Origin of the sequence: Desulfosediminicola flagellatus (assembly GCF_005116655.2) — a bacterium.
Lineage (GTDB): Bacteria > Desulfobacterota > Desulfobulbia > Desulfobulbales > Desulfocapsaceae > Desulfopila > Desulfopila flagellata.
Map to the genome: position 1 here is coordinate 2,565,244 of NZ_CP050698.1, position 115,343 is coordinate 2,680,586.

The 115,343-nt window shown below is 43.1% G+C and carries 98 protein-coding genes and 6 pseudogenes (2 of these 104 only partly in view); 67 read left to right on the forward strand and 37 right to left on the reverse strand.

The features are described 5' to 3' along the window. A protein-coding gene (locus FCL46_RS10715; protein ID WP_136806463.1) for a c-type cytochrome crosses the window boundary here: on the reverse strand, positions 1 to 302 show its 5' portion. Its footprint begins 100 nt before the window's first position; only the first 302 of its 402 coding nucleotides appear in the window; it begins with the start codon at positions 300 to 302; its stop codon lies off the left edge, out of view. 348 nt (positions 303 to 650) lie between these two features. Between FCL46_RS10715 and FCL46_RS10720 the strand changes: the two genes are divergently transcribed. After that, positions 651 to 923: an SHOCT domain-containing protein gene (locus FCL46_RS10720; RefSeq protein ID WP_136806464.1), complete on the forward strand. Its 273-nt coding sequence runs from the start codon at positions 651 to 653 to the stop codon at positions 921 to 923. A 120-nt stretch (positions 924 to 1,043) separates the two neighbouring features. On the opposite strand, the gene FCL46_RS10725 is transcribed toward FCL46_RS10720, so the two are convergent. Both FCL46_RS10725 and FCL46_RS10730 read right to left on the reverse strand, forming a co-directional pair. Next, positions 1,044 to 2,606, reverse strand: a complete 1,563-nt coding sequence (locus tag FCL46_RS10725; RefSeq protein ID WP_167505808.1) for a diguanylate cyclase domain-containing protein — start codon at positions 2,604 to 2,606, stop codon at positions 1,044 to 1,046. A gap of 37 nt (positions 2,607 to 2,643) precedes the next feature. Beyond that, the gene (locus FCL46_RS10730; protein WP_136806466.1) at positions 2,644 to 3,189 is read right to left on the reverse strand and encodes a putative pterin-binding protein; all 546 of its coding nucleotides are present in this window, start codon (positions 3,187 to 3,189) and stop codon (positions 2,644 to 2,646) included. A gap of 474 nt (positions 3,190 to 3,663) precedes the next feature. On the opposite strand from FCL46_RS10730, the gene FCL46_RS10735 reads away from it, so the two are divergent. Further along, positions 3,664 to 5,133, forward strand: coding sequence for a sensor domain-containing diguanylate cyclase (locus tag FCL46_RS10735; protein ID WP_136806467.1), 1,470 nt, complete (start codon positions 3,664 to 3,666; stop codon positions 5,131 to 5,133). A 210-nt stretch (positions 5,134 to 5,343) separates the two neighbouring features. Here FCL46_RS10735 and FCL46_RS10740 read toward each other — a convergent pair whose 3' ends face one another. The 4 genes and pseudogenes from FCL46_RS10740 to FCL46_RS10755 all read right to left on the reverse strand — a co-directional run bounded on the left by FCL46_RS10740 (position 5,344) and on the right by FCL46_RS10755 (position 8,090). Next, complete coding sequence (locus FCL46_RS10740; RefSeq protein WP_136806468.1) at positions 5,344 to 6,075, reverse strand: SDR family NAD(P)-dependent oxidoreductase; 732 nt, start codon at positions 6,073 to 6,075, stop codon at positions 5,344 to 5,346. Between the two features lie 107 nt (positions 6,076 to 6,182). Then, entirely contained in the window at positions 6,183 to 7,061 is an 879-nt protein-coding gene (locus FCL46_RS10745; protein ID WP_136806469.1) for a hypothetical protein, read from the reverse strand. Between the two features lie 82 nt (positions 7,062 to 7,143). After that, positions 7,144 to 7,302 (reverse strand): annotated as a pseudogene (locus FCL46_RS28825) (zinc-binding dehydrogenase); the annotation flags it as partial. 125 nt (positions 7,303 to 7,427) lie between these two features. Next, positions 7,428 to 8,090, reverse strand: a complete 663-nt coding sequence (locus tag FCL46_RS10755; protein ID WP_136806470.1) for a GntR family transcriptional regulator — start codon at positions 8,088 to 8,090, stop codon at positions 7,428 to 7,430. A gap of 295 nt (positions 8,091 to 8,385) precedes the next feature. On the opposite strand from FCL46_RS10755, the gene FCL46_RS10760 reads away from it, so the two are divergent. The 3 genes from FCL46_RS10760 to nhaC all read left to right on the forward strand — a co-directional run bounded on the left by FCL46_RS10760 (position 8,386) and on the right by nhaC (position 11,897). Continuing rightward, the gene (locus tag FCL46_RS10760) at positions 8,386 to 9,618 is read left to right on the forward strand and encodes a saccharopine dehydrogenase family protein (protein ID WP_136806471.1); all 1,233 of its coding nucleotides are present in this window, start codon (positions 8,386 to 8,388) and stop codon (positions 9,616 to 9,618) included. A gap of 91 nt (positions 9,619 to 9,709) precedes the next feature. Beyond that, entirely contained in the window at positions 9,710 to 10,420 is a 711-nt protein-coding gene (locus FCL46_RS10765; protein WP_167505809.1) for an aspartate/glutamate racemase family protein, read from the forward strand. A gap of 25 nt (positions 10,421 to 10,445) precedes the next feature. Then, entirely contained in the window at positions 10,446 to 11,897 is a 1,452-nt protein-coding gene (nhaC, locus tag FCL46_RS10770; protein WP_136806473.1) for a Na+/H+ antiporter NhaC, read from the forward strand. 92 nt (positions 11,898 to 11,989) lie between these two features. Here the strand turns inward: nhaC and FCL46_RS10775 are convergent, their stop codons facing one another. The 7 genes from FCL46_RS10775 to FCL46_RS28210 form a co-directional block, all read right to left on the reverse strand. Further along, positions 11,990 to 13,117, reverse strand: a complete 1,128-nt coding sequence (locus FCL46_RS10775; protein WP_217909605.1) for an alcohol dehydrogenase family protein — start codon at positions 13,115 to 13,117, stop codon at positions 11,990 to 11,992. A gap of 59 nt (positions 13,118 to 13,176) precedes the next feature. Further along, positions 13,177 to 14,814: an ABC transporter ATP-binding protein gene (locus FCL46_RS10780; protein WP_136806474.1), complete on the reverse strand. Its 1,638-nt coding sequence runs from the start codon at positions 14,812 to 14,814 to the stop codon at positions 13,177 to 13,179. Between the two features lie 39 nt (positions 14,815 to 14,853). Continuing rightward, positions 14,854 to 15,672 (reverse strand): ABC transporter permease, encoded by an 819-nt coding sequence (locus tag FCL46_RS10785; protein WP_136806475.1) that lies wholly within the window; start codon positions 15,670 to 15,672, stop codon positions 14,854 to 14,856. Positions 15,673 to 15,688: 16 nt separating this feature from the next. Beyond that, positions 15,689 to 16,645: an ABC transporter permease gene (locus FCL46_RS10790; protein WP_136806476.1), complete on the reverse strand. Its 957-nt coding sequence runs from the start codon at positions 16,643 to 16,645 to the stop codon at positions 15,689 to 15,691. A 146-nt stretch (positions 16,646 to 16,791) separates the two neighbouring features. After that, positions 16,792 to 18,381, reverse strand: a complete 1,590-nt coding sequence (locus FCL46_RS10795; RefSeq protein WP_136806477.1) for an ABC transporter substrate-binding protein — start codon at positions 18,379 to 18,381, stop codon at positions 16,792 to 16,794. 155 nt (positions 18,382 to 18,536) lie between these two features. After that, positions 18,537 to 19,091, reverse strand: a complete 555-nt coding sequence (locus FCL46_RS10800) for a MarR family winged helix-turn-helix transcriptional regulator (protein ID WP_136806478.1) — start codon at positions 19,089 to 19,091, stop codon at positions 18,537 to 18,539. A 423-nt stretch (positions 19,092 to 19,514) separates the two neighbouring features. Beyond that, on the reverse strand, positions 19,515 to 22,448 hold the full coding sequence (locus tag FCL46_RS28210) for an HD domain-containing phosphohydrolase (protein ID WP_136806479.1): 2,934 nt from the start codon (positions 22,446 to 22,448) through the stop codon (positions 19,515 to 19,517). 527 nt (positions 22,449 to 22,975) lie between these two features. Between FCL46_RS28210 and FCL46_RS10810 the strand changes: the two genes are divergently transcribed. Further along, positions 22,976 to 23,644: a GntR family transcriptional regulator gene (locus tag FCL46_RS10810; protein ID WP_136806480.1), complete on the forward strand. Its 669-nt coding sequence runs from the start codon at positions 22,976 to 22,978 to the stop codon at positions 23,642 to 23,644. Between the two features lie 215 nt (positions 23,645 to 23,859). Here FCL46_RS10810 and FCL46_RS10815 read toward each other — a convergent pair whose 3' ends face one another. From FCL46_RS10815 to FCL46_RS10835, 5 genes are all read right to left on the reverse strand, one after another. After that, the gene (locus tag FCL46_RS10815; RefSeq protein WP_217909606.1) at positions 23,860 to 25,086 is read right to left on the reverse strand and encodes a TRAP transporter large permease; all 1,227 of its coding nucleotides are present in this window, start codon (positions 25,084 to 25,086) and stop codon (positions 23,860 to 23,862) included. 56 nt (positions 25,087 to 25,142) lie between these two features. After that, a complete protein-coding gene (locus FCL46_RS10820) occupies positions 25,143 to 25,658 on the reverse strand; it encodes a TRAP transporter small permease (protein ID WP_167505810.1) in 516 nt (171 codons plus the stop codon). 125 nt (positions 25,659 to 25,783) lie between these two features. Continuing rightward, positions 25,784 to 26,824, reverse strand: coding sequence for a TRAP transporter substrate-binding protein (locus tag FCL46_RS10825; RefSeq protein ID WP_136806482.1), 1,041 nt, complete (start codon positions 26,822 to 26,824; stop codon positions 25,784 to 25,786). 64 nt (positions 26,825 to 26,888) lie between these two features. Beyond that, complete coding sequence (gene eutB / locus FCL46_RS10830) at positions 26,889 to 29,081, reverse strand: ethanolamine ammonia-lyase subunit EutB (protein WP_136806483.1); 2,193 nt, start codon at positions 29,079 to 29,081, stop codon at positions 26,889 to 26,891. A 43-nt stretch (positions 29,082 to 29,124) separates the two neighbouring features. Continuing rightward, on the reverse strand, positions 29,125 to 30,609 hold the full coding sequence (locus tag FCL46_RS10835) for an ethanolamine ammonia-lyase reactivating factor EutA (RefSeq protein WP_136806484.1): 1,485 nt from the start codon (positions 30,607 to 30,609) through the stop codon (positions 29,125 to 29,127). Between the two features lie 478 nt (positions 30,610 to 31,087). Between FCL46_RS10835 and FCL46_RS10840 the strand changes: the two genes are divergently transcribed. The 7 genes from FCL46_RS10840 to FCL46_RS10870 all read left to right on the forward strand — a co-directional run bounded on the left by FCL46_RS10840 (position 31,088) and on the right by FCL46_RS10870 (position 39,601). Beyond that, the gene (locus FCL46_RS10840) at positions 31,088 to 32,182 is read left to right on the forward strand and encodes an oxidoreductase (protein WP_136806485.1); all 1,095 of its coding nucleotides are present in this window, start codon (positions 31,088 to 31,090) and stop codon (positions 32,180 to 32,182) included. 782 nt (positions 32,183 to 32,964) lie between these two features. Then, positions 32,965 to 34,956, forward strand: coding sequence for a cache domain-containing protein (locus FCL46_RS10845; RefSeq protein ID WP_228723378.1), 1,992 nt, complete (start codon positions 32,965 to 32,967; stop codon positions 34,954 to 34,956). Then, positions 34,953 to 35,321 (forward strand): response regulator, encoded by a 369-nt coding sequence (locus FCL46_RS10850; protein WP_136806486.1) that lies wholly within the window; start codon positions 34,953 to 34,955, stop codon positions 35,319 to 35,321. The genes FCL46_RS10845 and FCL46_RS10850 overlap by 4 nt, the downstream gene beginning before the upstream one ends. 48 nt (positions 35,322 to 35,369) lie before the next feature. Further along, entirely contained in the window at positions 35,370 to 36,635 is a 1,266-nt protein-coding gene (locus FCL46_RS10855) for a formate/nitrite family transporter (RefSeq protein ID WP_136806487.1), read from the forward strand. 335 nt (positions 36,636 to 36,970) lie between these two features. After that, complete coding sequence (locus FCL46_RS10860) at positions 36,971 to 37,996, forward strand: ABC transporter substrate-binding protein (protein WP_217909607.1); 1,026 nt, start codon at positions 36,971 to 36,973, stop codon at positions 37,994 to 37,996. A 47-nt stretch (positions 37,997 to 38,043) separates the two neighbouring features. After that, a complete protein-coding gene (locus tag FCL46_RS10865) occupies positions 38,044 to 38,811 on the forward strand; it encodes an ABC transporter ATP-binding protein (protein ID WP_136806489.1) in 768 nt (255 codons plus the stop codon). Continuing rightward, complete coding sequence (locus tag FCL46_RS10870) at positions 38,804 to 39,601, forward strand: ABC transporter permease (protein ID WP_136806490.1); 798 nt, start codon at positions 38,804 to 38,806, stop codon at positions 39,599 to 39,601. The genes FCL46_RS10865 and FCL46_RS10870 overlap by 8 nt, the downstream gene beginning before the upstream one ends. A 41-nt stretch (positions 39,602 to 39,642) precedes the next feature. Here the strand turns inward: FCL46_RS10870 and FCL46_RS10875 are convergent, their stop codons facing one another. Beyond that, the gene (locus FCL46_RS10875) at positions 39,643 to 40,524 is read right to left on the reverse strand and encodes a DMT family transporter (RefSeq protein ID WP_136806491.1); all 882 of its coding nucleotides are present in this window, start codon (positions 40,522 to 40,524) and stop codon (positions 39,643 to 39,645) included. 839 nt (positions 40,525 to 41,363) lie between these two features. Between FCL46_RS10875 and FCL46_RS10880 the strand changes: the two genes are divergently transcribed. Both FCL46_RS10880 and FCL46_RS10885 read left to right on the forward strand, forming a co-directional pair. Beyond that, positions 41,364 to 42,275 carry a hypothetical protein gene (locus FCL46_RS10880; protein ID WP_136806492.1) on the forward strand — a complete coding sequence of 304 codons (912 nt, stop codon included), beginning with the start codon at positions 41,364 to 41,366 and terminating at the stop codon, positions 42,273 to 42,275. A gap of 426 nt (positions 42,276 to 42,701) precedes the next feature. Beyond that, the gene (locus FCL46_RS10885) at positions 42,702 to 43,490 is read left to right on the forward strand and encodes a transposase (protein WP_136806493.1); all 789 of its coding nucleotides are present in this window, start codon (positions 42,702 to 42,704) and stop codon (positions 43,488 to 43,490) included. Between the two features lie 125 nt (positions 43,491 to 43,615). Here the strand turns inward: FCL46_RS10885 and FCL46_RS10890 are convergent, their stop codons facing one another. The 3 genes from FCL46_RS10890 to istA (FCL46_RS10900) are packed head-to-tail and all read right to left on the reverse strand — an operon-like array spanning position 43,616 to position 46,128. Further along, positions 43,616 to 43,825, reverse strand: a complete 210-nt coding sequence (locus FCL46_RS10890) for a hypothetical protein (RefSeq protein ID WP_136810867.1) — start codon at positions 43,823 to 43,825, stop codon at positions 43,616 to 43,618. 60 nt (positions 43,826 to 43,885) lie between these two features. Then, positions 43,886 to 44,647 (reverse strand): IS21-like element helper ATPase IstB, encoded by a 762-nt coding sequence (istB, locus tag FCL46_RS10895; RefSeq protein WP_136810868.1) that lies wholly within the window; start codon positions 44,645 to 44,647, stop codon positions 43,886 to 43,888. Next, positions 44,644 to 46,128, reverse strand: a complete 1,485-nt coding sequence (istA, locus tag FCL46_RS10900; protein ID WP_136810869.1) for an IS21 family transposase — start codon at positions 46,126 to 46,128, stop codon at positions 44,644 to 44,646. The genes istB (FCL46_RS10895) and istA (FCL46_RS10900) overlap by 4 nt, the downstream gene beginning before the upstream one ends. Positions 46,129 to 47,627: 1,499 nt before the next feature. Here istA (FCL46_RS10900) and FCL46_RS10905 point away from each other — a divergent pair. The 4 genes from FCL46_RS10905 to FCL46_RS10920 all read left to right on the forward strand — a co-directional run bounded on the left by FCL46_RS10905 (position 47,628) and on the right by FCL46_RS10920 (position 51,160). Beyond that, positions 47,628 to 48,332: a hypothetical protein gene (locus FCL46_RS10905; RefSeq protein ID WP_136810739.1), complete on the forward strand. Its 705-nt coding sequence runs from the start codon at positions 47,628 to 47,630 to the stop codon at positions 48,330 to 48,332. 408 nt (positions 48,333 to 48,740) lie between these two features. Further along, the gene (locus tag FCL46_RS10910; RefSeq protein WP_136810740.1) at positions 48,741 to 49,529 is read left to right on the forward strand and encodes a transposase; all 789 of its coding nucleotides are present in this window, start codon (positions 48,741 to 48,743) and stop codon (positions 49,527 to 49,529) included. Positions 49,530 to 49,632: 103 nt separating this feature from the next. Beyond that, the gene (locus FCL46_RS10915; RefSeq protein ID WP_136810741.1) at positions 49,633 to 50,421 is read left to right on the forward strand and encodes a transposase; all 789 of its coding nucleotides are present in this window, start codon (positions 49,633 to 49,635) and stop codon (positions 50,419 to 50,421) included. A gap of 496 nt (positions 50,422 to 50,917) precedes the next feature. After that, positions 50,918 to 51,160, forward strand: a complete 243-nt coding sequence (locus FCL46_RS10920; RefSeq protein ID WP_136810742.1) for a YheU family protein — start codon at positions 50,918 to 50,920, stop codon at positions 51,158 to 51,160. A 243-nt stretch (positions 51,161 to 51,403) separates the two neighbouring features. On the opposite strand, the gene map is transcribed toward FCL46_RS10920, so the two are convergent. After that, the gene (gene map / locus FCL46_RS10925; RefSeq protein ID WP_136810743.1) at positions 51,404 to 52,153 is read right to left on the reverse strand and encodes a type I methionyl aminopeptidase; all 750 of its coding nucleotides are present in this window, start codon (positions 52,151 to 52,153) and stop codon (positions 51,404 to 51,406) included. Positions 52,154 to 52,653: 500 nt separating this feature from the next. Then, complete coding sequence (locus FCL46_RS10930; RefSeq protein ID WP_136810744.1) at positions 52,654 to 53,643, reverse strand: ornithine cyclodeaminase family protein; 990 nt, start codon at positions 53,641 to 53,643, stop codon at positions 52,654 to 52,656. A 440-nt stretch (positions 53,644 to 54,083) separates the two neighbouring features. Here FCL46_RS10930 and FCL46_RS10935 point away from each other — a divergent pair, with 440 nt between their 5' ends. Then, positions 54,084 to 54,842: a GntR family transcriptional regulator gene (locus FCL46_RS10935; protein WP_217909608.1), complete on the forward strand. Its 759-nt coding sequence runs from the start codon at positions 54,084 to 54,086 to the stop codon at positions 54,840 to 54,842. A gap of 17 nt (positions 54,843 to 54,859) precedes the next feature. Next, complete coding sequence (locus tag FCL46_RS10940; RefSeq protein ID WP_136810745.1) at positions 54,860 to 56,425, forward strand: L-serine ammonia-lyase, iron-sulfur-dependent, subunit alpha; 1,566 nt, start codon at positions 54,860 to 54,862, stop codon at positions 56,423 to 56,425. Between the two features lie 85 nt (positions 56,426 to 56,510). On the opposite strand, the gene FCL46_RS10945 is transcribed toward FCL46_RS10940, so the two are convergent. Further along, positions 56,511 to 56,750 carry a homocysteine S-methyltransferase family protein gene (locus tag FCL46_RS10945; RefSeq protein ID WP_136810746.1) on the reverse strand — a complete coding sequence of 80 codons (240 nt, stop codon included), beginning with the start codon at positions 56,748 to 56,750 and terminating at the stop codon, positions 56,511 to 56,513. Between the two features lie 489 nt (positions 56,751 to 57,239). Between FCL46_RS10945 and FCL46_RS10950 the strand changes: the two genes are divergently transcribed. From FCL46_RS10950 to FCL46_RS11010, 13 genes are all read left to right on the forward strand, one after another. Next, entirely contained in the window at positions 57,240 to 57,659 is a 420-nt protein-coding gene (locus FCL46_RS10950; RefSeq protein WP_136810747.1) for a DUF3592 domain-containing protein, read from the forward strand. 154 nt (positions 57,660 to 57,813) lie between these two features. Continuing rightward, on the forward strand, positions 57,814 to 58,299 hold the full coding sequence (locus FCL46_RS10955; protein WP_136810748.1) for a GNAT family N-acetyltransferase: 486 nt from the start codon (positions 57,814 to 57,816) through the stop codon (positions 58,297 to 58,299). Positions 58,300 to 58,383: 84 nt separating this feature from the next. Then, positions 58,384 to 58,932, forward strand: coding sequence for a hypothetical protein (locus FCL46_RS10960; RefSeq protein ID WP_136810749.1), 549 nt, complete (start codon positions 58,384 to 58,386; stop codon positions 58,930 to 58,932). 83 nt (positions 58,933 to 59,015) lie between these two features. Continuing rightward, positions 59,016 to 59,732, forward strand: coding sequence for an SDR family NAD(P)-dependent oxidoreductase (locus tag FCL46_RS10965; protein WP_136810750.1), 717 nt, complete (start codon positions 59,016 to 59,018; stop codon positions 59,730 to 59,732). Positions 59,733 to 60,581: 849 nt separating this feature from the next. Next, on the forward strand, positions 60,582 to 60,926 hold the full coding sequence (locus FCL46_RS10970) for a hypothetical protein (protein ID WP_136810751.1): 345 nt from the start codon (positions 60,582 to 60,584) through the stop codon (positions 60,924 to 60,926). Positions 60,927 to 61,032: 106 nt separating this feature from the next. Then, positions 61,033 to 61,671: a glutathione transferase gene (gene yfcF / locus FCL46_RS10975; protein WP_136810752.1), complete on the forward strand. Its 639-nt coding sequence runs from the start codon at positions 61,033 to 61,035 to the stop codon at positions 61,669 to 61,671. Between the two features lie 216 nt (positions 61,672 to 61,887). Beyond that, positions 61,888 to 63,045, forward strand: a complete 1,158-nt coding sequence (locus tag FCL46_RS10980; protein WP_136810753.1) for a class-III pyridoxal-phosphate-dependent aminotransferase — start codon at positions 61,888 to 61,890, stop codon at positions 63,043 to 63,045. A gap of 207 nt (positions 63,046 to 63,252) precedes the next feature. After that, positions 63,253 to 63,537: a hypothetical protein gene (locus FCL46_RS10985; RefSeq protein ID WP_136810754.1), complete on the forward strand. Its 285-nt coding sequence runs from the start codon at positions 63,253 to 63,255 to the stop codon at positions 63,535 to 63,537. Between the two features lie 271 nt (positions 63,538 to 63,808). Then, a complete protein-coding gene (locus tag FCL46_RS10990; protein WP_136810755.1) occupies positions 63,809 to 64,444 on the forward strand; it encodes a LysE family translocator in 636 nt (211 codons plus the stop codon). A 260-nt stretch (positions 64,445 to 64,704) separates the two neighbouring features. After that, positions 64,705 to 65,283 carry a leucine-rich repeat domain-containing protein gene (locus FCL46_RS10995; protein WP_136810756.1) on the forward strand — a complete coding sequence of 193 codons (579 nt, stop codon included), beginning with the start codon at positions 64,705 to 64,707 and terminating at the stop codon, positions 65,281 to 65,283. Between the two features lie 368 nt (positions 65,284 to 65,651). After that, a complete protein-coding gene (locus tag FCL46_RS11000) occupies positions 65,652 to 65,981 on the forward strand; it encodes a hypothetical protein (RefSeq protein ID WP_136810757.1) in 330 nt (109 codons plus the stop codon). A 290-nt stretch (positions 65,982 to 66,271) separates the two neighbouring features. Beyond that, the gene (locus FCL46_RS11005; RefSeq protein ID WP_167506106.1) at positions 66,272 to 66,904 is read left to right on the forward strand and encodes a metallophosphoesterase family protein; all 633 of its coding nucleotides are present in this window, start codon (positions 66,272 to 66,274) and stop codon (positions 66,902 to 66,904) included. Between the two features lie 354 nt (positions 66,905 to 67,258). Continuing rightward, positions 67,259 to 67,687 (forward strand): hypothetical protein, encoded by a 429-nt coding sequence (locus tag FCL46_RS11010; RefSeq protein ID WP_136810759.1) that lies wholly within the window; start codon positions 67,259 to 67,261, stop codon positions 67,685 to 67,687. Between the two features lie 15 nt (positions 67,688 to 67,702). Here the strand turns inward: FCL46_RS11010 and FCL46_RS11015 are convergent, their stop codons facing one another. Then, positions 67,703 to 68,386, reverse strand: coding sequence for a tRNA (adenine(22)-N(1))-methyltransferase (locus FCL46_RS11015; RefSeq protein ID WP_167506107.1), 684 nt, complete (start codon positions 68,384 to 68,386; stop codon positions 67,703 to 67,705). Between the two features lie 399 nt (positions 68,387 to 68,785). Between FCL46_RS11015 and speB the strand changes: the two genes are divergently transcribed. The 4 genes from speB (at position 68,786) to FCL46_RS11035 (ending at position 72,772) form a co-directional block, all read left to right on the forward strand. Next, positions 68,786 to 69,589, forward strand: a complete 804-nt coding sequence (speB, locus tag FCL46_RS11020; RefSeq protein ID WP_136810760.1) for an agmatinase — start codon at positions 68,786 to 68,788, stop codon at positions 69,587 to 69,589. 511 nt (positions 69,590 to 70,100) lie between these two features. Next, a complete protein-coding gene (locus tag FCL46_RS11025) occupies positions 70,101 to 71,852 on the forward strand; it encodes a YeiH family protein (protein WP_136810761.1) in 1,752 nt (583 codons plus the stop codon). 50 nt (positions 71,853 to 71,902) lie between these two features. Continuing rightward, the gene (locus tag FCL46_RS11030; protein WP_136810762.1) at positions 71,903 to 72,145 is read left to right on the forward strand and encodes a hypothetical protein; all 243 of its coding nucleotides are present in this window, start codon (positions 71,903 to 71,905) and stop codon (positions 72,143 to 72,145) included. A 36-nt stretch (positions 72,146 to 72,181) separates the two neighbouring features. Beyond that, complete coding sequence (locus FCL46_RS11035; protein WP_136810763.1) at positions 72,182 to 72,772, forward strand: NF038143 family protein; 591 nt, start codon at positions 72,182 to 72,184, stop codon at positions 72,770 to 72,772. Positions 72,773 to 72,956: 184 nt separating this feature from the next. On the opposite strand, the gene FCL46_RS11040 is transcribed toward FCL46_RS11035, so the two are convergent. Continuing rightward, positions 72,957 to 75,008, reverse strand: a complete 2,052-nt coding sequence (locus tag FCL46_RS11040) for a methyl-accepting chemotaxis protein (RefSeq protein WP_136810764.1) — start codon at positions 75,006 to 75,008, stop codon at positions 72,957 to 72,959. 473 nt (positions 75,009 to 75,481) lie between these two features. Between FCL46_RS11040 and FCL46_RS28830 the strand changes: the two are divergent. Further along, positions 75,482 to 75,646, forward strand: a pseudogene (locus FCL46_RS28830) (sigma 54-interacting transcriptional regulator); the annotation flags it as partial. Further along, positions 75,642 to 75,770, forward strand: a pseudogene (locus FCL46_RS28445) (protease); the annotation flags it as partial. The pseudogenes FCL46_RS28830 and FCL46_RS28445, both read left to right, overlap by 5 nt. Positions 75,771 to 75,878: 108 nt before the next feature. On the opposite strand, the gene FCL46_RS11055 reads toward FCL46_RS28445, so the two are convergent. Continuing rightward, on the reverse strand, positions 75,879 to 76,679 hold the full coding sequence (locus tag FCL46_RS11055) for a 4Fe-4S binding protein (RefSeq protein ID WP_136810765.1): 801 nt from the start codon (positions 76,677 to 76,679) through the stop codon (positions 75,879 to 75,881). 606 nt (positions 76,680 to 77,285) lie between these two features. Here FCL46_RS11055 and FCL46_RS11060 point away from each other — a divergent pair. Next, a complete protein-coding gene (locus tag FCL46_RS11060; protein ID WP_136810766.1) occupies positions 77,286 to 77,831 on the forward strand; it encodes a DUF2062 domain-containing protein in 546 nt (181 codons plus the stop codon). A 121-nt stretch (positions 77,832 to 77,952) separates the two neighbouring features. After that, on the forward strand, positions 77,953 to 78,843 hold the full coding sequence (locus tag FCL46_RS11065; protein ID WP_167506108.1) for a universal stress protein: 891 nt from the start codon (positions 77,953 to 77,955) through the stop codon (positions 78,841 to 78,843). A 189-nt stretch (positions 78,844 to 79,032) separates the two neighbouring features. Here FCL46_RS11065 and FCL46_RS11070 read toward each other — a convergent pair whose 3' ends face one another. Then, a complete protein-coding gene (locus FCL46_RS11070; protein WP_136810768.1) occupies positions 79,033 to 80,055 on the reverse strand; it encodes a DUF21 domain-containing protein in 1,023 nt (340 codons plus the stop codon). Positions 80,056 to 80,280: 225 nt separating this feature from the next. Then, a complete protein-coding gene (mgtE, locus tag FCL46_RS11075; protein WP_136810769.1) occupies positions 80,281 to 81,594 on the reverse strand; it encodes a magnesium transporter in 1,314 nt (437 codons plus the stop codon). A gap of 412 nt (positions 81,595 to 82,006) precedes the next feature. Here mgtE and FCL46_RS11080 point away from each other — a divergent pair, with 412 nt between their 5' ends. From FCL46_RS11080 to FCL46_RS11190, 23 genes are all read left to right on the forward strand, one after another. Beyond that, positions 82,007 to 82,459: a universal stress protein gene (locus FCL46_RS11080; protein WP_136810770.1), complete on the forward strand. Its 453-nt coding sequence runs from the start codon at positions 82,007 to 82,009 to the stop codon at positions 82,457 to 82,459. A 616-nt stretch (positions 82,460 to 83,075) separates the two neighbouring features. Beyond that, positions 83,076 to 84,362 (forward strand): urea ABC transporter substrate-binding protein, encoded by a 1,287-nt coding sequence (urtA, locus tag FCL46_RS11085; protein ID WP_136810771.1) that lies wholly within the window; start codon positions 83,076 to 83,078, stop codon positions 84,360 to 84,362. A gap of 80 nt (positions 84,363 to 84,442) precedes the next feature. Next, positions 84,443 to 86,059: an urea ABC transporter permease subunit UrtB gene (urtB, locus tag FCL46_RS11090; protein WP_136810772.1), complete on the forward strand. Its 1,617-nt coding sequence runs from the start codon at positions 84,443 to 84,445 to the stop codon at positions 86,057 to 86,059. A gap of 3 nt (positions 86,060 to 86,062) precedes the next feature. Continuing rightward, positions 86,063 to 87,148, forward strand: coding sequence for an urea ABC transporter permease subunit UrtC (urtC, locus tag FCL46_RS11095; protein WP_136810773.1), 1,086 nt, complete (start codon positions 86,063 to 86,065; stop codon positions 87,146 to 87,148). Continuing rightward, complete coding sequence (urtD, locus tag FCL46_RS11100) at positions 87,148 to 87,978, forward strand: urea ABC transporter ATP-binding protein UrtD (protein WP_136810774.1); 831 nt, start codon at positions 87,148 to 87,150, stop codon at positions 87,976 to 87,978. The genes urtC and urtD overlap by 1 nt, the downstream gene beginning before the upstream one ends. 10 nt (positions 87,979 to 87,988) lie before the next feature. Beyond that, a complete protein-coding gene (gene urtE, locus FCL46_RS11105; protein WP_136810775.1) occupies positions 87,989 to 88,684 on the forward strand; it encodes an urea ABC transporter ATP-binding subunit UrtE in 696 nt (231 codons plus the stop codon). 10 nt (positions 88,685 to 88,694) lie between these two features. Continuing rightward, on the forward strand, positions 88,695 to 89,558 hold the full coding sequence (locus tag FCL46_RS11110; RefSeq protein ID WP_136810776.1) for an urease accessory protein UreD: 864 nt from the start codon (positions 88,695 to 88,697) through the stop codon (positions 89,556 to 89,558). 69 nt (positions 89,559 to 89,627) lie between these two features. Beyond that, positions 89,628 to 89,930, forward strand: coding sequence for an urease subunit gamma (locus tag FCL46_RS11115; RefSeq protein ID WP_136810777.1), 303 nt, complete (start codon positions 89,628 to 89,630; stop codon positions 89,928 to 89,930). A gap of 27 nt (positions 89,931 to 89,957) precedes the next feature. Next, positions 89,958 to 90,272, forward strand: coding sequence for an urease subunit beta (locus FCL46_RS11120; RefSeq protein WP_136810778.1), 315 nt, complete (start codon positions 89,958 to 89,960; stop codon positions 90,270 to 90,272). Then, a complete protein-coding gene (gene ureC / locus FCL46_RS11125; protein WP_136810779.1) occupies positions 90,273 to 91,976 on the forward strand; it encodes an urease subunit alpha in 1,704 nt (567 codons plus the stop codon). 24 nt (positions 91,977 to 92,000) lie between these two features. Further along, a complete protein-coding gene (gene ureE, locus FCL46_RS11130) occupies positions 92,001 to 92,459 on the forward strand; it encodes an urease accessory protein UreE (RefSeq protein WP_136810780.1) in 459 nt (152 codons plus the stop codon). Further along, positions 92,419 to 93,126, forward strand: a complete 708-nt coding sequence (locus FCL46_RS11135; protein ID WP_217909609.1) for an urease accessory protein UreF — start codon at positions 92,419 to 92,421, stop codon at positions 93,124 to 93,126. Before ureE ends, FCL46_RS11135 begins: the two co-directional genes overlap by 41 nt. A 19-nt stretch (positions 93,127 to 93,145) precedes the next feature. Beyond that, the gene (gene ureG / locus FCL46_RS11140) at positions 93,146 to 93,766 is read left to right on the forward strand and encodes an urease accessory protein UreG (protein WP_136810781.1); all 621 of its coding nucleotides are present in this window, start codon (positions 93,146 to 93,148) and stop codon (positions 93,764 to 93,766) included. 281 nt (positions 93,767 to 94,047) lie between these two features. Continuing rightward, complete coding sequence (locus tag FCL46_RS11145; RefSeq protein WP_136810782.1) at positions 94,048 to 94,845, forward strand: EFR1 family ferrodoxin; 798 nt, start codon at positions 94,048 to 94,050, stop codon at positions 94,843 to 94,845. A gap of 11 nt (positions 94,846 to 94,856) precedes the next feature. Continuing rightward, complete coding sequence (locus FCL46_RS11150; protein ID WP_136810783.1) at positions 94,857 to 95,480, forward strand: REP-associated tyrosine transposase; 624 nt, start codon at positions 94,857 to 94,859, stop codon at positions 95,478 to 95,480. A gap of 885 nt (positions 95,481 to 96,365) precedes the next feature. Then, positions 96,366 to 98,198, forward strand: coding sequence for a PP2C family protein-serine/threonine phosphatase (locus FCL46_RS11155; protein ID WP_136810784.1), 1,833 nt, complete (start codon positions 96,366 to 96,368; stop codon positions 98,196 to 98,198). Between the two features lie 231 nt (positions 98,199 to 98,429). Beyond that, positions 98,430 to 99,827 (forward strand): sigma-54 interaction domain-containing protein, encoded by a 1,398-nt coding sequence (locus FCL46_RS11160; RefSeq protein ID WP_136810785.1) that lies wholly within the window; start codon positions 98,430 to 98,432, stop codon positions 99,825 to 99,827. A 248-nt stretch (positions 99,828 to 100,075) separates the two neighbouring features. After that, positions 100,076 to 100,303: a hypothetical protein gene (locus tag FCL46_RS11165; protein ID WP_136810786.1), complete on the forward strand. Its 228-nt coding sequence runs from the start codon at positions 100,076 to 100,078 to the stop codon at positions 100,301 to 100,303. Between the two features lie 353 nt (positions 100,304 to 100,656). After that, complete coding sequence (locus FCL46_RS11170) at positions 100,657 to 103,110, forward strand: mechanosensitive ion channel domain-containing protein (RefSeq protein ID WP_136810787.1); 2,454 nt, start codon at positions 100,657 to 100,659, stop codon at positions 103,108 to 103,110. 869 nt (positions 103,111 to 103,979) lie between these two features. Beyond that, positions 103,980 to 106,292, forward strand: a complete 2,313-nt coding sequence (locus tag FCL46_RS11175; protein WP_136810788.1) for a trypsin-like peptidase domain-containing protein — start codon at positions 103,980 to 103,982, stop codon at positions 106,290 to 106,292. Between the two features lie 669 nt (positions 106,293 to 106,961). Beyond that, complete coding sequence (locus FCL46_RS11180) at positions 106,962 to 107,225, forward strand: hypothetical protein (RefSeq protein WP_136810789.1); 264 nt, start codon at positions 106,962 to 106,964, stop codon at positions 107,223 to 107,225. 342 nt (positions 107,226 to 107,567) lie between these two features. Then, entirely contained in the window at positions 107,568 to 108,503 is a 936-nt protein-coding gene (locus tag FCL46_RS11185) for a hypothetical protein (RefSeq protein WP_136810790.1), read from the forward strand. Between the two features lie 512 nt (positions 108,504 to 109,015). Then, positions 109,016 to 109,330 carry a hypothetical protein gene (locus FCL46_RS11190; protein ID WP_136810791.1) on the forward strand — a complete coding sequence of 105 codons (315 nt, stop codon included), beginning with the start codon at positions 109,016 to 109,018 and terminating at the stop codon, positions 109,328 to 109,330. A gap of 102 nt (positions 109,331 to 109,432) precedes the next feature. Here FCL46_RS11190 and FCL46_RS11195 read toward each other — a convergent pair whose 3' ends face one another. Beyond that, the gene (locus FCL46_RS11195; protein WP_136810792.1) at positions 109,433 to 110,056 is read right to left on the reverse strand and encodes a hypothetical protein; all 624 of its coding nucleotides are present in this window, start codon (positions 110,054 to 110,056) and stop codon (positions 109,433 to 109,435) included. 113 nt (positions 110,057 to 110,169) lie between these two features. Here FCL46_RS11195 and FCL46_RS28215 point away from each other — a divergent pair. Next, positions 110,170 to 110,280 (forward strand): annotated as a pseudogene (locus FCL46_RS28215) (transposase); the annotation flags it as partial. A 34-nt stretch (positions 110,281 to 110,314) separates the two neighbouring features. Here FCL46_RS28215 and FCL46_RS11205 read toward each other — a convergent pair. From FCL46_RS11205 to istA (FCL46_RS11215), 3 genes are read right to left on the reverse strand one after another with little or no spacing between them, the layout of a single operon-like run. Next, complete coding sequence (locus tag FCL46_RS11205; protein WP_136810867.1) at positions 110,315 to 110,524, reverse strand: hypothetical protein; 210 nt, start codon at positions 110,522 to 110,524, stop codon at positions 110,315 to 110,317. Positions 110,525 to 110,584: 60 nt separating this feature from the next. Further along, positions 110,585 to 111,346, reverse strand: coding sequence for an IS21-like element helper ATPase IstB (gene istB / locus FCL46_RS11210; protein ID WP_136810868.1), 762 nt, complete (start codon positions 111,344 to 111,346; stop codon positions 110,585 to 110,587). Then, the gene (gene istA / locus FCL46_RS11215) at positions 111,343 to 112,827 is read right to left on the reverse strand and encodes an IS21 family transposase (protein ID WP_136810869.1); all 1,485 of its coding nucleotides are present in this window, start codon (positions 112,825 to 112,827) and stop codon (positions 111,343 to 111,345) included. Before istA (FCL46_RS11215) ends, istB (FCL46_RS11210) begins: the two co-directional genes overlap by 4 nt. Before the next feature lie 93 nt (positions 112,828 to 112,920). Between istA (FCL46_RS11215) and FCL46_RS28835 the strand changes: the two are divergent. Further along, positions 112,921 to 114,007 (forward strand): annotated as a pseudogene (locus tag FCL46_RS28835) (IS3 family transposase); the annotation flags it as partial. A 79-nt stretch (positions 114,008 to 114,086) separates the two neighbouring features. Here the strand turns inward: FCL46_RS28835 and FCL46_RS11235 are convergent. Together FCL46_RS11235 and corA are read right to left on the reverse strand one after the other, a co-directional pair. Then, a pseudogene (locus tag FCL46_RS11235) lies at positions 114,087 to 114,618 on the reverse strand (TetR/AcrR family transcriptional regulator). 126 nt (positions 114,619 to 114,744) lie between these two features. Continuing rightward, positions 114,745 to 115,343, reverse strand: partial view of a magnesium/cobalt transporter CorA gene (gene corA, locus FCL46_RS11240; RefSeq protein WP_136808224.1) — the 3' portion only. It continues 466 nt past the right edge of the window; the window shows 599 of its 1,065 coding nt (coding positions 467-1,065); its start codon lies off the right edge, out of view — the gene reads right to left on this strand; the stop codon is at positions 114,745 to 114,747.

The window sequence follows — 115,343 nt, forward strand, 5'->3', positions numbered from 1 at the left end:
CAGAAGAAATCTCCATCAGAATGCGTTGCGAGTCGCTTTTTCAGATTAGGGGTATTCGACCTCTGGCCTGCTTCCTGTGCATTAAGCCCTTCAGCATTTTCTCCATGGCATGCTGAACAGTTATCAAGGAACACGGCCTTTCCATTTGCAGATGATTCTTTAGTTAAATTAACAGGGTTTTTGACTGCAGCAGCGTCTTTTGGAGCCATCCATTCATGCGCCATCGCTATGCCTGAAATTGCAACAGCAACACAGGCCCCTGTTAGTATATGCTGCGCATATTTCTTCAGTGATAATAACATGATTCTCCAAACGTAGGTGATTGTATATCCGATGATATGTAGTTGGGTATGTCTTAAAATTAGTCTTTTGATTAAACTTGGCTGAGTTATCAGGTCAAGCTGTATAGATATTACCCGTTCCTGCTTAGAGTGGGTATTTTTTACTCAACTCCTTCACTTGCTCTGTGATCCTTATAATGTCAAAGACCTACATAGAACCGCGTAATATTATCCACATGTTAATTACTGTATAGTTATGGCGTGAGTTTTGCTACAAATATAATAGATATAGAAATTCATACATCAACATCAACAGCGTTGCTGCGCTACGTCCTCGCATGAGGAAAAATCAGCATAAAGGAGTTAGCTATGTGGAGATCACATATGGGAGACTGGGGAAGTAACTTTTGCGGTTTCGGTATTCCATTTGGTCAAGGTTACGGGATGTTTGGCTGGATTTTCATGATACTTTTCTGGGCAGCAATAGTGTATCTGGTAATAAGCATATTCAGACACATTTTCGGTAATAGAACTGTTCAGGACAATGATAGTTCATTTGAAATTTTACGTAATCGATTTGCATCAGGCGAAATCAGCGAAGATGAATATCTGGCACGAAAAGGAGTGCTCGGTAAAAAGTAACATTCCGATTTTGTACTGTAATGCCAATGCATGGTATATAATCACTATACCTTCCAAACAATTCATTCACCGGATTATGGAAACGAAGAAGGAACGTGACGGCACGGGCAAAAAACACGATCATATTAATTCTCCAAAAATCCGGTAACCGCTTTTACCTTCAGCTTTTGCAAGGTACATGGCGGAATCTGCATTATTTAACAGTTCAGCGGGATCTATCCCATCGTCAGGTGAAAAACTTATACCGATGGACGTTGTTGTTAATACCTTGCTTTTCTGGATAGTGAAGGGTTTTGAAAATGCACCAATAATTCGTTTAGTTATATGTATAGCGTCATCCCTCGTAGTGAGTTCAGATAAAATAACGACAAATTCATCTCCACCAAAACGAGCTGCGGTATCACAGGAACGTAGACAACTCGCCAGTCGAAGCGCCACATTTTTCAAAAGCTCGTCGCCACCTTCATGACCCAGTGTATCGTTAACCTGTTTAAAATTATCCAGATCAATAAACAATAACCCTACCAAATCGCCAGTCCGTCCAGCACTGCGAATTGCCTGCCCAAGCCTGTCATTAGCCAGTCCGCGATTAGGAAGTTGAGTAAGATCATCGTAATTTGCCATATGCAGGAGGCGCTGTTCATACTGCTTACGTTGAGTTATATCTTCCTGAATAGATAAAAATCGGGTTACTCTAGTCTCTTCGTCGATAATGGGGGAAATGGAAATTTGTTCCCAAAACAGCTCACCATTTTTCTTACGGTTACAAAGCTCCCCTCTCCACTCGCGGCCTTCCTTGAGTTCTTTCCACATCTCTTCATAAAGTTCATGAGGGGTCTTATGAGACTTAAGTATGTTTGGTTTTTTTCCAATAATTTCATCAGCGCTATAACCGGAGATTTTCTCAAATTGTGCGTTTACATACTCGATCTCGCCATTTTCACTACAAATGACGACAGAAGCAGGACTCTGTTCTACAGCCTGGGAAAGAAGCAATACCTTTTGCCTGCTTGTTCGCAAATCGGCCGATTGCACCTCGACGCGCTGTTCGAGTTTTCTGGTAAGGTGGTCTAGTTTAAATTGCTGCTTCAGAATGAGAATGATCAATACAACGCTCACAACAGTTGTGCATGCCAGAAGAATTAACGCGTTTGTATAAAGTTTCGAAAACCTGTTCCTTTTACTTTCATTCTTATTCATCATGTGTTCTGACATCCTGTTTGCCAACACATGGATTAATTTCAATGATCTACTTGTTTCGTCAATAATCGTGACACAATGTTGTTGTGGCTGTTCTGCTATGCGTGCAACTACAGGATCCAGCTTTTTAAGTGATTTTTTCAGAATATCAAGACTTTCCTTTGTTCCCTTAACTTCAAGAATAAAACGACCGAATTCACCCTCCTCAAGCGAATAAATTCTACTCCAGAATATATCAAATAGAAGTGTGACATTTTCAAAATTTTCCTGTTGAGGCGCATCGCGATAACGATGAACTGAATCAAGAAAAACAAGTCCTTCCCTTTCAACCTGTGTGATATTCCAGGTAAAGTCTTCTCGGATTTCCTGACTTTGTGCGCTCTGTTCTTTTTGCAAACTTATTAACATCAAGCCCAGAAGGAGGGTTAGCGACAGCGATACTACTGCCAAAATTGTCCAGACAGGTTTGAATACAACGAACATTTTACGTACTGATTCGATCATAGTGTATAGAATAGCATTACTTTAGAATTTCAATATCACGAAGTTGCCAGATTGACCTGCTAAAATATGTCTCGTTCCAAAGAGATGAATTCTCAGACCATGGGTAAATAATCCATAGTGGACCCTTTTCCCGTACTGACATAATTTCTCCATTTCTTTTCATCGCTATAATTACGTCGTAGATTTTACTGTCTTGCACAGGAATAGTAATTGAGTAATCATTAAGAGCAGTACACTTCAAATTTTCTCCCTGAATTTTTATCTCCTGAATAACATCACGCAATAAAGGACCTGTAAATGTTGTAACTCCAGTGGTCCAAGGTGTTTCTGTTGTAATCGTCCTTTGCGAGAAAGCTTCAAGGGTCTTTCGGTCAAACTTGTGGAAATATTTTTCTCCACCTTCACGGTTTTCTGCAATAACAATGAGCAGTGGAGGTGATGTAGTCTCAGAAGATGAGGCCACTCCCAACATTGATTGCAGTATGCAAACAACACACACAGCCATAATAATACTCTTTTTAAAAAGCTGAAAAGATCTGGATATACCATTATAGTTACGCATGAATATCCCCTTTAGAAAAATGAGTTAATCGAATTATGCTTTTCAATACAATACTTCCTGCGAAAATCGTAGAACTTCTCCAACTCCCTGAACTGATGACAAGACAAGTATATTTTATAGCGTAGAATACTTTTGAGCAAACATATCACCTAATATGATCAGAGAACGTTTTTACGAAATTTCTATGTTTTGCAGTACTAAACAGATCCTTTTTGACTATTTCCAAAAGTTCTAAACCCAATATTTCACATCTATCTTCACATTTCCTACGTATTTCCTGCTCAATACAATTCTATACTGCATGAAGATCAGGCAATGATTACAAGTACAGAATTGTACGTAGATTAGACAGATGAGATATCAGAACCTTTGCACTTTTTCCCTCACATTTTCAGCAAGTCTGGACGATACTCCTCACTGTCCACTTTTGCCAAAACTTACACAGATTGTTATTGTTCAACCCATGACCTACTTATGTCTGAAATAGAAGAACTACGAAGAAAACTCATTGAACTACAGGAAATTGAACAACGTTGCCACAAGGCAGAGAGCACACTCAGGACCATTGAAGCACGAAACCAGCTTCTGGGTGACAGTGCTCCACTTGGAATTTTCATCATAAATGCTGGAGGTTGCATAACCGGTATTAACCGAAAAATGCAGGAGATATTCCCTGTGCCTTCCTGCAATGATTCAAAATCTGTAGATTTCACAGAGAATCAGGAAAGAATTGCCAAGGATATTTTTCCCGATGTTAAACAATGCATCTCACGGCAGAAATCATACATGGTCGAGCGTTCTTACGGTGCCGACGTTGGTGACTGCATTCACTTACGCTACAATCTCAACCCAATACCTGGACCAGACGATACCGTAACTGAGGTCATGGCTATTGTTGAAGACTGTACCGATCTGAAACGTGCAGAGTTGGCACTTAAAAGCAGTGAAAAACGATATCGTCAGCTGTATCAGTCTTCACCTATAGCTATGATTGAAAGGGATGTTACTCAGCTAAAAACTCATCTGGAACATCTGCAAGCATCAGGAATTTCAGATTTCAGAAAATATCTCGAACAAAATCCTGACCAGATACACCATTGCTGGTCAATGATAAAAACGATCGACCACAATCCGGCTTTTGTTAAGCTCATGGATTTAGAGCACTGTGCTACACGAAGCAGTAATTTTGTTGATACCGATTCTGAAATTTTCCGTAAAATGGCCCGAGAAATTATTTTAGAGATATTCGAGAAGAAAAATATCAGCGAAAGAGAGTTACCGCTTGTTACCGCCAGTGGTGAAGTAAAATACATTTTTGGAAAATCGATGATTGTCCCGGGCTGCGAAGAAACCCTGGAACGTGTATTAGTTGCGCTGTTAGACATCTCAGAGCGCAGGAAGGCAGAAGATGCCCTGCGGGAAAGCGAACAACGTTTTAAAGATCTCTCGTTTAAAGATAATCTTACGGGCTTATTTAATCGGCGTTATCTCTACCAGTCTCTTGCTGAATTAATTGAAAACGCAAAAGCAGATGGCTCACAGATCTCACTGATATTTATGGACCTGGATCACTTCAAACAGGTCGTTGATACTCATGGTCACCTCAACGGCAGCCGTGCCATTCGGGATGTGGCACATACCATTAATTCATGCCTGCAAAAACCTGCTTTTGCCGTAGCTTATGCTGGTGACGAATTTGTGGTTGTACTTCCGGGATATGATCAAGATGAGGCGTTACTGAAAGCGAATGATATCCGTATTCGCATGCGAGAGACTATTTATGGACTCGATCAAAATATAGAAATTCACCTGGCAGCGAGCTTTGGTATAGCGACATTTCCTGAAGATGCAATAGACATAGACGCTCTGCTGGCCGCAGCAGACCATGCGCTTTTTGCTGTCAAAGGTAGCGGTAAAAACGGTATCGGGCAGTATACAAAATAGCAGGATTGCAGAGCGTGAGGTAACTTCATGTCCACGTTTTCAGGGAGCCGTCCGATAATGCATTTATCACCCCATATATTCGTTAAATACGAAAATTAATCCTCGGAATATTAAACGTATAGGCCTCCGGTAATTTTTTTCGTGTTTGCTTCAGTCTGAGAGAAAAGCCCTATTCCCTGACGGCCTCCCAGGTAAATATCAAAATGTTCCTTACCTCACATGACCCGGCAGTATAGTTGTTTCTTTATGTAAATGTTCAGGATCGTTGTAAAGAGGGTCTGTCCCAATAGGTTGGTAGATTATTTCCCGATCCTTCACACCACGTGGCTCAGTGGCAACACGCCAATATTCATTTGCCACAAGAGCCGGATCAAAAGGACCGCCTTCGGTAACAATTCCACATATTGCTATTACGGACACATGAATGCCATGCGGTGCGAGTTCTTTATAAAGTGATATTGCCATATTCTTCAACGCTGCTTTGCCTAGTGCCAAAGAAGTCCATTCAGGAAATGGTTCCAATGCTAACCCACCTCCTTTGAATACTATGGCACCTTTATTTCTGCTTACCATATCAGGTACAACGTGTTTCGTGGCAACATGAGCGCCTAATACATTAACAGAAAATTCTGTTATTAATTGTTCACTGGTGAGCTCTAGTGGATTTGCAGGATTAAGAACAGCTGCGTTGTATATAAGCACGTCACATCGCCCAAGCGTATTTATAAGTGCCTGAATAGCAGTCTTTAGCTGTTCTGGGTTACCTGCATCTGCTTGTTCCCAAAACGCAGTCACTCCATCTGTACTCAGTTGTTGAGTTAGTGCTTTAAGGTTTGTAACAGATCGTGAAACGAGGCCTATTGTAAAACCTCCTCTACCAAAACGCTCGGCAATCGATTTGCTGATCCCCGGGCCTGACCCGACAATGATACATGCTGGCATAATGATCTAATATTAGATAATAATTTTCGCTAGCCCCAATATGGAGTACAGAGCGAAGTATTCGTTAATCATTCGTTATTGGTCCACTTTGTTCTCTGGTGAGAACACTAAACAGGAAGAACCGGCACAACATAATCCGTGATCTGGCTGGCTACAATCGTTGCAATATAGATAACCCAGAAAATCAGGCAAACGTGCAGCACATCATTTTGCGAGAACCATATCCCCTTCCCCCCTGCCCATAATTTATGGGTAATCCCCAGATTGTCATAGAGACAATATATACAGCTCGTGAGGAGCAGAAATACCCAGGTGCCAAGAAGAACCAGATCCATATGGTTGCTAAAAGTATAGTACCGCCAGCCATTTATGATACAAACGATCAAAAGAATCGGAGTTGAGACCCAAACCATCAGGTTGAACGTAATACATGACTTTATCGGAACAAACCCTCCAACAAAAGCGATACTTACATATATCACAGAGGTCACCATTGCATAAGTAATCAGCATCATATGCAATGTCCCGCTAGTGCATGAATAGGCCACAGCAACTAGCATTGCGTTCATACTCACTTGCTGGAACATCAGGTAGATTACTTCCCACCAGCTGGTCCAGCTACATACCTGACGTCCCCTGCATTTGATTTCGTAGCCGAACGCCTGATAACTGGTCCCGGCCAGAAGTGCTCCGATGCCCCACAGCACAAGCGAGATGCCCCACCACAAACGTGAAATCTCACTCCCGCGGACATAGAGAAAATATATGCCCACTCCTGTGGTCAGGAAACCAAGAAGATACACCCAAAACGTTGATGAAGGTTGGGTCAGGATAATTTCTCGTGATGCAACTTTAACCTTCAGACATGGTTGTTGCTCGCACCAGTTCTCAGGAGTTAGCTCCTGATCGGTATAGGTAATCGACTGTAGGCGACTGAAAGCGGATGATACCGTCTTCGAAATTGCCAAAACAGTGGAACGTCCCATATCTTTGCTATAGCGTTGAGTTGTACTCCGAATACTTCCTCAAGTATGCAGAGCCTGATGTCTTGATTGCGATTACTGCCAGTTATAGATTCTCTGGCTGAGGCGGAATCAAAACGAATTTACCCACATGTTTTTTCTCAGTGAACTCTTTTTGTGCGTAAACAATTCGTTCGAGTGGATATGTTTTCGCAAGGAGCGGTCGAATCTCACCTTTCTCGATATAGGAAATAAGATTTGAAAAATTCCGCCAACACTTACATCGCTCCAGTCACAGTTAACGACATACCTGCAATGACGTAACCTGTCACCCTTCACGAAATGCCTGAGTAGTATAATACGTGCAACAGATTAAAGTTACGAAAAAAATTATTGATATCTCCGATCTAGCATCTTCATCGTGTGGGCAATGTGATCTTCCATTGCTGCTTTGGCACTTTCAGCGTCTTTATTTCTGACGCACTGTAAGATCGCTTCATGCTGATCAGGCGTTTGAATTTTGCTCTCATGCGGAGAAGTATAAAAGCTATCAAAGAAAAAAATGTATATTGACGACTGGTGAAACAGTTGTTTGCTGATTCGTGCCAAAAATTTATTCTTGGTAGATTCAGCTAAAAGAAAGTGAAAATCTCGATTGGCCATATAATAAATCGCATCATTCTTTTCATCGAGAGCCTGCTGATCTTTTTTATTTATCTGATTCAATTCCTCCAAAATTTCGTCTGTACAGGATTTGGCTGCCTCCCAGGCCACTTGCCCTTCTATCATTATTCGAAGAGAAAACAATTTCCGACCCTCTTCGAAGGTTACCACAGGTATAAAACACCCCTTTTTCTTTTTCCTCTCAAGAATACCCTCGATATTCATTCTGGATAGAGCCCGATTGATAGGAGTCCTGCTCATTCCCAAAGCCTGAGAAAGCTGTTCTTCCTGAAGGAAATCTCCAGGAGTAAACTTACGTTCATAAATGAGCTTCAGGATTTCACCGTAAGCAAGCTCCTCGCTACTTTCTTTTTGTTTCTTGTTTATCATATAAAAGTAATTGTAATTGGTTTGAGACGAGCAACAAAAGTTTTTAATACAAAGCCTTTACAGTTTAAATACTATACTCGCCATCCCTGAAAAATAACACTCCTTACATAGATCACCCATCAGAGAGCTGTAACGTATACACTCTTTAATGCCAACTTTAAGAACGATCTTCTCTTTGTAAAATTTTTCCTTGCATGTTTCAATGTATTCATTTATGTATGGATAACTGCTTAGTGCACGTTGCTACGTGCATATTTGTCTTTCATTAAAAGATTTAAATTTGAAGGAGTCGTAAATGATGGATCGAAACATCGTTCTGCTGGGTTATGGAATGCAAGGAAAAGCCTGTGTATATGATCTCATCAAGTATGGAGAATTTGACGAGTTGAGTGTAGTAGATTGCTACGACGGCTTTATTGATGACATTAACTTAATAAAAGATCCGAGAGTTCATGGATACCATGTTGACGGTACTGACCGTGTTAAACTACGCGAGCATCTCCACCCGGCCTCACTTGTTATAGAATTTTTCCCGCCCCACTTAACCCTCCAGATGGTTGAGCTGGCTATTGATTGCAACTGTCATGCTATCACCTCCAGTTATATCAATAATCCAGCCTATACCAATCAGCCTGGTTTTGCTGAACGGCTTGAGATACTTCATGAAAAAGCCCAGCAAAAAAACCTCGTGATTTTAGAAGAATTCGGCATGGACCCTGGTATCGACTTAGCCATGGGCCAAAAAATAGTAGATACTTTCGACGAGGTTCATGCACTTCATTCCTATGGTGCGGGGTTCCCCGAGTTGCAATCTGCAAACAATCCTTTGAAGTATAAATTTACCTGGTCGGTTATAGGGGTCATCCGCTCGCATCTACGCCCGGCTACGTACCTTAAAAACTGTGAGGTTGTTGAAATTCCAGCAGACTCAATGTTTGCATCTGATAATACGCATCGACTGGAAATCCCAGGATTAGGAGATACACTTGAGTGCTTTTATAACGGAAACTCAACGCAATATGTCGATCATTTCGGGATAGAAGAGACAGTTAAAAGTATGGGGCGCTACATCTGTCGCTGGCCTGGACACGGTGCATTTTGGGAAAGAATGGCTAAATGTGGCTTTTTAAGTGACCAACCTATTCAGGTAGGTGAGCAACAGGTGAAGCCAGATGAATTTTGTGCCTCGCTTTTAGGAAATCAAGAGCAGTTTCATTACCAAAATGATGAAAGCGATATCGCTCTTCTCCGTGTCGATGGTAGAGGGATCATTGATGGACAGCCCAAGCAGGTGCTGATGCAAGCCATCATTTACCATGATAAATCTTCAGGTTTCTCTGCTATGCAGCAGACGGTTGGATTTCCCATGGCCATCGGCAGCATGATGATTCTTAACGGAAAAATCACAAATCCTGGAAGAACAATGCCCATGGAAGTCCCCCTTGACTTGTACTTCAATGAACTAGAACGACGCGGCATTCATTTTGAAGAAATTATAAATGATTGGGATGGTCAACTTAATCCATAGCCTTCAATATGTATTGATTGAATCATGAGAACCAACAGTTGCAACCGTAAAGCCCAATCAGAGCATGAAAAAAATTATAGGAGACAAATACATGCAGCCCTTAACGCCGTTTCTAGGGGTTTTATGCTGGGAGGAAGGAAGTAATCCCAAAGGACTTGAACAATTAGAAACTCTTCCCGGCAACAGTACAAACCCACTCACATATCCCTTTCCCGTTCTTTTTGAAAGAGTTGTAGGGGCTAACTACCAAACTGTCCTGGTTGCCCCTGATGTCAAACTTGTTGGTGCCATGGTCGAAGCGGCAGAATCTATGATAGCTCAGGGCGTCAAAGCAATCATCACAAGTTGCGGCTTTAATGCGATTTTTCAAAAGGAGCTGGCGGATGCTCTCAAGGTCCCTGTTTTTACGTCAGCTTTAATGCAGATACCATTTATTCACGCCTCACTAGGCGGTCAAAAGCTACTGGTTATTACTGCTTCCAAACACGACTTGAAGCCTGAACACTTCCATGCAGTTGGTGTAACGGATATGCATGGAATCGAAATATATGGTATGGACGAGATGCCGGAATGGAGCAAAATCAGTCGTTCTCCAGACCAGCCTCTTTCAATAGAAAAAGTGGAAAATGAAATAGTTACATTGGCTGTAACTGCAAAAGAAAAGCACCCGAATTTAGGAGCAGTCTTGCTCGAATGTACCGACCTGCCTCCTTTTGCAGATGCTGTCAGGAAAGCTGTAAATCTCCAGGTTTATGACTTGTCAACGATGGTTGCATTAGTTCACAAATCATTTTCCACTTAATCTTCAAAGCGACAGGAGAAGAATTATGTCACCAGATGAAAAAGCGGTAAAACCTATCTCGGCGTTTCTCGCAATGATAGGGCTAGTTATCATCCTTGCTGTCTGCCTTCAAGTTCTCAAGTTGCCGACGCGGGGAACGCTGGTATTGTGTATTGTCTACCTTGCATCTGTAACGTATTACCTCGGTAACAGCCTGAGTGAAATTGAGGGTTATCTCCTTGATGGCTTTAAAAAAGCTTCATTCACTGTTGGAGTCCTGATGGCTGTAGGCTGTGTAATTGGTGGCTGGATAATTGGTGGTGTAATACCATCTATTATATATTACGGACTAGAACTTCTTACACCATCGCTTTACCTCACCACCGGCCTTATCCTCTGCTGCCTCACCTCGTATTTCACTGGAACATCATATGGCTGTATTGCAACAATGGGCGTAGCTCTTATAGGCGTCGCAGAAGGCCTTGGCGTGCCACTCCCGATTGCAGCCGGGATGGTTGTTTCCGGAGCGCTTTTTGGTGATAAGATGTCTCCATTTTCAGACACGACAAATCTGGCTGCTGCTACTGCAAAAACCCCTCTTTTCAGTCACATCTACTCCATGCTATTCACTGGCGGCCCGGCTATAGTTATCTCGCTCATCATTTTTGCCGTCATCGGAATGAATTTTGGTGACGCCCAGAATGCAAATCCGGCCAAGACTCAGGAGCTCATGAGCGCTATAGACTCCGTCTTTTTCATAAGCCCATTTCTCCTGCTTGTTCCTGCTGTGACTATATTGATGATCATTAAAAAGGTTCCACCGATCATGAGTATTATGATTGGTTCAATTCTTGGTGTATTAGCTGGAATGATCTTTCAAGATGCATTTACAAGCAAAGAGGCCATCCTGGCTCTTTTTAAAGGTGTAAGTTACGACTATGGTAATGCTGATGCGGCTAAATTGCTCAACAGAGGCGGTCTTGGCAGCATGGCATGGATTGTTACCGTAGCTCTTATTGTCCTTGCATTTGGAGAACTAATTCAGCGTTCAGGCATACTCAAAGCTCTGCTAACGGCTATAAGCAACTCAATTAGCAGCAGTTTTAGATTAATCTTAGCGACTATCGGTGCCTGTCTCGCCACCAATCTTTTTAGCGCTAGCCAATATGTTTCCATTGTACTGCCTGGCGAAACATTCGAACCTGCTTATAGGCGGATGAATATCAAAGGGAATGTCCTCTCCCGTACACTTGAGGACAGCGGTACGCTCTTTGCTTTTCTTGTGCCTTGGGGCAACGATGCTATTTTTACTGCGGCAACCCTGGGTGTAGCTACCCTGGATTATGCTCCCTACACGTTTTTCTCACTTCTTTGCCCACTTCTGGCTATTTTCTATGCGGCTACAGGGAAATTTATCTGGAAGAGGGATGAAGAGGAAATTACTGAATTTTCACTAGATACGACGAGCCAGGAATTGGCTCCGGCCATTCAGAAGTGACAATTAATCTATAGTTTCAATCAAAAAAAACGGCACAACCAATCTGGTTGTGCCGTTAAGCATTACTATCAGCACCCAAAAAAAACTGTCTTTTATAGCTTATCCGGCTGAGGCGGAATCAAAACGAATTTACCCACATGTTTTTTCTCAGTGAACTCTTTTTGTGCGTCAACAATTCGTTCGAGTGGATATGTTTTCGCAAGGAGCGGTCGAATCTCACCTTTCTCGATATAGGAAATAAGATTTGGAAAAACCGGTTCATCCCAAGCGGTACACCCTATCAGGGTCAGATCTTTCAGGTAAAAAGTACGCATATCAAGTGTTACCAGGGGCCCGCCAATAGCACCCGAAGAGACATAGATACCACCCCTTCTTAACACCTCAAGCATTTCGCCAAAGGAAGGTCCGCCAACGTTGTCGACAACAACATCTACAGATTTTTCGCCAAGACTTGCAACGATATCGTCGCCCCGGGCAATAACTTTATCTGCACCTATTGATTTTACCTGTGCAAGTTTCTCCTTACCGGCAATAGCCGTTACCGTCGCTCCACGACGCTTCGCTAATTGCACTACTGCAGACCCGACACCACCGGATGCTCCGGCAACCAATACATGATCCCCTTCAGAGACTTTCGCTCTGTGAACCATATTCTCGGCGGTACCATAAGCACAGGGGATTGTGCCGAGTTCAGCATCACTCCAGTCACAATTAACGGCAAATATTTCGCTGGCTCTCACTTTAACAAATTGCGCGAAGGCACCATCAAAATCTGAGGCCATCCAGATATTTTCCAGACTATCCCAGCCAGCACTGCGCATGCAGGCACGCACCAATACACGCTGGCCGATAATGCTTTCATCTCCGCCAGGAGCAACTTCAACAACACGTCCACAACAATCTGTGCCTTGAATAAATGGAAACGGTGTAGCTTCGTTCCAACCACCATCCGCAGTATCTTTTGCTTTTCCTTTTTCTTCGGATGACAAATCTTCGGTGCCGGTAGTGACCTTGCTCGAGTACCAGCCAAGACGGGTATTGATTTCAGTGTTATTTACTCCGGCAGCAAGCACCTGTAGAAGGACCTCGCCTTGGGCAAGTGTCGGTAGCGGAACATCCCGATACTCAAGTTCTTCGTAGCCACCATTACCATTGGTAACAATAGCTTTCATAGTGGCCTTACAACCGTTAAGATCAAAGCGGTTTTTTTGTGGATTCATTTCTCGTGTATTGCCCTTTTTTTCTGTTTTATTCTATAATTACACAACACACCAATACATTATGCAGCTGCTCTTTCAACCAGGAGATTATCCAGCCAGTCTGGATCCATCTCAGGAACAGAGGAAAGAAGGAGCTGGGTATAATCGTGGTGAGGAGGTTTTAGAATATCACTTTTAATTCCCTGCTCAACAATACGCCCTTTATACATCACTACAATTTCATCAGCGATTGCCTTAACAGTAGCCAAATCGTGAGTGATAAAAAGATAGGATATCCCAAGTTCGTTCTGTAAACGTTGCAGCAGGTTTAAAATCCCTTCAGCCACGAGCTGATCAAGTGCAGAAGTGACTTCATCACAAATAATTAGATCGGGGTTGGCGGCAAGAGCCCGAGCGATACATATTCGCTGTTTTTCACCACCCGAAAGTTCAGCGGGGAACCTACTCATATAGCTTGTTGGCAACTCAACCATGCTGAGAAGTTCTTCGACCCTGGCTGTTACTTCTTTACCTTTCATTCCAAAATAAAAGGAGAGCGGACGACCAATGATCGTCTTTATCTTCTGGCGAGGATTCAAAGCCACATCCGGCATCTGATAAATCATCTGCATACGTCGCAAACATTCACGATCTCTTGAAGGCAGATCTGGCGAAAGCGTCTCTCCGCTAAAGCTGATATTTCCGCTGTTTGATGGAAGTAAGCCTGTAACGATTCTGGCAACGGTAGTCTTGCCGCTACCGGATTCTCCGACAACCGCTACGGTTTTACGCCGCCTGACCTTAAGGTTGATATCCTGTACGATATTTATCCCTTTCTTGTATCCTGCTGAAACACCGCTAATATCAAGGATCACGTTCGGGTCCTTTTCGTTACGGATCTTTTCTTCCCCTAAAGACCTGACAGCCAGTAGTCGACGTGTGTAATCTTTTTGGGGGTTATCCAGCATCTGGCGAGCACATCCACCTTCTACAAGCTTTCCGTGTCGCAGCACCATAATGCGATCAGCAAGCTGGGCAACCACAGCAAGGTCATGGGTGATATAAATAGCACCTGTATTCAGCTCTTTGATAACATCTTTGATAGCTACAAGCACCTCAATTTGAGTAGTAACATCCAGAGCTGTGGTAGGCTCATCAAAAATGATAATATCCGGATCAGTTGCCATGGCCATTGCTACCATGGCTCTCTGTAACTGCCCCCCTGACACTTGATGGGGATAACGGAAACCAATCTCCTCAGGATTCGGCAGATCTAATCGTCGGTACAGATCGATAGCCTTTGCAACCGCTTCATTATAGGACATAAGTCCGTGCTGAACAGGACCTTCTGCAAACTGGTCAATAAGTTTGTGGGCCGGATTAAATGAGGCCGCTGCACTCTGAGCTACATAAGCGATACGGGAACCACGCAGTTCGATTACTGATTGTTCAGACGCGTCGGTAAGGCTTAATCCGTCAAAATGTATAGTACCCGATGCAATCCGACACCCTGTCTGTGTATAGCCCATTGCTGCAAGACCAAGTGTGGACTTTCCAGCTCCTGATTCACCAATAAGACCAAGAACCTCACCCCGCATCAACTTCATATCCATATTTTTGACTATGGGGCTCCACTGTTCTCCGTCAAAGCCTTCAATGTTAAGTTGTTTAATATCAAGCAGAGGTTTCGGTTGTTTAATGTCATGCAGTGCTACCATATATTTACTTATCCTATATTTTCGAATTTACCGATATTGTTAAGCACGTAATAGACTGCTTCGGTTGAGCATCCAGTCGACTACCAGATTCACTCCGATGGTAAGGAGGGCGATGGCTGCAGCAGGATACATTGGTGAATAAATGCCAAATGATATTGCGCCGGCATTTTCACGAACCATGGATCCCCAGTCTGCAGTAGGTGGTTGAATCCCCAGACCAAGAAAACTCAATGAGCTGATGAACAGGAACACAAAACAGAAACGAAGGCCAAATTCCGCAATCAGGGGTGGCATTGTATTTGGTAGAATCTCATTGCGCATAACCCACCACAAGCCCTCCCCTCTCAAGCGTGCAACCTCGACAAAATCCATCACTTCAATGTCCATTGCGACAGCTCTTGAGACTCGAAAAACTCTGGTTGAATCAAGTATAGCAATAACTACAATCAAGGTGGGGATGGACGTACCCATAACTGACAGCACCATAAGGGCAAATATGAGTGTTGGAAAAGCCATGATGATATCAACGAACCTTCCGAGTGCCTGGTCTACCCAGCCGCCAAGAGTAGCTGCTAACAGGCCGCAACTACAGCCCACAGCAAACGATAGACAAACAATAGCCAGAGCTATAGAAATGGTATTTCTGGCGCCATAAATGACGCGTGTGAACATGTCCCGCCCTAATTGATCTGTGCCCAGTATGTGCTCTGAACTCATTGGTGCCCATACGTCGCCGATAAGTTCGGTTTCTCCGTATGGGGCAATCTGAGGAGCCAGAAAAATAGTCAGCAGATTAACGAGGATAATCAACATGCCGATTCGTGCGCTTAAAGGCGCTTGTTGTATTAACGTAAACATTTGGTAAAACGCCTCCTTATCTTGGGTTTCTCAATTTAGGGTTGCTGAGCATTGACAGAACATCCGCAGTCAGATTTAAAAACACATACGTGCCCGCAAATATCAATCCGCTCGCCTGAACCACTGGTAGATCCCTTTTCGAAACTGCATCCACCAGCAACTGACCAAGCCCGGGATAGACAAACACAACCTCAACCACGACTACTCCTACAACGAGATAAGCCAGGTTTAATACCACAACGTTGATGATTGGAGAGAGCGCGTTCGGTAAGGCATGTTTGATGATAATTCGTCTACGGTTTATACCTTTGAGTTGCGCCATTTCAATAAAAGGACTGGAAAGAACATTGATAATGGCGGCTCTGGTCATACGCATCATGTGGCCTACTACGACAAAGGCAAGAGTTAAACACGGTAGAAATATGGCATGCATTTTTTGGAACACAGACATCTGATCATTAATATTACTGATGCTTGGAAAGAGCATAGCCTGTACCGATAAGAGAGCTATCAGAATGTAGGCTACAAAAAATTCCGGCAGGGAAATTGCGCTTAGCGTTGTAATTGATATAAATTTGTCAAACCATGAGTCGCGATAAATAGCCGCTAATAATCCAAGGAATATTGCAAAAGGAATGGCAAACAACGCAGTAGTTCCGGCCAGCAACAAGCTGTTGGCAAATCTCCAACCGATAACTTCAGCAATCGGGCGTCCATTTGCCAGAGAATTCCCGAGCTCACCATGGATGAAGTTATTTATCCAGGTAAAATAGCGTACATGGCCTGGTAGATCGAGATTCAGCTCCGTCCTGAAAGCCTGTATCGTCTCCGGGGTGGCGTTTTGCCCAAGTATGGCTTCTGCGAGATCGCCTGGCAAGGCTTCTACCCCGACGAAAATCAACAGGGAAATCGCGAAAAGTGTCAACACACCGAATACGATGCGTTTTGTGATCATTGAAGCTAATTTATTCATAAAGAGCAGGCTCGGTTTTGCTCTAGAGCCTGGAATAAGCAGAGGAGTTCCGGGACACGGAACACCTCTGGTATTCCAGACACAAGATTTGACCTTACCCTATGTAAAGAATAGTCCTCAATACATCCTGAGGACCAAAAGACAGGTTACGACTTAAACCACCATTTCTCAGGTGCTCGAAGTCCATCCATTTCCCAGTTAGCGGCTATTGGGCCATGGGCAATCTTATCAGATGTCGCTGAAAGATCTGCTGCAAACATAGGTACTACGACTCCGCCCTCGTCCCGAACAATTCGTTGCATTTCAACGTACATGGTTCGACGTTTGGCTTCATCGAGTTCAGCTCTGGCTCCTACAAGCAACTCGTTAAACCGTTTATGTTTCCATGAAGTATCGTTCCAGGCTGCGTCGGCGGCATATGCCGTACTGAACATCATATCTTCAGTAGGTCGCCCACCCCAGAACACTGTGCACCATGGTTTTTTCATCCAGACATTGGACCAGTATCCATCGTTTGGTTCTCGAACCACATTGATATTAATTCCAGCCTTGGCAGCAGTTTCTTTATAGATGACTCCAGCATCAATCGCGCCGGAAAAAGCAGCTTCGGCAGCATGAAAATCAAACGTTGCACCTTCCATTCCAGCTTTTTTCAAATGAAACTTAGCCTTATCCGGATCAAATTGTCGCTGAGGCAGTTCTGATGCGTGGTATCGATTCGCCGCACTGATAGGATGGTCATTACCGACAGAACCGTATCCGCGCAGGATGGTCTTCAGCATTTTCTCACGATCGACCCCATATTTCAGAGCCAGCCGTACGTCATTATTGTTGTACGGAGCTGTATCGCACTGCATGGCAAATGTGTAATGCTTAAAGCCATTTTGACGAATTATGTTGATCCCATTCATCCGTTTAAGAAGATGGACTGTTTTTAATTCGCACCGGTTCATTATGTCAATCTGACCGGTTTTTAGCGCATTCGTCCTGGCATTTACATCGTTAATACCAAGAGTTTCCACTTCATCAAAAAATGCTCGATCGCTTTTGAAATAATTAGGATTTCTGGTAGCGAAGGCACGAACGCCCGGCTCATATTTCTGGAGGATGTAACCGCCGCTGAAAATACCGTCTTTAAAATCGCTTGTAGTTGGAGCAATGATCAGATGGTAATCACTCAACAAAAATGGGAAGTCAGCATTACCACTTTTCAGGACAAAAGTGATGGTATACTTATCTTCTTTTTTGATCTCTTCAATGGAATCAACAATCACCTTGGCTGCTGATTTTGTTTCTTCTCCCCGGTGATGATTCAGCGAGTAAATGACATCATCGGCATCCATTGTTTTGCCATTATGAAACTCGACTCCTTTCCGGAGTTTGAAATTCCATACTTTTGCATCAGGTGAACTATCCCAGCTTTCAGCAAGTTCAGGGATAGGCTTGTTCTCATGATCGACCTCAACAAGATTATTTCCCAGCTGCCCGTTTATGATGATCTGGTTCATCATGTCAGTACTGGCAGCAGGATCCATTATATCAGTCGTAGACCCGCCGGAAATGCCGACCCGTAAACGACCGCCACGACGAGGTTCAGGGGCTGCAAATGCGTTTGTAGATAAAAATGATTGAGAAAATGCTGCTGTTGCGCCAAGAGCTGCTGCCTGGGCAATAAATTCTCTTCTTGATACTTTTCCGTCTGAAAATAATTTCTTTAAAAGTTCCAATCCGATCACAGACTTCCTCCTTGTTGAATGAGTTGTTTTTTTATTAATATTAAGTGCTTGTCAGATTTATAGATAATGCTCCTTTGTGACTCAGAACAGCTATTTGGGTATGGTTAAGAAGGAGATTACTCTCCGTATGCAATCTGTGTAAAAAAAGTCATCGCTCAGGAATTATTCTTCAAGGGCAGGTCGTCGATACTCTCCGTAAGCATCCCGGTTGACAGAATTGGTGCGGCGGAAATGGGTGCACCACTATCCTCGTCATCCGTCATTAACGTACCAAGAAGTTGAAGGGATGAGAGGATCATGTTCTGCTGCCAATCATCGAGATTTTCGAATTTTTCGAGGAACGTGTCTTGCAATGGTGATGGCGCCGCATCAAGCATCTTTTTACCAGCATCTGTTTCCTTAACCAGGACGCGTCTACGGTCACTGGTGTCCTTCTGGCGCTGAACAAGTCCTTTACGCTCTAAACGATTCAATATGTCTGTTACAGTTGCTTGCTTAAGGCTTACCTGCTTGGCAACCTGGCTCACAGTAATGGCACTGTTACCCTGTATCTGTTTCAGGACAATGAGTTGCGGTGTCGTAATGCCATGCTGACGAACAAGTTGACGAGAATGTAAATCGATCGCCTGAATAATGCGCCTGAGGCTTATGAGCACACTATCTGAAACAGCAGTTGACTTGTTGACGTTTACGTCTGGGTATGTATTCATGGGGTATATTTTACATTCGACACATTGCATAATACGCTGCAAAACATGTCGACTAGCTAATTTTATCCATCTTATATATCGTTATATTGTGGAAATACAGTAATGCCAGGTAATGAGGTGCATCAATCAGAATACATTGGATACTATATATTGTCAAAGAGGTTTCCAGAAAAAGACCACATTGTCGCTCTGAACGACCCCGTTCGGCCTTTTTTTAAATAGTCTTTTGCAGATGGACACAACACGCTGAATAATCAACAGAGAGGAAGATTGAGGGGGATCTGTGCTATAAAAGTACTACTCCGGGCATCAGCTATAGAAGTATGAGAGACCGTTTTTAAACATGTAAATACTTTGGCAGACGTGCCTGAATACAGCGGATATGTAAGAATTAAGGAAGTAAATATTCGTGTTATGTTGGTATCAGAAAAATTTCAATACACTGTCAACATCAACGTTATCCACCTGTTCTTTTTTAAGATACTGTTCAGCATATTCCAGGTACGCGCCACTCGTCAGGAAAAGATGAAATATATTCCTGTCTATGTGGTTATCCGCGACCATCTCCGCCATAATCTCTATCACAGTGCTCAATTTTTTCGCGTTTTTGTATGGACGATCTGCTGCTGTAAGTGCTTCAAAGATATCAGCAAGTACCATTATTTTTGCCGTAAGGGGCATTTGCTCGCTGGTAAGTTTTCGGGGGTATCCAGTTCCGTCGAGTTTTTCATGATGTCCGCCTGCAATATCAGGGATGTCTTTCAGGTGTTTGGGGAAAGGAAGTTTTTTGAGCATTATTATTGTTTGTACAATGTGATCATTTATCTGGTACCTGTCTTCTTTTGTCAGGGTCCCTTTGGTGATGCTCAAGTTGTAAAGTTCACCTCGATTATACAAATACTCAGGTGTATCGAGTTTGAATCCATAAGGGTTATTCTTCTTGATCTTATGCTTTTCCTCCCTCAAAATCAGGTGGTCATCACGGTCGGCGAGAAGCCGTTCTTCTACGGGTAATGGTTTTTCCCCGCCCCGTTCTTTTCGTTGTTTTTCCTCCCATGAAACACCAAGCCGGTCAGAGAGCGTTCTCATCCACGTACGTTTGCTGATTTTGTGTAATCTCTCTATGTTTTCAGGCATCATGTATTCCTGACCGATATTGCACTCTGCAACAAAAGTAAATTCCTCATCAAGTTCTTTCCACAAGTCATTGAGTTGCTGTCGATATACTGTTTTATTGGCACACGTCGAAAACTGTTCTAACATTGCAATATGAACGTCTCGTTTTATAACTTCAAACCGCATACGTATCTCATGAATCCTATCGTAGATAGTTTCTAGCTTGGTCGCCTTATCTACAATAAACTCAGGTGAAGTTACCTTTCCGCAATCATGCAACCAACTCGCAATTCGAAGCTCCTCCCATCTGTTTTTATCAAGTTTGAAATCGGCGAATGGCTCTTCTGTTGAGGCACATGCCTTCTGAGCAATAAGTTCCGTAAGTACAGGTATTCGCTTACAGTGTCCTCCTGTGTATGTTGACTTCGAGTCAATAGCTTCTGCAAGGACCTTAATAAAAGATTCCAGGAGATCTTTCTGCATCCTGAGCATCTGTCTGCCTTCCAGCGTAACAGCTACGAATCCTGAAAGCGCCTTCAGGAACGCCAGTCTGCCTTTTTGTTTCTCAGAAGAACCAAATTTTTGTTTGTCATAGAGGAGACAGAGCAACCCTATAGTTTCACCTTGTCGATTTACGGCAGGGAAAATCACAACGACAGGTTCTTTGAGATGAACGACCTCAGACAGTGCATTCTCTGGAATGCACTCATCAAGATCACCAATTATCGGCTCACTCTCCTGAAGTAAGTCGAGTAGAGCACTTGATTCGTTCAGATCACATTCTGGAAGAAAACCATCATTGATAATACAACTGCCGGGAGTATGAATCGAGCCGGGAGAAAGTGTATTCGTGGTTGTTTTTACTACATACGTAAACGCACAATCCGCTTCAGCAATCTGCATAGTTTCTTCAGAAATCCTGATAAGGAGACTGTCAAAGTCCTGTTCACTGGCGAGTGAATTAATCAGTGAGATAAACTGATCAATTGTCATTTCCATTTTCGACATGGCCTGTCCCAGTTCATCCACCTCTTTTATTGTAGTTTTCTCAAAATGGTCACCCTTAGAAAATTCAAACCTACTGATGCGTTCTGAATTATGAGCCAATTGCTGCAATGGTCTTGCGATTTTCCTTGCTAGAATTAAGGAAAAAGGACCTGCAATAACAATCATGATAAGCGTGAAGATACTGGTTTGCATCTGCATTTTTCTTGCCTCACTCAATATTTCGTCTTCCGGTGAGAGCATTACCAGATAAAAATTATCACGGTTTAATAGTTTGAGTTTAAGGGTGGAACCAAGCCATTCTTCACCATTATGATGTATTGTATAGAACGATTTACGGAACTCACTTTTTGCTGCCGCGATATCAAGAATTTCACTTTTCAGGTCTTTGAATTCAGATCTACCAATGTTTTCCTGATGTGATACAGTAAGTGCTTCGGCATCTCGGTAAGCTGTTACCCAGAATGAATTATCACGTTCTTCAAGGAGAACAATCTCAGTTCTTTTCGAGATCATGTGTCTGGAGAGAATTTCTGAGAGACTTTGAAGAGTAATGTCTCCAGCAATCACGCAATGGGCACCGAGGGGTTTATACGCCACAGTAATTCCCATCTGCCCGATAAAGTGAAAAAGGTAGGGTGCCGTATCAGTTACAGAACGTGAAGCAAGTGCGGCTGTATACCAGGGACGCACACGTGGATCATATTGATCTGCAACCTCATCCTTCTTTCCAATTCTCACCATCGAGTCGGTGTACCAGAAACGACTGCGGATTCGCACGCCGCTTTCACCTGTGGTAATGTTATCGACTACAATTACTGCCTGATCCGGGGCGTTGAACCTTTTTGCCATATATTCATTATCAAGAGAGCGGACTATGAAATAATCGCCATTGTCATAACCGAATTGCAATGCTGTAAGTTGTTGTTCTTCTTTTATTGCTGAATAAATAAGTGGTACGAATCGTAGCCGTTCATCGAGACTTTCAGCATTCACAATATCGGTATGAGCTACGATACGAATACTCTGCGATACTGCTCGATGCATGGACATATAGTCCATAGTCAATTCCTGATGTATCCGGGACAGATATTGTTCGGAAAGTTTTAATAGCAGGGTAGAAGATTTGGCATATACATAGAATGCGAGAACTGTTCCAAATATTGTAATGAGTATCGTAAACAACACGGAAATAGTGACATGGATCTTGTAGGATCTGTTCAATCGTATTTTCATGGTTTGTCTGTATACTTGTAGAAAGGGGGTAAACTATCAGCTACATGACATTCTGATGTTTTTCACTTGCTGAAACACCGATCATTTGCAAGCTGCAAATGCCATTTCCAGACATATTCCATCTAATACTATGATGTTACAGCATGCGACGATACCCGTTAATGCACAGTTTATGATTTTTTAGGGAATATATAAAGATGGTATCAGACAGGCTGGGATCAATGCAACAGCCACACTATGCAGTTAGGTAAGTAGCTGACTGATATACACCCTGCCCTCCGAAGGATTTTGTACCGATGAAACTGCTGATTACCCTATCGTCAGGAATAGTGAGTTGGAAGGGGGGCAAAACATATATACTCTGAGTCATTATGTATTGTAGCATCGTATTGTTTATAAACGTCAGATGATTTTATCGAAAATCAATACCATATCATACTCCCCGGCAGTTTCTTTTTTTGCGTAATTTGATTATGTTAGTCTATCTACGATGACGCATGTTTTTGACCACTTTTTATGAGTAATAAATGAACCAGCCAAAGGCGCACATGAGTTTCACCAAACAAGCAGCATATGAAGAATTGAGATATCGTATTATCACCCAGCAACTTGCGCCTGGAGAACTTTTAAAAGACAAAGATCTTATGGAGCGATATGGGATTGGTCGCACCCCTTTGAGAGAGGTTTTTTTAGAACTCCAGAACGAGGGCCTGATCAAGCGGGTTCCCAGAGCCGGGACCTGGGTAGCCCCAATGGATTTCCATTTCCTCAAGCAGGTTACAGAGATCAGGATTGGCCTTGAAGGTATTGCCGGAGAACTGGCAGCTGAACGAATTTCTGAACAGCAGCTCGCAGAACTTGACTCAATTCTCGAAACAGTAAAAGCTCATGAAGCGGATCCCAAAACCAACTTTGAAGAACTGTTGAAATATGAGTCTGCCTTCCACAATGTGATCTACGCATCAACCGGAAACCCACAACTGGAAAAACTGCTGCGTAACTATCAGAGTGTCGGAGCACGATTCTGGCATTCCCTGGTGTTCAGCAGAGAACAGATGGCTGAACAATTCCGTAGCCATCGGTTAATGCTAGCTGCCCTGAAGAAGAGGGACAAAAAGACCTGTAAAGAAATTACAGAAGAACATATCCGCAACTATGCTGGAATGATTAACGACAGGATTGGGCCTGAATCGTAACCTAACCCAATTGGCGTAGTAGAAATGGTGCGTTAAATAAATAATTGAGAAATCTGTTTTTTTTGGGGGGGGCGGTAGCATTAACTTTACAAGCCGGAAACCGAAATCACAAAAGGCCTGTCAGAAGCGTTAATACCACTTTCTGACAGGCCTTTTTTTACATCTATCTCTGTGAACAGTGAGTGATCAGAAAAGCATCCTTCATACTGTTATAATCACTTGAAAAGCGAAGGTATAAAAAGTGTTATTTCAGGTATATATGTAACTAGAAGCACAACAAACGCGTTTGCCGCCAGAAAAGGCAGAATAGCACGGCTGATTTTCTCCATGGGTGATTCTGAGATAATTGATGCCGCAAACAGACAGCAGCCGACAGGCGGAGTGGCGAGACCAGTGATAAGGTTGACACTCATAAATAAACCGGCATGTAGAGGATCGATATTCAGCACTGAAAACAGTGGCAAAAGTACCGGAGTAACGATCATGATTGCAGGGATGCTGTCCATAAACATTCCCAGGCCAAATAACATCAGGTTGATCATCAGCAAAATCTGCCATTTTGACAGAGAGCTTTCCGTAAGCATATCCGCAAACAACTGAGGAGCCTGCTCGTTGGAGAGTGCCCAACCAAACAGTGCAGCTGCAGCGATGATTATTGAGACACTGCCAGTTTCAACCGCGGAGTCTCTGATGACGGTAATCAGCCGTCTGAAATTCAACGATCGGTATACAAATAAAGCAATAAAACCTGCATAAAAAGCCGCAACAACAGCGGCCTCTGTCGGACTAACTATTCCAAAAAGAATGCCACCCAGTATGATTACCGGCAACATAATCGCAAGAGAGGCGTCCCTGATTATCGTAAAGGCCTCCCCCCCGGATATCTTTTCTTCTCTTCTGGGCAGGTCGTGTTTCAAGCTGTGCATCTTCACTACAGCCATTTGAGATATACCAACCATCAATCCCGGTATCGCTCCCGCTAGAAACATATCACGAATTGAAACCTGTGCTATGGAGCCGTAAATGATAAACATGAGACTTGGTGGAATAATAGGCCCCATAGTCGAAGACGCTGCAGTAACCGCAGCACTGAAACTTCGTGAGTAGCCTTTTTTCACCATTGAGGGGATCAAAATCGATCCAATGGCAGTGGTATCAGATATGGCTGTGCCTGTTATACCGCCAAAGAACATGCTGACCACAATATTGACGTATGCCAGATTGCCTTTAACTCGACCCACCATCAAATCTGCCACACGAATTAACCGATCACTGATCCCTGCTTCCGACATGATACGGCCGGCAAGGATAAAGAAGGGAATCGCCAGTAGGATGAACGAATCAAAAGATCGTAACAACCGTACAACAACAATATTTAAAGGGATTTCCGCACCAATATAATACACCAGGGTCGAGGCGAGCAATGCGAAAGGGATTGGCATCCGGATCGCCATCAAAACGAAAAAACAGAGTATCATTAAACATATGTACAACATAATTACACCTCTTCCCGATCCTTCATGCCAGCCAGTTGCTGGAAGATAAAAATAATCATGACCAAAGCGCACAACGGCACAGCCAGATAGACGACACCCAGCGGAAAACCGGCGAGGATAGGTGAGTGTACATGCCACATGGTAACCACGTGTTTCCCACCCATGACCGTAAGGACAAGACAGAGAAAGAGCATGACTCCATAATGCAGAAGGTCAAAAACGATCTGTATCTTTTGGGGGACACGTTGGTAAATTACCTCGATCTGCGCGTGCCCTCCTTCCATGTAGGAAACGGCTGCACCAAGCAGAACGATATGAATATAGGCATACCGGGTAATGGTGTTGGACCAGGCAATAGGCTGGTCAAGAAAGAATCGGAGGAAAATATTTACCCCAAGTACCAGTGCCATTCCAACCAACAGAACAGACATATATGCGCAGGTTATTTTTTTTGTAGTCCTGGTTGTCAGGCTTAGAATTCCTGCAGGTTGTTTATTCTTCAGCTCGATATCTTCCATTAAACACACGTTCCTTCGTAACTGTTTTTCGGGAAATTCCATTTCAGGCACAGGCCCTGTGTCCCGATATGCAGTTATCGCCGGCTCCCCAAAGGGGAGCCGACAATATTACAGATTAACACAGGTTATTTCTTGTTGTACGCCTTTGGCATTCTTGCATCAGGGTCCAGATACTGGATCTGATCGTACCAGGATTTCCAATGAGGATTTTTGGCGAACCATTTGTCATAAACTTTAACAGATGCCTCTTTAAACGGCGCTGTATCAGGATAGGTCACATTTCCACCTTCGGCGATAACCTTCTCGATCATTTCCTGCTCACGGGCATACTGCCATGCGTCGGTTAACTCAATCGCTTCATTTGCAACTGAACGAACGATCTCCTGCTCATCAGCGGACAATTTAACCCAGGTCTTAGGAGAGATGAAGACAACTTTCTGGGTCCACATCTGACGAAGGATCGCATAATTCTTAACAACTTCACTCATTTTGAAGATGTTGTTACAGTACACGCCAAGATCATCAGCATCTACAAGACCTGTCTGCAGAGAAGTATAGAGTTCGCCCCAGTCGGTAGGTGTAACGGTGAATCCGAACTGGCTGTAAATATCAACAAACAGTGGGTTCTGCATGCATCGCAGTTTTGTTCCTTTAGCATCTTCAATGGAGTTGATCGGCTTGGTACTGGCAATAGCGAAACCATTGCAGTCAGAATAAATTCCAAGAGCAATAAGACCGGTTGCTTTTTCGAGCTCGGCAAGAATGTCTTTCACAACACCAGACTGCCTGGCTACGTTGTAATGAGCCGGACTTTTGAAGAGGTACGGCAACTGTAAAAACTGAATATCTTCATAAAAGCCGGCAAGGTGACCTGCAGAGTTGGTGTCAACATCCACAGTACCGGATTTGACAAATTCCATTGCTTCTTCTTCGCTGGTGGTAAGAGTGCCTGGATAAATAGCAACCTTAATGCCACCATTGGTTTTCTCTTCCATCAATTGCTTGAAAGTTTCTGCAAGTAGCTGATCAGCATCATAAACGTTGTTCTGGTGAGAGAACTTCATCTTTACTGTTCCGGCCTCTGTTGACGGAGCACCTGTCAACGCCAGCATAGACAGCGCTACCAGGGTGCACATCGATTTTCTAAAATGTTTAACTGTGTACATAACTGTGTCTCCTCCTTTTTTTTATTACTACGATTGAAGCTGCTCTTTCTATCGCTGCTGTTTTTTATCGCGCGTGTCCTGCGAGTATATCTTCAAGTCTGTTTCCTGCAGCCTGGTTCCCAAGAATATCCATAGCTTTTTCGGCTACAACACTTCCTGCTTCAACAGCCGGAAGCCCACCCGCATATATATTGGTGATAAGCGTATATTCGTAACCGATACTGGAGTTGCCGCTGTAACGAATCGCCTCGGGCAGTGATGGGCTATCAGCAAGACGAATTGCCAGGTAGGCTGATAGGCTGCGTGAGGCGAGTGCATCTCCGCCTGGTCGCTCCCCGACCAGTAAAATGAGTAGTTTCGGCTTTAAGATTTCACCGATATCCTCAACGAGTTTAACTCGTCCATACGGAACAAGAATGGGCTGCCCCATGCTATAATCCTGACTGGCAAGTCCATCCTGAAGCACAGGAAGCAGGTCATTAATATTATGGTGAACTGCCTCGGCACTGAGTCCGTCTGTAACAACGATCTGTACATCACAATGCTCGGCGACCATGGTTGATGCCGTCTCCGGGCTGAGTCGTGAGCCCAACTCCGGGTTGCGTAGATGGTCAGGTTTACTTTGTGCTGTTGTAGTCAATATGCGGAAATCAAATGAAGCCAGTTCAGAAATCCTCAAGTCACTGTGAACAGCTTCCCTGCCCACAGCCTGGTTTGCCCGAAGGATCCGCTGCACATCGTTTACAGGACGGGGACCTGCATTATCAAAGCCAGGAGCAGCAGGCAGACACTCCCGCAGTCGCTGAAATTCTGCATCCGAAGGCACAAATTGTCTAAGATTACCCCAGTTTTGGCCGCGTGTGACCACACCGTCCGGAGACTGTTCGTAAATTCCACGCTCTACTGCCCATTGCAGGAATTCAGGGGCGGGGTTTCTGCCATAAATCTCACGCATGGTTTGATCATCGTGGCCGCTGTTTACGAAATGGGCGAGCATGCGGTCACAACCGAGATACACGTCCATAAAAAAGCTTGCTCCAGCTGCAGTCGCTAACTGAACAGCCATTTGCTGTCCTTCAAGATGGGTCTCGGAGTGCAGGGTGTAACTTGGACTTATTCCCATGGGCAAACCAAGAATCTTACCCATAAAATTATCCTGAAGGGTTGAAACCATCAGCTCAAAATCATTTAAGTGCGTTTCCGGGCCGATAAAACCTGTAGCGTTGTTGACCATAAACGGATCATAACGTCGGCAGAGACCATAACAGAGGGCTTCGCAGGTGGTCATGTCGATGCCATCATGTTTCCGGTAGGTCATTTCACTGCCCTGCCCTGTCTCAAAGTACATGAACTGGTCCGCAACTCCTGCCAGCGGGCCGTGCTCCGCCATGGTGGCGTAGGCATTATCCATGTACTCTACTGTTACATCGAATTCTTCCGTCAGTGTTCTCTCCGTTCCGGCAAAACTCTGAAACAGGATTTCTACGGGTGCTCCCTGCTCAAGTGCCGCCAGCTGGGTTTTTATGTGACCGAGTACACAAATCTGGGAAGGTGCCCCGGTTTCACGCCGAAGCTTATCCAGGTGAATAAGAATTCTGCTGATATTATCAACGGAACCCTCAGAGGGGTTAACGCCGATCAGGCAGTCGCCCATACCCATACTCAGGTCTGTGTAAACCATGAGAGAGATGGCATCGAGATCATCTTTGGGATGATTTGGCTGAAGTCTGAATGAGAGACATCCCGGAAGACCGATTAAGGTTCGGGCCCGAGTGGGTTTGGACACTTTCCGCGGCAGAAATACGAGTTCATGAACATCCAGTATTTTTGCGAGTGCAGCAGCCATCACTGGTGTAAGCGCCCTGCCGATCCGTTCCACTTCCCTTCCGCCTGAAGCCATGAGATGATCTTTCAATTTACCCACAGTCATGGAGGATATCTCAGCGAAAACCTCTAGATCTATCTCGTATCCAGCCCGCATTACGTTGTCGACCCTGCCGTTTGCATCTGTAAGCGGGGTGTCATAAATATGTTGCAGAGTGAGGTTAGAAAGGATCGATCGTGCAGCTTCCCGAGCCATTTCATTTTCGGCGGCAAGTCCTGCAGTCCGATCACCAGCCTTACTGATGTCAGCAGCTCCCAGAAGTTTTTTCAATCCTCTGAAGTCAAATTGACGGTCGAGCAGTGTGGTCGCGTATACTTCTTCCGGCCCCGGGGCAGGAACATAAATGTCTTTCAGCGGTATAATATTCTTCATAAAACGATTGTCTATTCCAGATTGACGCCGGTTGCGTTATTCATTATTGCACGCCGTAAAACGATACCGGCACGATATTGTTATAAATACTGCCAACATTGACAAAGTGAGCATTCCTGTCGAGAATTTCGTCAATTACAATGAGACCGGCTGAAGCCTTGCGCCAGTTTGTAGCGTAATTGCCGAGCGATTTTCCACAGTTGTGCGGGACAAGCAGTAATAATGGTTTGCCAGCCATTCCATCTTCAGCCTGCAATACATCACATATCTTCTGTCCTAAACTCTTTACCCGTTCGAGGTTCTCGACTGGCGGACCCTGAAGTATTCCTTCCTCCTGCAGTTGTTCCGGTTCTGCGGTTATGTGTATAGCACCGCCACCTGCGCTTTTGGCCACCAACGCAATAAGCTCTGCTATCGTGTTCGTGTCTGCATCCATAGGCATCCGTCCAACTATAGGCAGGTCCCGTAAAGGCAATATATTTTGCCGGGGAAGAAAAAGTGTGGAGCCGGAAACCTCTGTACTGTGTATGGCCAGGCCATATACCGTTGCTCTCCCCATATTTTCAGGCACCATATCGGCAATATGTTCTGACAACAGAGGTGATGCCAATATCCTCCTGGCCAGATCTATGCCCAGATCGCCGTAATATGTTGTTTCTGGAAGATACCGGTTCATGGCATAGCCATAGATTAGCTCCCCCACTCCACCGGAAAATGTGATAATCGGTTCGATTATGAGTTCTTTGGGAACCAAAGGTATCTGGGTATGGGCAATTCCAGCAGAATCATGACAGACGGTTCCACTTCCGCTGACGATTGCCTCCAGAATGAACAGGTAGAAATCGAGGATAGCGTCACGCTCACTACTCTCCAGAGAGTCCCCTGTATTCTTTGTAATGCCAAGATGATCGAGGAGAATTTGGCCATATCTTGAGATAACAGTGATGGTATAGGTCCCAGGCTCAAACTGGAAATGACGCGCTCCGACAAAATAACACCCTGTAGACAGAACATTTCCATTCACCCCGATTGCAGGGTTGGTAGTCCCCCCGCCAATATCAAGATTAATGATCGACCGGGTGTTGTTGCAACGGGACAGTGCAGAGCAACTTCCCATAAACGCCAGCCATGATTCCAGGCATGGGTCAGAAGCTGTGGCAATTATAACCTCTCCGACATGTTCTTTGACGATCTCTGCAATACAACCGGCATTGGCTTTTTCTGTGGCCAGGCCTGTTATTATTGCCCCGCCGCAAAAAAGATCCTTTTGAGTAATACCGCTTTCCCGTAACCAGGTATGTATATGCATTCGAAGTGCGGATTCGTCGAGTATGTCCCCCTCAAAAGGCGTGAAGATCGGCGCAGAACGATAGATGATATCCGGATTACCAAACGACATACGACCTGTTACCGAATTCCTGCCAACATGAGCACGCGCTACAATCGCACTGCTTGTTGTTGAGCCGAAATCGAGACCAATCATGGTAACGGCATCGCCTGTTGTTCTTTGCTTTTCTTGACTGGACATATTTCTATTAAAAAGTAGCTTTCATCCTTCCGAATGTTCATTATTGACTTTAAGTGTCTATTTATGCACTGATATACCAACTGGAATACCAATGGTCAATATCAATTTTCATTACATTTTTGTGACATATCGCACTTTGCCAATTTCATTAATGTTATTTGTACGGGGTAATTGATTGAAAACAGGAGAGAAAAAACGCTACATTTTTGGGAGAAGCAGCAGATAGAGATACAAAAAATATATGGATGATTAAGGTACTACGGACACAATACACATACGGTGCCGTAAATTCTCTTGAGGGCAATTTAGTGCTCTGTAAACCTTTACCTGTCGGATCTTGTTCGCCCTTTTAGCACACTGACTTCGTTTCTCATTCAGTTACATATCGCTGCTATGTTTAAAGATTTACACAGCACTAGACTACAAGAGCGTTATCTTCATCTTTACGCAGTTTAGACATTTTAATTAAAGGACAAAAATGACAGGACTATTTGAAACAACAGAGCTCAACGGTATGAAGATTAAAAACCGTTTTGTAAGATCTGCAACCTACGAAGCAATGGCAGAGCTTGATGGAACGGTAACAGATCAGCTATGTGGCTATATGGAAGAACTCAGTCGAGGCGAGGTCGGACTTATTATAACCGGTCATTCGCACGTGGCACGAGAAGGACAGGCAGGTCCTCGACAGATGGGCATCTATTCTGATGAAATGATTGACGGCCTAAAGCGGATTACTTCGGTTGTTCACGAAAATGGCGGAGTTATAGCCGTGCAGCTTGCCCATGCCGGACAACAAGGTATTGGACAAGATGCATATGCAGCCATCGGACCTTCAGATGTTTTTAAAGCAGGTGTTAAAAGAGCTTCCGCAATGACAGCTGACGACATCAAAAGAACGGTAATCGCTTTTGGTGATGCTGCTGATAGAGCAGTCAAATCAGGTTTTGACGGGCTTCAGATCCATGCCGCTCACGGCTATTTACTGAGTCAGTTTTTATCTCCTCATTACAATAACAGAACTGACAGTTACGGTGGAAACCTTGAGAACCGTGCACGATTGCTTCTCGATGTTTACAAAGAAATCCGGCAAAGGGTAGGAAAGTCATTCCCGATAATGGTCAAAATTAATTCAGAGGATTTTCTTGAAAACGGAATTACCGTTGAAGAATCCATCAAAGTGGCCCACATGCTGGAAGATCGTGGAATGGACGCCATCGAAATGAGCGGTGGAACTTTTGAGTCAGGGAAGCTCATTCCATCGCGGGTCGGTACATCAACGTCTGAAGACAGGGAAGTGTATTACAGGCAGACTGCTGAAACCTTCAAAAAAGAGATAGATATTCCTCTTATTCTAGTGGGAGGTTTTCTTTCTATAAATGTTGTAGAAGATGTCGTTGCTTCGGGGCTTGCGGACTACGTTGCCCTTTCGCGTCCTCTCATAAGAGAGCCAAACCTTATACGTCGATGGGCCGGCGGAGACAGGACCAAGGCGACATGTGTTTCATGCAATAAATGTTTCTCAACGTTATCCAGGAAAGAAGCCTTACACTGTAACTTTGAAAAAAAGTAACGGGTAAACACTGGTTAGCTTCTTTATGGCAGGATCGGCATTACCGCTTTCTCCGAGCCATGTGAGAAACCATCGTTCGCCCAACACGCATTAACGTGCCCTTTGATCATCCTGTGATGAGGGCACGTACATGTAGTGGTGTAGATTCAGGACAGCGACACCCTGTACGATATTGACCAGCCATTGATGTTAGCCTTACCGTCAATATCACTTAAGATCTCAAACCAATATTCCTGTTTTCTCAAGACCACGTAGATTTTTCATGTCTCGTTAAAGACCAAACCGGAGTCAAAGAATTCACTGGCTGCCAGTTTCTTTTTGTAGCTTCCAACCCAAACATGCTGCTCGCCTGCCTATTCACGCATTTGCGCTGGGTCAAAATCCTCACAACACAATGCACCGCATAGTCACTTTCAACCTGTTGTGCATAAGACTATTTAAAAATTATAGGAAAAGCTTTTCAAATAAGCTACGTTGTCCGGAATGCGTGCTGAGAGCTGTAAGCAATGTGCAAGATAGGCGTAATAAAAAAGTGCCATACGAATCATATCTCTCCTGGCGAGGGTGTATTAAACGGATTGGACTCTTGCCCCTTTCATTGTTTCTGTTTTTCGTCTGTAGTCCCTGGTAGTTGCCCTTGTCAGCAATTCCATAATCGATCAACAGCCTGCCGCTTTTTTCCAGCTTTCAACTCTGCATCTACAGTATTTTTTTTGTCTGAACAGGCACGTTCTGATGTTTACCCACCTGTTTTGGCCAATATGTATAGCAAAGGAACCACCGTGAAGCAAAAGTTGCTCGACCTGATTCATTCAACACGTTTTCGACTTATAGCCAGTCTGCTTGCTATTTCACTGCTTATAGGCCTGTTCTCATTGGTTGTCGGTGGAAACATGCTCTATAAATCAGTAATCACTGAAACCCATCATCGGGTCAATCAGGATCTGAATGTAGCGCGGCTTCTCTACGACAATCGCATAGAATCAATTCGTCTTGTTCTGGAAATAATCGCTGATTCTCCGGGCTTCCAACATGCGCTGAAACATGACGATCGCACCTACCTTGAAAATCAGATCAATACTGTTTCAGATCGTGTCGGTCTTAATTTTTCAGGTATTTTTTATAAAGACAAAGACGTATCAGGTCGCCTTAACAACCATAACAATCACGTCGTACCTCCCGAAAATATAAATTCACTCGCTGGCCTTTCAATACAAAAGGGAAAAACGGTTTCAGGCACATTCATTATGAATCAGGAAAGCCTGCAATACGAAAATCCAACATTACTCGCCTGGGCAGTTGTCCCTATTCCTGAAGAATCCCTAACCCCTACAGACAAACACACCGCTATCAACACGGGGTTGGCGATCGGCGCAGCAGTTCCCATAAAGTTGGAAGGAAGGATCATCGGTACAATGTATGGCGGTATTCTTTTAAACAGGGACACTACATTCGTGGATCAAGTTGGAGAAACCGTGTTTCGTAACGAGAAATATAAAGGTCGAAATGTCGGTACTTCCACAATTTTTCTCAATTCGTTACGGGTAGCCACCAATGTAATAGATCAAGATGGAAATCGCGCAATAGGAACATCAGCCTCCGAAGAAGTCTCCCAGCATGTCCTTAAAGAGGGTAAACCCTGGGCTGATCGTGCCAAGGTACTCTCAGACTGGTATATCACCGCCTACGAACCGATAACCGACATATTCAACTCCCGTGTCGGCATGCTTTACGTCGGTGCCCTTGAAGCAAAATATCTGGATGTCCGTAAACAGGCCATTGTCATGTTTGCCCTTATCACAGTGGCCGGCGTGATGCTCGCGTTTATACTCGGCTGGTTCCTTACAGGAATGATCATGCGGCCGGTGAACGGGTTAATACGTGCCAGCATAGACATTTCGAATGGAAATTTCTCACCGAACATTGAACCCATCTCTAAAGGAGACATGGGGCTATTACAGCGGAAATTTCTCAAAATGACCCAAGCATTACAGGAACGGGACCAACGCCAAAAAGAAGAAAGTGAAAGTGTCCTGATCCAGTCAGAAAAACACGCCAGTGTAGGTAAACTCGCAGCTGGTGTCGCCCATGAAATAAACAATCCGCTCACAGCAGTATTGACCTTTACCCACCTGATCCTGCGGCGTAAAGATTTAGACGAAGAATTACGGGATGACTTAGAAACGATCAAGAACCAGACAGAACGGGTACGGAAAATCGTTAAAAGTCTGCTCGATTTTTCACGGCAAAGCCGGCTCAACCCCAAACCGCTTGACCTCAATCGCCAAATCGACTCCAGCATCAAACTTCTTACCAATCAGTCTCTCATAAAAGGAATAGAACTGTCGTTTACCGGTGCCAAAGGACTGCCGATGTTTTCCCTGGACCGAAATTTATGTCAAAGCGTGTGGATTAACATGATCATAAATGCTCTGGATGCAACGGAACCCGGTGACACTATAGAGGTCTCCACCAGGCAAGCTGAAGAAAATGGAATAATGGGTGCTGAAATAACTATTAAAGATACCGGAAGCGGTATTGAGCCTGAGATTATGGATAAACTATTTGATCCGTTTTTTACTACAAAAGAGGTGGGCAAAGGAACAGGCCTTGGCCTTGCTGTATCAGCCGGAATTATTGGGCGACATAATGGCACCATACGAGTCGCATCAACACTTGGGGAAGGAACACACTTCACCATCTGGCTTCCAGCAACACAATTGTCTGGCGATCACTGCTCCTACCCAACCAGATATCATAGAGGAGGCGTATGAAAATTCTAATCGTTGATGATGATATTATCGTTGTGGAAAGCTGCCGAAGAATTTTGCGAGCCGAAGGCATCACTGCACGAATAGCGGGTACCGTTCAGGAGGCAAAAAGAATTCTTGAATCGGAAACATTTGATGCAATGATCACAGACATAAAGATGCCCAAGCAGGATGGCTTCAGCCTGATTTCCTGGACGAAACAACACATGCCTGAAATAGCAATCCTGATGATGACCGGATACCTGACACCAGACACCCGGAATGCCGGGATCCAATCCGGCGCGGATAATTTTATAGCCAAGCCATTCACTCCGGATGAGCTTCTGGATCAATTGGAAAAATGTCTGAAATTAAAATCACATAATTAAAAATATTAACACTATTAATCTGAAAAAACACACATGGAGGAGAATGTTTTGGCCCAAAGTATGTTAATTATTGATGATGATTCTGCTGTGCTTATGTCCTGTGAGCGTATTTTTGCAGAAGAAGGATTTGACGTGGAGGTCACCTCCGACCCTAAAGAAGGGCTGATGCTCGCGTCGAAGAAAAAATATTCTGTCATTCTGTGCGATTGGCAAATGCCTGGCCTGGATGGATTGGATGTCGTAACCGAGCTTGAAACACGAGCACCTGAATCCACAGTAGTCATGATCAGCGGATACCCCTCTGTAGGCAGAGCTACAGAAGCCATGAAACGCGGAGCTATGGATTACCTGGCCAAACCCTTCACTCCCGAAGAAATCACTTCCACAGTGCAGAAGGCAATCCATAACAAATTACTGCACGAGAAAAAAGCTCTGGGCCGATTTGAGCAGATGCTTGATAAATTCCCCGTACCGAGCATGGATGACAAAGGCCCCAAAATCATAGCAGAGACTGTGGCGCAGAGCATAGGCGTTGCAAAAGCAACATCGCCCTGGATCTCTCTTTTTGTTCTTGGTGTTATGGCAGGTGCTTATGTCGGCTTTGGCGGGCTGTTTGCAAATACGGTCACCTTCGACATGAACCCGGCGATGGGTATCGGCCTTAAAAAGCTGGTAGCCGGAGGTGCTTTCAGTATAGGACTCATGCTGGTAGTTATTGCCGGTGGTGAGCTTTTCACTGGTAATAACCTCATGGTGTCCAGTGTAATAACCGGCAAAGTCACCTGGAAAAATGTATTAGCCAAATGGACATTAGTCTATGTTGCCAACTTTTTCGGTGCCATTCTCCTTGCATTATTGTTCTATTTTTCAGGTTTATGGAAAACCGGCGACAATGCTCTGGGTGAGGCGGCAATCAAGATTGCAAATGCCAAAGTCAATCTCAGCACTGGCGAAGCCTTTGTTCGGGCAGTCGGCTGTAACTGGATGGTTTGTCTGGCTGTATGGATGGCCCTGGCATCCCGTCAGGTGATCGGTAAGATTTTTGCTATTTTCTTCCCGATCATGGGTTTTGTTGCCATCGGTTTCGAGCATTGCGTCGCTAATATGTATTTTATTCCAAGCGCTATCTTTCTTACAGATTGGGCAGGTCTGGCCCCGCATGGCGTTGACCTCAGCAATCTGACATGGGGAGCATTCGTTATAAATAATCTGATACCGGTTACCATCGGCAACACCATTGGTGGTGTGGTTTTTGTAGGGCTTGGTTATTGGGGGGCGTATCTGAGACCACCCAAAGTTACCCCTGCGGCATAACCAATCTCATCCCTCCATGTATTTCTTTCTACATGGAGGGGTGAGACAGCTTTACGGCTTTGGTACGTATTATTACGGACATTAAGAAGATTTCACCATCGCCCCTGCAATCTTTTAGCCCGGGAGCTTGTCCGAGAATGACTTCAACCTTGCTGAATATCACCATTTGTTATACTTCTTGTATGCCTGTACTGTTTTAGACAATAAACCAGTAGGCTGTCCGTAAATTTCTCGATTTTGACCCAAATGCCTATTCCCGAACAGTCTCCTGGTCTAATTGGCTCTAATATTCAATTCACGTTTTCGAAAATCCACTGAGGGAGCACATGTATTCAATGAAAAAACATCATGTATTAAAATTCCTGGCTGTTGGACTGATAACGCTCATCAGTTATTCAGGAACACTTTCTAACGCTACAGCTGATGATAAAGTATCCGTGGGAGCATTGCGCTTCACCTCACACGCTGCAACATTTGTTGCCTATGAACGCGGATATTTTAAAGAGGAAGGCCTTGATGTCGATATTAAATTTTTCCAGGCAGCTCAGCCGATTGCAGTGGCAATCGCATCAGGAGACGTAGACTTTGGTATAGCTCCTATATCCGCTGGCATGATAAACCTTGCAGACAAAGGTGCTATTAAGGTTATCGGCGGTGTGTTGCATGAAGAGCCAGGTATCGACGGTCAAATGATCCTTGCTTCCAAAAAGGCGTATGATGCAGGCCTCACATCACCTGCTGAGCTTAAAGGTAAAACATTTGGTATTACCCAGGCTGGCTCTTCATTTCACTATGTTGCTCACAAGATTGCAGATAAAGAAGGCTTCGCCCGCAGTGACATCAAAGTAAAATCGCTTCAAAAAGTTGGTGTTATCGTCGGTGCGCTTAAGTCAGGCCAGATCGATGCGTGGTCTATCGTCCCGCATATTGCCAAAGGCTTGGCTAAAGGCCCTACTGTTAAGGTTATCGGCAAGGTTTCAGATTACATCCCAGACTACCAGGTGAGCACAGTATTCACCTCTGCTGACAATGCCGCTAAAAAAGAGGAACTGGTAAAACGTTTTCTAGCTGCATTCTCAAAAGGTGTAGATGACTTTAATGCTGCTCTGGTAGATAAAACTGCTGGTGATGTTGCCGCGGAAGATATGGTGAAACTCATTCACAAATACGTTTATGCAGATCGCCCTTATGAAAAAGCTGCACCGTCGATCCGCAATGGCGCGATGCGAATTAACAAAAACGTCAGACTCAACCTCACAAGCGTAAAAGACCAATTAGCATGGTTTCAATCCGAAAATCTGGTCTCTAAAGATTTTACTATTGAAAAACTGGTCGATCCGAAATTTGTTGAAACGTATTAAGTAACACTCAAGTTTTTTTGTTTTTTAGCCTTTATCGATGGACCCACATGGATTTGCATTTAAATAACATATCACACGCCTATGGTGATATGGCGGTACTGGACAGTATCGACTTCACAGTAGGCGGAGGTGAGATTGTCTGCATTGTCGGGCCATCGGGATGTGGCAAATCTACACTTCTCCGGTTTATTGGCGGCCTTGAACGTCCCGATACCGGAGAAGTGCTGCTGCTGGGTGAGCCCCCAAAGACATCACTCAATCCACTTACCTATATTTTTCAGGACTTCGCTCTACTCCCCTGGAGAACAGTCGAAGGCAACATTAGTCTTGCTCTCGAAGACCATCATCTCAGTAAGCAGGAATCTCAGGAAATTATCCACGATGTTCTTGCCCGCACCAATCTGAGCGATTTCAAAAAAGCATTGCCTCGCCAGCTTTCCGGTGGCATGAAACAGCGTGTAGCCATCGCTCGTGCTCTGGCAGTCAGGCCTGCGGTAATGTTGATGGATGAACCTCTCTCGGCTCTTGACAGCCAAACCCGTGAGTTGCTGCTTGATGATCTTATCAACCTCTGGCTACGTGAATCGTTTACAGCTGTGTATGTCACACACAATCTTCATGAAGCGGTACGGCTCGGACACAAGATTGTCGTACTATCCCGAAGGCCCGGCAGAGTGCATGATATCGTTACGATAGACAAGCCCCTTGAAGAGCGCAGCGTAGCTGATGCAGAGTTAGAAAAAATACAACACCATCTGTGGGAGTTAATGCGTGATGAAGCTCGTGCAGCAGACATGGAGCTTCAGTATGTCTAATAACACAGGTATCCCTGTACCATTTCGGGGAGGCGGATTTAGCCACAAACCGGCAAAAATAGTCTCAATACTCGTTTTTGTAGTGCTCATTATATTCTGGGAGATCGGTTCACAGACAGGCTTTATCAGCAGTCTCGTTCTGCCGGCACCATCAGAGGCATTCCGTGCCCTCTCTCAACTCGTAGAAACCGGCATGCTCTGGAAACACCTTGGTGCATCCTTGCAGCGGTTGGTAGTGGGTTGGACCTGTGGCACATTTCTAGGCGTCACTGTCGGCTTGCTCATTGGCCTTGTCAGTATTGCCCGTGCAGGACTCTCACCTCTGGTTTCAGCTATATTCCCTATACCCAAGATTGCTCTGTTACCACTGTTTATTATCTGGTTCGGTATCGGCGAAGGGTCAAAAGTTGCAACTATCTTATTTGGCACGTTTTTCCCTACCGTTATCGCCACCTATGGCGGTGTGGACAATGTAGATCGCGGCCTTATCCGGATGGGACAATCGTTTGGCCTCTCCCGCTTGTCCATTGTACGTAAAATCATTATTCCAGGGGCACTCCCTGCTATTCTTTCAGGGTTTAGGATATCGGCTTCAATAGGTATTATTTTGCTGGTGGCAGCGGAAATGATTGGCGCTGAGTATGGCGTAGGTGCCTATATTCTCCTGGCAGGTAGCCTGATGGCAACTGACCAGCTCATAGCAGGTGTATCGATTCTTTCCGTAATGGGTTTGATTATAGCCTGGCTCATCAGCAAGGCAGAAAACCATTTTCTTAAATGGCGATCGTAAGTTACGGTATCAATAATTACAGACTGCCATACACATCATCCTCATTTCTTTCGTAAACCCAACAGTGCGTTAGCTCCAAATATGAGTAACGCACCAATCCATCCAGCAATGGTAAGTGGCGGATCAGCAACTATTATAGGCCCAAGCATAGCGGCGAACAGTATTCGACTCGAAGATATAATAGCCCCCTCCACCGCTGTTACATAAAAAAATCCATACGTGAGCAGGTATTGCCCAAGAACTCCGGCAACCGAGCAACTGATCAGAAAAAACAGCTCTGTGGAATTCGGCAGGAAAATGGAATTATGGAAAAACAGCAACATGATGACAGTGCCCATTCCAAACATAAAGAACAGGATAGTCTGTGAATCATGATGGCGTCTGCTGATATTCAGATAAATTATTGCAAAAGCAGCAGTAATACCAGAGCAAAGCCCCCACAGGTTATGCCAGACCGCCTGAAAGTCTTCTGGTAAAAGAATCAGCCATACACCAACAAAAGCTACACCAACAATACAAAGTGAAACCGTATCACGCTGCCCTTTGAGGAAGAACCAGGAAAACACCGCCACAAAAAGCGGATACGTCATGTTAAGAATATTTGCCTCGGCAACCGATCCGACTGCCACTGCCTTATAGAAACAAAAGACAGCAACAGTATTGGCTACAGTTCGACCAATAAGGTAATGGTATTTTTTCGGCTGCAACTTCTGGCCTTGCATGACCATAGTAGCTGATACAATTGCAAAGCCAAGGAGAAACCGTGCAAAGACAAAATAGGCGGATTCAATAAAAACGTAACCTGAAGCCCAGCGAATAATGAGCGTTGCTAAATAAAAAAAGAACGCAGAGCCCAAAACAGCTAGCCAACCGACAACTTGACTGGACATGATCGGTATTGGCGTAAGTGAATCAGTTTTCATGGATAACCAGGTCGTAATTGTATAATTTAATGAAAAAACATCAGGACATCGTGAAACATACGATACATGCAGAGCACTTCTCCCCCTGCTAACAGAGGCAGTTACTCTATCTCCTCACGTATATGCTGTCTGCATTTTTCTTGCTCAATATTCTAAAAAACACAATTGATCGGGAATTGCATGAAGTTGTTCTGCCCCTCAGACTTTGCTTCAGATCGTCGTCGGGATTTACTGCACATCTTTACATTCATTATTTGTAGTGCTGTATATCCGTTTTCTAGATTCTTCGTCAATCACCCTTTCTGAGTAACCTGAAACTTGAGTGCCCCCCTACTCCCACACCTCCCCTTTTTAAACCTTATCCGCATCTGAATAGCGCTAATTCCTCCACCCATAACGCCTAACCAATTACAGTGTTTTCCTTCTTGTTGTTCTACTGCACTTGTGCCAGATGAATAGATCACTATATCATTACACTAAAAGTATAATAAATAATCAAGCATGACCAATGGCATAATGGCTCATATTATTAGTGACATAAAGCACTTACCTTCTCAAATCTCTGTTTAGTGGTTGACATGGTAGCTGTAATAAATTTAAGTGTTCACTTATAGACCGCATCCCCTTGAAAATATGAGATTTTGCAGGCATCCGCGATCTAACAAATCGGTAGGCATTTGTGGTAGTGATTTAGACCCAAATCAACAAAGCGATTACATGATGTCTTCGATAATCCAGATATTGAAACAGGGCAATTATGCCCGAAAACCCCGTTAATATCATATTATCAGGGCAAATTGACCTGATAATCAATGGTTAGCTACTAAATAGAGATAAAATTGAAGGTATACTCCTCATTTTCCAATATATTAAATTTTCGTCGTTCAAGAGTTGATGTTGAAACTGTATATAAACGTTATGCACTACTCTATGACCAAGTTATTTTCAACAGATATGGGTGTCCAATTGGGAAGAATGATCTTTTTCCAACAGTTTCATCTTATGTAGCTAAGACTATCGGCAAGAAAGAAAATCATAAAAAAGATATTGAGCTTGGAAAGAATAAGAAATTTAGCGATATATTCGTAGATATGTGGGAATATTTCGACAATCCTGAAAAAATTCATCGTGAAGCATTCGAGTATGTATCAGAAGATGTTTCAAATAAAATAAGTGAGTATTCTTGGTACCAAAATGCTCTAGATGAAGAAATGAGGATTCATAATCACTCTAAAGAGTATAAAGCTGCTGCCATAGTGGCCAACGATATTTCATCAGATATTGCATTCAATTTACTGCTCTCGAAAAACATTACAAACTTTAATATGAGTTTATCTCCTGTAGTTGGAGAAGCTCTTAAAGCTCCCCATGACGTGAATGATGAGATTAATCTTTTTACAACAAATTTAGTTATACCTGATTTTGAGGCACTTTCCTGGGAGAATATTTTACAATTACGCCAAGACGAAAATATAGTTAGTTTTCGTAAAAATGTATTTAACTCACTTGGCACTGGCAACCACCCAGATAATGTTTTAGCTGATAAATTAGAAAAAGATCTCTGGGATTTGGCTGAACAAAGCAAACCAAATATTGGAAAACGCATAATTGAATTTTGTTTGAGTAATTTACCACTGCCCTCACCAATTAACCCTTTTGGCTATTATTATGGTGCTAAGGCAATTGCTAATGATGTCAAACAAAAAGATAAAGCATGGGTGTTTGTCATCCAAAAGATGAAAAATATTTAGCTAACAAAACGCTAAACAAGGATTGCTGTCAGGCCACCGATTCGTTCTTAAAACCCTATGGTAAACCAAAACATTTAGGTTATTGAATAGTTCGCGGGTGCCAGCAACCTGTTAGCTCCACGTTAAATAAATATGAAACCTTCCGACATTAAAAATATGTTCCAGTTGGGGTCGGACCACGCCAATACGCTACAAACTCTAGACTTTATTCCTAAAAAACAGGTGTTATTGAAGCTTAGAGCACCCTTTTTATAGGCAAAAAGTGATCTCTAAGGAAAATACCTACTCCTCTGCCACGTACAGTGCCGCATACGTTTTTGTCAACATCACCTGATACTGTATTGAGATATTTGAAAGAATTTCATACTACAATTATCAAATTGATAGCTTACTCCCCTCGTCCTTACTTAATGAGACTTTATTGTTATGCCAAGAGCCAACAGGCACTATATTCCAGGTTGTGTATGGCATATCACTCATCGATGTCATAAACAGGAGTTCCTACTTAAATTTGAGAAGGATAGAAAGCGTTGGCGACATTGGTTGTATAAAGCAAAAAAACGATACGGTCTCTGTGTTCTTGATTACATCATCACCTCAAACCATGTTCATTTGCTTGTCATGGATACTGGTGAACATGTTATCCCGAAAAGTTTACAGCTGATAGCTGGTAGAACTGCTCAAGAATACAACATACGCAAGAAGAGAAAAGGGGCTTTCTGGGAAGACAGGTACCACGCAACAGCTGTTCAGACCGATAAACATTTAGCGAAATGTCTAGTTTATATAGATCTCAACATGGTTAGAGCCGGTGTTGTGCAGCATCCTTCTGAATATACTATTAGCGGATACAACGAAATACAAACACCCCCAAAACGATATTCAATTGTAAACCAGAAGGCTCTAAACGATCTTTTTGCGGTAAAAGAAGATCACATTTTCCGTCAATTACATCGTGAGTGGGTGGAGCAGGAACTTCTGAATGATGTCTCAAGTCGACAAAGTTTTTGGAGTGAGGCTGTTGCTGTAGGAAATGAGAACTATATACAAAATATACAGAGAGAACTTGTCGGTAGAATACCAGGACGCTCAATAATATCCGAAAGTGAATCGTCCATATTGAAAGAGCCTACAACTCCTTACAGCACTCTTTTTGATACCCAAAAGTGCATTCTAAGACCCCAAAATACCTATTTTCTATCCATTAATCATTAGTTTTTAGTATGTTGGTGTGGTCCGACCCCATACCATATACCATATCAAGTACTGTAGGGGGCAACGCCCTTTGCCTCCTTGAGGGGCAATGTTCAACGACAATTATAACTCCGGGTTGACGACAATTATAATTCCGGACTCATCTCGCTTTTAACACTTTGTTTTAACGGTAAAATATCACTTTTCTTCTTGCTAAAACAAATTTCCATAAGTAACATTTCAATACTCATCCGGAGGATAGGGCAACGCTGAGGAGCGACCTGAGCGCCGAGATGAATGCCGTAAGGATGGAGACCGAGCGTTACTGCTCGGTCTTTGTTTTTTTCTCCATCCATATGGCCTCAATGCGTTAAACCTCGGGGGTTTGGGGGCAGAGCCCCCGGTACTGAGGAGCATTAACCTGCCTCCAAGTTCTGTTTTGCCTTTTTTAGCCTGTAACTATCGAGGTTGAGCTCCAGGATGACACTGTGATGAACCAGGCGATCTATAGCAGCAGCAGTGGTCATCGGATCTTTAAAAATCTTTTCCCATTGTGAAAAAGGTAGATTGCTGGTGAGCATGATGCTGCTTCGTTCATAGCAGTATGCCAGTAGAGTGAACAGCACCTCCATCTCTTCCCGGCTTTGCTGGACGTAACCGATATCATCGATAAGTAACGCGTCATATTTCACCATTTTTTTGAGCATTCGGGGTAGCACAAGTTCTCTTTTGGCCACCAATAAATCTTGAACAAGCAAGCTGCAGGACGTGAAGAGAATTCGCTTGTCGTTGTTAATCAGCTCTTGCGCAATCGCGCAAAGCAAATGGGTTTTGCCACTACCGGGATTTCCAAAGGCCAATATGTTTTCAGATCGTTCAAGGAAAGAACCTTCCAACAGGCTATTCACCAAGCCACGAAGTTTAGCAGGAAGGCGAGTCTGGTCAAACGAGGCCAGGCTTTTTTCCAGAGGCAGCCTGGATTCCCGTAAATATCTCGCAATGCGTTTGTGCCGACGTTCTTCGCATTCTCGAACAACCAACTCCTGGAGATACGCTTCATAGCTCAGTGATTCCTGCCTGGCTAACTCAGCCTCGCCCCGATAACAGGCTCGAACAGTTGATAGATAGAGCTGCTTTAACGACCTCTCCAGAGTAACCACATTATCTGCTTGATTCATCCGTGGACCTCCTCTAAGAGTTGATCATAACCAGCAAGGGTAACAGTCTGCACCGATACGTCAGTGACAGGTTCAGCCGGCTGTTTCAAGGAAAGAAATTTGTGTACCTCAGTAGCATTTATTGGTTCTTCTTCTGCAATCAAGTAACGCAGAGCATCATCGACAGCTGTCTCGTTTTTCTGAGCAGCAAGTTGTAAAATTGACAAGTATTCTTTGGCAGCATTGGTAACACAGTGCTGTTGAGCAAGAGTATCATAGGCCATCCGGAATCTGCTGGTTGGAAACAGATCATTCAGATACCTGTAGTTTTCAAACGCCCGAGGTTTGCGAACCAGCCAGTCAATGATATGACGGTATTGAATATAATGCTTGTTGCTGCCTCTTATCCTCGGAATATTTTCAATATGACTTTGTCCATACCAGATCTCCAGATGCCCTGAATACAGGCGAACGTTGACCTTTTCTTTTATCAGACGACTGTTAACTGAATAGACTTTGTGTTTTATTCTGATAGTGCTGCTCGGTCCGACTCTCACTTCAAAACGCGTACATGTATCAAGCTTACTCGAAGGTAAGGGTTTCAAGGCTGCCTGTTCTTCGAGAAATCGTGATTGACGATTGCGATTAAGTTGTGCAAACAGCTTCTGCAAAAACAGTTCATACTCTTGTCGCGTAGTAAAATCCCGACTACCTCGCAGCATTAGTGCTTGATCAACTGCTTTCTTAAAACGATAATGGCGCTGTTCAATGTCTCCGTTTTCATGAGGGCTGGAAGGATTTGTTTTACGCCCCTGCATATTGTAGTGGTCCAATAACCCTTGATATGCACGAGTAAACTCTTCAAGATTTTCCGGTTTATTTACCGCAGCTGACAACCTATCCGTTTGGTGTTGCTCGGGAGCACCGCCAAGTTGCCAAAGACATTGTTGCAGTCCTTCGCTTAAACTCTCAAAACTTTCTGAAAAACATATTGTCCCCGTTTCCCAGTTTGAATAGGTCAGAACAAAATGAAATACCAGGTGATCAAATGGCTGGCCTGCAATAGTAATTTGCAATTTATCCATATGGGTGAAATCTGATTGGCCTAATCTGCCAGGGTGATGCTTTTGCGGAAAATAAATTTCATTACCAGGGCCTGCTGTAGCACGCCAGTTTTTTACTCGACGTTGAAAAGTCCGAAGCTGACCATCGCTGAAACGGCCAGGGTGAAGTCGTTGCAGGTGACAGAAAAGTGTTTTGGCCTCAAGGGCGTCATTGCTTTCTAAAAATGGTGTAACCGAGGACCATACATCATCAAAAGGGTCGTCTCGAGTTCGCCAATCTCGTATTCGTTCAGCGTTAATTTCACTTGGTAACTTTTCAAGATCACGATACTTGCGGCCAGTTTTTTCATCCATGCCAGCCTTCAGTGATGCGACCTCTAATGTTTTTCCCTGACTTAAATATTTCTTCAATTTTCTCACCTGAAAGTCTGTGACCATTCATATCCCTCCTTTGAGAGATATGAATAATCGGATCACAATTTTCCGGGAAAAATAATTGTCGTTAGGGGGGAATTATAATTGTCGCTGATCAGGGCAAAGCAGTTAATCCCCTTTCAGGGGTTAATCAATACCGTCTCCTCTGGGGTCGGTTGTTTATCTATGGGTAAAATAATGATTGTGTCATGCAAACACAGTGCACGACAGTGTCGTAGTATTGTGCATGGTGCCTATCAAACATTTGCATTACCAATATTGGTCATCTACAATATCTTCAGAGGTCGTTTATGGTGAAGTTCAGGGAGGCAACCTACTTGATTATTAAGGGGGGGGATTGTTCAACAGAATAGCCTAAACTTCACGACAAGGTAATTGTCGCAGATCGGACAAAGTAATTGACATCTAATACACGGAAGATATGATAATATCAGGGCAATTTGACCTGATAATCAATGGTTAACTTCAAGGAGGAAACAATGGAGTATCAAAAGTTCCTCTCAGACTGGAAAGATGGATTAATTGAAATCGATGTAAGTCAAAGTAAAGCACTACAGGTTGCTAATTCAAGTATTCTTCCCATACGATATTAAGCAGCACATGTTTTTTGGTCCTTGGTATGAATGCTTTCAATATTTGCGACACGATGTCGCTTTATATATATGTTTTCACAATAGATTATAGTGAAAACCCGGTGTTCCGCCACCGGCATCCTAGGGAGGCATGCTACCGTTGCGCTGATGACGGGGTGTGAAGCCCTCCCACCAATGTACCGAGGATCTTCGAAGTTGGAAGGTCGGGACAAGAAGCGTGAGTGGATTGTCCTTCTGGAAGCCTCATCCTGATTAGGGCTAAGATTGACTGATATGGTCAGCATATACAAACACTTGCAGCATCGTAAATAGTAACAAGCCAAAGAGTGCTGATAGGCTTGGACCATACGGTGAACGGTCAAGTCGGGAGTTTATAACGCGCCTAACGCGGATGTTGCACCGCCGGTATACAGATTGGACTTAAGTCGGTTAACAGTATTTACTGCGGAACGTGGTAAGCTCGTAACTCCGCCTACAAATATTCCTGCAGGCAGGCCAACCGTAAGGCAGACCGATGGTGTTGCTGGTGCAAAACGCCTTACCAAGTTAATGCCTTTCTGTGATGGGAAGGATACGGAGCTATCTTCGGCCCGAAAGGAAGCTAAATTTTGGCGGGTGTTCTATCGTGAGAAAGTGCAAGGAACCTCTCTTAAGGAGGAATAGCAAATGACGGTCATCAGACTGGTGCACCTCTCCTACTTTATAGGCTGAGGCCTTGAACGTGTATTGCGAAGGTAATGCGTGTTGACGGTAGTTCTGGGCAATGCTTAACCGGACTTCATCATATCAGATGTTGTCTTAATGAATGCTTGAACCGTATGCTGGGAAACTCGCTTGTACGGTTCTGAGGGGGGCGGAGGTCGTAAGACCTCGAACCTACCCGGTGCTTCAATAAAAAAGGGGAATAAAATGAAAAAATCATTAATTTGTACTTTGATGTTTGCAGTAGCGCCTGTCATGTCAATACAGCATGCCCAAGCATTAACAATTGATTTTGAGGATGTTGGACTGATTTGGGCACATGGAGTGACAAGCATAGCAAGCCATGGATTTAGTTTCACATCTGCTGAGGATGAAGGTCTTGGTACTATGTTTGATGGTAATCCTTGCGATCCTGATTGTGCTGCAAATGGAACAACAACCTTAATTGTTTCAGGTTATGGCGCAGGAATAGGTTCTGGAGGAGCTGGCACACAGCCCGTTACGCTTACGAGTGATTTGGGATTGCCTTTTAATTTGTGGAGCTTTGATATTGGAGAACTGACAAGTACTGCTCAATATAATGCCGACAGGATACAGGTTACGGGCTATGTTTTTGGAGGTGGATCTATTATTACTACAGCATATCTTGATGGCATAAACGATGGGCCTGGAGGAGATGATGACTACGAAAAAGTAGTATTGGGTGAAAATTGGCTAAATACGCCTCTTAGTCATGTTACTTTTCACGATCCTGATATTGGCGGATATGGAGCAGATTCTGATGTAGGTGCTTTTTCGCTTGATAACATCCAGGTAAATGTTGTTCCGGAACCAATAAGCTCTGTCCTTTTTGTTACTGGTGGTATACTTTTAGCTGGTAGGCGTCTTATAAAAAGAAAAAAGACAGCATAACAAAAAAATGCATGGGAATCCAAAATCAAGATGAAATAATCGCAATTGAAAATGTGCCACAGTTCTCGGTTGGTGCACCATTGCCGGTTACAATAAGCGACGAATATAATTTACTCATACTCTCAATTGGGGTCCCACACACACAATTGGGGTCGGACCACGCCAATCCGCTACAAACTCAGACTTTATTCCTGAAAAAAAGGTGTTATTGAAGCTTAGAGCACCCTTTTTATAGGCAAAAAGTGATCTCTAAGGAAAATACCTACTCCTCTGCCACGTACAGTGCCGCATACGTTTTTGTCAACATCACCTGATACTGTATTGAGATATTTGAAAGAATTTCATACTACAATTATCAAATTGATAGCTGACGTCCCCCCCTTTCTTACTCAATGAGACTTTATTGTTATGCCAAGAGCCAACAGGCACTATATTCCAGGTTGTGTATGGCACATCACTCATCGATGTCATAAACAGGAGTTCCTACTTAAATTTGACAAGGATAGAAAGCGTTGGCGACATTGGTTGTATGAAGCAAAAAAACGGTACGGCCTCTGTGTTCTTGATTACATCATCACCTCAAACCATGTTCATTTGCTTGTCATGGATACTGGTGAACATGTTATCCCGAAAAGTTTACAGCTGATAGCAGGTAGAACTGCTCAAGAGTACAACATACGCAAGAAGAGAAAAGGGGCTTTCTGGGAAGACAGGTACCACGCAACAGCTGTTCAGACCGATAAACATTTAGCGAAATGTCTAGTTTATATAGATCTTAACATGGTTAGAGCCGGTGTGGTGCAGCATCCTTCTGAATATACTATTAGCGGATACAACGAAATACAAACACCCTCAAAACGATATTCAATTGTAAACCAGAAGGCTTTAAACGATCTTTTTGCGGTAAAAGAAGATCACATTTTCCGTCAATTACATCGTGAGTGGGTGGAGCAGGAACTTCTGAATAATGTCTCAAGTCGACAAAGTTTTTGGAGTGAGGCTGTTGCTGTAGGAAGTGAGAACTATATACAAAATATACAGAAAGAACTTGTCGGTAGAATACCAGGGCGCTCAATAGTATCCGAAAGTGAATCGTCCATATTGAAAGAGCCTACAACTCCTTACAGCACTCTTTTTGATACCCAAAAGGGCATTCTAAGGCCAAAAAACACCTATTTTCTATCCATTAATCATTAGTTTTTTGTATGTTGGTGTGGTCCGACCCCATACCAGTTGGTTCACAATTATCAAATTGATAGCTGACGTCCCCCCCTTTCTTACTCAATGAGACTTTATTGTTATGCCAAGAGCCAACAGGCACTATATTCCAGGTTGTGTATGGCAAATCACTCATCGATGTCATAAACAGGAGTTCCTACTTAAATTTGACAAGGATAGAAAGCGTTGGCGACATTGGTTGTATGAAGCAAAAAAACGGTACGGCCTCTGTGTTCTTGATTACATCATCACCTCAAACCATGTTCATTTGCTTGTCATGGATACTGGTGAACATGTTATCCCGAAAAGTTTACAGCTGATAGCAGGTAGAACTGCTCAAGAGTACAACATACGCAAGAAGAGAAAAGGGGCTTTCTGGGAAGACAGGTACCACGCAACAGCTGTTCAGACCGATAAACATTTAGCGAAATGTCTAGTTTATATAGATCTTAACATGGTTAGAGCCGGTGTGGTGCAGCATCCTTCTGAATATACTATTAGCGGATACAACGAAATACAAACACCCTCAAAACGATATTCAATTGTAAACCAGAAGGCTTTAAACGATCTTTTTGCGGTAAAAGAAGATCACATTTTCCGTCAATTACATCGTGAGTGGGTGGAGCAGGAACTTCTGAATAATGTCTCAAGCCGACAAAGTTTTTGGAGTGAGGCTGTTGCTGTAGGAAGTGAGAACTATATACAAAATATACAGAAAGAACTTGTCGGTAGAATACCAGGGCGCTCAATAGTATCCGAAAGTGAATCGTCCATATTGAAAGAGCCTACAACTCCTTACAGCACTCTTTTTGATACCCAAAAGGGCATTCTAAGGCCAAAAAACACCTATTTTCTATCCATTAATCATTAGTTTTTAGTATGTTGGTGTGGTCCGACCCCATACCAATTGTTATCTCTCGGCAAAAATATGGTGGTGAGCTTTTGGGAGTTGGAAAAGTAACCCTCTTTATCAATTTGAGCAAAGGTGTATTTGCAACCAGAAGCTACCCACCATGAGCTACGGTTCATGCAATCCCAATTGGGAGATGTTGGGGGGCGGAGCAAACCAAAATAAAGACTTTACAGGACAAGCCTTTTTTATTTAGGACATTTTGGTGCTTAAAAGTTACTAATAGGTATAGATATAGCTCTTGATCCGGGCGATTGTCAGCAGCCGATTACTGGTGTGTAAAAAGGTTCGACTCAGGAGAGAGGACGCTCTCACTTGAGCAGTCAGGAATTGCTGTTTTTTTGCTAAGGATAATTGCATACGTTACCCTCGTAAGCATAGCTCAATCGCCCTTTTCCAACTGGAGAAGTCGAACGCTGTTGCTTTTTGGTTCTCATCTATTTTCTCTTATAATAAAATGAATGCTGTTACAATCCCATATGATCAATTGAGCCAAGAGGCATTGAAGGGTGTTATTGAAGAATTTGTAACCCGTAATGGTACTGATTACGGCGAAGCCCAAATCCCGCTTGAAACTAAAATTGCCCAAGTGTTAATACAACTTAAATCTAAAGAAGCCTTTATTGTCTTTGATCATGATTCTGAAACAGCTACTATCCTTCACAAGGATGATCAAATTTTAAAATCTATTGATTCATAAGACGGAAAGGAGGCAAGTCGGATTTTGACTCTTGTTGCGAATTTTTGATAACAAAATAATCACCGGATAAACCGGCGATCATCATGTTGTGCATGTGAAATGCTAGTGAAAAATTATGACCTGAGATTGTACGAAACTGCTATATTATCGGTCAATGGCGAGACCATCCTCAATGACAGATCTTCACCAAATCAACAACTACTCTGAACTCATTTGGCCAGGATGCCGGTATCAAGGCAATATTTACGTTAGTACTTCAACTCCCGAATCCGTTACCAACAACGTATGTTCATACTGGGCTGAAAGTTGATTATCCACCGTTCTTGCCGTCCATTCATCTTGCTCGTCAATAGTTGCTTCTGCTTTACCACAATTGATCATAGGCTCAATTGTGAAAATCATACCGGGTTTCATTCGATCACCACTTTTCTTTGGTGAAATATGATGCACCTGTGGTTCTTCATGGAACTTGACTCCGACACCATGACCGCAAAATTGATGTACAACACTAAAGCCATGAGCTTTAGCATGTTTGGCAATAACAAAGCCTATATTGCCGAATCGTTTTTTCGGTGCAACCTGCTCGATCCCTAGTATCAGACATTCTTTTGCTACCTGAATGAGCTTTTGTGCTTCAGCAGACACCTCGCCTATTGTAAACATGCGGCTGGTATCTCCAAAGTAACCGTCTACTATAGTCGTCACATCGATGTTAAGAATGTCACCATGCTTTAGTATGGTTTGTTTAGAAGGTATTCCATGGCAGATTACATCGTTGAGTGAAATGCAGGAGGACTTGGGGAATCCGTGGTATCCAAGGGGGGCGGGCACGGCACCATTTTCTGTTATATATTTATGAATGAGGTCATCAAGATATTCAGTAGAGACACCTTCTTCAACATGTTCAGAGATGTAATCTAAGGTGCCAGCTGCTAGTTTTGAGCTTTCCCTGATTCCTTCTATCTGCCTTTTGGATTTAATGATAATTGCCATGTTTTCTATATTCGTTCTCGTAATTGTTTAGCTTCCACATCTGTCAAAACTTAAGAGTACATTCTTGCTCTTAGCACAGAAAGACTCTGTGTGATCAATGATAACTCATTGCGCTTCATCTCGTATTTGATAGCGCTGACCATAAATCAATTCGACTTTTATGGCATGGCAAAATCTGTCTATCACTGCATTATCATAACATTTACCTTTGCCACTCATTGAACAAATACAAGCCTGCTTCAAAAGTAAAATTTGATACACGTGACGATAACAGTGCGACCTTCCCGTAAGGGCCTGACACTATCAGGAAAGATCGTATAACGTAGTTATCCATCCCCTACCCTACAGTCAAACATCTTCTCATCCATCGAGAAGGCTCACTCTCGTCTGCGACGACTCAGATGCTTAGCGGATGAAGTTCTGATCTTTCTATTAAGATGACCTCGATAAATACTCATAATAGCATTATAAAACATGTTGAGAAAAGGCAGTTTATGTCACTATAACATAAGACTTGTGCCTATATTTTTTTCTTTGGCAAGGTGTAATACGAGGTCAGCTGTTATCAGATCCTGTACAGCAACACCAACAGATTTGAATACTGTTATCTCATCCTCGGTTGTTCTTGACGATATACTTCCGGCAACAAGTTGTCCGAGTTCACCATGGATATGATCTTGAGTAATAATTCCTTGTTGAATTGGTTGAATTATATCTCCGGCTTCTGCTAAACACCCTGTCATCTGATCGACTACGACTTTGGCTCTAGCAATCGTATCTGAAGGAATTTCTGCCATCTCTGGCTTGTATGATCCTACGCCATTGATATGCGCTCCGCTTTTAACATGCAGATTATTAAATACAGGTTTGTTCGAGGACGTTGCGGTACATATGATATCAGCCTTAAGAAGAGTATCTGCAGATTTTGCAACAACCACCGGAATCTTCAGTTTTTCTTCCATTTTTGCAGCGAAATTCTGTGCTCTTTCTGTCTGTAAGCCGAAGACATAGGCTTTTTGAATAGCTCGTACTTTGCAAATTGCTTCAAGTTGTGTTTCCCCTTGTGTCCCTGGGCCTATTACTGCTGCAATAGCTGCGTCTTTTCTCGCGAGCAGCGATGTTGCAAGGCCTGATACTGCACCGGTTCTCATGGCGGTAATGAATTCTCCATCCATAACTGCCAGAGGCACGCCGGTGGTTGAGTCAAATACCATCAGCATCGCATGTATTAGCGGAAGACCTTTGGCAGGGTTATTCCTGTTCATGTTAACCACCTTCACCCCAACTTTGCAGACCTCTGGTAAATAGGCTGGCATGAACAGTGCGGTTCCATTATCTGCTTCCATCTCCAGTTTTGTTCGTAAAGGCATGGCAGCTTTGCCAGAATGGAGGGCCATGAATGCGCTTTTCATCGCATCTATGCACTTTTCCATAGTCAAAATCGCTTTTAGGTCATTACCGGAAAAAAATACTATTTTATTTGTTTTCATGAAATCCACTGTCGCTATAATGCCAAATCCTTTGGTAGGTGGCTTGATTGATGAGAAAAAGTCTGTGGTGTATTCGAGAGTTGAATGCACCTTAGACTACAAGGCGGCGGGCCCAAATGTCTACTCTCGGACTGCCCTGCATAATCATTTGAAAAGGCAATAGTATATTCATGAGCACATAATGTCGACACAAATATTTATGTGCTGTTTTAAATAGTAAAAACGAATTTATATACTATTACTGTCTAATTGATTATCAAAAATGTATTATGTTAATTCGAATTTAATGAACCATTGTTACCATAAAAATCAATTGCATGCTATTATCTGTTGACAGTATGTCGACACGGAAAAGTTGTACATGGATGAAGAGTAACAGTTCTGATTTGCTGCCATCGCTACAGTGGCTCACTATGTATACGAAGAGTACCAAAAATCACATGACCAGTAAGAAAAATCATATGACAGCTGCGAGCAAGAAAACAAGTATGCCTCAAAAATCCAGTAGCGCTCCCAAGCGCATACGAGGTGAGCGGCAAATTCAGATTTATCAAAACCTCAGAAGGGAAATACTCACCCTGGGACTCAGGCCAGGAGTTCCACTGGATGAAACACACCTCGCACAAAAATTCGAAACGTCTCGATCCCCGGTAAGAGAAGCCTTAATCAAGTTGGCAGGAGATGGCCTGGTACTGATCCTGCCAAACAGATCAACCCTGGTAGCACCTTTTGATCTGCTTTTGATTCCGAAATATCTGGATGCGTTAAGCCTTTTGCAGCGTACCACGCACCATCTTGCAGCTCTCCAGAGAAGTGACCAACATCTCGAATCAATAAAAAAAGCACATACCTGTTTCATGGAAGCTGTGGAGAAAAACGATTCTTCTGTAACCATTGAGGCGAACCTTGAGTTTCATCTGGCTATCAGCGAGGCTTCATGCAACCCGTATTTCACAGCGGCATATAAACGGCTACTGAACGAAGGAATGCGAATGCAACATATGCATATTGAGTATATGGGCTGGTCCCCGGATGAGCCTGGTGTCAGGGGGCATCAGGAAATGATAGATGCAATTGAAAGCAGAGATGCAGAGCTGGCTGAGCAACTGGCTAAAAATCACGCTGAACAATTTGATCAGGCATTTATTCGTTTTTTGTCTCAAAGACTCTCAGAGCATATCAAGATCATTTCTTCGTAAGATAGAGGAGTAAATAGATGAATATTCCAAGTATTCTAAACGATGTAGTTGGGCCTGTAATGCGTGGTCCTTCCAGTTCGCATAGTGCTGCCGCAGTGCGAATAGGCAAAATATGCAGGGAGTTGATGGGGGGACAACTTGAACATGTCACAGTGCATTATGACATTAAGGGTTCTTTGCCGACCACCTGGATTTCGCAAGGCTCTGATATGGGGCTTTCCGGCGGGCTTTTAGGTTTTGATGCCGACGATGAAAGATTAATTGGATATACGCGCGAATTGCAGAAAGCCAACCTCAAGGTGAGTTGTATAGCTGGTGATTTTGGAGACACACATCCCAACACCTACAACCTGACCATCAAAAACGGGGAGGAGGAACATACTCTAGTGGCCATCTCTACCGGGGGTGGCATGATTGAAGTTTTAAAGATAGACGGCCTGGCTGTATCCTACTGTGGGGATTGTTACGGGCTCGTGATCTGGACCGGGGTAATCCACCCTTCTCTCCTTGATGTTCTTAATGATTCAGGGTGCAAAGTTTACAGCCCGGATGCAGGGGGAGGAACCCTGGTTTTTGTTACTCGACCAACCCCCTATGACACTGACCTTCTTCATACGATTGCTCAACACCAAAACGTTATACTCGCACGACCCATTTCACCTGTACTCCCAATTTTAACAACTTCCGAAACGAAAGTACCATTTACAACAGCTTTGGAAATGGAGAGTTATGGGGCAGCGAATGGGCTCAGGAGTCTTGCCGACCTTGCCCTTCACTATGAAGCTGCGAGGGGCGGTATTGCACAGGATGAAGTGCTTAAAAAAACATTGTACCTTGTAGATGTCATAGAGGATTCGATACAAAAAGGTCTGGACGGGACCCACTATAAAGACCGAATACTTGGTTATCAGTGTGGGAAATATACAGCGAAACTGCACGATAACACATTGCTGAACCTTGGTGTACTTGATCAGATTATCCCCTATGTCACTGCTCTCATGGAAAACAAAAGCGCAATGGGTGTAATAGTGGCAGCTCCTACTGCCGGCTCCTGCGGGGGAATGCCCGGTACCGTGATGGCAGTAGCCGATACCATGAAACTGGACAGACAGGCAAAAGCCAGAGGACTGTTGGCTGCAGGAGTCATTGGTGTGTTGATTGCAACCAAAAGCACCTTTTCAGCGGAAATTTGCGGCTGCCAGGCAGAATGTGGAGTGTCATCAGGGATGATTGCAGCGGCAATGGTTTCGATGATGGGCGGAGAGTATTCAACCTCATTGAGTGCAGCTTCTATGGCATTGCAGAACAGTTTTGGAATGGTTTGTGATCCCGTTGCGAGCAGAGTAGAGGTTCCGTGTCTTGGCAAAAATATTCTGGCTGCAAGCAACGGCGTATCGTGTGCTAATCTGGCTCTGGCCGGATTTGACCATGTTGTCCCTTTTGACGAAGTTGTAAAGGCTATGGATAGCGTGGGGCGAGCACTTCCTCACGAGCTGCGCTGCACTGCACTCGGTGGACTATCTATAACCTCCACCTCAAAGAAAATTGAACAGACACTACAAGACCAGGAACACGCTGAATAATTGCACAGAGTGATGAGGAGGGTAGTATTTATAGGGATTGCCCCGCCAGGTGTAACACTCTGAGCAGGCTCACGTGCACGTTTTTTTAATTAAGCATTGTATGCAGAGCTGCAATATGCTCCTGGCCTATTCCGCAACATCCTCTTACGATCGGCAAGACGGCGCCGAGGTGGTGCAGTTCGCTAAGCGCTGTGGCGATTGCTGGTGACATGACGTCTGGTTGGCTACAGTTAAACAAGATTGCAGCCAACCCAATATCGACAGAGGCCCTGACAGCATTTACTACTGTCTCGCCAGAGCGTAAACGTGGCTTTAACTTTTCCACATCTTAATAGCGCTAATTCCTCTACCCATGACGCCTAACTATTTATAGTGTTTTCTTGATCATTGTTACACTGCTCTTTTGCTAGATGAATAGATCACCTTCTCATTACACTAAAAATATAATAAACAATCAAGCATGACCAATGGTGTAATGGCTTATATTATTAATGACATAAGCCACTTACCTTCTACAGTCTCTGTTTAGTGGTTGACATGGTAGCTGTAATAAATTTAATTGTTGTTTGTAGGCCACATCCCATTGAAAACATAGGCGTTTACAGACATCCACGATCGAGTAAATTGGTAGGCATTTGTGGTAGTGATTTTAACCAAAATCAACAAACCGATTACATGATGTCTGCGAAAATCCAGATATTGAAACAGGGCAATTATGCCTGAAAACCCCGTTAATATCAAATTCCTAGGGCAAATTGACCTGATAACCAATTGTTATCTTTCCAAATTCCAAAAATGTATTGGATAAATTAAAATGGAACAATTAATTGTTCATATAATAATTTACTTGCCAGAAATACTAAGTGTCGCTGCCATTCTCATGGTTATTCAAAGATTTCATTTTCTTAAAAATGCTATACGTACATTTGGCGAAGTTACAGGTATCGAGGAACGTCAAAATACACGTATGGGTGTATCAAGTACACCTGGTCACAGAAGAGTTGTCCACTATCCAGTAATTCATTTTAAAGATACAGCTAATAACAAGTATAGGTGTATTGCTGGTATGGCTGCACGTTTTCTAAACTATGGTGTCGGAGACAGAGTCCCGGTAATTTATAATCCTTCTAATCCTCAAAAATGTTTCCTTAATCACATTTACTTTGTGTGGGTAACACCCTTAGGCTGTACATTGCTTGCAATAGGAGCAATAGCATATAAATATATAATTTAAGATAACCAGCGCTAATAAACACGGACCGCAAAAATATTGCGGTCTTGAAAAATATAAGCAACGCATAAAATGCGTCAATAATTCAGTTGTAACCTTTCGCATTTCGCGGCCGGTTATCACATCATTAGCGAAAAAAAGATGAATTCCTTTCAAAATGACTATAAGAGAAGCAATAATAGATGAGCATGAGTTGCTCACAGACATATCATTTAAATCAAAATCATACTGGAATTACCCATCCAGCTATTTTGATATTTGGAAAAATGAATTAACCATCACAAATAATTATATAGCTAAGAATAATGTCTTTGCTCTTGAAAATGCAAATCAAGTAATTGGTTATTATTCAATAATATTTTTAAAAAGCAACTTTCAAATGAAAAATATCGTTTTAGAAAAAGGTTTTTGGTTAGAACATATGTTTCTATTACCTGATTTTATAAAACAGGGTTTTGGTAGGGAAATGATTTCGCATTTCAAACAATATTGTACTGAAAACAACATATTTAAGGTAAATGTATTGGCAGATCCAAATGCAAAAGTCTTTTACGAAAAAATGGGGTTTAAATACATTGAGGATTTTCCTTCAACAATAGAAGGGAGAACAACCCCTTTACTAGAAATAAATATAAAGCGCTAACTAAACGCTAAACACGGACTCGAAAAAAGCACGGGCTGGTTAGATTAACGTTAGCAATTAAAATATAGATAGCTCCAGAAATCAATGCGTAAAATAAATATAAAGGCAACATTAATTTTCACTACATTCTGGTTAATAGTAGGTGCTGTCTATGTTTTCGATAACAATGAGCCTCAATTTCAAGATAAACCCGCTGAATTAGCTGATTTAACCTTTTTAGTCACTAAATCTGATTTGATTGCCATTGCATTTTTAAGTGGTGGGTTAGATAAAGGTAAAAATCTCTCATTTTTTAAAAATCCTCCTAAAAGAGTAGAGGGTCGTATTGAACAAATAATTTTCGGTGACCAAAATATTGAGAGTGTGACAATATCCTCAAAACCTAAATATTTGAGTGAAAACGTTATCGATATGATCACTTTTCTTAGAAACGGTCGTCATCTTGTATTTTTATCCAAGTCTGGAGATCTTTACCAACCAACAGCTCAAGGTTCTTTGCTAGATTTCTTTAATAACAACGTTTATCCAACATGGAGAACTGATCACTATACTAGAATTGACACTGATGGTACTCCTCTCTCTCAAGGGGTTCCTATTGAGCAAGTAATTAAAGAAATTAAAGATAAAATCTAAATGCTAACAAAACATTGCACTGGAAACCGCAAACAGCGCGGTTTCCAGTGCAATTCCACGTTCGGCCTACGAAGGATATATCCATGCTTTTAGAAAATAGAGTCGCTGTTATTACAGGTGGAGGCCGAGGCATTGGACGTTCAATTGCATTGAATTATGCTCGTGAAGGTGCTGATGTCGCAATAATTGCACGTACAAATGAGCAAGTTGAACAAACATCAATACTTGTTTCTGAACTTGGGCGTAATTCCCTAGCAGTAAAAGCTGACATTTCAGACGAGAAAGATGCATTTAATGCATTTGAAAGAATACATGATCAATTTGGTCGCATAGATATCTTGGTCAATAATGCTGGTGTTGAATTTCAAAATTCATTTTCACAAATGCCATTGGATGAATGGGATCAAACAATGAATGTAAATGTCCGTGGTACTGTAGTTTGCACCAAAGCTGTTTTGCAAGGAATGCAAGAAAGGCAGGAAGGCAACATCATCAACATTGCTTCTGGTGCAGGTTTACGTGGGCTAGCCGGGTCCGCGGCTTATAGTGCATCTAAAGCTGCTATTGTTGCTCTTTCCTACTCTTTAGCTGATGAGTTGCGAGATCAGGGTATTCGAGTAAATGCAATTTGTCCTGGTCTGATCAAAACTGATATGTTGGATAGTTCCAATCTTGTAGGAAAGAACAAAAATATCCTTTTACCAGAAGACGTTGCTGGTACAGCTGTATTTCTAGCCTCACAGCTTTCGGGTAGAATTACAGGCCAAATATTTAGTGTTCGTAATTCAAATAGATGGTGATAAAATAAATTTTGCCAAACCAGCCATTCCACTGTGGGTGATGTTGGGGTCGGGCCACGGCAAGTTACTGTAGTTCCGTTTGCAGTATGGAGTAATGGGCCTTAAAACACAGCAACAATGCGTTTTTTATGTTCAAAAACGTTAACATAGATCAGTATTTGACAATAACCTCCTATGCCAAGAGCGAAAAGACACTATATTTCTGGTCAAAGTTGGCATCTCACACATTTGAAAAAAAAGAGGAAAGGAGCTTTCTGGGAGGATTGATACCATGCAACAGCAGTGGAGGTTGAACAGCACCTGCTGCGATGTATTGTCTACATTGTTTGTAATATGGTGCGTGCTGGAGTCGTCGCACATCCTTCAGAGTGGTCTTTGTGTGGGTATAATGAGATTCAGAAGCATAGAAGAAAGTCAATGCTCATAGATTATCATAAGCTTGCGGAACTTACAGGTTTTGCATCCTATAATCCATTTTAGAAATCTCACAAAGCTTTGGTAAATGAATCGCTTACCAATGGAGCTATCAGTAGACAACCATGCTGGAGTTAAAGCGTAGCTGTCGGAAGTCAAAGTTTTGTTGAAACAATTCATTCTAGATTGGGGTTTCATGTTAAAGGTCAGTAAGTTATAGAGCCTCATATCGGTTTTCAACTTCGTGAAGAACACGGAATCTATAATGATGAATATGATTGTAAAGATAAAGATATAGGCCCATTAAACACCTTTAACCCGTGGATTAATGACAAATTTTCAATATGTTAGAATGGCCCGACTCCGTCCGGACCCGTTCGACCACGTTTCCCGCAAACAGCGCGGGTTCGGCGAGGCGGAACATTAAGTGAAATCATGTTAAGTGCAGATGAGAAAGATAAGGTAGTTGAGGTAATAGGATTTTGGAGCGATTTATCTCAGCTTAGTGAATTTGCCAAGAAACGGCACGGGTACGGGAATAGTGACGGCGGCTTTGGGATTACTTACGAACATGATCTAGACGATTATGATCGGGATGTTGAAGGTAGTTTTATCCCTAAGGGGCATGTTGAAGTATATGGCTACTGGGGAAAACCCGATGGTTATGAGATCCATATAAAAGAGCACGATTATCTTCTAGTTCTGGCGGAAGTTTTAGAAAAAGAAGGTTTAAAATTAGCAGCTCAATTTGTTGTTGAGCAATTACATGAAATCAATTAACGAAGTCATCAAATCGACATTTTCCCGTCAATCGTTTGTCTGGTAAATACCACACGACGGCTCCTCCAAAAATGCAATTTATGGCGGCGTAAACCTATAGAAAAAAATGATTACAGAAAACGTAACACTCTACGTAGACTCAAATTTTACCAGCCCCTACGCCATGGCGGTGTTTGTAACACTTGTAGAAAAAAGTATTCCTTTCGAAATGATAAAAATCGATTTAGGGGCCAAAGAAAACTACCAAGCTGAATACTCAGCGCTTTCTCGTACATGTAGAGTACCAACATTATCTATAGGTGATTTCCATTTATCCGAATCTTCAGCTATTACTGAATATCTCGAAGAGATTTATCCTCCACCACAATTCGTATCAGTATATCCGAGTGTTAAAAAAGAGAAAGCTATAGCAAGGCAAGTTCAGGCATGGCTCAGGAGTGACTTTTTAGAAATACGTGACGAACGGTCAACAGAGGTAATTTTCTACTCGAAACAAAATCCATTACCTCTTTCTGAAGCAGCAACCAAATCACTCGACAAGCTAATTTCTGCACTAGAAAATATACTTACAGATGACCGTTTGAACATTTTCAGTGAATGGTGCATAGCCGACACAGAGTTAGCATTGATGTTAAATCGGTTAATAATGAACGGTGACGATATACCCAAGAAACTCAAGAGCTACGCCGAACATCAATGGAAAAAAGAGTCTGTCCAAAAATGGGTAAGTCTGAGTCAATCATAAGTTAAAATATCAAAAGGTTAACAAGGCGTTTCACACCGTTTCACTGCGTTACGCTCGTACTCGGGTTACAGGAATTGGGTTCAAACCACCTACTGCTGTGGCAAATTGAGTGCTTCATCCAGATGTAACAGAACCAGGTTCCAACAAGGCTTTTTCTGCTGAGCATAAAAAGTCACGACCGCTGAAAAGCATCGTTAGTCATCTAAAGGAAATCGAATGAACAACATTTTACAAAGCCATGAGATTTTCAAAACCGACTTTGTGAGGGCAGAGAACTGTTATCTATATGATAAAGATGGTAAACAATATGTTGATTTTGAGTCAGGCATTTGGTGTACAGCTCTCGGACATTGCCATCCTCGAATCAATAACGCAATGATAGCACAAATTCAGAAGGTCATTCATCTTGGTACGCGCTACCCTCATTCCCTTGCCCAGGAAACCGCAAAAGATATTCTCGATATCACCGGGATTGATGACGGCAAATGCGTCTTTCTGAGTTCTGGTAGCGAGGCGGTTGAATTTGGCGTGCAAATAGCAAGACGGGTTGCTGAAAAACCTTTATTTCTCACATTCTTTAACTCTTATCTTGCGGCCTACGGTTCTGCAGGAAAAAAGGACACTGATGAATGGGAATTGTTTGATTGGAGTGCATGTGAACATAGTGCTCAGTGTGACTGCTTAGATGCGATCCCATTTGAAAAAATAGGTGGTTTTGTTTTGGAGCCAGGTGGAAGTGGCACTGGGTTTGTTCAATTCCCACCCAAACAACTCGTAAAAAATATTGCCAAGAGAGTTAAACAACATGGTGGTATTCTGGTTGCCAATGAAATAACCACAGGTATCGGTCGCACAGGGAAATGGTTCGGATACCAGCACTATGACATCCAGCCCGATATCGTCGCTATAGGTAAAGGTATTGGAAATGGATATCCCATCAGTGCGGTCGCAGTAAGCCGGGATATTGCAAAAATAACTGAGTCTAGTGGATTTGGTTACGCTCAGTCTCATCAGAATGACCCTCTGGGCTGCTCAATTGCTAAAGAAGTAATCACTGTCCTAAAGGATGAGAACCTCATTGAAAAAGGCAAAGCAGTTGGAGCCTTTTTTCTTGAGGGTTTGAAACGAATTGAAAGAAGTTTTGATGTTGTCAAAGAGGCTCGCGGAAGAGGTCTACTACTTGCTTTAGAGTTCTATCCACATGCTATAATTACAGCAACGTGGGCTTATCATAAGCTTTTGGAAAAAGGTTTCCTGGCAGGGTATTATCCAAATGGTAATATTCTACGGTTCGATCCAGCGTTGACGGTTGATAAAAAAGACATTGAACATTTGCTGGCGAACATTGAAACACTATTAGAAACTACGGACTAACAAAGCCATGCACTTGGATGCAAAAATGCAGAACTCTTTTGCATCGGTGATGTCAATCAGGCAAGTAACCTGATCAACAAGGCCGAGCAATACGCTTCCGGAGATAAATAGACAATAGCACAATGCCTTGCACACTGACGGGGATTCCACTTCACTTCACCCCTGCCGTTGATGGTCACGTTTTCACAATGGTAGACAATATACCCTATGCCAAAGAGATCAAAAAAGTTAACAAAAGCTCAAAAGCAAAAGAGAACAGAAGATAAAGCAGAAATGCGGAGGAAATATAAATCGGTAATGATGAATGGCAAGCAAGTTAGAATCAAAAGGCCTCCTACAATAAACGGAATCCCTGCAAACGAATATATTGAAAAATATGCCGATCCGATTTGGCTCCACCAAAACGGCATGAACGAAATTCTTCATGCACGAGAAAATACCATAAATGACGAGTTTGAAGAAATAGATCTAGATGAAGAAATACCATTTTGATCTATCACTGTTTCTCTCTATTTAATAAATACATCTCGCTAACCAATCGTTACCTTAAATAAAAACACTAAAGAATTCAAATACTTCAATGACAAATGTTACTTCTGTATATCAATAAGTGAATTATTAGAAATAATACCGCCCCTCTACTCTACGCTCTCAATAAGGTAAATTGAAGATATTGACCAAGTTTCAAGTAGAACAACACAATGTCGCGGAATATTTTATCTTTCAACTCAGCACAAGAAAAAATATTTAAAAAAAGAATATTATGCCCTCAATTGAAACACTATTCACATTTACCATAGCAGCTATAATACTAAACCTCTCTCCTGGACCTTCGAATCTTTATGTAATGGCCCGTAGTATAAGTCAAGGGACTCAGGGTGGTGTTGTTGCAGCATTTGGCCTGGCTTCTGGACTTATGGTACATGTTATCCTTTCAGCTCTTGGAGTATCAGCAATATTTAAGTACTCTCCATTTGTATACTCCGTGGTAAAAATTGCTGGAGCTATTTATTTAATATATCTCGGTGTACTATATTGGAAAACATGTTCTTCTGATATCCAATCCATAAAAAGTAAACGACTAAAGAACAATTTACAGATTTATAAAGAAAGTGTTTTAGTTGAGCTCACCAACCCTAAAACTGCTTTGTTTTTCTTAGCATTTCTCCCTCAATTTATTACTGCCGATGCAGGACCAATTTCCACACAGATTATAGTTTTAGGTTCTATCGTCACGCTTACAGCAATTCCTTGTGATATTTTTGTTGCTTTCACAAGTACAAAAATCTCTTCATGGGTTTCGGCAAGGAATCAAACCAAACACATTCAAGAACGTGTTTCCGGGTCTTTGTTGTTGGCTATGGGTGGCTTTATAATTGTCGAAGAGGTCATCGAGTAACAAAAGGTAAGTATACAATATCAAGACTATAGATTCTAGAGGCGAAAGATTTTTGTTTGGCAAGAAATGGCCTAAGAAGAAAATTATCGAGTTGTATAATAACTCCATACATGATGAAGACGAACTAGAACACTATTCATTCAAGTCTCTATCAGCTAAGAAAGTTGAGAAAATAGTTACAGATATATGTAATATTCTGGAATCAGAATAAATCGTCAAGAAAGGTCGGCAAAAGTCCTCGATATTTAGAAGAATACACTATGAAACAATTACAGAGGACATTGTTCTTTATAACATTTCCAGTATGGGTGTTTAGCTTCACTATCATACTCAATGTATTTTCAAGCTATTTGTCTGCAGAAGAAAAACCTGAAATGATTATAAGCTATTTAATACATACTTTAAGATCAATTAATAAACCTGTATGTGAAAAAGCAGCCGATAATCTTCAGTCATTGACTGATAATAAATCAAACTATGACTTACATTTGCGGAATGCTGATTTAACGTATAAGGAAATACAACGCATTGCAGAAGCAATCAAGACCGTTCATGATAAAAGAGGACCTTCATTAAAATCATTTAGCATGAGCTATAATAAACACTTAGGAGATGAGGGTGTATTTGTTTTAGTCAAAGCATTGCCTCCAACAGTGACGGAGATTGGGCTTGTACAATGTGGTATTGGCGACCAAGGTGGAGATTCATTAATTTCGTGGGCAATAAATGCTCCAAAACTAAAATGGTTGTGTGTTGAACAAAATTCATTCTCTGATGAAATTAAACGTAGATTTATACAATTAGGAAAAGAACGAAATGGCCTATTGGTCGTTTTATAAAATCTGATTACCATTAATTTTCAGCAACGAAAGGTGAGGCGTAAGGTGTGAGGCGTAAACGACACAAGCAATCAATACTTTCCAATCACTTGATATCCCACTCGATATGAAGAAATCACCTCACAAGATGGTCCGTTTTATCAATAGTTTTCCCATGACAAAATTGCCCTGTTGAAACCAAACTGAGTTTCGGTGGCAATCAGATAATAAAAAATAGAGGTTGTTTTTTTAACTAGAAGATAGCGACAAGATAATACAAATACAGACATTTAACACATTACAGTAGGTGTTCTTTCTCGCGCAAAATCACAGAATTCAAACGTTATCATGATATAATAAAACACAATCAAGAATGGAGATCAATTGTTATGAAAAACATAATTGGTTGTCTCGTTAGAAGTATACCTATTGCTGCAGCACTCATAAGTATCGGATATTTTATTGTATTTTTTATCCTTAAAAATACACACCAATTAGACTTCACCCTCTTTGTTTTAGGTGCAATACCGATTGTAATATTCTTACCAAGTGTTTTCAGCCAATCAAAAAGTGGTGCCTTACATACTCCAAAAGTGATTTTTCGAAAAGTTGAGACTCTTAAGAGTAAAGAAAAGCACGAAAATGAAAACATATTTCCAGCGCTAAGTTATGTTCTTGCTGGCGTTATAATCTGGATATTCAGTTCGTTAATCTATTAAAATAAATTCGTATAACAATGTGTTCAATAACGCTACACTGTGTTTAGCAGGACTCGCTGAAGCTCGATATGGTTCTATCCAGATGCGCTAGTAAACTGATCGAGACAGATTTGAAAATGAAGATGTTTACACTATAAATGATCCCTTTATTATATTTCAGAATATTCGGAGGCTGAAATACGCCATAGTATTTGGCCAAAATGCATGCAAGAAAAGTATCCAGAATTTGAATAGCGCGTAGATACCCAAATTTCACCAACCAACCCACAATAGTCAGGCAGGGAACGAGTGTGTCCACGAAGATTGGCTTAATCAGTGATGTGCATGCCACAGCAGGCCCCGTGCATGACGCTTTTTCGATTTTTCAGAGACAGAGGGTGGATCGTATCTTCTGTTGTGGAGACAATGCCGGGTATGGAACAGAGCTGGTCCAAACCGTTGATTTGATAATCAGGAATGGTTGCGAAACGATTATGGGAAACCATGACCTTTGGTATCTAGACACCCCAGCAGATGGGAAAGCTGAGTTTGTCGTTGATTTTTTAGAGAAGTTGCCTTTATCGCTACAAATAACCTTGGAAGGGAAACGTATTTACTTCGTTCATGCAAGTCCTCCCCTGTCACTCAGAAAGGGGATTACCCTGTTGGATGAAAATGCACAGATCTTGCCCGACCGTAAAAGACAGTGGACAGATGAACTGGCAGGATCTAATTTCGATGTGCTCGTGGTCGGCCATACCCACCAAGTGTTTGCAGAACAGCTGGGCAATGTTCTGGTGATCAATCCGGGTAGCACGAAATTTAACCACACTTGCGCGATACTCAGCCTTCCTGAGTTGGAGATTCAAATATATCCCTTATCAAATAAAAAACCGGTACACGTCTGGCACTGGAGGATGGGAGGAAATGAAGTAATGACTTGAAATATAGGTCAAAATAGTACACTTTCCTCTGTGAGGCCATCCGAGAATGGCCTTTTGTTGACGAGACAATTGTCGAGAAAGATCAAGAACCTCGGAAAGATGTAAAACCGGGCGAGTTAATCCACTTCGTACCGAAAGAGAACCTGTTCGTATTACTCACCAGCATGATCTGGACGAAAAGTATTCTTCCCCTGGTGATTTCGGAGACTGTTTACCTGATTCGTCGTCCCGGCAAGTCGGTACACCATAAAACGCAAATGAATTCGGACACAAAAGGAAGGTGTTTGAGGTAAAAAATGTTCAACCCGACAGACTTCTATAACTTAAAAAACATGATAATCTCGTAAGATCCTAATGAATATACTCATTCTTGCTATTCTATTGATATCAATATCTTTTGCCGTATTGATTTTTCAACAATTATTTTTTGGTCTTAAAAAGGAACACTATGAAAAAGATCTTGAAATAATACACAATGAGTTGTGTTGCTATCATTCGGGACGAATGATAGCGTATTCACTCCCATTTATTAGACATACTTTCTATGATAATTTTGTAGTGATTAACGGCAAAGGAGAAAATGAAAGAATCGAGTACAAATATATTGTCAAAGCACAAATATCTCCAATACCATTATTTTCATTCGGCCTTTTAAAATGTAATATTGAGTACGACTATTTAGATATAGCCAACAAAGAAAGGCGTTCTGTTATTTTATCAACACGGTATCCTGAAAAAATATCGGAAATATTGAAAAATAAAGCTGTCGCAACAAATATATAACACACACTCATACCATCAGACATCTACAGAACGATACGCATTTATAACATGCTGAATATCAACAGCATTTCTTTGCTGCATTCGCTGGAGATGATCCAGTGTTTTTTTGCGATAGTTCACAGCGACTTTTGCTTGTTCAATCGTATCAGCTTGCCAGATCAACTCACCAACCGGGCTGATTTTTGATAGATTACCAGTGTTACCTGCAGATGATGAAACCAATAGTATCTCGTAGAAACGTTTGTTTTCTTCAACTAACACTTCATTTATAAGACTGAAATCAAGCTCAATGAGTTGCTGTCGCAGTGCAAATTGGTGGTATACCGGGCACAACAGGAAATCGATATCTTTTGCGGAGTGTTTCTGGTGAATACTATTGACGAAGTGAGTGAGTAGATCACCACCAACTCCGGCGATAATGACCAGGCTTTTTCCTTCATATTGTTCGAATGGTATTGCTGTCACATCAAGGCAATGAAGCTGCCAGCGTGATGGTGAACTCTGGTAAAAGCTTTGCAGATTACTTTCCAGCTTTTCCATAATCTCAGGAACAATGTCAACAAAGTGGATATGTGGTGCTGCGCATCTGGATACTAGAGCTGAACCTAACAATCCATGGTCACAGCAACAATCCCAAATGTGGGTATAGTCAGGCGTAACCATCGATTCAATGTGTTTCAATCTCTTGCTAAGTTTCAATGTAATACCTCTACTGCTGGCTGTAATGGTATAAAGCTTGCGTACTGGTACCGCTTATTTATAGTGCGTTGAACATCAAGACATAGAACGAGTTTCATTCTTACCTTGGCCTGCCTGATCTGAAAAGAGCCAAAAACACCCTTCCTCCCCTTCGTATATTCCATTTCCATTACATTTAGCTGTAGTTGTAGGGATATTTGAATAACCCATACCAACATGGCATTGTAAATTCACCTTACAAAAATCATGGCAAATGCTGCGAGTGTATTGTAACTAATTAATACATAACAAATTAAAGTAACAAAAAGTCTCATCTTGCCAGCACACTTTAAAGGAGAAGGAGATTGGGGCTGATAAGGTCTTTAGAACATAAATACTCAACGTAACGAGAACCAGGTCATGAACGATAATGATATTGTTGTTGTAGGCGCGCCGCTTGACTGTAACTCATCCTACCAAAAGGGACCGGCGCTTGCTCCTGCCAAAATAATAGAAGGGTTTTACTGCAAGTCTTCCAATATGTGGACCGAGAATCTGATCGACCTGGAGACATCGCCTGGATGGCGTATCAAGGGAGATATAAAGATTTTTGATGAAAAAAAGGCCTTTTCGCAAATAGAAAGCGAAATAGAAATGCTTTTAAAAACACAATCGCGAGTTATCACACTTGGTGGAGATCACTCTATCACCTTGCCGGTCGTTCGTGCCTACTCAAAAGTTTATAAAAAACTGAACATACTGCATTTCGACGCACATCCCGATCTTTACCATCAATTGGATGGCAATCGATATTCTCATGCGTGTCCATTTGCCAGGATCATGGAAGAAAATTTAGCAGTTCGATTGGTGCAGGTGGGCATTCGTACAATGACTGGCCATCAACGTGAACAGGCTGATCGTTTTGGAGTCGAGGTCATAGAAATGAAAAATATCACTGCTGCAAAAAAAATATCCTTCAACGGACCAGTATACCTGTCATTAGATCTGGACTGCCTCGATCCAGCCTATGCGCCAGGTGTCTCTCATCATGAACCAGGTGGAATGACAACCAGGGATGTTCTGGAAATACTCCACAACCTAAAAGGCAATCTGGTCGGAGCTGACATTGTGGAGTACAATCCAGCACGTGACATCAATGGCATGACCGGCATGGTGGCAGGCAAGTTCTTAAAGGAGTTGATCGGCAGGATGCTTAGGGGCTGATTAGCCTCCTATTAACGATACTAATGCGTGGATATTTGGCTTGAATATCCTGATAAGCATTATGGAAATCAGTTTCTCTTGAATTTGCAATGATGATAAAACAGAAACATTCCATCAGAAATCCTATTATTGCACCTTACACATAAGGGCTCAGAGGCAATCAACTCTGAGCCCTTATTATTTTCACGAAGTTCCTTGTCTCTTCATCCTATGTGGACAATAGCGTAAGTACCGCTCCCCTCTTCTCCCCGCAAAAGAAACAACAGCACGTAACCTTTTTTTATTTAGCTCACATTTTTTATTCAAACATAACCTAACAAGGTATAGAGTTTACTGTGAGCTCTGAAGAGGAAACCTTATTCGATTCTTCTATGCTGATTTTCTACGGTGCTTTTTTCGATTGAGTTGTACAGCAATGTGTCATCCAAAAGAGCAGGTGTGAATCATTTTGGCACCGCTGAGGATACCCATCAAAACCGATTAGGAACATACCAACACGGAGGACTTTTTTATGGCTAAAGCAGATTCAAATATTGTTGTAGACCACGGAAAAAGCGCTTTGTCCGATCTCTGGACCAAGGAGGATTACCTGGCAATCTGGCTTGGGTTTCTGGTCATTGCTGTTTGCCTTGTTGCCTATCTGGTATTTGGACCAAAGGCTGAATTTGCCATCAAGATCGAGGCAGCAAAACAGACCCAGATGACTGAGGCGGCTCGGGCCCCATTCAAAACCGTTGCATACTACAATGCCGCCGATGATCTTAAAAAACTTAAAGCTTCAAGTGCCACCGGGTTTGGGAAATTTATATCGTACTGGACTAAAAAACCCGGGAGTTGGAAAAATAATCCATTTGACTCTCTTGTCTTTACAGAAGCGCAGGCAACTGCGAAAAACACCAAGGCTATACCTGCCTACGAAGAAGCCAAGACTAACGCAGCGGCTATGCTGTCTGGTGCTTTAGCAGCAGAAGAGGCAGCGGCTACCGCACTTTTTAAAGATCAGGCATTAAATGAAACAGCCGAAGCGAAGATTGTCGACTGGCGTGCAGCTGCAAAAAAAGCGTCATCTGCAAAGAGCAAAACCACTAACAAAGCATTCAACCGTATTCCGTCGCTGATTGGCCTTTGTCTGTTTATGATAGTGTTTTTTGGTGTTGGCCTCAAAATGATGGGCTACAGCATCGTCAGGTTCGGTAAGGGATTTGTCATTGTATTTCTGGTGGCAGTCATTGCCCACATGCTTGGTGGACAGGCGATTTCAAGACAATATGGTTTTGGCGCAGAGGCCTGGGGCGTTCTGCTTGGAATGATAATTGCCAACTCTATCGGAACCCCGAAATGGGTTCTGCCTTCCTGCCAGGTTGAATTCTTTATCAAAACCGGTCTTGTCCTGCTGGGTGCGGAAGTGTTATTCAGTAAGATTATGTCCATTGGTATCCCAGGGATTTTCGTCGCCTGGGTAGTTACCCCTGTTGTTCTGGTGTCGACATATATCTTTGGTCAGAAAGTCCTGAAAATTCCTTCCAAAACCCTGAACATTGTAATCTCCGCCGACATGTCTGTGTGTGGAACATCTGCTGCGATTGCCACTGCCGCCGCCTGTAGAGCTAAAAAGGAGGAACTCACCTTATCCATCGGTCTTTCTCTCGTCTTCACCGCTATAATGATGATTGCCATGCCTGCTGTAATCAAGGCTGTTGGTATGCCTGAGATCCTTGGAGGTGCCTGGATGGGCGGCACAATTGATGCAACAGGCGCAGTGGCAGCCGCTGGTGCCTTTCTTGGGGAGAAGGCATTATATGTTGCAGCAACCATCAAGATGATTCAGAATGTCATGATCGGTGTTACCGCATTCTGTGTTGCTTTATACTGGTGCATGAAAGTAGAGCAGGACGGAACCGAATCACGTTCCGTCGGCGCTGGTGAAATTTGGCACAGATTCCCTAAGTTCGTACTCGGTTTTCTCGCTGCCTCAATCCTCTTCTCTTATCTTGACACGAACCTTGGTAAGGAAATGAGCAGTGCTCTTATCGATCAGGGCGCAGTGCGAGGCGGTACACGACTCCTGCGCGGCTGGTTCTTTGCTCTTTCTTTTGCAGCTATCGGTCTTTCAACAAATTTCAGGGAACTTGCCAAGTATTTCAAGGGGGGAAAACCATTGATTCTCTATGTCTGCGGCCAGAGCCTCAACCTGGTTCTTACCTTGACTATGGCGTACATCATGTTCTATCTGGTGTTTCCGGAAATCACTGCTAAAATCTAACAGCTACAAGGAATGGGCCGGGGAGCATTTCTCCGGCCCCTCTGAACTGTATGGAATCAACTATCACTAAAAGCCTGCCACAACGATTACTGATTTTTTTTGTCACCTTCGGGGCAGCACTAGTGTTTGTGTACGTTTTCCTGCCGTACCTTACACGTTCATTCGACATTCTTAACAGCATGTCACGCTATCTCGATGATAACGGGATTGATCCTACCAGATATTATTATACAGATGTTGAACAGGTTCAGGAGGCTGAAGAGTATCTGGAATCTGTCCTTGAGGAAGAGTAGACAAAACAAACCAACAAACCTTTACTATCAGTGCTCATGAGTGAATTCGTTACTGAAGAAAAAAAACAGAAAATCCTCGAATACGAAGAAGCAATGGCCAGTCAATTGGCGCGGCGGGTGCTGGAAAAGCCGGTACCTCCTGTCTGGATGATCTTTATTCCTGTATTCTTTGTGTTTTATGCATGGAAAGTTAAAGAGTATTCAAACGGGCTGAAAAGCTTTGCCAATCACTACCTGCTCTCCAGGCGCCTGGCCCTTGATACCGCTTGGGAATCTGTGCAGAATGATACACATCCTGAAATTGCACGGCTGATTGAAAAGGCAGAAATCATGGCTCCGGAAGCAGTTCCCCTCTACCTTGGCTGGATCACGCTACTGACTGATCATTACCGTAACCTTTTAACTTCACCTGGAAAAACTGTCGAAGAAATGATCCGTAACTATTATCGCAACAAATCCAGCTATATGCTATTCAGCAATCAGCTTAATACCGCAGAGAATACCTTCAACGCAGCTCTATTACCGAAAATTGAGGGTGACCAACAGGATATTCATTTCATAGCCGCCAGAATGCAGCGTAGCCTTAAAGACCTTTGTCGACAGGAAGTGGAAACAGTTTTTTCGTAATCTTCCAGGAGGCAAAATCAAAAGAGATAGCATGAATGGAGTCTGAGCCGTTGGATGCCACCTTTGCCCCGTTGAGACACGTAATATTCTCAAAGGAGCAAAAGTGTTATTTCAAATGAGCCAGACCGTACACTTCAGGAGAGCACATTGTATTCCAGGCAAATTATAGCTGTTGCATTTACAGCTATATTTTGAATTTAGACACCAGCGATGTCAATTTTTCGGAAAGTTGTGAGAGCTCATTTGCAGATTCACGTACATTCTCACTGCTTTCCTTAACTTCTATAGAACGCTCTTTGACCTGTCGAACCCCATCACTCATGTTTGTCGTCATTTCATTACTGTTAGCAATATTTTCGTTTATCTCTGAAATGCCCAGAGACGCCTGTGTGACATTTTTGACGATCTCATTGGTTGTGATTGATTGCTCTTCAACAGCTGTAACAATTCCATTTACAATATCGTTAACCTGACTAATTACGCCTGTTATTGCCTCGATATCTTTAATGGTACTGGTTGTTTTTACTTGTATGCCATTAATAGCCTCACGGATTTTGCCAGTTGCTTCAGCCGTGCCTTTGGCCAACTCTTTGATTTCATTTGCCACAACGGCAAATCCCTTACCGTATTCGCCGGCCCTGGCTGCTTCTATGGTGGCATTGAGGGCAAGCAGATTAGTCTGCTCAGATATTTCTGTAATTGTTTCAGTTATTGAACCAATAGCTTTAGCTGCCTCACCCAGTTCTGAGATTCCTTCATGGGATCGCTTGGTATCTGCGACAGCTTCTTCAGTTGTCTGTCTTGCCCTGGCACTATTTTCTGCTATTTCCTGAATCGTTGACCCCATCTCTTCTGATGCGGATGTTATCATATCCAGGCTGGTAGTCGACTCTTCCATGGCTGCCGATACTGAACCCATATTGTCGGTAACATCCTGAGCATTTAAAGCAGCTTCATCTGCAATAGTGGTAGTTGATTCAGCATTTTCAACCATCTTGTCTGAAATTGCTGCAAGTTCAGTCGAGGCAGCAGCTAACGATTGGGAGGATCTGATAATGTCTTCAAGCATTTCCCTCCCTTTGGAGACCATAACTGCCAAAGAGTTCGTTAATTGACCGATTGCATCATCGACATTTGATGAAAAATCAATGGTGTAATCGCCGTCACCGACCTTAACCGCTTTCGCTGCAAGATCTTTAAGGCTTGAATTTATTGAACGAACCAGCAGGATAGTGATAAATATCGAAGCAGCAATAATACCAACTGCAACCAGCAGGCTATTACTGAGCATCTTTTTATCTAATCCGGCGACAATATCGGTACGGTTCATTCCAACCGCCAGAAAGACACCCCATTTATCAATATATTTCTTATACGTTACCTTTGCACTGCCCTTCCAGTCATACTCGACAAAACCATCCGGATTTTTAAAGGCAGGTACAATTTCAAGAAGATTGTCGCTAGGTTTTAGACTCGGATGTACAAGCACGGACCCGTTATCTGCATATACGAAAAAGTACCCGACTCCGATTTTGGTTTCGGAAACGAGTTTTCTTACCTGGTCTGATATCATCAATTGACCGACATAGATTGCGCCAACTATTTTGTTTTTGTCATTCTTGATTGGTTTATACGCTGTGAGGTACCAATCGTTAACAACAAAGGCTTTTCCACGAAATATCTGCCCGCCCATTATCGCTTTGTAAACAGGACTATCGGATGGGATATAGGACCCAACAGCACGTTTACCATCCGTGTTTTTGACAGTTGTGGCTATACGCAACAGTTTATCATCTACCAGTTGAAATATCGTAGCAGATGAAGTCGTAATTTTTTCAATCCCATCTACTATTTCAGTGTTTCCATTGAGAATGGTTTCACCAGCAAGGAGTTGTGGAATGCTTTTTTTTGTTGATGATTTTGTGACTTGATGTATCAGATTTTGTTGAACTAATTGAGATTCATCAAAAGTGAGCCCACCTTTAATGAAAAGTTCTTTTTCCAAAAGGGTCAAATCTGTATCTAACTTTTTTCGAAGATTTTCATCAATTGCATCAAGAGATTGATACAGACTGGCATGTATACTTTCGATTGCACTTTCACCTAGTGCATACAATCCTTTTTTTGACATCCTGACAGCACTCGCTGATGTGATCACTATCGAGACAATCAAAATGGAAAGCATTGAAACAAAAAGTTTCGTTGTGAACTTTAAGTTTTTGATTCTATTTAGCATATGTTCTCCATTTCTAAATTTACTCAACAAAATATGGGGAAAACGGAATAGTCACACCAGTATGTTTGTTGTCAAATCACTTCAATTCTCGATGTTCACCTGACTGCCTGTAAAATATCATTGCGCACATCAATACGTCGTATAAACAACTTCTGAAAATGCGTGGTAAATTGTGCATTTGTAACTGGACTACATGCGTCTATTTATATCCAATTGCTGTGTGTTTAAATGTATTATAGCATAGATTGTACCTATCTTTAATTGGGAAGAGATTTGTTTTCCTGATTATTTATAACTACTTCTAATACAAGTATAAAAAAGATTTATCTCCTACAGACAAGCATCTCAAACTGCCCAATTATTAGACATTTCTGAGCCAATAATGTGCTCTCTGTAGCCTTATTTTTAGACAGCTGGGTTAGTCGTACAACAAATTATTCTTCTTGTAGAAAGTTTGATTGGCAATCCATTTTTTTGCTCAGTCCATCCATAACAAAAGTAACTAGAGGGGTAGACCTTTTGCCGCTGAGAACTGCGGACTCCTGCCGAGATATTTGATTCAGAGTGAACTATTCGGTTACGTAGAGGGCGCCTTCACCCGTGTAATGCTCGGGGGAATCCTGGAAAACTTTGAAGTGGATAGCAATCGAGATGGACCAGGCCCATGTTCAGGGAAACCTTGTAACAGCTCCAGCGTGGCCTGCACACCCAGCCTGGCTTGCTGCTTTCGTAGAAAAACCTGGAGCGAAAATAGAGATTTAAATGCGGTAATCAGAACGGGTAACACTCTATTTTCACGATTAAATGCAGGAGGGCATAACCTGAAAACCAGGTCGTGTTCTCCTGCATTTTTTTCATATAACTGTCGACTTAAATAAACGTTTCAGGTTTTCTGGGTTCTTTGAAATTGTCAAATAGCCACGTAGTTATTTTCAGCATAGGTGGATGAGTTAACGCCCTTGCTTCAGAAGGACAACTTCTCACACACGCGCAACATAATATACATTTTTCATTATCGGTAATTACTCTGTCTGTATATCCTATCGCTCCAGTTGGACAAACGAATCCGCAACTTTCACACATGGTACACGCAGCATCATTGGTAGTGGTAGCAGCATCGGAGGGTGGAATACCATCTTTATAAGGAAAGTTACCTGGGACTTCAACCGCATCAATTCGATCAGCATCTTCTAAACGATTAAGCTTTGCCACAATACGCTGACCAAACGCCTCTGCTTCAGTAATATCTGCCTCATCGGGCCTTCCTGCTCCAATAGGGAATTCGCTATTAGAAAACGAGTGCTCACCAATAAAAGCACCAGCAGCAATGGGGGGAAATCCCGCAGCTGCAACAATAGTTTTCAATTCCAGAAGAGCATCTTCGTAAGCTCTATTTCCATAAACTACCACTATAGCCGCCAGAGTATTCTTCCCGTGTATTTTTTTTAACCTGGCGACGGCTTCAGCCGGTATTCTCCCACCATATACCGGCATACCGAAGATGACAAAATCATCTTCTGAAAAAACCTGATTTGCCCTCTCAGGATCAGGTAAAGTCAGGTCACAATGTGTCACCTCAACCGGCATCATACCATTTGCAATACCTTGAACTATTTTCTGTGAAGTGTGTGTCGGTGAAAAATAGACAAGTCGTATATTTTTTCTATTCATGAGTATCTATTATCCCTTTTGATCTTTTACATGTATGTGTTCAGAGTTTAGCGGAATTTATCACAAACCCAAATTCAAAAAAACGTAATAAACTATATAGCAATTCAACCAATTGCAGACACCCTGCTCCTGCAAGCAATTCATAAGGTTACGGCCAGTACTATAGCACCATCGCCGAAGTTTCTCAGCAAATAGACTGTTTTCACAAGATACCATCGCAATCGGTTAGGCGTGTAGTCGTTTTTTTTGTTTCGGTAATACATCATTCACCCAGGAGACATAAGCCCTTGGTGAAATGTTGACAAAAGCAGGCAAGCAACGTGTTTGCGTAAAAGAAAATGGACACTACAGAGTCGAATTAGGCTGTTAAGACTCCTTAATCGACAGAAAAAAAATGACAAACACTACAGTTCAAACCATTCTTTGGACGTTAAGAAGGAGTTTCCATAGCTATCAACATGAGAGAAAACCTGCTTGTTGACCGGATTTGTAATATATTATCTCCGTGCCCGTCTAAAAAAACATAGACTGTCAAGCATTGATGTCCTACTTTGTTTGCTGCACTCCAAATAATCTATTTTTCAGGTGATGAGTTTATAACAACAGATGAGTGAAAAAAAACAATTTGTTCGATATCGATCAGTCTTGAAGTGGATGGTACGACTTCGCCGTTCACCACGCGCTATCTCCGGCGGTTTTGCCCTCGGTACCTTTGTAGCCTTTACTCCGACTATCGGAGTTCAGTTTGCTATAGTTATTTTCCTGGCAACATTGTTCAACATGAACCGCCCGGCTGCTCTAATTATGATATGGATCACCAATGCGGCTACCATGGCGCCGATCTACACGTTCAACTATTTCATAGGTAACTTCTTCCATTCCGGCCCACCCGTTGGCGAGGTATATAGAGTATTCAGTGACCTTACTGTAATGCTGTTGAAAATGGACTGGTTCGACTTCAGCACCCAATTCAAGACTATAACGAACCTTGGTCGCGAGATAATCATCCCCCTAATAACAGGCAGTATTATTGTCGGTCTGTTCTCTGCATTAATTGTCTACGGCATAACATCGATAGCCATCAGGTATCTTATTGTGCACAGGAACCGCAAACGATTGTTAAACAATCCACCTTCAACAAAAAAAGGGTGATTACAGTAGAATATAATATCTTAGCTTAACACTCGTAAAGGTTGGCGTCGCTTCTTACCTGTTGCCCTGATTTGATAGCCTCTCGACAGATACAATCTGTTTACACACTTATGGAGGAGCAGTGAAACGTTTTAAGAAGATACTCTTTATCCCGGATAATCAACTTCAAGCAAACGATCCACTCGCGTTGCGGGTTCAGGAACTTGCACGCCGGAATCAGGCTCAACTACAAATAGCTTTCATTTCCGGGAGCAACCACAACTCTATTCCAGAAGGAAATGACACCGTAGACTCTGCTGAAAAAATTCTGGAAAATGAAGGATGGCTCGACATTGATGTCTCTGTAGTAAAACTTGAAGGTATCGATTTTATAGCTGCCATTCAGAAAGTGATCACAGATTCGATAGACCTTGTAATCAAGGGTGGTACATCAGGACAATCACAGGACCGACTGGCACTGAAACTTTTCAGAAAATGCCCCTGTACCATCTGGGTTGCCAACGAACAGTTACCACCAGACCAGCGAAAGATAGTGGCAGCGCTTGATGTGAGTAATAATGATCCTATATCTTTAGAACTGAACCGTAAAATCGCCCAACTTGCGCATTCTCTTGCCGAGCAGGAAGCAATTGCTGTGCACTATCTACACACATTTCGGGTAGAGGTGGAGATGCTGTTGCACGGACCGAGATTTAACGTCAAAATTGAAGATTTCGAAGAGCTCAAAAAGAAACTGCGTGTACAACGTAGAGAGGCTCTGGAAAGCCTTCTTGATTCAGCAGTGATTCCCTACACTAGTGATCAACTTCACTTGATTGAGGGAAATCTCCACGAAATTATCGAGCAAATGGAAGAAGGTTCGGAGATAGACACGCTGGTTATGGGTACTGTCTGCAGAACAGGTATCCCAGGATTTTTAATCGGTAACACTGCGGAGACCATATTGACAAAAACCGGATGCAGTCTACTTACCGTAAAACCTGAAGGATTTGAGTCACCTATAAAGGTGTAGCAAGCTGTAATGAATGAAAAAAACAATCTAATTACTACCGAAACTCAGCTTGAAAAAGTGAGGCATCAGGATACTCCTTACTCCTAACAGTCTCACAATACCCGCTGAATGTTAGGGATAATCAGTAAAAATACTGATCCCAAGATGAGCTATGAATCTGTTGATTTATAGCTCATTGAAGTAATCTGATTAATCCGTTCCACCATTCCCCGGTACTATACCCCGTAGTAATCGCCCTAAAATATCCGCCCCCGTAATAACCTTTTTCCTGCTTCCCCAGAGCAGTATGAGATCCTCATCGATAACATCATCCCCTGTTCGTTGCGGAGTTACTTTCAATCGAGGTATCACCATTTCAAGAGTGGTCTCAGGATCTGAAACGATGATAGGTCTATGACAGAAGTGTAAAGGTTTTAGAGGTTGTCCTGAAAAGAATACTTCGCGCAGGAAATTATCAGCATCAAGGGCAAAATGTGCCATATCACTTTCATCGGTAATAATAATCCACTTTTTACCTGATTCCTGGATTCGCTTCAAAAATGGATCTTCAGGATTGCTGTTGAATTTAGGAAACTCAGGGTTATTTCCATTAAAAGGTATGCTGACAATACTTTTGGGGTCAACAGACTCACCCTCCTCTGTAATCACCATATCATCCAGATTCAGAAAATTCAGCGCTCCCCTGCCTTCTACAGCATCGATATCACTGTCCTTGTCTTTTACATGAAGATCAATCATCTCCCGGAGCTGCTTTTCCCGGTAAAAGTTTAACCCTTCACGGCCGAGCCATCTGTCAAGCATCATGGCGGTAGGTTTGGCAAAAGGAAATAACAGTACCTGATATATTTTCAACACGGGACTTAACAGCGAAGCAGTCTTAAGTGCGTGCCTTGAAAAGTATGCCTGGGGTACAATTTCACCCATCACCGTAATAAATACAGTTGAGAAGAGAAATGCACCAAGACCCGCCAGAACGTGGTTAGACAGCAATGTCAGCAGAACATTAATGCCGACGTTGCCCCAGAGTATGGTAGTCAACAAAAAGTTGGCATCTTCCCGCATTTTCAGTACTTTATCTGCAGCCTTATTGCCCTGCCCTTTCTCCACTTCAAGCCGTAGGCGGGAAACGCTGAAAAATGCGAGATTGAGGCCTGAGAACATTGCCGACTGTGAGATACAAAACAGTATGCCTAGCCACACCAGAGCAGTCATATATTAACCCTATCCTATTTTTTCTATATATTTTTGAGAAGTTACGTTGACAATACAGGCGTATTGCTGGAAATGATTTGATTTCCAGCCTAAAACGACCATTCAACCCAATTACAGCATCGCGACAGAGAATATTACCCTCAAAATATCAGCTATATGCTTGTGGTAAAATCTGAGCTGCGCCTCTACCTTGAACCGAATGCTGAGTTTTATGATGAAAAGTATCTAAATCAAGTAATCCTGAAAAATAACCGCAAGGCCAAGAAAGGCCATAAATCCCATGACATCAGTAACAGTTGTTAAGATGATACTTGAACTTTGTGCTGGGTCTATCCCCATTTTTTTCATAAGGATGGGGATAGAACTACCTGCTAAACCGGCTATGATAAGATTTAAAATCATACCTACACCTATCACCAGTCCGAACCAGGCATTACCGTTCCACCACCAGGCAATTGCCGCTGTTACAATACCGATAACCACGCCGTTTATTGCACCAAGTCGGGTCTCTTTCCAGATAAGTTCCTTAACACGTTTTGGGGGAATCTCACGCATAACCAAGCCCCGCATTACTACCGCCAGAGACTGTGCACCAGCGTTTCCCCCCTGTCCTGCTATAACCGGTAAAAAAACAGCAAGGACAGTAATTTTTGCAATAATATCCTCGAATACAGCAACAACTGCTGCTGCCATAAAAGCAGTAGCAAGGTTAACATGCAGCCAGACAAGCCGTTTCTTCAAAGCGAAAGTCAACGGAGAGAAGGTACGCTCATCACCGCCAGCACCAACCATCTTCTGAAGATCACTGGTAACGTCTTCCCGCAGTCCGGTAAGCATATTTTCGGCCTTTATAACTCCGAGCAGCCGGTCTTCACTATCAACAATCGGTGCAGCAAAATATTTTCTTTTGGCCATCTCTCGTGCAGCATCGCTTCTGTCTAAAAAACAATGCAGAGTGAAAACCTTTGGAATCATGACAGCGCTGAGCGGCGAATCGGATTCTGCAAGCATTAGATCACGCATATTCAGAACGCCAAGCAGAATTCCGTCATCATCGACAACGTACGTGTAGGATGACGGGATCGTTTTATGGCTTGCCAGCGATCGTATTTTTTCGATTACATCCCCTGCTTCTTCATGTTTCAGAAAAGTGAGATAATCTGTTGACATATAACGTCCTACACTTCCTTCTGGGTACGTGTAGAGCTCACGTATTCTGTCTGCAAGTTTACCTGAAATGGAAGGAAGCAGTCGGTCCCGTGCAACAGAAGACAAATGCATAACAACTGATGCAGCTTTATTAGGCGGCAGCGCAGTGAGGACCGCTACCGCAGTCTCCACTTCACTTATTTCCAGCAATGCTGAAGCAAAACTGGTCTGTAACCGTGTCATTATTTGAATAGCATTGCGTGAGGACATTTTCCCAAGGATAAAGGCAGCATCTGCCTTATTCGTGTCTTCGAGAATTTTGACTGCTTTTCCAATGTCCTGTTCAACGAGACGCTCAAGAAATTTGATGATTTGTGGGTCATCGCTCATAGGGTTTCCCTCTATTCAGCTGATAGATGTTAGATAAAGATGCTGTTTTTTATGTCCAATCGTACTTCAACCATACAGTTATAAGCAAATCTGCTTGTATTTTTCTATTATTACACTGTCTCCATCCACCTAAGATGAGAGGAAACGGATTGCAATACTTTTACTACATTACGGACCTGTTCAACCACATAAAATGTACTATTGCCTATGGATATACTATCAGTACTCATCCATCTAATTTACTTTAATCAGAGACCCAATCCGATCATTTGACTGAATTTGCCATGCGCTCCAAAAACGTGATAGAATTAGTTAAGCTTAAGGTGACTATCCACCTTTGTTTTACATACCTTAATATTCGTGCAACCCTGCATGAAAATGAGCATATCTGCAATATGCTAGAGGAGAAAACATGAAAGATATATCACTCATCGTTGTTCCCGTCGACCTGGACCAAAACACACAGAAACTCGTTGATTTTGCAATCTCAATGGCAAACAAACTCGGTAGTGAGATTGCCTTTTTCCATTCCGTTCAACCCATTGAGTCTGTAGCGATGGGCGAAATGGCTATGGTGCATTTCTCGTACGACGAGTTTAACACAGCGCATATTACTCAAGCTGAAGAAAGCCTGGCAGAATTCATCAAAAATGCAGAAGTAAAGTGTGAAAAATGTCGCAGCAAGGTTGTTCTCGGCGACGCGGTCGACACGATTCTTGACTTTGCAAAAAATGAAAACGCAGACATGATCATTATGGGAACTCACGGCAAGCGCGGGCTTGAAAAGATTCTGCTCGGTAGTGTCGCGCACCGAGTACTTCAGAATGGCCCCTGCCCTGTACTGGTGATGAATCCGTATAAATAACATGCTGTATTTATAGCATGTTGCTGGAATTGGTCACTTATAATTCTCACGATAGGTGTTTCAAGAGTACCTTCCAGTCACCGCATAAGAAGGTAAAATATTGTTGAAGCACCTATTGAATGCATTTGTTCGCCTGTTCGATATACCGCTGATCCCCCTTCAGGCTCAGATCAGTGTAAATTGAATCTATCAAGATGACATTCACCACCCTTGCCAACAACTATATGTAATACATATACGCCTTTTCATCTTTATCCCAAGCCTCAGAACACGCCTTACAGACTCGGCATAGTTACTATCCTGTCACTTAACAGCAATAACGTTACATTTTGGAAATATTATTCAGAAGCATATTACACATATGTGATTTTTATTCATTGCTTCATACTTCGCCATTATGCACAACTCTCTATCGAAACAACACATTTCTTCCTCCTTTTCGCCTATCAAAGGCATGTAAACATGGCATTGGCATATTCATCCTTCTCTACATAGCCTGTCATTTTCAGTTCGCTTCGCAACTATGGCATGGTTGTTGAAATATATCTTTCAACTGTTCGTAACGTTTTTGAATATTTTGCAATTCTGTTACATCAAAATTACACAGGAGAAGAAGATGAACATCACCAGCACAGTAAAAGCGACATGCAGCGCAACTGCACTCACCCTTGCTCTTTCAGCTTCCGTCATGGCTTCGGATACGATCAAGGTCGGAGTATTACATTCCCTTTCAGGCACTATGGCTATCAGCGAGACGACGCTGAAAGATACCATGCTTATGCTGATTGAGGAGCAGAACAAAAAGGGCGGTGTACTGGGCAAACAACTTGAAGCGGTTGTTGTTGATCCGGCTTCTAACTGGCCGCTTTTTGCTGAAAAAGCAAAAGAGCTGATCGAGAAAGAAAAAGTTGCAGCTACCTTTGGTTGCTGGACCTCCGTTTCAAGAAAATCAGTACTGCCTGTTTTTGAAGAAGAAAACAGCCTGCTCTTCTATCCAGTGCAGTATGAAGGCGAAGAATCTTCACGAAACGTATTCTACACTGGCGCTGCGCCCAATCAGCAGGCAGTACCTGCTGTTGACTATCTGATGAACGACATTGGTGTAAAACGCTGGGTTCTTGCAGGAACGGATTATGTCTATCCTCGTACTACCAACAAAATCCTTGAAGCATATTTGAAGGCTAAAGGCGTTCCCGCAGAAGATATCATGATCAACTATACGCCATTTGGTCATTCTGACTGGCAGTCCATTGTTGCAGATATCAAGAAATTCGGCTCTGAAGGCAAGAAAACTGCTGTTGTTTCTACAATAAACGGCGACGCCAACGTACCTTTCTATAAAGAACTCGGTAATCAGGGGATAACTGCCGACACCATCCCCGTTGTTGCATTTTCTGTTGGTGAGGAAGAACTTTCAGGCATAGATACCAAACCACTGGTTGGTCACCTTGCAGCCTGGAACTACTTCATGAGTGTCAGCAGTGAAACAAATGATGAGTTCATCGAGTCATGGCAGAAATTCATTAAGAGTGAAGAGCGTGTCACTAACGATCCTATGGAGGCACACTACATCGGCTTTAACATGTGGGTAAAAGCTGTTGAGAAGGCCGGAACCACTGAGCCAACAGCAGTCCAGGAAGCGATAATCGGCGTTACTGTTCCTAACCTATCCGGCGGATATTCTGCAATGATGCCGAATCATCACATCACCAAACCTGTCCTCATAGGGGAAATTCAGGCTGATGGCCAGTTTGAAGTTGTCTGGGAAACCCCTGGGCTTGTAGTAGGTGATGCATGGTCTGATTACCTTGAAGGTTCAAAGGATTTAATATCTGACTGGAGAACTCCACTTTCCTGCGGAGCGTACAATGTTGTGACCGCTAAGTGCTCAGGAACCAATTAATATTACAACGATCCAGGGGATCAGCTCGATTCCCTGGATTATCTTGAGTACTTTCCCCTCGCGTATCCACTAATATTGCCATGAACTCTTCACTGCGACATTGCTCCATTGCGTTAGTAGCTTCCCTGCTGCTGATTTTCTCATCGCTATACTCCGTCGCTGCACAAAGCAGCCTTTTCAGCGAAGGTATAGCCTTACTTTCCAGCAAAAAATTTGACGACAAGGAAAAGGGCATAACATCCATCGGTGAAAGTGGGGATCCTCTGGCTGAACAAACTCTGCTGGCTCTTCTTAACGGAAATCTCTTTTTCACCAAAAGCGACAGAACCCTCGTCTACGGAACTCCAGAGGATAAGCAATACGCCATATCCGACTTGCTGACTGGCAAAAGCCTGGGTCTGATCAAAAAGCGAAAGCTTGCAAAAATCACCATCAATAACCAGATCCGCGGCACTCTTAAATCAACACTTGCACAAATAAACCTTACGCACCCTGATAAAGATAAACGTCTCGCTGCAGCAACAGCAATTTTATATGACGCGACTCCTGATATCCTGCCAATTCTCACAGAGTGCTACCGAACTGAACAGGATGCAGCTGTTAAAGACGTGCTTGCTACAGCGCTTGCACTTGCAGGGCTGCAGCACCCCGAACCACAAAAACGTCTCGCTGCCCTGGACACCCTGCAAAACACGATGGACCCTGTTGTTAAAAACGCGCTTCAGACATTGCTTGAGAAAGAGCAGGACCCTGCAGTTCAAAAAGCTGCGGGAACTATACTCACCGAGATAGAACGAACAATTGCCTGGTATGCCAAACTTGAGACTATCTTTTTCGGACTTAGCCTCGGTTCAGTTCTGGTCCTTGCTGCTATAGGCCTTGCAATCACATTTGGCGTGATTGGCGTCATTAATATGGCACACGGTGAGCTTATAATGCTTGGCGCCTATACTACCTATGTGCTCCAGCAACTCATGCCCAATTCAATAGGGTTCGCCCTGGCTCTCTCTGTCCCTGCAGCTTTTTGTGTTTCGGGCCTGGTTGGCATAGTGATTGAAAAATCTGTGATCCGCTTTCTCTATGGAAGACCTCTGGAAACATTGTTGGCAACTTTCGGTATCAGCCTCGTTCTCCAGCAAACTGTACGATCAATATTCTCACCACTCAATCGCAGTGTCTCAACCCCTGAATGGATGAGTGGATCGATCGCCATCAACCCGATACTTTCTCTGACTACTAACAGGGTCACCATATTTATCTTTGCCATGATCGTTTTTGCTGCGCTGTATCTCCTGCTGAAAAAAAGCTCTCTCGGGCTTCATGTCCGGGCGGTGGCGCAGAATAGAGCCATGGCACGAGCCATGGGAGTACGTGCAGCCCGCGTTGATGCACTCACTTTCGGACTAGGGTCCGGTATTGCCGGCATTGCCGGTGTTGCCCTCTCGCAGCTGACAAATGTAGGCCCAAACCTTGGACAGGCCTACATTATAGATTCATTCATGGTCGTTGTTTTTGGCGGAGTTGGAAATCTCTGGGGCACATTGCTTGGCGGCCTCTCCCTGGGTATAGCCAATAAGATACTCGAACCCTGGAGTGGCGCTGTCCTTGCCAAGATCCTGATCCTTGTATTTATCATTCTCTTTATTCAGAAACGTCCCCAGGGCTTGTTCCCGCAAAAGGGTCGAGCCGCGGAGTAACTAATGTCACTACTAAAACCGCTTTATACAGATAAACCGGGGATGATTCTGTTGGGAGTACTGGCCGCAACCACATGTCTCGTGCCGGTTTGTCATCTGGTATTCCCTGAGACTCACGTTTTTTACATCTCCACCTACACGATGACATTGCTGGGTAAATACCTGTGTTATGCCCTTTTGGCAATCGCAGTTGATCTTGCCTGGGGATATCTCGGGATACTCAGCCTCGGGCACGGTGCTTTTTTTGCGCTGGGCGGCTACGCCATGGGAATGTACCTCATGCGCCAGATAGGCGACAGAGGAGTCTATGGCGACCCGGTATTGCCCGATTTCATGGTCTTTCTGAATTGGCAGGAACTGCCATGGTTCTGGCATGGCTTCAACTGGTTTCCCTTTGCCATGCTAATGGTAATGCTTGTACCTGCTGCTCTCGCTTTTATCTTTGGTTGGTTTGCTTTTCGTTCACGGGTGACCGGGGTCTATCTCTCGATTATCACCCAGGCAATGACCTATGCTCTTCTGCTCGCTTTTTTTCGAAATGAAATGGGTTTCGGTGGTAACAACGGCTTAACAGATTTTAAAGATATTCTCGGGTTTTCCCTGCAAAGTGATATTACTAAGACCGCTCTCTTTATCTGCTCCGCCATTGCTCTGGCAATTGGCTACATCAGTTGTCGCTATATCACTCAGTCAAAATTGGGCAGGATAAGCACTGCTATTCGCGATCAGGAATCGAGAGTACGATTCATTGGTTATAAAGTTGAAAATGTAAAACTGTTTATCTTCACCTTCTCTGCCATGCTGGCCGGAGTTGCCGGTGCCTTATATGTACCTCAGGTCGGTATCATCAACCCCACCGAATTTTCACCGCTGAACTCGATTGAAATTGTTATCTGGGTGGCAGTTGGTGGCAGAGCCACACTATACGGTGCTGTAACCGGAGCACTGGTTGTAAATTATGCCAAAAGTTATCTGACCGCTGCCTTTCCCGATGCATGGCTCTTTGGTCTTGGTGCCCTCTTTATACTCGTTACACTATTTTTGCCACAAGGCATTACCGGACTTTTACGCAGGAAGGAGGCAAAATAATGCCAACCAGAGAAACCATTCATTCCGTTTTCAACCGGGACGAGGTCTTCGAATTCCTGAAACCGGAAATTCCACCGTCACTCGACCTGAGCCACGGCGTCATTCTTTACCTTGAAGGCATCAATGTGAGTTTTGACGGCTTTAAGGCCATAAATGACCTCAACCTTTATATTGATGATGGAGAACTTCGATGCATCATCGGGCCAAACGGTGCCGGCAAGACCACCATGATGGATATAATTACCGGCAAAACTCAGCCGGACAGCGGTTCGGCCTGGTTTGGTCAGAAGATCAACCTTCTAAAACTTGATGAACCCGCAATTGCTCATGCAGGAATAGGCAGAAAATTTCAAAAACCCACAGTCTTTGAAAACCACACGGTCCACGACAACCTGGAACTTGCCATGGCCGGCAATAAAAATATCTACACAACCCTTACAGCAAAACTACACAGTGAAGATCAAGATAGAATTGCCGACACACTCAACCTGATAGGCTTGCGTGATCAGCCATATGCCAGCGCTGGTTCGCTTTCCCATGGCCAGAAACAGTGGCTCGAAATCGGTATGCTGCTTATGCAAAATCCCAAGTTGCTGCTTATCGATGAACCTGTAGCAGGTATGACCCACCAGGAAATGGATCGCACAGCAGAACTTCTCACGAATCTTGCAGGTGAACATTCTGTTGTCGTTGTTGAACACGATATGGACTTTATCCGATCCATTGCCCGCAAAGTATCTGTTCTCCATCAGGGCAGCATCCTCGCTGAGGGAACCATGGACGAAGTACAGAATAATCAAAAGGTAATCGAAGTCTATCTTGGAGAATAAGGACAACGCAATGCTCGCAATCAATAGCCTTAACCAATTCTACGGCGAAAGTCATACCCTTTGGGATTTGACTGTCGATATTAAACACGGTGCCTGCACTGTTCTAATGGGCCGTAATGGCGTTGGTAAAACCACCTTGCTGCAATGCATTATGGGGCTTTTACCAATCCGTTCCGGTTCTATTTTCTATGGAGAAGCAGAACTTACCCGGCAAGCCGCAGAACTTCGCTCACGATCCGGGATTGGCTATGTGCCGCAAGGCCGACAGATTTTCCCTTTACTGACAGTTGAAGAGAACTTGCGTATCGGCCTCAGTGCCGCACGCGGCAATACTAAAGAAATACCTGAACTGGTGTACCAGCTTTTCCCGGTTTTAAAAGAAATGCTGGGCAGAAGAGGTGGTGATCTTTCCGGCGGTCAACAACAGCAACTTGCCATAGGCCGGGCTTTGGTTCTCAACCCGGAGTTACTCATTCTTGATGAACCGACCGAGGGGATACAACCAAATATCGTTCAGGAGATTGGCGGCATTATTCGCAGACTCAATAGAGAGTTCGGGCTGACCGTACTCATAGTCGAACAAAAGCTGCCTTTTGCCAGACTGGTTGGTGATGATTTTTTCATCATGGATAGAGGACGTTGCGTTGAACAGGGATCGATCAATCAACTCAACGATCAAATGGTAAAAGAGTACTTGACCGTCTAAACAGGAAGCCATGACCATAAACGTCGATATAGATCGGAACTGCTCACCCATCACTGCTAAAAAATCAGGGTGGTCCGCACGGCTCGACCTCGAGATCAGCCATAGAGGCGAAAAAAGTGTGGTCAGCCACAGCAGGCAAAAAGGCCCGCTTACCATCCAACGCCCATTTTACCCGGAAAACGAGGTATGTCACCTCTACCTTCTGCACCCGCCTGCCGGTATTGTTGGTGGTGACAGGTTGCAACTTAATATAACGACAGAGGCTAAAGGTGCAGCGCTTATTACCACTCCGGGTGCAACCAAATTTTATCGCTCCAACGGGGCATTGGCCGAACAGTATCAGCATTTCACAGTTAAGGAGAGTTCATCACTTGAATGGTTGCCGCAGGAGACCATCTACTTTCCGAATGCACATGCCCGGCTGAATACCACAATTCATCTTGAAGGGAACGCCGGATACATTGGCTGGGAGATACATTGTCTTGGTCTGCCGGCAAACCAAAAGGACTTTGAAGAGGGTCGGGCAGAATTGCGTCTCTCACTCTTTCGTGACAAGCAACCAATCTTACTTGAAGCACTGAAAATTTCGGCCGGGAAAAACAGATATCAGGCCGCTTTTCTACAGAATCAGCCAATATTAGGTTCACTCATCGCTACAGGCGCTGACGACCAACTTATCGACCTACTCAGAGAAAATCTCCCTCCTTCTCAAGCCGGCAGTTGGGGAGTGACACTACTCGAAGACATTGTGGTTATCCGTTATCTCGGGGGTAGCACCAACGAGGCCCGTGCGCTCTTTATAGCAGCGTGGCGATTACTCCGGCCTAGAACTCTTGGCAAAGCAGCAGTAATCCCGAGGATATGGGCTACATAGTTAAATTTTCACACGTAAAACAATATATCTAATACTAGTATCAACCCTGACAGCAGGAGAAAACACATCATGAACTTAACACCACGAGAAAAAGACAAACTCCTCCTTTTCACAGCCGCTCTTCTTGCAGAAAGACGACTGGCACGGGGCGTCAAGCTTAACCACCCTGAATCAATTGCTCTTATAAGTGCAGCCATCCTTGAGGGAGCGCGGGATGGCAAAACTGTAGAAGAACTCATGCATGAAGGTCGACAGATCCTTTCTCGCGATCAGGTCATGGATGGTATTGCTGAAATGATCCATGATGTGCAGGTAGAGGCGACCTTTCCTGATGGCACTAAGCTTGTCACAGTCCATAATCCAATAATCTAGGTTGAGAGCGACAAAAGGAGATACCTGATGATACCAGGAGAAATAATCTGCCAGGAAGGTGAGATAGAACTCAACAGTGGGCGTGAAACCGTTACCGTACTGGTAGCTAACACTGGGGACAGACCTATCCAGATCGGCTCTCACTTTCATTTCTTTGAAGTAAATGACGCACTTCAGTTTTCCCGAGAGGATACACGAGGCTTCAGGCTTAATATCGCAGCAGGTACAGCGGTACGTTTTGAACCAGGACAGGAACGAGAGGTTGAACTGGTCGCCTATGCCGGCAGCAGAAAGGTATATGGATTTAACGGAAAAATAATGGGATCACTGGAGGAAGCATAAATGGCAACTATTACACGAAGAGCATATGCCGAGATGTTCGGGCCCACGACCGGTGACAAAGTCCGCCTCGGAGATACCGAACTCTTAGCAGAAATTGAAAAAGATTTCACCATATATGGCGATGAAGTGAAATTTGGTGGTGGCAAGGTTATCCGCGATGGAATGGGACAATGCCAGGATTGCCGTGATAAAGTGGTTGATGTCGTCATTACCAACGCCACTATTATTGACCACAGCGGGATCATAAAAGCTGATATCGGTATCAAAGACGGACGAATATCAGCAATCGGTAAAGCTGGTAACCCTGATGTTCAACCTAACGTCACGATTCTTGTTGGGCCGGGAACGGAAGTCATTGCCGGTGAAGGTTCAATCGTTACCGCAGGCGGTATCGATTCTCACATTCACTTTATCTGCCCACAGCAGATTGATGAAGCCCTGATGTCAGGGATTACCACTATGCTGGGAGGTGGAACCGGGCCTGCAACAGGCACAAATGCAACGACTTGTACGCCTGGCGCCTGGAATATTCACCGCATGCTCCAGGCCGCTGACGATCTTCCTATGAACCTTGGTTTTCTTGGCAAGGGAAATGCAAGCCTGACACCTGCACTCAATGAACAGATGCTTGCAGGAGCAATGGGCTTAAAGCTCCATGAAGACTGGGGCACAACACCGGCAGCAATCGATGCGTGTCTTCGGGTAGCAGAAGATCATGATGTCCAGGTGGCGATTCATACAGACACGCTGAACGAATCCGGCTTTGTAGAAAATACCATCGAGGCCTTTAAAGGCAGGACCATCCACACATACCATACAGAAGGTGCAGGTGGCGGTCATGCTCCGGATATTATCAAAGCCTGCGGACTAGCCAATGTCTTGCCTTCATCTACTAACCCGACAAGACCGTATACAGTAAATACCATTGCAGAACATCTCGATATGCTGATGGTCTGTCATCATCTGGATGCAAAAATTGCAGAAGATGTCGCTTTTGCAGAATCCCGCATTCGTCGGGAGACCATCGCTGCAGAAGATATTCTGCATGATCTTGGTGCATTCTCAATGATCGCTTCAGATTCACAGGCAATGGGCAGGGTTGGCGAAGTGATCTGCCGCACCTGGCAGACTGCACACAAAATGAAAGTGCAAAGGGGAAGCCTTGCGGAAGACAGCAGTGCAAATGATAACATGCGGATCAGGAGATATATCGCCAAATACACCATCAACCCGGCTATTGCTCACGGAATATCCCATGAAGTAGGGTCAGTAGAAGTGGGAAAAATGGCTGATCTTGTACTCTGGAAGCCGCAATTCTTTGGTGCAAAACCTGATCTGATCATAAAGGGCGGTATGATCGCTGCTGCCCCTATGGGTGATCCCAACGCTTCAATACCTACGCCTCAACCGGTGCATTATCGACCCATGTTCGGAGCCCTTGGCGGAAGCCGTCATGCAACCAGCATGACCTTTGTCTGCAAGGCTGCCCTGAATGCAGGGATTGGTTCTCAGCTTGGCTTGAAAAGCCTTCTGGGTGTGAGTAAAAACTGTCGCAAAGTTACTAAAAAAGACATGATCCTGAATAATTATCAGCCTCAAATAGAAGTAGATTCCCAGACATATGAAGTGCGGGCGGACGGGCAATTGCTTACATGTGAGCCAGCATCTGTCCTGCCTCTTGCGCAGCGATATTTTCTCTTTTAATTCGACTCAAACGAACAGGACGACATGATAGAATTTATCGACAAAACTGAAGATAGAGCCGCTGTAGCAGTAACAACGCTTACCCTGCCCCTTGATCTCAGGCAGAAAAGCCGACAACGCGTCGAGTTGGATAATGGCCAGGAAGCTGCGGTAATTCTTAAACGAGGCACGGTATTGCATAACAATGACATGCTGATAGCCACAGACAAAACGGTTATACGCGTTCAAGCCGCTAACGAACTGCTTTCCGCTGCCAGATGCAATGATCCGCTACTCTTCGCCAGGGCCTGCTACCATCTTGGAAATCGCCATATGCCGCTACAGATAGAAAGCGGAAGAATTGTATACCTCCATGATCATGTGCTGGATGATATGCTGAGGGGGCTTGGTCTTGAAGTGGAGCAGGTATCCGAACCTTTTGAGCCTGAAGCAGGTGCTTACGGTGGCAGCGCAGATAATGCAGGACATCACCATGGGCACTGATCAGCTTGCAACCATGCGGCTCTTTCAACTCATCAGCCCTTCTTTACCCACAGGTGCCTTCACCTATTCACAGGGTATAGAATGGGCAGTTGAGTGCGGCTGGATAAAGGATAAAAACAGCCTTATTGAATGGCTTGAATCAATGTTATTCAGCAGCTTCAGTGAGTTAGAAATTCCACTTCTCAAGCGCTTGTATTTTGCTTGTGAAGACCGTGACATTGAACAATTCCGCTACTGGAGCAACTATGTTGTAGCCTGCCGCGAGACCAAAGAACTACGCAATGAGGAGATCAACCGGGGCAGAGCAATGGCCAAAATCCTGCAGCAACTCGAACCGGAACTGGACAAAGCATGGCTCGAGATTGTGCAAAAATGCCAGGTCGCCGGGTTTGCCTTGGCTGCTGAGCGATGGAATATACAATTGAAACTTGCTGCAGCGGGCTACATCTGGGGGTGGCTTGAAAATATGGTTATGGCAGCTGTTAAAATTGTACCACTCGGCCAGACTGACGGGCAGCAGGCATTATCGGCATTAAGTATTGCCGCAACGGATGCTGTCGAAGCAGGTATGAATGTTGAAGATAATAATTCCGGAGGTTCCTGCCCTGCTTTTGCAATAGGCTCATGCCTCCATGAAACCCAATATACCAGGCTATTCAGATCATAGCCTTTACGAGGAGATACAGATGATTCCAGCGAAAGAACCTTTACGTATTGGTGTCGGGGGGCCAGTTGGATCAGGCAAGACCGCCCTGCTCGACGCCTTATGCAAAAGAATGCGTGACGACTATGAACTTGCAGTTGTTACCAACGATATATACACCCAGGAAGACGCGAAATTTCTCACTAACAGTAAAGCTCTGGAACCAGGTCGAATTACCGGTGTTGAAACTGGCGGTTGCCCTCACACTGCTATACGCGAGGACGCATCAATGAACCTGGCAGCTGTTGAGGATTTAAGTGAACGTTTCCCTGAACTCGACATGGTCTTTATCGAATCCGGCGGAGACAACTTAAGCGCTACTTTCAGCCCTGAACTCGCTGATCTCATGATATATGTCATTGATGTATCAGGCGGGGATAAAATTCCAAGGAAAGGAGGCCCCGGGATTACCCGATCAGATCTCCTGGTCATCAATAAAATCGACCTCGCGCCTTATGTCGGAGCATCTCTTGAAGTGATGGATCGGGACTCAAAGAAGATGCGGGGTGAACGGCCATTTGTTTTTACAGATATGCGTACAGACAAAGGAATTGAAGACGTAATTGAGTTTATTCTCAAGCAGGGCATGATCAGCAAACGATAGCAGAAAAGAGCGCTGATGTAGAACTGCAGCCAGTTCCCCATCAGCGCCGACTGAAATATACCAATCTCGCCCCTCTCTGCGCCACCAAAGTACCCTACTCCTTTGTTATTCTAGCCTCGTGGTGTACAATCCATGCTTATACATTTCAAAAACAACGAATTTCAAATCATATTCAATAGATCCTTAGGTACAGGAAACACCGTCTTTACACGCTTAAAGTAATATATATGTCATTCTTCTCTCCATAAAAACCTAAGCAGGCAAATCGAAACTAATCGGTCATGAAAACGATAATTTATTATTACACAGGTACTGGTAACTCATTGTGGACAGCGCGGCTTGTAGCATCAAATCTTGGCAACACCACATTGCATCCAATGTCTTTGATACACAAAGATGCACTGAATCAGGCAGATGCTATCGGTTTGGTATTCCCTGTACATATGTGGGGCGTTCCGCACCATGTCCTGAATTTCCTTGATGCGATAGATATGGATTCCAGCAAATATTATTTTGCCTTTGCTGTAAATGGTGGCCAGGTGTCACGCACCCTGATTCAACTTCAGAAGCGCATGGCGAATTCAGGTGCGAGGTTATCACTTGGCTATGATATTGTAATGCCGAGCAACTATATTCCATGGGGTGGCCCCGGACCTGCTGATAAATTAGAAAAACTGTATCTTGCAGCCAGGGACAAAATCAATAAAGTAACTCCTCGTATTGCATTACAACAATCAGCCTCGATGGAAAAAGGGCCTTTATGGCAACGAATCCTCTTCACAGCATGCTATGCGATGACCTATCGGCTGATTCCGAAAATGGATAAAGACTTTTGGGTAGACGACACGTGCAACAGTTGCACCATCTGTGAAAAAGTGTGTCCTGTTGAAAATATTGTCATGAAATCCGGCAAACCTGAATGGCTGCATAAATGCGAACAGTGCCTGGCATGTATCCAGTGGTGCCCTAAAGAATCTATTCAATTTGGTAAAAAGACACCTGCCTATGAACGCTACCATCATCCTGAAGTAACATTGAAAGATATCGTCGGAACTACTCAAACTCAAGAGGATAAATAAAAGGTTTCTATATGAAAGGAGTGAGTCTGACAGGCTTACCGCATCATGTTATCCAACGTGGATTAGATGGTCGGAAAACCTTTTTTAACAGCGAAGATTATTCAACATATTTAGAGATTATCTCCGAATGTACCCGACACCACAACATTGAAATTTTGTGTTATTGCCTCATGCCGGATCACGTTCATTTGATAGCTGTTCCAAATCAAAAAGACGCTTTATCCTTGTGCCTGCACGCAGTCGACAGTCGCTATACAAAATATATTCATCTAAAAACAGGCACCACCGATCAGGTTTGGCAAGATCGATATGCATCACATTTACTCGATGAAGAACATTTCATAACCTGTGCCAGATATATTGAAATTAATCCTGTCAAAAGAAAATATGTAGAGCAACCTGAAGAGTGGCAGTGGAGCAGTGCACGAGCGCATATCTTCAAGACGCCTGACACCCTGATAGATACCGACAGGTTGCTATGCAGCGTTAAAATACATTGGCAGGATTTTCTTGCTGAAAAGCGAGCTGATGATGAAGCAGACATGTTTTATCTCCATGAGAAAAATGGTAAACCACTTGGAAATGATGCTTTTTTAGCCATGATCGAAAGTCGATTACACAAAGAAAACGAGTAGTTTCTGAACATGTAATACACATCTACCAGATGCAGATACACTGAAGATTAGAGTACATCTCCCTGTCCTCTTGTATATGCTCGTTCATTCCTACTGCCTAACAATGACCATCTTTCTGATTTAAAACGAAAACCTCTCTATTGTTTTTAATGATCTTTTTTTCAATGATGAAATCAAAAAAATCCGTTTGTAATCAAAAGATAATTAGAAATACAGGCTAGTGTCCTGTCATGCACCAGATGTCTAATTCTGCTCGCCCTTTTCACTTCCTGACTTCGTTACTCCTTCTGTTACATAGCGCTGCTATTCTCAATCAGTCGTGCCTTGCAGGAAGAGAAAAAGCTTCGCATTATTACGACATTTGACACATGACATGACACTACCACCCCGGTCTTAGACTAAAGAAGTGACCAATAATTAGGCATCTTTTCATTGTGTACTGTCTACTTTCTTGGCAGCCTGCCCGACCCTGCATTTCATCAAAATGACAAGTTATCAACCTGTTATTACGCAATAACATCTCAGCAACAGATGCAATTAAGGACTGCTGGCGCAATGATTGCACCAAGATTAATTATTGAGTTTTCATCCTAAAACTCAGCATTCTATTCAAGAACGAGGCGCGGCTCATATTTTTACCGCAAGCATATAGCTGATATTCTGAGGATAAAAATTCAGGCCGCAACGCTGATATTGAGCAGAAGGATCGTTTTAGGACGGAAACTATTTAGAACATTTAAAAACGTACTACAACAGCAGCTATACGACCAAACCACAGATATGAAACCTGATATTGCCCGTGTCTCAAGCGATTCAAAAGGGCATAAATTTTACGCATATCTTTATTTTCGGTAATTGAGTGAACTCACGCACCTGAATATATAAATGAAATCTACTAATATATCTGCACTGATGCCCCGCACCCTTCAAAGAAAAACATTACTTTTTCTTCTTCTGCCCACTTTTCTGATATTGATGGTAATCGGTATAGCAGGCCTGACGCTCATACGTAATGTACTACTTGAACAATGGAAGGAAGCTGCAATTGCCAAATTACAGCGTTCAGCCCACCATGTAGATATGCGACTGATGCGTCCTAAAGAACTACTCCGTTTTCTGCAACATGATAATCAACGCAACATTAACCAACAGGAATACCAGGTGGTTCTCGATCAATTACGAATGCTGGATGGTGTTGTAGAAGTAGAATCTACATGGTACGGCGAGATTCAGGGTGAATTTGACACCAGGCAAATTGATGAAAAGCTCACACCGGTTGACCGCTATTATCAACTTCAACAACTGGCCATTACTCGCCCGCGTTACAACCAGAAAATCATGAGTGACACTGTTTCACTTATTGCATCATTTAAAGATCGTAGCAGTAAACCTGTAGGTCATATTGAGGTTGTGATTTCTTTTTATGATCTAATCGATCAAATAGTCAAGGCACCCTGGTGGAATTCCAACCAGGCGGTATTGGTGGATGATGCAGGAAACATCCTGACAGGTACGGAGCCATACACAAAGAATTCAATTGCTAACTCGGTAGTCGAATTTGCGCATTTCGATGAACATGGTCCACTAGAACAAAAGACATGGACTGCGATGCAGGAAAATGTCTATGGCACCATCTTTGGCACAGGCATCCCGCCTGAACGTGTAAGCGGCTTTTACCGTCTGTCTGAAGCACCATGGACGATGGTGATTATCTCTTCCGGCTCCAACGTATTGCAACCTATCATATCATTCAGGAATTCATATTTTTTACTCGGTATCGTTGGAATCGTTTTAGCCTTGCTCTATATAAAAGTGGTAATAGGTCGGATTACAGGCTCTATCATAAAGGTATCACATGCAGCCAACAGGCTTGCCAGCGGAACCTTTGAAGATCCACTTGTTGTTGTAAGCCACGATGAAGTTGGTGAACTGACCAGAAGTTTTAACGTTATGGCTCAACATCTCAAGGAACGACTGGCATTGCGCGAGGAAATGGATCTCGCAAGAGAGGTGCAGCAGCACTTACTTCCCAATGACAACTATTCTGCTGAGGGGATAGAAATTGCCGGATTATCAATATATTGTCAGCAAACAGGAGGTGACTATTATGACCTTATTCCACCGCACCATAATACAGGCAAGGCCACAGTAGTGGTAGGTGATGTAGTCGGTCACGGTTTTGGTGCTGCACTTATCATGAGTTCTCTTCGGGCCCTGCTACGGTCAAGAGCCAGCCAACCAGGAACGCCCTTGCAGATTCTTCATGACGTTAACACACTACTCTGTCAGGATACCGCTCAATCCGGAAATTTTGCTTCTCTCTTTTTTCTAACTATAGACATGTCAGTAAAGCAGATGACCTGGATTCGCTGCGGGCATGACCCTGCTATCATATACAATCCAGATTCGAAAACATTCTCAGAGTTACGAGGAGAGGGGTTAGTACTCGGATTTGATAAAGAATACGATTTTCAGGAGAACAGCTATGATTTTGGTAATCCCAAACAGGTTATTCTCATCTGCACAGATGGAGCATGGGAGGCTGAAAACACCTCAGGTGAGCAATTTGGTAAAGGTAAGCTGAAAGAGCTTCTAGCAACGTATCACCAGCTTCCCGCCGAAATGTTAGTCCATAAAATTACAGACAGTATTAAGAAATTTATGGCGGGCCATCCACAGCATGATGACATTACCCTGGCAATAGTCAAAACCTGGTGATCACCGATTGAGTTTTAGGATGAAAACATCCTTAGTGAAAAAACACTTTTCAGCAATTTATTAACGCCTTTTTATATCACGCGGTCAAATACACTTTTCCAAACAGAGAAAAAACGCTATACGGTAATTTTACATACGGGGAAAACTAGACAGTGAAGATGCGTGAGAATGAAATAGTTCCTCAATTTTCTATATTATTATCAGGAATATCTCTGGAGAGAATAACGTAAAATGTATAACATTCTGATATTTGGTTTTGAAGAAGACTATACCCAATTGTATGCTGAGTTATCTCAGTTATCCTGCCGTATTTTACATATTCACTCAGCAACAGAATTTTATTCTACTGCTTTCTCCCGTATTTTCGATTCATGGTTTATAGACGGACGGAATGACGAAGTGGATGAACTTGCTCTTTCTGATCTTGTTGTTACCCACAAACCACCCCACATCTTTCTTTATAACTCCAAAGAGTCTTCATCGTATGCGAAGCTGCAGGAGAAGATAACAACGATAGAAAAAGGTTCGTTGACTGAGGCTGTTAAACTCTTCAAGCGTTTGGTAAACAACAAACTTGAACAGAATCGCGAAAAATACCTTGCAGGTTACTCACTCGCCCAGCCCGGTATAGAATCGATTATTACCAAAAGCCCTCTCATGCAGGACCTGCTCGATCTGGTAAAAGATGTAGCTCCTACAGACTCGCCTATTTTTATCCACGGAGAAACAGGAACAGGCAAGGAACTTCTTGCCAACATCTTTCACAACGAGTCCCGACGCCGTTCAGGACCTTTTATGGCAGTAAACTGCGGCGCTCTTCCCGACAGTCTTCTTGAATCGGAACTTTTTGGGTATGAAAAAGGTGCTTTTACCGGTGCTGGCAGTCAACGAATCGGTAAAATTGAACATGCGTCCGGTGGTACACTTTTTCTTGATGAAATAGAATCTATGTCACCTGCAATGCAGGTGAGACTTCTTAGGGTTTTGCAGGAAAAATCTCTGCAGAGACTGGGGGGAAATGCTGAAATAAATACAGATTTCAGGGTAATCGGAGCTACCAATACCGCCCCTTTAGAATTGCTGAACTCTGGTCAGCTTCGTTCCGATCTGTATTATCGCCTGTCAGTTTTCCAGATCCATATTCCACCACTTCGTGATCGGATTGAGGATATCCCCCTCTTGGTTCAACACTTCATCAATAAAAAGAAAAAAGGCGGACGGGATTACATAAAAGGTCTGGATAGTCAGGCCATGAAAATTTTGGTGTCTGTACCATGGTTTGGCAATATAAGAGAATTACAGAATGTTATTGAGCGAGCAGTAATGCTTGCTAATTGCGAAATAATCCCTGCAGAGCTCATTCATATCCCCAGCATGCCTCTTACCGACTCATCAGTAGATGCTGGCAAGCTGAGCGATAACGCTTTCCGGCCGGGTACGACACTCAAATCGTACAAAAATCTGCTACAGCAAGCTGCGGAAAGAAAATACCTTATGGAGGTTCTGGAATATACGGACGGCAGAATTGGTGATTCTGCAATGTTTGCTGGGTTAACTCCCCGTGCACTCTATAATAAAATGAAAATTCATGGTCTCAAAAAAGAAGATTTTAGAAAATCGGAAAAATAATTGATTATCGGAAACATCTGTTCAATCATAATAATTTTAAACATTTAGACACAAACACCTACTTTCACGTTACTACTATCGGAATTTTTCACGCTTTTTTCTCTATGTAAATCCACGCCTGCATTTATCGATTTGTTTTGTATTTTCTATATGATAGGTAATTATTCTGCCGATCACATCTCAATGGCACGTTTATTGGAACAGGTTTTATAACACTGCCTAAAAATCTATTACAAAAGGAGAAGAAAATGGGCAAATTCAATAAACATCAGAGTGACAGAGAACGATTCGGTAAATGTGAGATATGCCTGGAATACATTCCTGTCGAATATTACTTTGGCGAAGGCGATACGATTGTTTGTTACGAATGTGGTACCGAGTATTCACTTATCTCCAAAAACCCTGTAAAGCTTGCTATGCTTGATGGTGGTTATGACAGTGACGATTATTTTGGTGAGTTGTTGTTTGACGAGTGACTGCCAATCCGCCCCAAACACGGGGCAGGAAAAATGACGAACACTCACACGTTTTCACGCAATAGACTCTCAAAAAACATTCATCTGCTTCATACCTTTTTGTAAAGGCCGGGTTATCTCTAAACCCGGCCTTTTTTACGTTGTAGCTCACGCCTGTTGTCTGTAAAAAAAATCCTCATAATTTCAATCCATCACCGTGCCTTCCTGATGATTCTTTTGCTTTTTTGTGCTTGCAGATACCACTTCCTCATAAGGTCTGTTATATTTCCCTTTTGAAATTAATCGGGCTTTTCTGTTATTTTTTATTATTCCAATTCAAGTTATCGTTTACACGATTTGAGAATCTATTCTATATGCAATACAAATACGCCTTTCTCCCTTATATAATTCTCTTTCTTCTCCTGCATATTCCTTCAACTATGATTGCTGCCCAGAATGGCGGGGCAACAAATGGTAACGGCACAACACACGAGGAAACGCTAAAGGCAGCTGAAGAACCTGCTGTTTCTATCATTCAATTTTATACATGGGCCGGTATCCTGCCCAAAGATCTTGTTGATCTTCAGACGCGGATCAAGACAATTGAATATCTCGAAAAACTTGAAAAAGATCTCCCGCCTGTTGCCACAGAGATAGCTGAACTCCAACAGGATGTTTCAGAATTCAAAACGTCTGACAATTTGCAAATCATGCAAGTTGATAGTTTTCAGACGCGACTCAACAGGATCAAATACCAGATATCAAAATCCTCAAAACCGCTTAACGAGACAATATCAAAGCTTTCTTTATGGCGGACAGATTGGAAAAACAAACAAGACCAACTCGCAGAGTTTTCTAAACTTGAGAATTTAAGTCTAGCTCTTGAAAATGAGCAAAAGCAGGATCTGACGAAAACAATCGAAACAGCACTGAAGCATATCGAACAAAATCTTTCGCCTTCTCTGGTTCTCGGGCGGGCAATCGCAGATCTTCAGGTTCAGCTTCATACGATTGAAAGCGACCTTCAGACAATCGAAACAACGATACGAAAAACAAGCACTCAGCAAACTTCACCATCGGTGCTGTCCTTAGCTTTTTATAAGCAGATCAATGGCGAGTTATTCTTGCAGACCTTTCAAAACAGCACACTTTTCTTCAACCAACATCTGGAAAGTCTGGTCAAACACGCGAGGATAGCTGCCTTTTCAGTATTGGTTCTTGTTGCACTGATTATCCTTGTAAAGTTATCACAACGACATATTACAACAATATCACGTTGGTACCCTTTTGCCAGCTGTCCTCTATCAACTTCAGTTTTTATACTTACGACTTTCTACGATTTGATCAGTCAACAATTTTTCAGCATCAAGCTTGACTACAAATGGGATGAGATCCTCAGTGTACTGACCCTGCTCGCTGTAATCCGTCTTATCAAACATTGTATTGAGAATCCCCAGGGCCAGCAGATCCTCAGAAGACTTGCGATGTTCATGGCAATGACATTGATGTTTGTCGCCATAGACCTGCCTCTACTCATTATTCTCTTTTTTGTAGTGTATGCATCAGTCGCTGCTCTCTTCATTTATGTATACCAGTTGAGATTCAAATACCGAAACAACCTGGAACGTTGGACGCGACGATCATGGGGTATTTTCCCCCTGATGATAATTATCTCTGGAGTTATGGGCTATGATCAATTTGCCATCTATAGTTTTACAATTCTGCTCGAAACGGTAAGTAGTTGCCTGGTTGTCTGGATGTTGTACAGACTGAACTCAGCCATTCTTGAACTGTGCCTTAAAGCAATTCCATTCTCACTTCTCAAGGATAATCGCCACGTAGTAGTTAAAAGTTTACAACCTTTTATCGCCTGGATTCACTGGATTTTATTAATATCTCTGTTAGGGGTTGTCTGGAATTTTTTCCCATCAATAGATGCCGCAATTTCCGCAATAAACAGCTTCGGTTTTAAGCTCGGGGATTTTAATATTTCTCCAGGTTTTGTTTTGACCATTATTTTCGTTCTATATGGAGCTACGCTTTTTTCTAAAGCTATTCAGGCCATACTGCTCAAAGAAATTTTACCTCGTTACAGTGCTGAAAAAGGTGTTCAACTCTCAATTACACGCCTTGTTCACTATGCCATTGTTACCGTAGGCTTTTTCATTATGTTGAAGGCCCTTGGTTTTGAACTTAAGCAAATCACCCTGCTCGGTGGTGCACTTGGTGTCGGAATTGGCTTTGGCCTCCAGGCAATTGTTACAAATTTCGCTGGTGGTCTCATCTTACTGTTTGAGCGCCCGCTGAAAGTTGGTGACACTATCCAGATTGGAACTGATCTTGGCGAAGTGAAGCATCTCGGTCTCAGAGCGACTATCATCCAGACTTTCGATAATGCAGAGATCGTTATTCCAAATTCAGATCTCATAACAGGCCAGGTAACCAACTGGACCCTTGCTGAACGCAGAGTGCGGGTAAAAATACCCGTTGGCGTTGCCTATGGTTCAGATGTTAGTAAGGTTTTGGAGATCCTCCAGACCTGTGGAAATCAAAACCCTATGGTACTTAGTACACCAAAACCGAACGCTCTTTTTCTTGCATTCGGTGCCAGTTCACTTGATTTTGAATTACGGGTGTGGATACCGGAATTTCTAGACTCGCTTACAGTTAAAAGTGACCTTAATCAAAGTATTGAGAGCGAGTTTGACTTTAATAATATCGAAATTCCGTTCCTACAGACAGATCTTCATATCAGATCAATCGATGAAAAGGCTGCTACTGCATTGAGTGGGGGGGGAGTAGAATCTAAAACTACCGAAACGAGTTAATATTTGCGCGTTGTAGCCGAGAAAGATCTGCTATTGATACGGTGTATTGACGTTTGTACTATTATGACGCTGTTTTTCGCAGCTCAATGACTCAATTAACCTGATTTTTTTTATAAGTGGTCCCGCTTTTAGGACCACTTATTTCCAACGATATATCGATGGAGTCCAGCAACAGTTAGAGAGAATCACGTTCAGTTTTCATTTTCAAAGATATGGACATCAGGTGAGACAATATGATTCTGACAGCAGGTTTCCGACAACAGCAAGACTCCTCCCTGATACATCTTCCAAGGGCCATTTAATGCATCAGCGTAGGCCATTCGGATGAATGTCCCTGCATGATGAGCAAAATACAGGTAATATTTCCCTAAAGGATTTTGAGTCCAGTGCGTCTACCAGTTTCACCACTCCGGCGATGCTGGCCATTACAATCACTTAGGTATATTACATTTAACGTTCACTCAGAGCTAGTAGATTCTTGTTAGATCTTCTCGCTCTCCGTCATTAACTGTGTGTAATCAGCACATGTGCCTGTACAAACCCCTCACCTCCTTTATTACCTCAGGCCTTCCCGAAGCCATTATGCCACCCTATTGTTTATGCTTTTGGGTGTCTCATATGTATTCTACTAAACACCTATTTAAGCATTTCCTTCCCCCCCTGTCTAATAAGGGGCCACCCATCTGACATCCAGTAGGTACCCCACCCGGACTTGGAGGTAGCCTTATCCGTTCTTTATAGTCTTAATTGTCATTCTTGTGGTATTGTGGTTGCGTCAATCAGGTGGTGTTCAGGCAATCACCTTTACTGAGACCTTGAAATACTACCAGTCGCTTAGATTTAACCCTATAGAAAGCAATAGTTAAGACATGACAAAGCCCACCAGTAACGTCATCACCTGGAGATACATCAGTTTCGTAATCATCAACATTCTAATCATAGCCTTCTTGACGGCATGTGCTGCCCCTCCGCCCCGCTGGGAGGCTAGCCACTTTCCTCCTAATGTCGACGATAGCAATGATATCGAATTCAAGTACAGTTTAGATGTCAGCCACAATGATATATTTACGGGCGATTCTGCCGAGTCGGGTTTCTCTGCTGGGATAATCCGCTACTTTTACCTTCAATCCCAAAACCTTAGTCGGGAAGAACTAGATCTATGCGAGCACGACTGCTTTGATATAAAAGTCATAGTGAAATACGTAATGAGTCCCTCAATTTCGATTGCAGTTTCATTATCTGAACACACCGAAGAAATATCAATTAAAGAGGATTCCCAGTTAGGCTACCATACTGCTGAAGATAGTCTAACAGCCATATACAACGAACACTTCAACTTGGGGATTCTTGCAGGCAAAGCGATATTAGAACTCGTCGCTAACACCCCTGACTTCATGGCAGTAGTACAGAAGTTAAGTAACGAGAGAAAGGAAGAGGAAGCTAGATTACTCGCCGAACATACGCGCCTTACCTCACCTGATGTATCAAATGCAGTCACCCTCAAATACTACAATGATATCATAGCAAAGAATCCATCAAACCCTCTCAATACCAGTGTTATCGCTTATAAGAAAGCATACCAAGAAGGATATAGAGCAACCAAACTACCTACATTTCAGAATACCCTGATAGTAATCGATAATTCCAATCTTCATGTTCCAATTACACTCTCCACCGAAATCCCCTTGAAAGCTCAGCCAGCTGAAAGAGATGTGATAAATGCTTACTTCAATGACAGTAATGAAAAGCTATTAGTAATCCAAACAATGGCACCAAATGTTAGACGGGAGATCCTTAAACAATCAAAGATAGATTCAAGTTATGTCTCTGAATATGTAGAGAAAGAAAACCCTGAATACATAATCGCTTACCGAAACTATCAAGCAGCATTAACGTACTACAACCAGGCTAAGTTTCAGGCACAATTAGAAGAGACTTTTAGCCCTAAAGCTAATTCAGCCCTAGGAGGACTAGGTAGAAGCTTATCAAGTCTGGGTACAACTCTTCCTGCGGCTAACAGGCTAGACCAAGCGAAACAGGTTCTTGCCCAGACTCCCCAAACCATTCAAGTACCTATTAGGCAGGACTACACTTACAACGAGATGGAAGTCAAGGTCACCAAAAACCTGAAATACTACCTCTATGTTTTGGACCCAAACACTAAGAAAGTTCGCTACAAGTCATTCCCAAAGACTGAAAGCCGGACATTTATTCTGCAATATAATAAGCACGAGAAGGATTCAACATCTAAACGCACTGAAGATATAGAATCCGATGTAACCAATTACGAAAGTGGAATCGTTAAACTAAGCCTCACAACAAATGAAATCATAGAGGGCCTACTTAATACACCCTATAGCGAATTTGAGACTACCAGCTATAACGCTAGCCTAGGGTTTCTTCAGACTCCTGCTAAACGTAAGACGAAACAGAAACAGCCACTAGTTGCAACCAATGGCAAACTCAGCAAGCTTCTTAATTCAGTAGTTGCTATTCAGGACAATGGCGGAAAAACAATCGGTACAGGATTCTTCGTCAGTACAGACTTGGTGCTATCCAATAAACACGTTGTGGGGGACAGGCATATTGTATCAGTTACCACAAAGGATAGTAAGCAATTGGTCGGCACAGTTATTAATACACACTACGATCTTGACCTAGCGCTATTGCGGGTAAATGGCTCAGGTATACCTGCTGAATTATATAACGGCCCCGCCATTACTGAAGGTAAAGATGTAATTGCTATAGGTAACCCTATGGGTTTAGAGTACAGCGTAACCAAAGGGATAGTCAGCAGCATCAGGAAGCAGAAAGACAACATCAAACCCTTCTCCAGTGAACGAGTTTATATTCAAACAGATGTATCTATTAATCCAGGGAACTCAGGAGGACCATTGTTTGCCGATGGTAAAGTAATCGGCATCAATACCATGAAGCTAGTTCGTAAGGATGTGGAGGGGATAGGCTTTGCAATCCATTACAACGAAATTGCCGACTATCTCAGAGAAAACAATGTCAGTATCTCACGATCAAAAACCAAATCAGCTGCCAAGTCCAGCAAGAGCAAGAAAGAGAATTCTTTGTCAAATAAACTCCAAACGCTTAAAGCACTCTATGAAGATGGCCTGATAGATGACAGTGAATATGCATTGAAAAAAGCACAACTATTAGAGCAGTTATGATTATTAGGCCAATAGTTTTATACATTTTTGAATTAACATCTTCCTGTTCAAGCAGGAAGATAACACTCTGAAACTAAGGAACATTTCCCTTATTGAATAGAAACGGCAACAACTGCTTGATGAATTATAGGGTTGCCTTACGGGTAGGGACTGACCAAACCTACCCGTCTTCAGAGCTTCGCCTTACTAGATCCTCTGATGTCCGACGATTAGCCAACGCTAGTCATTCATTTATAACCTTGATTTCACTCAAATTAACAACCAAACACGTCAACAAAAGTGACGTTCACAACCTGCTAGAACTCATAAATTAAGTTGCTCCTCCATTCAATTAACGACCTAAAACTATCCGATTTAAGTTCCACCCCAGATTTGTCCACCCCACCCCTCCATTGAGATGAGGGTCTCCCCTTGGCTACCTCCTCAACTTCAAAAACTATGAATCGTAATTTCAGTAACTTAAGGTTCACTGGATGATAAATTGCCTCCGAGATGCTATAATATAGTGAAGGGTTGTTCTAAACTCTTCCTTTTCAAATGCTGTGTTCTCGTTGATCTTGGTTACTTTATATAAGCATCATATTTAGTTCCCTATTAGCCTACGAGAGGCCACTCACGGCATTCCCCCTGCACTCCACATCTTAAATCAAGCGATCAAAGGAGAGTCCTATGCCCCCTAGGGAACACGTTACAAATGTTGATGGAATCGAAATGGCAATTACCTGTAATGTTGACAAAGGTCAGCACCTCGTAATCCTCGGCACTAAAGATAATGTCCTCAAGATTAACATTCAAAGGCAAAGCAAGTACGGTCTGGATTACTGTGCAGAAGACCAATACTATGATAAGGATCTTGAGATTGACAATGACCTTAAAAGAGAACTGATGGCTGAAACTGGAATGGACTACATTTCAAGCATCAGAGTGATGTAAATGGTTTTGCTGAAAAGCTCTAACAGTGCCCTAGAGCTTTTCTGTATATGGAGATACAGTCAATTCTTTATCTTATCGGTCTGCAATACCTAACATAATACTATGACGCTCAGACTTTATTCATTGAACAATAAGCACTTATCTTGTCAAATAGGTTCGATATATCTTGATTAACACAGTTGTAAGCATCCCCTTTTCAGGACATCATACCAGTATAACTACTACAGGTTCAATTTAATGAATAGTTGAGCGACCACTTGGTTCATGTGAGGATAACAATATATGAATGTATCTGATTCAACAGTTGCAGTCTGTGACCCAAGGATTGTGGCAGGCGCAATCATGTCTGATGAGTACGCGTACTGCGAGAAGAAAGTTGAACTGCGTATGACTTGGGACTTAGCAACCTTACCTATTCTCACTCAAACCGCACTTCTATTCGATACAGTTGTCGCAGATCCGTTGTTGATGATGGGGCTTAAGCCAATACTTGGATACAGTTACCTAGAACTTTTCGGTAGCACTATAAAGAAGGTTCAGGAATCTGGGTTCATGGCATTTAACCCGACAAGCTATATCCATGAAGACGATCATGACCGCCTAAAGAAACTCCAGCAATTTCTCAAAGAATTACATAACACAGAGGAAAGAGTACGAACCATAGCCAATGATTCAAACGTATCTTGGTCTGGAACTGTCGAGAACGCGCTTCTATACAGTAGGATAGGAGGTCTACCATTCGTTGGGTCGAACGGATGCATTCAACCTCCCACATTACCGAATCAATGTCCTTTAACAAACGATTCACGCCCCTTTACAGTTCTCAACAGGATCCTTTCCATTGAACTTCCAGAACTGCGAGTGAGCACTCTGGATGACATTTTAGATATCAGAGCGACTAAAGGCGCTAAAGACTTTAGGCAAATAATGCGAGACCTTGTGTCAGCCTTAAGCACGGAATTACTAAATGACCCAAATGATACAGAACTAATTATCACGCGATGGAATCATGTGAAAAACGACGCCATAGATGTGCTTGTCAATGAATTTAAATCAGATATCAGCGGTTGGACCTCTATGAAAGCAGGTTTATCTATACTGCTTGATATTGCAGGCTTCATCCCAGGCGTATCTATCGCAACTGGAACAGTTGCTGCGACTAAAGATACAGCAGATTTCCTTAGTCTTCTTGATAAGAAGAAAACGTTTAAAGAACTAGGGTTCCTATCCTTTCTCACCGACCTTCGATCCAAGTCAACAAACAAAGGCAACCGATGATGATTACAGAGGAACCCCTAGCGGATGAAATTTTTAAACTTGGGTTAAGCCCTATAGACTTTGGGTCTGGTTTGTCCGGGTTAGGCAAATTGGATTCTGAAAAACCTAATATAGTCGGTATTTGCTCCCCAATTGACTCCCACTTGGCTCTGCTCTCAAGATGTGAATGGTACACTGGTACTGTAATATTAGTAGGTCATGAATCACCACGGTTCACACTATGGGACCAATTCTTTTGCCTTGAGACTACCGAATTCCCACAAGACCTACTTCAGCTTCGTGATCACTTCGACTACACTATTGAGCATCATCTTAAAGAGCAATTCTCTGAAGTTAAACCAATGATTGGCCCAGCATGGCTATATTTATTCCCCTGTGAGGGTTTCATTCAAAACCTAAAGTCCTCAAACCTCAAGCTATCAACTCCTTTCATGGGCAACGCGTTCAATTGTAAATCCGATAGTCTAACAACTTTATTAGACGCCCAAAAGCGTATCAGGAAGTACTTTGAGATGAAACTCCCACTCCCTATGATCTGGGCCTTCCCCGCTGATCTTCCTATCGGGAACAAGGACAACTTCTACGATCGCAAGGCTGACAAATGGTATGTGGCTGAAATCAAATCCGATTTCAAAGGAAGTATGTCCCTTGTTGATCTACGCCCAGATGAGAACGGGGTATGCAATACCATGCAACATGATTTCGAAGGGAACATCCACCCCATTAATATGAATATCAATGATCTCACCGTACACTTCACAGAGGTCAACGGGAAGTTTCGAAGTCGACGTAAGTTGTCTCGGCTTAAACTGAATTCTTGTTGGTAGGTTATCGCAACCAAAGACAGAAAAGACAAATATGTCTCTAGAGCCATCTAACTAATATTACTAACACAACCTCAGTGTCTCTATCTCTAGGTTTAAAACAGACTATTCCTCATGTAAGACAGGTTCAATTCCGTTAATTGTGAATGCTTTCATAAGCTCTTCCTTTACTACAGATTTAGCAGATACCGGGACTCGTCCAGAATCATAGATTGGGTAGTGCTTAATTCCCAGATCCAGCATTCTTCGCATGAACCTCTCCATACAACGAGACTCAATTCGCATTAATTTAGTTCCCACAGATGAGTAAAAGTGAGCAGCGAGGACAGGGTAAGATTCCTCAAGCATCTCAAGTATACCTGCTGCTGTTACCTGTTCTTCAAAAGCAGAATTTAGCTCTGCCTGTAATGCTCGCCTAGCTTGCTCCTTTGACTTACAATTTAGCGCAAGCAGCAACGCCAATTTCACTGCTCCACGAGAAACATTATCTAGATCGTAAACATCTCCGGGTAATGGTTTCCCCAAATAAGATGCAGAAAGGACAAATGGGATACAGTTCCGAATATCAATCTCCATGGTCTGTTCTCCATTGATTTCAATATTCTTTCGTTCTTCCTTTGGCATTACAACAACTGCTGAACCATGGAATCGACCATTAACATCAAATCCATCTTTATAGGATGCAAATAACATGTTTTCAGGCTCAACAGTTCTGTTGTAACTTTTCAATAACTCTCGAGTATCCTCTACTTCCTGGGGAATAACATCAGGCTGAATGATGTGGTAGGAATTTAATGGACACTTTCTTAAGAGTGAAATAACAATTCTTAAGGAGGTAATTTATGACCAAACGAAAGAGACGTAACTTCTCAAACGAATTCAAAGAAGAAGCTGTGAAGCTTGTCACAGACCAGGGCTATTCCGTGGCTGAGGCCGCACGCAATTTAGGGGTGTTCAACGACAATTATAACTCCGGGTTGACGACAATTATAATTCCGGACTCATCTCGCTTTTAACACTTTGTTTTAACGGTAAAATATCACTTTTCTTCTTGCTAAAACAAATTTCCATAAGTAACATTTCAATACTCATCCGGAGGATAGGGCAACGCTGAGGAGCGACCTGAGCGCCGAGATGAATGCCGTAAGGATGGAGACCGAGCGTTACTGCTCGGTCTTTGTTTTTTTCTCCATCCATATGGCCTCAATGCGTTAAACCTCGGGGGTTTGGGGGCAGAGCCCCCGGTACTGAGGAGCATTAACCTGCCTCCAAGTTCTGTTTTGCCTTTTTTAGCCTGTAACTATCGAGGTTGAGCTCCAGGATGACACTGTGATGAACCAGGCGATCTATAGCAGCAGCAGTGGTCATCGGATCTTTAAAAATCTTTTCCCATTGTGAAAAAGGTAGATTGCTGGTGAGCATGATGCTGCTTCGTTCATAGCAGTATGCCAGTAGAGTGAACAGCACCTCCATCTCTTCCCGGCTTTGCTGGACGTAACCGATATCATCGATAAGTAACGCGTCATATTTCACCATTTTTTTGAGCATTCGGGGTAGCACAAGTTCTCTTTTGGCCACCAATAAATCTTGAACAAGCAAGCTGCAGGACGTGAAGAGAATTCGCTTGTCGTTGTTAATCAGCTCTTGCGCAATCGCGCAAAGCAAATGGGTTTTGCCACTACCGGGATTTCCAAAGGCCAATATGTTTTCAGATCGTTCAAGGAAAGAACCTTCCAACAGGCTATTCACCAAGCCACGAAGTTTAGCAGGAAGGCGAGTCTGGTCAAACGAGGCCAGGCTTTTTTCCAGAGGCAGCCTGGATTCCCGTAAATATCTCGCAATGCGTTTGTGCCGACGTTCTTCGCATTCTCGAACAACCAACTCCTGGAGATACGCTTCATAGCTCAGTGATTCCTGCCTGGCTAACTCAGCCTCGCCCCGATAACAGGCTCGAACAGTTGATAGATAGAGCTGCTTTAACGACCTCTCCAGAGTAACCACATTATCTGCTTGATTCATCCGTGGACCTCCTCTAAGAGTTGATCATAACCAGCAAGGGTAACAGTCTGCACCGATACGTCAGTGACAGGTTCAGCCGGCTGTTTCAAGGAAAGAAATTTGTGTACCTCAGTAGCATTTATTGGTTCTTCTTCTGCAATCAAGTAACGCAGAGCATCATCGACAGCTGTCTCGTTTTTCTGAGCAGCAAGTTGTAAAATTGACAAGTATTCTTTGGCAGCATTGGTAACACAGTGCTGTTGAGCAAGAGTATCATAGGCCATCCGGAATCTGCTGGTTGGAAACAGATCATTCAGATACCTGTAGTTTTCAAACGCCCGAGGTTTGCGAACCAGCCAGTCAATGATATGACGGTATTGAATATAATGCTTGTTGCTGCCTCTTATCCTCGGAATATTTTCAATATGACTTTGTCCATACCAGATCTCCAGATGCCCTGAATACAGGCGAACGTTGACCTTTTCTTTTATCAGACGACTGTTAACTGAATAGACTTTGTGTTTTATTCTGATAGTGCTGCTCGGTCCGACTCTCACTTCAAAACGCGTACATGTATCAAGCTTACTCGAAGGTAAGGGTTTCAAGGCTGCCTGTTCTTCGAGAAATCGTGATTGACGATTGCGATTAAGTTGTGCAAACAGCTTCTGCAAAAACAGTTCATACTCTTGTCGCGTAGTAAAATCCCGACTACCTCGCAGCATTAGTGCTTGATCAACTGCTTTCTTAAAACGATAATGGCGCTGTTCAATGTCTCCGTTTTCATGAGGGCTGGAAGGATTTGTTTTACGCCCCTGCATATTGTAGTGGTCCAATAACCCTTGATATGCACGAGTAAACTCTTCAAGATTTTCCGGTTTATTTACCGCAGCTGACAACCTATCCGTTTGGTGTTGCTCGGGAGCACCGCCAAGTTGCCAAAGACATTGTTGCAGTCCTTCGCTTAAACTCTCAAAACTTTCTGAAAAACATATTGTCCCCGTTTCCCAGTTTGAATAGGTCAGAACAAAATGAAATACCAGGTGATCAAATGGCTGGCCTGCAATAGTAATTTGCAATTTATCCATATGGGTGAAATCTGATTGGCCTAATCTGCCAGGGTGATGCTTTTGCGGAAAATAAATTTCATTACCAGGGCCTGCTGTAGCACGCCAGTTTTTTACTCGACGTTGAAAAGTCCGAAGCTGACCATCGCTGAAACGGCCAGGGTGAAGTCGTTGCAGGTGACAGAAAAGTGTTTTGGCCTCAAGGGCGTCATTGCTTTCTAAAAATGGTGTAACCGAGGACCATACATCATCAAAAGGGTCGTCTCGAGTTCGCCAATCTCGTATTCGTTCAGCGTTAATTTCACTTGGTAACTTTTCAAGATCACGATACTTGCGGCCAGTTTTTTCATCCATGCCAGCCTTCAGTGATGCGACCTCTAATGTTTTTCCCTGACTTAAATATTTCTTCAATTTTCTCACCTGAAAGTCTGTGACCATTCATATCCCTCCTTTGAGAGATATGAATAATCGGATCACAATTTTCCGGGAAAAATAATTGTCGTTAGGGGGGAATTATAATTGTCGCTGATCATAGGGGTAAATGCAAACCTGCTTGGTCGTTGGAAGAAAGAAGCAGAGCATCCTGGAAGTGAATCCACATCGCCTGGAAGCATGGTGGCGATGCAAGCTGAACTCAAACGCCTCAAAAAAGAAAACAAGCAACTCAAGATGGAACGAGAGATATTAAAAAAAAAAGGCAGCGGCCTTCTTCGCCAAGGAGCATGGGTGAGCTATCAGTTTATTGATACTGAGAAGAAGGTCTATCCAATCACCCTATTATGCCAAGTAATGGAAGTAAGCCGTAGTGGCTTTTACTCTTGGAGTTCCAGAAATATATCTGAGCGAAAAAAAGAACGTGAGCGGCTGATTCCCAAGGTAAAAAAGATACATAAATACGTCAGGGGAGCATATGGTGCTCGAAGAATATCAGAAGAATTAACAGCTAAAGGTGAGAGCTGTGGTCGAACAAAAGCTGCTGCGCTCATGCAATTGGCAAATGTGTCAGCAAAACAGAAAAGGAAATTCAAGGCTACAACAGACAGTAAACATAAGCTCCCTGTTGCCCCAAATGTGCTGGACCGCAATTTTGTTGTATCACAACCTGATGCTATTTACTGCTCTGATATTACCTATATTTGGACATCAGAAGGCTGACTGTATCTCGCAGTTGTTATAGACTTATATTCCCGCAAGGTTGTGGGCTGGTCACTGAAAAGTCGTATGACGAAAGACCTTGTTATCGATGCATTGCAAATGGCGATCTGGCGTCGCAGGCCTTCACCAGGTCTTATTTTCCATTCAGATCGTGGCAGTCAGTATTGTAGCAATGATTTTCAACGGTTCCTCAAAGAGAACCGAATGATAAGCAGCATGAGTCGCAGCTAAGCGAAGACTCCGCAGAGGAAATTGTTGGGATAATAGTGTAGCTGAAAGTTTCTTTGGGAGTTTGAAAATAGAAAGGGTCTTTGACTCCATCTATCCCTGCAGGGAAACTGCAAGAAGAGATATCGTTGATTACATAGAGATGTTTTACAACAGTAAAAGGCTGCATTCGTATCTTGGCTATCTCAGCCCAAATGATTTTGAAAAAATGATGGAGCTAAAAGAGGCGGCCTAAGAAAAGTGTCCACTTTTACTTGACCACGTCAAAACCACCGTGTCCGGTAAGTTGGACACCTTTCATGAATTCAGGTATCTCATTCATCACTCTCTCCCCTAATTATTTTCTTGGCAACTGAAATTGCAGAGTGAATTGCCTGCTCACCAACAACTGGCCATGCTGCAGACGCTCCTTCATGAAGCAGAAAAAGCTCATGGGCCAAATCCTTCCTTCCACTCCTTGCAGCCATTATCTGGATAAGTTCACTTTTGTATTGCACAGTAGCATCTCGCACATCCTTGTTGTCTGGAAAGGATGTCAGCGCGTTGAGATATAAACAACCACTGGGGGCATAGGTAGTCATCCAGGCAGCAAGACGGTTAAACCAGGTGGATGATTGAATCTTTGCCCGGCGACGGTTCATTTTCAGCCAGGAAAGCAAAGTATCGGTCATGGCGATAATGTAATGCACCAATCACCACGGCTTCTTTTGATGGAAAATGGCGGTAGAGCGTTCTAAGAGTAGTTCCAGCTGTCTTCTGCAATTCTGCAACGCTTGGTTCAGCAAAGCCACGGTTATTAAATGCCTGTTCCAGTCGAGCAGCAATGTGTTCTTTTGTTGAAATCATAACCGCCAAGGTAGAATGATCGCTCTACATTGTCAAGATGGTATTTTTGCAACGAATAATGACTCCCATAATAACCAGGAAATATGGGCCTTGGATCATATAAGTGACCTGAACTCACTTGACATATCACATCCAGCCTTTTCGTTTAAAAAACCGCAGCATTAACCCCGCAACCACAATCATGACGCCCCAGAAAACAAAGTAACTATATCGCCAATGCAATTCAGGCATATATTCAAAGTTAGTACCATATATGCCTGCTATAAAGGTAAGCGGGATGAATATAGCTGCAAATATCGTTAACACCTTCATTATTTCATTAAGCTTATTGCTCACCGAGGAGTTGTAGATATTTAGATGATCCGACAGCATTTCCCTATACGATTCGAGGACCTCTGTCGCTTGAATTGTAATACCAAGAAGATCCTTCCAAAACGGCTGTGACTGTTCGCTGATAATATCATTGTCGAGCTTGGATACTTGAGCTATAAGTTCCCAGGCCGGCCTGATTGTTTTTCGCAGATAATTCACTTCATGCTTGAAATGTGTTATCTGATTAAGCGTTTGGCTGTTAGGTTCCTCAATAACAGCCTCCTCGATATCCTCTATTTGGCTGCCGATATCCTCCAGAACAATCATGTAATTGTCGACAACGATATCCACAATAGTATACGCCAGATAGTCAGGACCGCTTTTGCGGATTCTCCCCTTTTGTTTGCGAACAC

Bases quoted from the DNA above. Each gene is read 5' to 3' on its own strand.
- FCL46_RS10720 (WP_136806464.1), top strand. From the start codon at position 651: ATGTGGAGATCACATATGGGAGACTGGGGAAGTAACTTTTGCGGTTTC.
- FCL46_RS10725 (WP_167505808.1), bottom strand. From the start codon at position 2,606: ATGTTCGTTGTATTCAAACCTGTCTGGACAATTTTGGCAGTAGTATCG.
- FCL46_RS10730 (WP_136806466.1), bottom strand. From the start codon at position 3,189: ATGCGTAACTATAATGGTATATCCAGATCTTTTCAGCTTTTTAAAAAG.
- FCL46_RS10735 (WP_136806467.1), top strand. From the start codon at position 3,664: ATGTCTGAAATAGAAGAACTACGAAGAAAACTCATTGAACTACAGGAA.
- FCL46_RS10740 (WP_136806468.1), bottom strand. From the start codon at position 6,075: ATGCCAGCATGTATCATTGTCGGGTCAGGCCCGGGGATCAGCAAATCG.
- FCL46_RS10745 (WP_136806469.1), bottom strand. From the start codon at position 7,061: ATGGGACGTTCCACTGTTTTGGCAATTTCGAAGACGGTATCATCCGCT.
- FCL46_RS10755 (WP_136806470.1), bottom strand. From the start codon at position 8,090: ATGATAAACAAGAAACAAAAAGAAAGTAGCGAGGAGCTTGCTTACGGT.
- FCL46_RS10760 (WP_136806471.1), top strand. From the start codon at position 8,386: ATGATGGATCGAAACATCGTTCTGCTGGGTTATGGAATGCAAGGAAAA.
- FCL46_RS10765 (WP_167505809.1), top strand. From the start codon at position 9,710: ATGCAGCCCTTAACGCCGTTTCTAGGGGTTTTATGCTGGGAGGAAGGA.
- nhaC (WP_136806473.1), top strand. From the start codon at position 10,446: ATGTCACCAGATGAAAAAGCGGTAAAACCTATCTCGGCGTTTCTCGCA.
- FCL46_RS10775 (WP_217909605.1), bottom strand. From the start codon at position 13,117: ATGAATCCACAAAAAAACCGCTTTGATCTTAACGGTTGTAAGGCCACT.
- FCL46_RS10780 (WP_136806474.1), bottom strand. From the start codon at position 14,814: ATGGTAGCACTGCATGACATTAAACAACCGAAACCTCTGCTTGATATT.
- FCL46_RS10785 (WP_136806475.1), bottom strand. From the start codon at position 15,672: ATGTTTACGTTAATACAACAAGCGCCTTTAAGCGCACGAATCGGCATG.
- FCL46_RS10790 (WP_136806476.1), bottom strand. From the start codon at position 16,645: ATGAATAAATTAGCTTCAATGATCACAAAACGCATCGTATTCGGTGTG.
- FCL46_RS10800 (WP_136806478.1), bottom strand. From the start codon at position 19,091: ATGAATACATACCCAGACGTAAACGTCAACAAGTCAACTGCTGTTTCA.
- FCL46_RS28210 (WP_136806479.1), bottom strand. From the start codon at position 22,448: ATGAAAATACGATTGAACAGATCCTACAAGATCCATGTCACTATTTCC.
- FCL46_RS10810 (WP_136806480.1), top strand. From the start codon at position 22,976: ATGAACCAGCCAAAGGCGCACATGAGTTTCACCAAACAAGCAGCATAT.
- FCL46_RS10815 (WP_217909606.1), bottom strand. From the start codon at position 25,086: ATGCCAATCCCTTTCGCATTGCTCGCCTCGACCCTGGTGTATTATATT.
- FCL46_RS10820 (WP_167505810.1), bottom strand. From the start codon at position 25,658: ATGGAAGATATCGAGCTGAAGAATAAACAACCTGCAGGAATTCTAAGC.
- FCL46_RS10825 (WP_136806482.1), bottom strand. From the start codon at position 26,824: ATGTACACAGTTAAACATTTTAGAAAATCGATGTGCACCCTGGTAGCG.
- eutB (WP_136806483.1), bottom strand. From the start codon at position 29,081: ATGAAGAATATTATACCGCTGAAAGACATTTATGTTCCTGCCCCGGGG.
- FCL46_RS10835 (WP_136806484.1), bottom strand. From the start codon at position 30,609: ATGTCCAGTCAAGAAAAGCAAAGAACAACAGGCGATGCCGTTACCATG.
- FCL46_RS10840 (WP_136806485.1), top strand. From the start codon at position 31,088: ATGACAGGACTATTTGAAACAACAGAGCTCAACGGTATGAAGATTAAA.
- FCL46_RS10850 (WP_136806486.1), top strand. From the start codon at position 34,953: ATGAAAATTCTAATCGTTGATGATGATATTATCGTTGTGGAAAGCTGC.
- FCL46_RS10860 (WP_217909607.1), top strand. From the start codon at position 36,971: ATGAAAAAACATCATGTATTAAAATTCCTGGCTGTTGGACTGATAACG.
- FCL46_RS10865 (WP_136806489.1), top strand. From the start codon at position 38,044: ATGGATTTGCATTTAAATAACATATCACACGCCTATGGTGATATGGCG.
- FCL46_RS10870 (WP_136806490.1), top strand. From the start codon at position 38,804: ATGTCTAATAACACAGGTATCCCTGTACCATTTCGGGGAGGCGGATTT.
- FCL46_RS10875 (WP_136806491.1), bottom strand. From the start codon at position 40,524: ATGAAAACTGATTCACTTACGCCAATACCGATCATGTCCAGTCAAGTT.
- FCL46_RS10885 (WP_136806493.1), top strand. From the start codon at position 42,702: ATGCCAAGAGCCAACAGGCACTATATTCCAGGTTGTGTATGGCATATC.
- FCL46_RS10890 (WP_136810867.1), bottom strand. From the start codon at position 43,825: ATGGATGGAGAAAAAAACAAAGACCGAGCAGTAACGCTCGGTCTCCAT.
- istB (WP_136810868.1), bottom strand. From the start codon at position 44,647: ATGAATCAAGCAGATAATGTGGTTACTCTGGAGAGGTCGTTAAAGCAG.
- istA (WP_136810869.1), bottom strand. From the start codon at position 46,128: ATGGTCACAGACTTTCAGGTGAGAAAATTGAAGAAATATTTAAGTCAG.
- FCL46_RS10905 (WP_136810739.1), top strand. From the start codon at position 47,628: ATGAAAAAATCATTAATTTGTACTTTGATGTTTGCAGTAGCGCCTGTC.
- FCL46_RS10910 (WP_136810740.1), top strand. From the start codon at position 48,741: ATGCCAAGAGCCAACAGGCACTATATTCCAGGTTGTGTATGGCACATC.
- FCL46_RS10915 (WP_136810741.1), top strand. From the start codon at position 49,633: ATGCCAAGAGCCAACAGGCACTATATTCCAGGTTGTGTATGGCAAATC.
- FCL46_RS10920 (WP_136810742.1), top strand. From the start codon at position 50,918: ATGAATGCTGTTACAATCCCATATGATCAATTGAGCCAAGAGGCATTG.
- map (WP_136810743.1), bottom strand. From the start codon at position 52,153: ATGGCAATTATCATTAAATCCAAAAGGCAGATAGAAGGAATCAGGGAA.
- FCL46_RS10930 (WP_136810744.1), bottom strand. From the start codon at position 53,643: ATGAAAACAAATAAAATAGTATTTTTTTCCGGTAATGACCTAAAAGCG.
- FCL46_RS10935 (WP_217909608.1), top strand. From the start codon at position 54,084: ATGACCAGTAAGAAAAATCATATGACAGCTGCGAGCAAGAAAACAAGT.
- FCL46_RS10940 (WP_136810745.1), top strand. From the start codon at position 54,860: ATGAATATTCCAAGTATTCTAAACGATGTAGTTGGGCCTGTAATGCGT.
- FCL46_RS10950 (WP_136810747.1), top strand. From the start codon at position 57,240: ATGGAACAATTAATTGTTCATATAATAATTTACTTGCCAGAAATACTA.
- FCL46_RS10955 (WP_136810748.1), top strand. From the start codon at position 57,814: ATGACTATAAGAGAAGCAATAATAGATGAGCATGAGTTGCTCACAGAC.
- FCL46_RS10960 (WP_136810749.1), top strand. From the start codon at position 58,384: ATGCGTAAAATAAATATAAAGGCAACATTAATTTTCACTACATTCTGG.
- FCL46_RS10965 (WP_136810750.1), top strand. From the start codon at position 59,016: ATGCTTTTAGAAAATAGAGTCGCTGTTATTACAGGTGGAGGCCGAGGC.
- FCL46_RS10970 (WP_136810751.1), top strand. From the start codon at position 60,582: ATGTTAAGTGCAGATGAGAAAGATAAGGTAGTTGAGGTAATAGGATTT.
- yfcF (WP_136810752.1), top strand. From the start codon at position 61,033: ATGATTACAGAAAACGTAACACTCTACGTAGACTCAAATTTTACCAGC.
- FCL46_RS10980 (WP_136810753.1), top strand. From the start codon at position 61,888: ATGAACAACATTTTACAAAGCCATGAGATTTTCAAAACCGACTTTGTG.
- FCL46_RS10985 (WP_136810754.1), top strand. From the start codon at position 63,253: ATGCCAAAGAGATCAAAAAAGTTAACAAAAGCTCAAAAGCAAAAGAGA.
- FCL46_RS10990 (WP_136810755.1), top strand. From the start codon at position 63,809: ATGCCCTCAATTGAAACACTATTCACATTTACCATAGCAGCTATAATA.
- FCL46_RS10995 (WP_136810756.1), top strand. From the start codon at position 64,705: ATGAAACAATTACAGAGGACATTGTTCTTTATAACATTTCCAGTATGG.
- FCL46_RS11000 (WP_136810757.1), top strand. From the start codon at position 65,652: ATGAAAAACATAATTGGTTGTCTCGTTAGAAGTATACCTATTGCTGCA.
- FCL46_RS11010 (WP_136810759.1), top strand. From the start codon at position 67,259: ATGAATATACTCATTCTTGCTATTCTATTGATATCAATATCTTTTGCC.
- speB (WP_136810760.1), top strand. From the start codon at position 68,786: ATGAACGATAATGATATTGTTGTTGTAGGCGCGCCGCTTGACTGTAAC.
- FCL46_RS11025 (WP_136810761.1), top strand. From the start codon at position 70,101: ATGGCTAAAGCAGATTCAAATATTGTTGTAGACCACGGAAAAAGCGCT.
- FCL46_RS11030 (WP_136810762.1), top strand. From the start codon at position 71,903: ATGGAATCAACTATCACTAAAAGCCTGCCACAACGATTACTGATTTTT.
- FCL46_RS11035 (WP_136810763.1), top strand. From the start codon at position 72,182: ATGAGTGAATTCGTTACTGAAGAAAAAAAACAGAAAATCCTCGAATAC.
- FCL46_RS11040 (WP_136810764.1), bottom strand. From the start codon at position 75,008: ATGCTAAATAGAATCAAAAACTTAAAGTTCACAACGAAACTTTTTGTT.
- FCL46_RS11055 (WP_136810765.1), bottom strand. From the start codon at position 76,679: ATGAATAGAAAAAATATACGACTTGTCTATTTTTCACCGACACACACT.
- FCL46_RS11060 (WP_136810766.1), top strand. From the start codon at position 77,286: ATGAGTGAAAAAAAACAATTTGTTCGATATCGATCAGTCTTGAAGTGG.
- FCL46_RS11070 (WP_136810768.1), bottom strand. From the start codon at position 80,055: ATGACTGCTCTGGTGTGGCTAGGCATACTGTTTTGTATCTCACAGTCG.
- mgtE (WP_136810769.1), bottom strand. From the start codon at position 81,594: ATGAGCGATGACCCACAAATCATCAAATTTCTTGAGCGTCTCGTTGAA.
- FCL46_RS11080 (WP_136810770.1), top strand. From the start codon at position 82,007: ATGAAAGATATATCACTCATCGTTGTTCCCGTCGACCTGGACCAAAAC.
- urtA (WP_136810771.1), top strand. From the start codon at position 83,076: ATGAACATCACCAGCACAGTAAAAGCGACATGCAGCGCAACTGCACTC.
- urtB (WP_136810772.1), top strand. From the start codon at position 84,443: ATGAACTCTTCACTGCGACATTGCTCCATTGCGTTAGTAGCTTCCCTG.
- urtC (WP_136810773.1), top strand. From the start codon at position 86,063: ATGTCACTACTAAAACCGCTTTATACAGATAAACCGGGGATGATTCTG.
- urtD (WP_136810774.1), top strand. From the start codon at position 87,148: ATGCCAACCAGAGAAACCATTCATTCCGTTTTCAACCGGGACGAGGTC.
- urtE (WP_136810775.1), top strand. From the start codon at position 87,989: ATGCTCGCAATCAATAGCCTTAACCAATTCTACGGCGAAAGTCATACC.
- FCL46_RS11110 (WP_136810776.1), top strand. From the start codon at position 88,695: ATGACCATAAACGTCGATATAGATCGGAACTGCTCACCCATCACTGCT.
- FCL46_RS11115 (WP_136810777.1), top strand. From the start codon at position 89,628: ATGAACTTAACACCACGAGAAAAAGACAAACTCCTCCTTTTCACAGCC.
- FCL46_RS11120 (WP_136810778.1), top strand. From the start codon at position 89,958: ATGATACCAGGAGAAATAATCTGCCAGGAAGGTGAGATAGAACTCAAC.
- ureC (WP_136810779.1), top strand. From the start codon at position 90,273: ATGGCAACTATTACACGAAGAGCATATGCCGAGATGTTCGGGCCCACG.
- ureE (WP_136810780.1), top strand. From the start codon at position 92,001: ATGATAGAATTTATCGACAAAACTGAAGATAGAGCCGCTGTAGCAGTA.
- ureG (WP_136810781.1), top strand. From the start codon at position 93,146: ATGATTCCAGCGAAAGAACCTTTACGTATTGGTGTCGGGGGGCCAGTT.
- FCL46_RS11145 (WP_136810782.1), top strand. From the start codon at position 94,048: ATGAAAACGATAATTTATTATTACACAGGTACTGGTAACTCATTGTGG.
- FCL46_RS11150 (WP_136810783.1), top strand. From the start codon at position 94,857: ATGAAAGGAGTGAGTCTGACAGGCTTACCGCATCATGTTATCCAACGT.
- FCL46_RS11155 (WP_136810784.1), top strand. From the start codon at position 96,366: ATGAAATCTACTAATATATCTGCACTGATGCCCCGCACCCTTCAAAGA.
- FCL46_RS11160 (WP_136810785.1), top strand. From the start codon at position 98,430: ATGTATAACATTCTGATATTTGGTTTTGAAGAAGACTATACCCAATTG.
- FCL46_RS11165 (WP_136810786.1), top strand. From the start codon at position 100,076: ATGGGCAAATTCAATAAACATCAGAGTGACAGAGAACGATTCGGTAAA.
- FCL46_RS11170 (WP_136810787.1), top strand. From the start codon at position 100,657: ATGCAATACAAATACGCCTTTCTCCCTTATATAATTCTCTTTCTTCTC.
- FCL46_RS11175 (WP_136810788.1), top strand. From the start codon at position 103,980: ATGACAAAGCCCACCAGTAACGTCATCACCTGGAGATACATCAGTTTC.
- FCL46_RS11180 (WP_136810789.1), top strand. From the start codon at position 106,962: ATGCCCCCTAGGGAACACGTTACAAATGTTGATGGAATCGAAATGGCA.
- FCL46_RS11185 (WP_136810790.1), top strand. From the start codon at position 107,568: ATGTCTGATGAGTACGCGTACTGCGAGAAGAAAGTTGAACTGCGTATG.
- FCL46_RS11190 (WP_136810791.1), top strand. From the start codon at position 109,016: ATGAAACTCCCACTCCCTATGATCTGGGCCTTCCCCGCTGATCTTCCT.
- FCL46_RS11205 (WP_136810867.1), bottom strand. From the start codon at position 110,524: ATGGATGGAGAAAAAAACAAAGACCGAGCAGTAACGCTCGGTCTCCAT.
- istB (WP_136810868.1), bottom strand. From the start codon at position 111,346: ATGAATCAAGCAGATAATGTGGTTACTCTGGAGAGGTCGTTAAAGCAG.
- istA (WP_136810869.1), bottom strand. From the start codon at position 112,827: ATGGTCACAGACTTTCAGGTGAGAAAATTGAAGAAATATTTAAGTCAG.